108 protein-coding genes, 8 tRNA genes and 2 pseudogenes (2 of these 118 running past the window's edge) are annotated in these 115343 nt (G+C 37.5%); 99 read left to right on the forward strand and 19 right to left on the reverse strand.

Features of this window, described 5'->3' with window-relative positions:
- The 9 genes from FFM55_RS00710 to FFM55_RS00750 all read left to right on the forward strand — a co-directional run.
- Nucleotides 1-564: the 3' portion of a GntR family transcriptional regulator gene (locus FFM55_RS00710; protein WP_052348371.1), read on the forward strand. Its footprint begins 147 nt before the window's first position; the window shows 564 of its 711 coding nt (coding positions 148-711); its start codon lies beyond the left edge, outside the window; the stop codon is at nt 562-564.
- Entirely contained in the window at nt 551-1243 is a 693-nt protein-coding gene (locus FFM55_RS00715) for a GntR family transcriptional regulator (RefSeq protein WP_042492121.1), read from the forward strand. Before FFM55_RS00710 ends, FFM55_RS00715 begins: the two co-directional genes overlap by 14 nt.
- Before the next feature lie 23 nt (nt 1244-1266).
- The gene (locus FFM55_RS00720; RefSeq protein ID WP_042492119.1) at nt 1267-1737 is read left to right on the forward strand and encodes a PTS sugar transporter subunit IIB; all 471 of its coding nucleotides are present in this window, start codon (nt 1267-1269) and stop codon (nt 1735-1737) included.
- Between the two features lie 28 nt (nt 1738-1765).
- Nucleotides 1766-2593, forward strand: a complete 828-nt coding sequence (locus FFM55_RS00725) for a PTS mannose/fructose/sorbose/N-acetylgalactosamine transporter subunit IIC (protein ID WP_042492118.1) — start codon at nt 1766-1768, stop codon at nt 2591-2593.
- Nucleotides 2580-3395, forward strand: a complete 816-nt coding sequence (locus FFM55_RS00730) for a PTS system mannose/fructose/sorbose family transporter subunit IID (protein WP_212741207.1) — start codon at nt 2580-2582, stop codon at nt 3393-3395. The genes FFM55_RS00725 and FFM55_RS00730 overlap by 14 nt, the downstream gene beginning before the upstream one ends.
- Nucleotides 3396-3409: 14 nt before the next feature.
- Complete coding sequence (locus FFM55_RS00735; protein WP_137600364.1) at nt 3410-4480, forward strand: SIS domain-containing protein; 1071 nt, start codon at nt 3410-3412, stop codon at nt 4478-4480.
- Nucleotides 4481-4507: 27 nt separating this feature from the next.
- Entirely contained in the window at nt 4508-5503 is a 996-nt protein-coding gene (locus FFM55_RS00740; RefSeq protein WP_042492114.1) for an SIS domain-containing protein, read from the forward strand.
- A gap of 14 nt (nt 5504-5517) precedes the next feature.
- Nucleotides 5518-5931 carry a PTS sugar transporter subunit IIA gene (locus FFM55_RS00745; protein WP_042492112.1) on the forward strand — a complete coding sequence of 138 codons (414 nt, stop codon included), beginning with the start codon at nt 5518-5520 and terminating at the stop codon, nt 5929-5931.
- Between the two features lie 181 nt (nt 5932-6112).
- Nucleotides 6113-7585 (forward strand): MDR family MFS transporter, encoded by a 1473-nt coding sequence (locus tag FFM55_RS00750; RefSeq protein ID WP_042492111.1) that lies wholly within the window; start codon nt 6113-6115, stop codon nt 7583-7585.
- Between the two features lie 165 nt (nt 7586-7750).
- On the opposite strand, the gene FFM55_RS00755 is transcribed toward FFM55_RS00750, so the two are convergent.
- Nucleotides 7751-9598, reverse strand: a complete 1848-nt coding sequence (locus FFM55_RS00755) for an FAD/NAD(P)-binding protein (RefSeq protein ID WP_137600365.1) — start codon at nt 9596-9598, stop codon at nt 7751-7753.
- Complete coding sequence (locus FFM55_RS00760) at nt 9595-10257, reverse strand: NAD(P)H-hydrate epimerase (protein WP_170999644.1); 663 nt, start codon at nt 10255-10257, stop codon at nt 9595-9597. Before FFM55_RS00760 ends, FFM55_RS00755 begins: the two co-directional genes overlap by 4 nt.
- A 138-nt stretch (nt 10258-10395) precedes the next feature.
- Between FFM55_RS00760 and FFM55_RS00765 the strand changes: the two genes are divergently transcribed.
- Nucleotides 10396-10734: a hypothetical protein gene (locus tag FFM55_RS00765; protein WP_042492105.1), complete on the forward strand. Its 339-nt coding sequence runs from the start codon at nt 10396-10398 to the stop codon at nt 10732-10734.
- A gap of 116 nt (nt 10735-10850) precedes the next feature.
- On the forward strand, nt 10851-11555 hold the full coding sequence (locus FFM55_RS00770) for an MIP/aquaporin family protein (RefSeq protein WP_170999638.1): 705 nt from the start codon (nt 10851-10853) through the stop codon (nt 11553-11555).
- 257 nt (nt 11556-11812) lie between these two features.
- On the opposite strand, the gene FFM55_RS00775 is transcribed toward FFM55_RS00770, so the two are convergent.
- Complete coding sequence (locus tag FFM55_RS00775; RefSeq protein ID WP_042492104.1) at nt 11813-12298, reverse strand: phosphatidylglycerophosphatase A family protein; 486 nt, start codon at nt 12296-12298, stop codon at nt 11813-11815.
- Between the two features lie 62 nt (nt 12299-12360).
- On the reverse strand, nt 12361-13278 hold the full coding sequence (locus tag FFM55_RS00780) for an NADP-dependent oxidoreductase (RefSeq protein WP_137600366.1): 918 nt from the start codon (nt 13276-13278) through the stop codon (nt 12361-12363).
- A gap of 390 nt (nt 13279-13668) precedes the next feature.
- On the opposite strand from FFM55_RS00780, the gene FFM55_RS00785 reads away from it, so the two are divergent.
- On the forward strand, nt 13669-14997 hold the full coding sequence (locus tag FFM55_RS00785; protein WP_042492100.1) for an APC family permease: 1329 nt from the start codon (nt 13669-13671) through the stop codon (nt 14995-14997).
- A 106-nt stretch (nt 14998-15103) separates the two neighbouring features.
- On the forward strand, nt 15104-15550 hold the full coding sequence (locus FFM55_RS00790) for a transposase (RefSeq protein ID WP_042492098.1): 447 nt from the start codon (nt 15104-15106) through the stop codon (nt 15548-15550).
- Between the two features lie 74 nt (nt 15551-15624).
- On the opposite strand, the gene FFM55_RS00795 is transcribed toward FFM55_RS00790, so the two are convergent.
- Nucleotides 15625-17016, reverse strand: coding sequence for an amino acid permease (locus FFM55_RS00795; RefSeq protein ID WP_137600367.1), 1392 nt, complete (start codon nt 17014-17016; stop codon nt 15625-15627).
- Between the two features lie 428 nt (nt 17017-17444).
- On the opposite strand from FFM55_RS00795, the pseudogene FFM55_RS00800 reads away from it, so the two are divergent.
- From FFM55_RS00800 to FFM55_RS00815, 4 genes and pseudogenes are all read left to right on the forward strand, one after another.
- Nucleotides 17445-18853 (forward strand): annotated as a pseudogene (locus FFM55_RS00800) (APC family permease).
- A gap of 139 nt (nt 18854-18992) precedes the next feature.
- Nucleotides 18993-19982 carry an asparaginase gene (locus FFM55_RS00805; RefSeq protein ID WP_042492095.1) on the forward strand — a complete coding sequence of 330 codons (990 nt, stop codon included), beginning with the start codon at nt 18993-18995 and terminating at the stop codon, nt 19980-19982.
- 23 nt (nt 19983-20005) lie between these two features.
- A complete protein-coding gene (locus tag FFM55_RS00810) occupies nt 20006-20320 on the forward strand; it encodes a YdbC family protein (RefSeq protein ID WP_042492094.1) in 315 nt (104 codons plus the stop codon).
- 169 nt (nt 20321-20489) lie between these two features.
- Nucleotides 20490-21059 (forward strand): hypothetical protein, encoded by a 570-nt coding sequence (locus tag FFM55_RS00815; RefSeq protein ID WP_042492092.1) that lies wholly within the window; start codon nt 20490-20492, stop codon nt 21057-21059.
- Here the strand turns inward: FFM55_RS00815 and FFM55_RS00820 are convergent.
- On the reverse strand, nt 21056-21430 hold the full coding sequence (locus tag FFM55_RS00820) for a PaaI family thioesterase (protein ID WP_042492090.1): 375 nt from the start codon (nt 21428-21430) through the stop codon (nt 21056-21058). The two genes, FFM55_RS00815 and FFM55_RS00820, sit on opposite strands and share 4 nt — an antisense overlap.
- A 132-nt stretch (nt 21431-21562) precedes the next feature.
- Between FFM55_RS00820 and menB the strand changes: the two genes are divergently transcribed.
- From menB to FFM55_RS00850, 6 genes are all read left to right on the forward strand, one after another.
- Nucleotides 21563-22381, forward strand: coding sequence for a 1,4-dihydroxy-2-naphthoyl-CoA synthase (menB, locus tag FFM55_RS00825; RefSeq protein ID WP_042492088.1), 819 nt, complete (start codon nt 21563-21565; stop codon nt 22379-22381).
- An 89-nt stretch (nt 22382-22470) separates the two neighbouring features.
- A complete protein-coding gene (locus FFM55_RS00830; RefSeq protein WP_042492086.1) occupies nt 22471-23922 on the forward strand; it encodes an o-succinylbenzoate--CoA ligase in 1452 nt (483 codons plus the stop codon).
- 278 nt (nt 23923-24200) lie between these two features.
- Nucleotides 24201-24725 (forward strand): GNAT family N-acetyltransferase, encoded by a 525-nt coding sequence (locus FFM55_RS00835; protein ID WP_042492084.1) that lies wholly within the window; start codon nt 24201-24203, stop codon nt 24723-24725.
- 220 nt (nt 24726-24945) lie between these two features.
- On the forward strand, nt 24946-26298 hold the full coding sequence (locus FFM55_RS00840) for an APC family permease (protein WP_137600368.1): 1353 nt from the start codon (nt 24946-24948) through the stop codon (nt 26296-26298).
- Between the two features lie 208 nt (nt 26299-26506).
- Nucleotides 26507-27202: a response regulator transcription factor gene (locus FFM55_RS00845; RefSeq protein ID WP_042492082.1), complete on the forward strand. Its 696-nt coding sequence runs from the start codon at nt 26507-26509 to the stop codon at nt 27200-27202.
- Nucleotides 27202-28425, forward strand: coding sequence for a sensor histidine kinase (locus FFM55_RS00850; protein ID WP_042492081.1), 1224 nt, complete (start codon nt 27202-27204; stop codon nt 28423-28425). Before FFM55_RS00845 ends, FFM55_RS00850 begins: the two co-directional genes overlap by 1 nt.
- A gap of 73 nt (nt 28426-28498) precedes the next feature.
- On the opposite strand, the gene rpiA is transcribed toward FFM55_RS00850, so the two are convergent.
- On the reverse strand, nt 28499-29200 hold the full coding sequence (gene rpiA, locus FFM55_RS00855) for a ribose 5-phosphate isomerase A (protein WP_042492079.1): 702 nt from the start codon (nt 29198-29200) through the stop codon (nt 28499-28501).
- Nucleotides 29201-29325: 125 nt separating this feature from the next.
- Here rpiA and mutY point away from each other — a divergent pair, with 125 nt between their 5' ends.
- The 11 genes from mutY (at nt 29326) to FFM55_RS00910 (ending at nt 38562) form a co-directional block, all read left to right on the forward strand.
- Nucleotides 29326-30426: an A/G-specific adenine glycosylase gene (gene mutY / locus FFM55_RS00860; protein ID WP_042492078.1), complete on the forward strand. Its 1101-nt coding sequence runs from the start codon at nt 29326-29328 to the stop codon at nt 30424-30426.
- A gap of 66 nt (nt 30427-30492) precedes the next feature.
- Entirely contained in the window at nt 30493-31392 is a 900-nt protein-coding gene (rihC, locus tag FFM55_RS00865) for a ribonucleoside hydrolase RihC (protein WP_042492076.1), read from the forward strand.
- 118 nt (nt 31393-31510) lie between these two features.
- Nucleotides 31511-32230, forward strand: a complete 720-nt coding sequence (gene rsmG / locus FFM55_RS00870) for a 16S rRNA (guanine(527)-N(7))-methyltransferase RsmG (RefSeq protein ID WP_042492074.1) — start codon at nt 31511-31513, stop codon at nt 32228-32230.
- A gap of 13 nt (nt 32231-32243) precedes the next feature.
- On the forward strand, nt 32244-33014 hold the full coding sequence (locus tag FFM55_RS00875) for a ParA family protein (protein ID WP_042492073.1): 771 nt from the start codon (nt 32244-32246) through the stop codon (nt 33012-33014).
- Nucleotides 33001-33906, forward strand: coding sequence for a ParB/RepB/Spo0J family partition protein (locus tag FFM55_RS00880; protein ID WP_042492072.1), 906 nt, complete (start codon nt 33001-33003; stop codon nt 33904-33906). The genes FFM55_RS00875 and FFM55_RS00880 overlap by 14 nt, the downstream gene beginning before the upstream one ends.
- A gap of 10 nt (nt 33907-33916) precedes the next feature.
- Nucleotides 33917-34102, forward strand: coding sequence for a DUF951 domain-containing protein (locus FFM55_RS00885; protein WP_042492070.1), 186 nt, complete (start codon nt 33917-33919; stop codon nt 34100-34102).
- Between the two features lie 24 nt (nt 34103-34126).
- A complete protein-coding gene (ychF, locus tag FFM55_RS00890; protein ID WP_042492068.1) occupies nt 34127-35230 on the forward strand; it encodes a redox-regulated ATPase YchF in 1104 nt (367 codons plus the stop codon).
- 11 nt (nt 35231-35241) lie between these two features.
- Nucleotides 35242-35982 carry a DUF1129 domain-containing protein gene (locus tag FFM55_RS00895; RefSeq protein ID WP_137600369.1) on the forward strand — a complete coding sequence of 247 codons (741 nt, stop codon included), beginning with the start codon at nt 35242-35244 and terminating at the stop codon, nt 35980-35982.
- A 33-nt stretch (nt 35983-36015) separates the two neighbouring features.
- Nucleotides 36016-36705 (forward strand): response regulator, encoded by a 690-nt coding sequence (locus FFM55_RS00900; RefSeq protein WP_042492066.1) that lies wholly within the window; start codon nt 36016-36018, stop codon nt 36703-36705.
- Nucleotides 36706-36723: 18 nt separating this feature from the next.
- Nucleotides 36724-37836, forward strand: a complete 1113-nt coding sequence (locus FFM55_RS00905) for a sensor histidine kinase (protein ID WP_042492065.1) — start codon at nt 36724-36726, stop codon at nt 37834-37836.
- Nucleotides 37837-37866: 30 nt separating this feature from the next.
- Nucleotides 37867-38562 carry a phosphatase PAP2 family protein gene (locus FFM55_RS00910; protein ID WP_042492063.1) on the forward strand — a complete coding sequence of 232 codons (696 nt, stop codon included), beginning with the start codon at nt 37867-37869 and terminating at the stop codon, nt 38560-38562.
- Between the two features lie 121 nt (nt 38563-38683).
- Here the strand turns inward: FFM55_RS00910 and FFM55_RS00915 are convergent, their stop codons facing one another.
- Nucleotides 38684-39202, reverse strand: a complete 519-nt coding sequence (locus FFM55_RS00915) for a DUF1836 domain-containing protein (RefSeq protein ID WP_228179968.1) — start codon at nt 39200-39202, stop codon at nt 38684-38686.
- Nucleotides 39203-39400: 198 nt separating this feature from the next.
- Here FFM55_RS00915 and FFM55_RS00920 point away from each other — a divergent pair, with 198 nt between their 5' ends.
- A complete protein-coding gene (locus FFM55_RS00920; RefSeq protein WP_042492060.1) occupies nt 39401-40627 on the forward strand; it encodes an MFS transporter in 1227 nt (408 codons plus the stop codon).
- Between the two features lie 119 nt (nt 40628-40746).
- Here the strand turns inward: FFM55_RS00920 and FFM55_RS00925 are convergent.
- From FFM55_RS00925 to FFM55_RS00935, 3 genes are all read right to left on the reverse strand, one after another.
- Nucleotides 40747-40819: transfer RNA gene (locus FFM55_RS00925), tRNA-Gln, on the reverse strand.
- Between the two features lie 9 nt (nt 40820-40828).
- Nucleotides 40829-40911 (reverse strand) — tRNA-Tyr (locus FFM55_RS00930).
- 55 nt (nt 40912-40966) lie between these two features.
- Nucleotides 40967-41794 carry a metallophosphoesterase gene (locus FFM55_RS00935; protein WP_042492058.1) on the reverse strand — a complete coding sequence of 276 codons (828 nt, stop codon included), beginning with the start codon at nt 41792-41794 and terminating at the stop codon, nt 40967-40969.
- Nucleotides 41795-41964: 170 nt separating this feature from the next.
- Between FFM55_RS00935 and FFM55_RS00940 the strand changes: the two genes are divergently transcribed.
- The 12 genes from FFM55_RS00940 to FFM55_RS00995 all read left to right on the forward strand — a co-directional run bounded on the left by FFM55_RS00940 (nt 41965) and on the right by FFM55_RS00995 (nt 54570).
- Nucleotides 41965-43410, forward strand: a complete 1446-nt coding sequence (locus FFM55_RS00940; RefSeq protein WP_042492056.1) for a peptide MFS transporter — start codon at nt 41965-41967, stop codon at nt 43408-43410.
- A gap of 139 nt (nt 43411-43549) precedes the next feature.
- Nucleotides 43550-43632, forward strand: a tRNA-Tyr gene (locus tag FFM55_RS00945).
- A 9-nt stretch (nt 43633-43641) separates the two neighbouring features.
- A tRNA-Gln gene (locus tag FFM55_RS00950) sits at nt 43642-43714 on the forward strand.
- A gap of 195 nt (nt 43715-43909) precedes the next feature.
- The gene (locus FFM55_RS00955) at nt 43910-44656 is read left to right on the forward strand and encodes a DUF975 family protein (protein ID WP_042492055.1); all 747 of its coding nucleotides are present in this window, start codon (nt 43910-43912) and stop codon (nt 44654-44656) included.
- A gap of 81 nt (nt 44657-44737) precedes the next feature.
- Nucleotides 44738-46624 carry an acyltransferase family protein gene (locus FFM55_RS00960; RefSeq protein WP_137600370.1) on the forward strand — a complete coding sequence of 629 codons (1887 nt, stop codon included), beginning with the start codon at nt 44738-44740 and terminating at the stop codon, nt 46622-46624.
- A 135-nt stretch (nt 46625-46759) separates the two neighbouring features.
- Nucleotides 46760-47221 carry a MarR family winged helix-turn-helix transcriptional regulator gene (locus FFM55_RS00965; protein WP_042492049.1) on the forward strand — a complete coding sequence of 154 codons (462 nt, stop codon included), beginning with the start codon at nt 46760-46762 and terminating at the stop codon, nt 47219-47221.
- Nucleotides 47218-48138, forward strand: coding sequence for a metal ABC transporter solute-binding protein, Zn/Mn family (locus tag FFM55_RS00970; RefSeq protein WP_137600371.1), 921 nt, complete (start codon nt 47218-47220; stop codon nt 48136-48138). Before FFM55_RS00965 ends, FFM55_RS00970 begins: the two co-directional genes overlap by 4 nt.
- Nucleotides 48135-48827, forward strand: a complete 693-nt coding sequence (locus FFM55_RS00975; protein ID WP_042492046.1) for a metal ABC transporter ATP-binding protein — start codon at nt 48135-48137, stop codon at nt 48825-48827. Before FFM55_RS00970 ends, FFM55_RS00975 begins: the two co-directional genes overlap by 4 nt.
- Complete coding sequence (locus FFM55_RS00980) at nt 48820-49602, forward strand: metal ABC transporter permease (protein ID WP_042492043.1); 783 nt, start codon at nt 48820-48822, stop codon at nt 49600-49602. The genes FFM55_RS00975 and FFM55_RS00980 overlap by 8 nt, the downstream gene beginning before the upstream one ends.
- A gap of 139 nt (nt 49603-49741) precedes the next feature.
- Nucleotides 49742-51373, forward strand: a complete 1632-nt coding sequence (locus FFM55_RS00985) for an ABC-F family ATP-binding cassette domain-containing protein (RefSeq protein WP_137600372.1) — start codon at nt 49742-49744, stop codon at nt 51371-51373.
- A gap of 323 nt (nt 51374-51696) precedes the next feature.
- On the forward strand, nt 51697-53067 hold the full coding sequence (locus tag FFM55_RS00990; RefSeq protein ID WP_042492041.1) for a sugar porter family MFS transporter: 1371 nt from the start codon (nt 51697-51699) through the stop codon (nt 53065-53067).
- A gap of 162 nt (nt 53068-53229) precedes the next feature.
- Entirely contained in the window at nt 53230-54570 is a 1341-nt protein-coding gene (locus tag FFM55_RS00995) for an MATE family efflux transporter (protein WP_042492040.1), read from the forward strand.
- Nucleotides 54571-54646: 76 nt separating this feature from the next.
- Here FFM55_RS00995 and FFM55_RS10130 read toward each other — a convergent pair.
- A pseudogene (locus tag FFM55_RS10130) lies at nt 54647-54727 on the reverse strand (transcriptional regulator); the annotation flags it as partial.
- A gap of 3 nt (nt 54728-54730) precedes the next feature.
- Nucleotides 54731-55813, reverse strand: coding sequence for a GntR family transcriptional regulator (locus tag FFM55_RS01005; RefSeq protein WP_042492038.1), 1083 nt, complete (start codon nt 55811-55813; stop codon nt 54731-54733).
- A gap of 228 nt (nt 55814-56041) precedes the next feature.
- Between FFM55_RS01005 and FFM55_RS01010 the strand changes: the two genes are divergently transcribed.
- From FFM55_RS01010 to FFM55_RS01110, 21 genes are all read left to right on the forward strand, one after another.
- On the forward strand, nt 56042-57655 hold the full coding sequence (locus FFM55_RS01010; RefSeq protein ID WP_042492036.1) for a xylulokinase: 1614 nt from the start codon (nt 56042-56044) through the stop codon (nt 57653-57655).
- A gap of 6 nt (nt 57656-57661) precedes the next feature.
- Nucleotides 57662-58357, forward strand: coding sequence for an L-ribulose-5-phosphate 4-epimerase (locus tag FFM55_RS01015; RefSeq protein ID WP_042492033.1), 696 nt, complete (start codon nt 57662-57664; stop codon nt 58355-58357).
- A gap of 45 nt (nt 58358-58402) precedes the next feature.
- A complete protein-coding gene (gene araA / locus FFM55_RS01020) occupies nt 58403-59827 on the forward strand; it encodes an L-arabinose isomerase (protein ID WP_137600373.1) in 1425 nt (474 codons plus the stop codon).
- A gap of 186 nt (nt 59828-60013) precedes the next feature.
- A complete protein-coding gene (locus tag FFM55_RS01025) occupies nt 60014-60862 on the forward strand; it encodes an aldo/keto reductase (protein ID WP_137600374.1) in 849 nt (282 codons plus the stop codon).
- A gap of 330 nt (nt 60863-61192) precedes the next feature.
- Nucleotides 61193-61429 carry a hypothetical protein gene (locus FFM55_RS01030; RefSeq protein ID WP_137600375.1) on the forward strand — a complete coding sequence of 79 codons (237 nt, stop codon included), beginning with the start codon at nt 61193-61195 and terminating at the stop codon, nt 61427-61429.
- A 13-nt stretch (nt 61430-61442) separates the two neighbouring features.
- Nucleotides 61443-61706, forward strand: coding sequence for a DUF2922 family protein (locus tag FFM55_RS01035; RefSeq protein WP_137600376.1), 264 nt, complete (start codon nt 61443-61445; stop codon nt 61704-61706).
- A gap of 300 nt (nt 61707-62006) precedes the next feature.
- Nucleotides 62007-62738, forward strand: coding sequence for an amino acid ABC transporter ATP-binding protein (locus tag FFM55_RS01040; protein ID WP_042492026.1), 732 nt, complete (start codon nt 62007-62009; stop codon nt 62736-62738).
- Nucleotides 62739-62754: 16 nt separating this feature from the next.
- Nucleotides 62755-64236: an ABC transporter substrate-binding protein/permease gene (locus FFM55_RS01045; protein ID WP_042492024.1), complete on the forward strand. Its 1482-nt coding sequence runs from the start codon at nt 62755-62757 to the stop codon at nt 64234-64236.
- A gap of 194 nt (nt 64237-64430) precedes the next feature.
- Nucleotides 64431-64925, forward strand: a complete 495-nt coding sequence (locus tag FFM55_RS01050) for an aminoacyl-tRNA deacylase (protein ID WP_042492022.1) — start codon at nt 64431-64433, stop codon at nt 64923-64925.
- A 2-nt stretch (nt 64926-64927) separates the two neighbouring features.
- Nucleotides 64928-65641 (forward strand): hypothetical protein, encoded by a 714-nt coding sequence (locus tag FFM55_RS01055; protein ID WP_042492021.1) that lies wholly within the window; start codon nt 64928-64930, stop codon nt 65639-65641.
- Nucleotides 65642-65661: 20 nt separating this feature from the next.
- Nucleotides 65662-66330, forward strand: coding sequence for an HD domain-containing protein (locus tag FFM55_RS01060; protein ID WP_042492019.1), 669 nt, complete (start codon nt 65662-65664; stop codon nt 66328-66330).
- Nucleotides 66331-66418: 88 nt separating this feature from the next.
- On the forward strand, nt 66419-67150 hold the full coding sequence (locus FFM55_RS01065; protein ID WP_042492018.1) for a GntR family transcriptional regulator: 732 nt from the start codon (nt 66419-66421) through the stop codon (nt 67148-67150).
- A gap of 146 nt (nt 67151-67296) precedes the next feature.
- On the forward strand, nt 67297-69756 hold the full coding sequence (locus FFM55_RS01070) for a phosphoketolase family protein (protein WP_042492015.1): 2460 nt from the start codon (nt 67297-67299) through the stop codon (nt 69754-69756).
- Nucleotides 69757-69878: 122 nt separating this feature from the next.
- Nucleotides 69879-70604, forward strand: coding sequence for a DUF4811 domain-containing protein (locus tag FFM55_RS01075; protein WP_042492013.1), 726 nt, complete (start codon nt 69879-69881; stop codon nt 70602-70604).
- Nucleotides 70605-70752: 148 nt separating this feature from the next.
- A complete protein-coding gene (locus FFM55_RS01080) occupies nt 70753-72648 on the forward strand; it encodes a M13-type metalloendopeptidase (protein WP_137600377.1) in 1896 nt (631 codons plus the stop codon).
- 254 nt (nt 72649-72902) lie between these two features.
- Complete coding sequence (locus tag FFM55_RS01085; RefSeq protein ID WP_042492010.1) at nt 72903-73343, forward strand: CopY/TcrY family copper transport repressor; 441 nt, start codon at nt 72903-72905, stop codon at nt 73341-73343.
- 12 nt (nt 73344-73355) lie between these two features.
- Complete coding sequence (locus FFM55_RS01090) at nt 73356-73727, forward strand: cupredoxin domain-containing protein (protein WP_042492009.1); 372 nt, start codon at nt 73356-73358, stop codon at nt 73725-73727.
- A 28-nt stretch (nt 73728-73755) separates the two neighbouring features.
- A complete protein-coding gene (locus FFM55_RS01095) occupies nt 73756-74025 on the forward strand; it encodes a cupredoxin domain-containing protein (protein ID WP_042492007.1) in 270 nt (89 codons plus the stop codon).
- An 8-nt stretch (nt 74026-74033) separates the two neighbouring features.
- Nucleotides 74034-75953: a copper-translocating P-type ATPase gene (locus FFM55_RS01100; RefSeq protein WP_081839272.1), complete on the forward strand. Its 1920-nt coding sequence runs from the start codon at nt 74034-74036 to the stop codon at nt 75951-75953.
- 278 nt (nt 75954-76231) lie between these two features.
- Nucleotides 76232-78925, forward strand: a complete 2694-nt coding sequence (gene adhE / locus FFM55_RS01105; RefSeq protein WP_042492005.1) for a bifunctional acetaldehyde-CoA/alcohol dehydrogenase — start codon at nt 76232-76234, stop codon at nt 78923-78925.
- Between the two features lie 99 nt (nt 78926-79024).
- Nucleotides 79025-79855, forward strand: coding sequence for an exodeoxyribonuclease III (locus tag FFM55_RS01110; protein ID WP_137600379.1), 831 nt, complete (start codon nt 79025-79027; stop codon nt 79853-79855).
- Between the two features lie 130 nt (nt 79856-79985).
- On the opposite strand, the gene FFM55_RS01115 is transcribed toward FFM55_RS01110, so the two are convergent.
- Both FFM55_RS01115 and FFM55_RS01120 read right to left on the reverse strand, forming a co-directional pair.
- Nucleotides 79986-80057, reverse strand: a tRNA-Glu gene (locus tag FFM55_RS01115).
- A 37-nt stretch (nt 80058-80094) separates the two neighbouring features.
- Nucleotides 80095-80166: transfer RNA gene (locus FFM55_RS01120), tRNA-Glu, on the reverse strand.
- A gap of 186 nt (nt 80167-80352) precedes the next feature.
- On the opposite strand from FFM55_RS01120, the gene FFM55_RS01125 reads away from it, so the two are divergent.
- Both FFM55_RS01125 and hflX read left to right on the forward strand, forming a co-directional pair.
- Complete coding sequence (locus FFM55_RS01125; protein ID WP_137600380.1) at nt 80353-81024, forward strand: histidine phosphatase family protein; 672 nt, start codon at nt 80353-80355, stop codon at nt 81022-81024.
- 7 nt (nt 81025-81031) lie between these two features.
- Nucleotides 81032-82318, forward strand: coding sequence for a GTPase HflX (gene hflX, locus FFM55_RS01130; protein ID WP_042492001.1), 1287 nt, complete (start codon nt 81032-81034; stop codon nt 82316-82318).
- 208 nt (nt 82319-82526) lie between these two features.
- Here the strand turns inward: hflX and FFM55_RS01135 are convergent, their stop codons facing one another.
- Entirely contained in the window at nt 82527-83216 is a 690-nt protein-coding gene (locus tag FFM55_RS01135; RefSeq protein ID WP_137600381.1) for a GntR family transcriptional regulator, read from the reverse strand.
- A gap of 138 nt (nt 83217-83354) precedes the next feature.
- On the opposite strand from FFM55_RS01135, the gene FFM55_RS01140 reads away from it, so the two are divergent.
- The 10 genes from FFM55_RS01140 to FFM55_RS01185 all read left to right on the forward strand — a co-directional run bounded on the left by FFM55_RS01140 (nt 83355) and on the right by FFM55_RS01185 (nt 94634).
- Nucleotides 83355-84812, forward strand: a complete 1458-nt coding sequence (locus FFM55_RS01140) for a 6-phospho-beta-glucosidase (RefSeq protein ID WP_042491998.1) — start codon at nt 83355-83357, stop codon at nt 84810-84812.
- Nucleotides 84813-84832: 20 nt separating this feature from the next.
- Nucleotides 84833-85150: a PTS sugar transporter subunit IIB gene (locus FFM55_RS01145; RefSeq protein ID WP_042491996.1), complete on the forward strand. Its 318-nt coding sequence runs from the start codon at nt 84833-84835 to the stop codon at nt 85148-85150.
- Nucleotides 85151-85174: 24 nt separating this feature from the next.
- Nucleotides 85175-85483: a PTS lactose/cellobiose transporter subunit IIA gene (locus FFM55_RS01150; protein ID WP_137600382.1), complete on the forward strand. Its 309-nt coding sequence runs from the start codon at nt 85175-85177 to the stop codon at nt 85481-85483.
- 65 nt (nt 85484-85548) lie between these two features.
- A complete protein-coding gene (locus FFM55_RS01155; protein ID WP_042491991.1) occupies nt 85549-87000 on the forward strand; it encodes a 6-phospho-beta-glucosidase in 1452 nt (483 codons plus the stop codon).
- 46 nt (nt 87001-87046) lie between these two features.
- Nucleotides 87047-88339, forward strand: coding sequence for a PTS cellobiose transporter subunit IIC (celB, locus tag FFM55_RS01160; RefSeq protein ID WP_042491988.1), 1293 nt, complete (start codon nt 87047-87049; stop codon nt 88337-88339).
- 163 nt (nt 88340-88502) lie between these two features.
- Entirely contained in the window at nt 88503-88820 is a 318-nt protein-coding gene (locus FFM55_RS01165; protein ID WP_137600383.1) for a PTS sugar transporter subunit IIB, read from the forward strand.
- Between the two features lie 101 nt (nt 88821-88921).
- Nucleotides 88922-90016, forward strand: a complete 1095-nt coding sequence (locus FFM55_RS01170; RefSeq protein ID WP_042491983.1) for a DUF871 domain-containing protein — start codon at nt 88922-88924, stop codon at nt 90014-90016.
- A 185-nt stretch (nt 90017-90201) separates the two neighbouring features.
- Nucleotides 90202-91929 (forward strand): ABC transporter ATP-binding protein, encoded by a 1728-nt coding sequence (locus FFM55_RS01175; protein WP_042491979.1) that lies wholly within the window; start codon nt 90202-90204, stop codon nt 91927-91929.
- A complete protein-coding gene (locus tag FFM55_RS01180) occupies nt 91919-93706 on the forward strand; it encodes an ABC transporter ATP-binding protein (RefSeq protein WP_042491977.1) in 1788 nt (595 codons plus the stop codon). The genes FFM55_RS01175 and FFM55_RS01180 overlap by 11 nt, the downstream gene beginning before the upstream one ends.
- A 193-nt stretch (nt 93707-93899) precedes the next feature.
- Nucleotides 93900-94634 carry an SDR family NAD(P)-dependent oxidoreductase gene (locus tag FFM55_RS01185; protein ID WP_042491976.1) on the forward strand — a complete coding sequence of 245 codons (735 nt, stop codon included), beginning with the start codon at nt 93900-93902 and terminating at the stop codon, nt 94632-94634.
- Between the two features lie 53 nt (nt 94635-94687).
- On the opposite strand, the gene add is transcribed toward FFM55_RS01185, so the two are convergent.
- Nucleotides 94688-95698 (reverse strand): adenosine deaminase, encoded by a 1011-nt coding sequence (gene add / locus FFM55_RS01190; RefSeq protein ID WP_042491975.1) that lies wholly within the window; start codon nt 95696-95698, stop codon nt 94688-94690.
- A 178-nt stretch (nt 95699-95876) separates the two neighbouring features.
- Between add and FFM55_RS01195 the strand changes: the two genes are divergently transcribed.
- Both FFM55_RS01195 and FFM55_RS01200 read left to right on the forward strand, forming a co-directional pair.
- Nucleotides 95877-97229, forward strand: a complete 1353-nt coding sequence (locus tag FFM55_RS01195; protein ID WP_137600384.1) for an NCS2 family permease — start codon at nt 95877-95879, stop codon at nt 97227-97229.
- A 19-nt stretch (nt 97230-97248) separates the two neighbouring features.
- A complete protein-coding gene (locus FFM55_RS01200) occupies nt 97249-99027 on the forward strand; it encodes an adenine deaminase C-terminal domain-containing protein (RefSeq protein WP_042491973.1) in 1779 nt (592 codons plus the stop codon).
- Nucleotides 99028-99161: 134 nt separating this feature from the next.
- Here the strand turns inward: FFM55_RS01200 and FFM55_RS01205 are convergent.
- A tRNA-Asn gene (locus tag FFM55_RS01205) sits at nt 99162-99233 on the reverse strand.
- A gap of 52 nt (nt 99234-99285) precedes the next feature.
- Nucleotides 99286-99357: transfer RNA gene (locus tag FFM55_RS01210), tRNA-Asn, on the reverse strand.
- Between the two features lie 391 nt (nt 99358-99748).
- On the opposite strand from FFM55_RS01210, the gene FFM55_RS01215 reads away from it, so the two are divergent.
- The 17 genes from FFM55_RS01215 to FFM55_RS01295 form a co-directional block, all read left to right on the forward strand.
- Complete coding sequence (locus FFM55_RS01215; protein ID WP_042491970.1) at nt 99749-100471, forward strand: MucBP domain-containing protein; 723 nt, start codon at nt 99749-99751, stop codon at nt 100469-100471.
- A gap of 24 nt (nt 100472-100495) precedes the next feature.
- Nucleotides 100496-101461, forward strand: a complete 966-nt coding sequence (locus FFM55_RS01220; RefSeq protein WP_137600385.1) for a type I phosphomannose isomerase catalytic subunit — start codon at nt 100496-100498, stop codon at nt 101459-101461.
- Between the two features lie 152 nt (nt 101462-101613).
- Complete coding sequence (locus FFM55_RS01225) at nt 101614-102966, forward strand: Mur ligase family protein (RefSeq protein WP_042491967.1); 1353 nt, start codon at nt 101614-101616, stop codon at nt 102964-102966.
- A gap of 4 nt (nt 102967-102970) precedes the next feature.
- Nucleotides 102971-103678 carry a type 1 glutamine amidotransferase gene (locus FFM55_RS01230; protein WP_042491966.1) on the forward strand — a complete coding sequence of 236 codons (708 nt, stop codon included), beginning with the start codon at nt 102971-102973 and terminating at the stop codon, nt 103676-103678.
- Nucleotides 103679-103913: 235 nt separating this feature from the next.
- Nucleotides 103914-104516, forward strand: a complete 603-nt coding sequence (locus FFM55_RS01235) for a thymidine kinase (RefSeq protein ID WP_042491964.1) — start codon at nt 103914-103916, stop codon at nt 104514-104516.
- A 19-nt stretch (nt 104517-104535) separates the two neighbouring features.
- Nucleotides 104536-105621, forward strand: a complete 1086-nt coding sequence (gene prfA, locus FFM55_RS01240) for a peptide chain release factor 1 (protein WP_137600386.1) — start codon at nt 104536-104538, stop codon at nt 105619-105621.
- A gap of 4 nt (nt 105622-105625) precedes the next feature.
- Nucleotides 105626-106486, forward strand: coding sequence for a peptide chain release factor N(5)-glutamine methyltransferase (gene prmC / locus FFM55_RS01245; RefSeq protein ID WP_042491960.1), 861 nt, complete (start codon nt 105626-105628; stop codon nt 106484-106486).
- A 2-nt stretch (nt 106487-106488) separates the two neighbouring features.
- The gene (locus FFM55_RS01250) at nt 106489-107517 is read left to right on the forward strand and encodes an L-threonylcarbamoyladenylate synthase (protein ID WP_042491959.1); all 1029 of its coding nucleotides are present in this window, start codon (nt 106489-106491) and stop codon (nt 107515-107517) included.
- Between the two features lie 29 nt (nt 107518-107546).
- Nucleotides 107547-108797, forward strand: a complete 1251-nt coding sequence (gene glyA, locus FFM55_RS01255; protein WP_042491957.1) for a serine hydroxymethyltransferase — start codon at nt 107547-107549, stop codon at nt 108795-108797.
- A gap of 45 nt (nt 108798-108842) precedes the next feature.
- Nucleotides 108843-109472 (forward strand): uracil phosphoribosyltransferase, encoded by a 630-nt coding sequence (upp, locus tag FFM55_RS01260; protein ID WP_042491955.1) that lies wholly within the window; start codon nt 108843-108845, stop codon nt 109470-109472.
- 297 nt (nt 109473-109769) lie between these two features.
- Nucleotides 109770-111047 carry a solute carrier family 23 protein gene (locus FFM55_RS01265; RefSeq protein ID WP_137600456.1) on the forward strand — a complete coding sequence of 426 codons (1278 nt, stop codon included), beginning with the start codon at nt 109770-109772 and terminating at the stop codon, nt 111045-111047.
- 364 nt (nt 111048-111411) lie between these two features.
- A complete protein-coding gene (gene atpB / locus FFM55_RS01270) occupies nt 111412-112122 on the forward strand; it encodes a F0F1 ATP synthase subunit A (protein WP_042491953.1) in 711 nt (236 codons plus the stop codon).
- A gap of 38 nt (nt 112123-112160) precedes the next feature.
- Complete coding sequence (gene atpE / locus FFM55_RS01275) at nt 112161-112379, forward strand: F0F1 ATP synthase subunit C (RefSeq protein ID WP_002828033.1); 219 nt, start codon at nt 112161-112163, stop codon at nt 112377-112379.
- 25 nt (nt 112380-112404) lie between these two features.
- Complete coding sequence (atpF, locus tag FFM55_RS01280; protein ID WP_042491951.1) at nt 112405-112920, forward strand: F0F1 ATP synthase subunit B; 516 nt, start codon at nt 112405-112407, stop codon at nt 112918-112920.
- Entirely contained in the window at nt 112920-113462 is a 543-nt protein-coding gene (gene atpH / locus FFM55_RS01285) for an ATP synthase F1 subunit delta (RefSeq protein ID WP_042491949.1), read from the forward strand. Before atpF ends, atpH begins: the two co-directional genes overlap by 1 nt.
- Before the next feature lie 66 nt (nt 113463-113528).
- Nucleotides 113529-115040: a F0F1 ATP synthase subunit alpha gene (gene atpA, locus FFM55_RS01290; RefSeq protein WP_042491948.1), complete on the forward strand. Its 1512-nt coding sequence runs from the start codon at nt 113529-113531 to the stop codon at nt 115038-115040.
- Between the two features lie 17 nt (nt 115041-115057).
- Nucleotides 115058-115343: the 5' end (the start) of a F0F1 ATP synthase subunit gamma gene (locus tag FFM55_RS01295; protein WP_042491945.1), read on the forward strand. It continues 596 nt past the right edge of the window; 286 of the gene's 882 nt are visible here — the first part of the coding sequence; the start codon lies at nt 115058-115060; the stop codon falls past the right edge of the window.

Genomic DNA, 115343 nt, shown 5'->3' on the forward strand with positions numbered 1-115343 from the left:
ACTTCTCAAAGTAGGCGTGGTATACAAATTAATAAAAAGAAGGATGTTAATTTACTTAGTATGTCTTCGTTAAGTGATGAATTAGCAGGTGAAAATATAACTATTGAACATATGGATAGTCGGCTAGTATCTGTGCCAAAAAATTTACGAGATTTTTTTGGTGATTCTTTAAAAAATATTGCAGAAATTAAAAGAATTCGATACCGCAATGGTGTACCTTTTTCTTATGAAATCACGAACATAGATGAAAATAAATTTTCGGATATTACGCAAGTAAATTTAACAAATAAGTCGTTATACCGTGTGTTAAAAGAAAGCTATAATACGGTACCTGTTTATGGGTTTGAGAATATCTCAGCAACTTTGGCAACTGATGAAATAAGAATGCATTTAGATGTTGCTGAAAAGACACCATTGTATATTGTAGAAAGTTTCAATTTTGCAAAATCAGATCAACCTGTTGAACATACGGTTCAATATTTATCTGGTGAAAATTTTAAGTATCATTTTATGGCAAAGGATATTTTGGGTTATCAGAAAGAAGCAAACGATGACATTGTTTAAAACGCTGTATTTAGATTTAGCCAGTAAGATTGATAATGGTGAATATCAAAAGGGGGGTGTTTTACCGAGCGAAGGGGAGTTACAAAAAATATATCAGGTGAGCCGGACAACTGTTAGAAAAGCAGTTGATTTATTGGTAGCGGATAAAAAGATAATTCGGCGAAAGGGGATTGGCTTGTTTGTTGCTCCAAGTATGTCAAATCAAACAATTTTTGATATGGCAGGCATTATTAAGCAAACAGATATCAATAAAGAATATAAAATTTTTATTCGAGATATTTTTTTAAGAAAAGCAAACCCATTTTTTGCAGATGTATTTGATATTAATGATGATGAATTACTCTATGCAGTGTCTTTCATGAATCAATCTAAAACAAGTACTTTGTTAGAAAAATTATGGTTACCATTAGATTATTTTCCGGATTTTGATATTAATACGTTAAAAGTCACACCTATTTTAGAAGTAGTTAATTCAGGCAAATTAGATGTTCAGGATTTATATCAAGATTTTCAATTAATTGAAGCATCAGAAGAAGAAGCAAAATTATTAGATATTGCAATAGGTAGTCCGTTATTTAAGATTACAAATATGTTTTCTGATAGTGATAAACAAATTATTGCGATTGAAGTAAAAATACAAGATGCTTTAAAAGTAAAATATACAATAGATTTTAACTGATTTTAAATCAGTGGGGGGTTGTAATGATTAAATTAGTGCGCGTGGACCATCGACTATTACATGGACAAGTTGCAGTTTCGTGGTTTAACAGTTTGGGAGCAAATACGATTTTAGTAGCAAATGATGCAGTAGCAAATGATGATTTTAGAAAGTCAGCTATTCGTTTGGCTAAGCCAGATAAAGCAAAATTAGTGATGAAGTCCATCGATGATAGCATTAAAGCAATTAAATCAGGTGCAACGGATAAATATAAAATGTTAATTGTCGTTGAATCTGTTGCTGACGCAGAAAAATTAATTAAAGGTACACAGGATAGTATTAAAACATTGAATTTAGGGGGAACTAAAGCGGGGGAGAATACGGTTAATTATTCTAAAACAATTAATTTAACACATGAAGATGAAGAAATACTTGTGCAACTTCAACAATCAGATGTTGATATTTATATACAACAGGTTCCAAATGAAGATCGACAAGAATTTGTTAAAAAATAATCATAAAAATTTTTAGGGGGAGTGTATTATGGGAGCAATTTTTATGGCAGTTGTGTTAGCCCTGATAGCCATGCTGGGAAATGGTGAGTATTTCTTGGGATCATCTATGCTATCACGGCCGTTAGTAATGTGTACTTTAACGGGATTGGCATTAGGTCATTTAAAAGAAGGCATTATAATGGGAGCCACCTTAGAGTTGGCATTTATAGGATCTTTTTCAATTGGTGCATCAATTCCACCAGAAATTATTTCTGGTAGTGTGTTAGGAACGGCATTTGCGATAGGTGCAGGTAAGAGTACTGCAGTTGCTTTGACATTAGGTATTCCAATTGCATCACTTGTATTGGTAATTAAGAATCTTTGCTTTATTTTTATTTTGCCATACTTTGTACATAGGGCTGATAAACATGCTGCAGCTGGAAATGCTAAGGGTGTTGATCGAATGAATATTTGGGGTGGATTCTTCTCAATTAATTTGCCAATTGGATTAGTTGTTGGAATTTCTTATATTCTCGGAAGTCCGATGATTAAAACAATATTAGATGCAATTCCAGAATTTATTATCAATGGACTAGGCATCGCAACAGGATTATTACCAGCATATGGATTTGCCTTGCTATTGAAGATGATGGTTAACAAGAATAATGTTACTTTCTTTATTTTAGGATTTGCATTGGCAGTTTATGCCAAGGTACCAGTAACAGGTGTTGCGATATTTGGCGCATGTTTGGCATTGATTCTAACAGGTTATTCATCATTCAAAGATAAGTTACATCCTAGCACAGCTACTGTGACCGATGATGCGAATAATAATCAAGATGACGGGGGAATTGATTATGAAGATGAAGAGTTCTGAGTTATTAACTAAAAAGGATTTGATGAAGACTTATTGGCGTTCATACACAATGGAATGGGCTTGGAACTATGAACGACAGTCTAATCTAGGATATATGTATGCCATTATGCCAGCACTGCGTAAGATATATAAAGATGATGATGTAAAATTCAAAAAAGCTTTAAAACGACATTTAGAATTTTTTAATATCACGCCATGGTTAAGTACTTTTCCATTGGGTATATCAATTGCAATGGAAGAACAAAATGCGTTGAAAGATGATTTTGATGAAGAGTCTATTAACAATATTAAGATTGCCTTGATGGGTCCCTTAAGTGGGATTGGTGATTCATTTTTTTGGGGTACACTCCGAGTTATTGCGACGGGTATTGGAACATCTCTTGCGATGCAAGGGAACATTTTAGGACCAATTTTATTTCTAATTACATTTAACGTTCCTGCTATATTAGCACGCTACTATGGTATGTATATTGGTTATAATATTGGTGCATCATTTATTGAAAAAGTCCAAAAAACAGGTTTGATGGACAAATTAACCTATGGGGCCTCAGTACTAGGATTGGGTGTTGTTGGGGCAATGGTGGCCACTTTGGTTACGATTAATATGCCTATGAAAATTGGTTCAGGTGATGATGCACAAACAGTTCAAAAGATATTTGATGGTATCGTACCCGGTATTTTGCCATTGCTATTTACGTTATTTATTTTCTGGTTTGATAAGCGCGGATGGAAGTCACAATATATTTTGTTGCTAATTGCAGCAATTGGTATTTTGGGCGCTTGGTCAGGATTACTAGGATAATAAGGGGGGATTTTATGAAATCAATTGAAGATTATGTTAATTTAGAGCCTTCATTCTACCAAGGTGTTCTTGATCATTATGATGATTTATTTGTTAGTACAGTAAAAGATGTTGAGGTTACTAAGATAGATAATATTGTTATATATGCAACTGGATCGAGTTCTAATGCAGCTTATGGTGCATTACCATTTATGAGTAAAGTGTTAGGGTTGCCAGTACAGATTCAAGAGCCTTCGATTTCGGGGAATTACTTGATGAATGTCAGTGAAAATTCTTTGAGTATTGCAATTTCTCAAGGGGGACATAGCTATTCTGTTGTGGAATTGGTTCAGCGTTTGCAACAGGCAGGACATGTCGTGTTTTCACTAACTAGTGAATTAGATAGCCCGTTAGCAGAGATCAGTGATCATGTGCTATCTATGGGGATGCCAGTAGAAGAAATGCCTTATGTGAGTGCGGGGTATAGCGTTGTCATTTTAGATTTAATATTAATCTCGCTAACTATTGCACGACAAAAGGGGCAGTTATCGGAAAAGGAAATAAAAGATTATTTACAACAAATCGATCAAATTGTAGAGGCTTTGCCTAGTATTATTTCAAAGTCTACAGAATGGGTAACAAAACAATTATCAATTTTTTCAAATGCAAAACGATTATCATTTGTAGGTTATGGTGCTACGTACGGTGTTGCACGTGAAGGTGAAACCAAGATAACAGAGGCAGTAAGGATTAGCGCATGGGGTAAGGAACTTGAGGAATATATGCATGGACCTTATTTAGGACTTAATAATGAGGATATCGTTATTTTTATTGAACCTAATGGAAAACTGGCTGAAAGGAGTGGCTTGTTAAAGAAGTTTTTGAATCAACATATTCAGCATGTATACACTATTTATGCAAATCATAATCAATCATTGTTAGAACATGACCTGGAATTAGATTTAGAGATTGATGAATTATTAGCATCATTATTTATGACAATACCAGTTCATTTACTTGCTTATCGTTTATCTCAAGAAAAAGGGATAGATTTACAGCATTCAGCATATCCAGATTTTGATAAAATTACGTCATCTAAAATTTAAATAGATATAAAAGGGGAGATTAAAACTATGAGAACTGTAGAAAAGGCAACATTAGTAAATAAAATGAACGGCGCATTAGCATTACGATCAGAAATTAATGATTTTGTGGATAATTTTTATAAGCAAGGGTTTACTAATATATGCTGGTTGGGAATTGGAGGCACATACGCATCATCAATGCAAGCTGTTATTCACATGAAGGAGAAAACAGCCTTAGAGACATTTTATCAAAATGCAGCAGAATATTTAGTAACAGGAAATAAGCGCATTACAGATAAGACATTAGTTATTACGTCATCAGTAACGGGTAATACTGTTGAGGTTGTTGATGCGGTCAAAGAAATTTCTAAAATTGGGGCAACAATTTTAGGGTTTATTGATGATGAAAATGCAGCTTTGGCAAGTATGGTTTCAAAGAGTATCTCATATCCCGAAAATGAACAATTGAAGTTTTTTATGGTAGCAGATCGATTCATGTATTTAACAGGAGAATTTCCTGATTATGAAGAATTTTATCAAGAATTAGACGATCATTTTGCAGAAGATATTGCAAATATTGAGGTAAATGCTGATAAATTGGCAGAACCATTTGCACAACAGCATCATGATGATGACATTCATTACTTTGTTGGTGCAGGTAATCAATGGGGGGCAACATATTCTTATGCTATGTGTTATTGGGAAGAACAACATTGGATTAAGACTCGTGCTATTGAGGCGGCAGAATTTTTCCATGGAATGTTTGAAATTATTGACCGTGATACACCCGTTACGGTGTACGTTGGTGAAGATTCACAACGTCCATTGAGTGAGCGTGTGGCAAAATTCTTACCAGAAATCTGTGGTAACTATACAATTATTGATACTAAGGATTATGAATTACCTGGCATTTCAGAAAAGTACCGTGGTACGTTGTCACCGTTTGTATTCCATGCAATTAATAATCGTATTGATGCTAACATTGAACATATTAATCGTCATCCAATGGATATTCGTCGTTACTATCGTGCACTAAAATACTAATAAAGGAGTGTCGTATGACAGCAGTATTAATTTGTACGCATGGTAATACAGGGGCAGAAATGATAAAATCTGCTGAAATGATTTGTGGTGAACAAGATAATTGTGATGCCGTTCCATTTTTAATGGGACAGTCATTAGATGAACTAAGAACAACTTTAAAGAACACGGTAGAACAATATAAAACTGACGAAGCTGTTATTTGCTTAACTGATTTAAAAGGTGGAACGCCATTTAATACCTTAGTCGCATTAAGTGAGAGCCACGCAAATATGACAGTTATTACTGGTGTTAACATCCCAATGCTATTACAGTTGTTGGTATATCGTAATCAGTTATCAGAAGATGAGTTAATTGATGATATTATAACAACTGGTAAGGAAGGCATATTTAAATTTGAAGTAACCGATGTTGAGGATGATGATTTTTAAAATTTAAAATATCGTTGATTATTAAATTATCTTAGGGGCTAATTGGAAGGAATGCTGCAAATTCTTCTATAAAGCCCCTAAGGTTTTTTATATTGTATTTGTGATAAGTAACCTTGTCGATAATGTTGTCCTTGTGCTACTATTGATTGTTAATGGGATTTATAAAATAGGAGCAAGTGTTTTGGAAAAAGAAAAAACGAATAAAGGAATGGTAACGTTTGCGTTATTTATTGCTACTTTTTTAAGTGCGATAGAAGGAACCATCGTTTCAACAGCAATGCCAACAATTGTTGGTGAGTTGCAAGGAATTTCAATTATGAACTGGGTATTCTCAATTTTCTTAATGATGAGTACTTTGACAACGCCCATTTATGGTAAATTAGCTGATAATATTGGGCGTAAACCTGTTTTTATTAGTGGATTAATCATATTTTTGGCTGGATCAGTATTAAGCGGATTATCAGCAAGTATGCCACAGTTGATTTTTTGGCGTGCAATACAAGGAATTGGGGCTGGAGCAGTGTTGCCAATCTCGAATACAATTATTGCAGATATTTATCCACCAGAGAAGCGTGCCCAAATAATGGGGATTAATAATTCTGCTTGGGGTATTGCGTCAGTCGCAGCACCTTTGTTAGGTGGTTTAATTGTTGATAACTTTAGCTGGCGATGGGTATTCTTCATTAATTTGCCTTTTGGTGTGTTGTCGATGATATTAATTGTGGTGTTCTTAAAAGAAAGTGCACGTGTTGGTCACAGTCGTTTAGATATTTGGGGGATTGTGTGGTTATCAGTCTCAATATCAGGCTTATTATACGGTGTTGAATTGATTAACAAGACAACCATAAATTGGATTGCTGTCGTAGTTGTTTTTGCGGTAGCTATTATTGGGTTGATTTTATTTATTAGACAAGAAAAACGAGCAGCTGACCCAATTATTTTGCTTGATTTATTTAAAAATCCGACATTTGCCATTCAAAATTTTGCAGTGGGAATGATGTCAGTCTTCTTAATTGCGTTTGATGTTTATATTCCGTCATGGACGCAAGGAATATTGGGCTTACCAGCTACATTAGCAGGATTTGCCACAACGCCTAGTTCACTATTTTGGATTGTTGGATCATTCTTTGCTGGTAAAATGCTATCAAGGATAAGACCACAACAGATTTTGATGATTAGTATGGGGCTATTGGTTGTTGGTGGGACAGTTATGACATTATTGCCAGCAAACGTCTCATTTTATGTATTCTTATTCATGGGAATTTTCTTAGGATTGGGCTTTGGTATTACGGTTACAGGGTCAACAATTATTTCACAAAGTGTTGTTGCACCAGAACATATTGGAATGGCAACATCATTTAACACATTAATCCGTAGTTTGTCACAGAGTATCTTTATTTCAATTTTTGGTATTGTTATGAATCAATCATTGCTACATGGTATCTCACAACACCCCAAGGCACACTTGAATGTGGAAATGTTTAATAAAATGATTAATCCACATACAGTTGATGAATTACCTAATAAGTTGGTACCAGTGATGCATAATATTTATCATTCTGGATTGCAAAATATCTTTATCATTGCAGTTGTATGTATGGCATTAGCGTTCATCTATAACTTGAAGCATCAAGATCAAGGCATTGTGCAATAATAATATAATTTAATAGTTCGTACAATTAAAGCCGAAGATAACTTTTTATACCAGTTATCTTCGGCTTTTTTGATTTACATAAAAGAATCATCACGCCACCGTGTTAACGATTGGCGTGATGATTCTTTAAATGTGTACTAAAAATTATTTTTTTGTTCGCTTTGCTTAATCAAAAATAGTATGCGCAATATTTTCGGCATCAATTAAGTTTTTATCTGAAATATCAGGACGAGGTGAGAAAGTCGTAAACCATGACCATCCCTCTGTTGGAACGCCCCAAATAAATAATCCGGAAACTTCTTGATCATCAACATTAATGGCAGTTAATGTGTCTTTATTCATGCGAGTACCACCCACTGAATAAGTTGTGCCATCTGAGCGCGTGTATGTCGCCTCACTTAATAAACCATGATCACGTAAATTAGCTAACAAAGGATTGTCTGTGTTCGTCAATGAGAGTGCTGACAAATGTGCTTCAACCAAGTTATCAACAGTCCAACGATTATGACGACTATCTGTGACGATATAGTGTGTATCTTGGACGTTAACTTTCAAATCTGGTCCAGCAACGGTTAATAAACCGGCCTCGATTAAGGCACGCATTTGTTCAATACGCAAAATTGGTGGACCAACCGAAATTAATGAATTGAATGGATTGAAGTGTTGCAAGAACTTCTCGTATTCATCAGCATTCAGATAACCAGCATCCAAATAGTGACGAATAACTGAACGAATATCACGCAACATATCAAATGAACCAGCGTAAGGTGCATCATTGTTTCCTTTGTAAGCATCATTGATATCCCATGTTAAGTAATTCATCATGAAATCACTGTATTCAACTTCATCAGGTACATCAGCGACAGGATTAAGAATACGTTGCCAATCCATAATATATTCTTCTGCAACCCCAAATTGGCGAGCAGTTGTATTTAAATCATCACTTTCAGCCAAAGCATCCATGAAGTGATCAGCATTAAATGGCCAAGTGATACCAAAATCATTAATGGTATTACGATAATGCTTATACTCTAATTCTTTTTGTAATAATTTGAAGAAAGCATCGTAAGATAATTGACCATTATTTTCCGCAGCTAATTTATCCAAATTTTTATTTGTAAAGAATGTAGGTTTATAGCCAGCTTTAACTTTTTGATTGATACCACGTGCATGCAATGGTAGACCACGGCGTGAACCTGCAATAATATGAGGCTCATTACCAGAAGGTAGATAATATAAAACGCTATTGTTATCACGAGCGAAACGACCACCACGACCAATGGTTAGTTTGGCTAGATAGTCAAAAAAACTTAACCCTAATCCACGAAGCACAACTTTTTGACGAGCTGGAATGTCATCTAAATTAGCTTCAGCTGGATGAGTTGGCTGGATATAAAGCATATTTTTATTAGCAGTGGCAGCATCAGCAAATGTTTGTTGTTCTGGCGATAGAACGCTATCGGTCATACCAGTTGCCAAAATAACCTTATCAGCAATAAAAGATGTGTCATCATCGAGTACAACAGTATATTGTGTTTCTGTTTGTTTAACATCAACAACTTGTTTACGCTCATAAGACAAAATAACATTACCGGGTACTTGTGTGCCTAAACGCTCATAAAACCATTGTCCGTAAGCACCAAAAAGGGCACGGGATGTAAAACGGTTAGGGTTAATACGGGCAATTTCATCCAGAAAATGCTCTTTATTAATGAATTGGCGGCGCTGGACGTATTCCTTACCATATGTAATGGCCCACTCATAAAAGTTAGGACCGTAAGTGGCTGTGGCAGCATGATTTGGAACTGAAGGATCTGGGAATAATGTTAACTGGCGCGTAACTGTATTCATCAAAAAAGTAGGATCTTGGTCCGGATTCCAAACACGTCCACCAATTGGGAAATTATCATACAAGGTAATGTCAACGGGTTCTGTAATGCCTTTGGCATAAGACATAAGGCGTTCCAATAATGTTAAATTACGTGGTCCGGCACCGACTAAAACTATTTTCATTGGGTGCTGCTCTCTTTCTTAAAATTTGATAGTTCATCTGGTGAATAAATACCAATATCTTTGACGTAGATATTACCAGATCTTTTAAGGCCTTCGTTTTGCAAGAGGCCTTTTTTAGGATAGGCAAAAGTGACTGTTGCAGTGGCACGAATAGCTGAACCTAAAATACTACCAGTTGTTGCATGTAAACCTGAAGGAATATCAATGGAGACAACGGGGATGTTGGCTGAATTAACACGCTTAATCATATCGCCAAGCTTAACTGGTACATGTTTTGATAAGCCGGCACCAAATAAGGCGTCAACAATAACGGTGTAATGACGGAAATCACGCACGCGATTATGTGGTGTGATACCATAGTTACGAGCAATGTCTAATTGTTTGGCAGTATTAGGTGCAGCACGATGCTCATCCCCTAATAATAGTAGGTCAACATTAACGCCTTTTTGGGATAACATGCGAGCGACCGCAATACCGTCGCCACCGTTGTTTCCTAAACCAGCAATGATGAGTACATTAGATAAATCAAAAGCACCAGCACCTAGCACATCAATAACAGACATAGCTGCTCGTTCCATCAAAACTAGTGGATGGACACCGATTTCATCAATGGTGTAGTGGCTAAACCGTTGCATTTCTTGGGCAGTGACTGACTCAATCATGAAAAGCAACCTCCTTGTAAATTTTATATTAATAATCAATTATAACGTTCAGTGTTTATTATATCGCAACTGACTGTTAAAATGTTTCTAGTACAATATTTTTTAACATAAAGTAAGAAAAAGAGAGGAGAGATTATGGATATGCAAAAAATTCCAGAAGACATGCAAGATGTTCGCGACCGAGTTGCGTTAATGGCAGGTCGTGGATTTCCCGTATCTGAAGAAGATGTCATTAAAGAAGCATTAAAAGCCGGGTTCCAATCCATTGTTGATGAAAAAATGGATGGGAACTATTATACTGTGCGTTGGGATGAAAGTTTTAATGCGTTACAAGTGTTTGGTATGGATAATGAATTAATTGGATCAGCTGTGCCAAAAGAAGGTAGTGCTAGCTTTATTGAACAATTTGAAGCAAATGCAACTAATACTTGGTATGCCTTAGATAAGGATGCTTTAAAAATTATTGGCCGTTAAATTTAAAAATTAGTTAATAAAGCTGATTTTAAGTGCAATAATGTTATATAGTTAGTGTTAGTTTATTTATTTCGTTATAAAACGAAGGAATCTCATTTAAGGAGCAATTATTAATTATGGAAAGTAATATGCGTAAATACCTAGCGGAGTTCTTTGGAACTTTGATGTTGGTCGCTGTAGGTACTGGTACTGTTGTATTGGTTGGCCTACAAACAGGTCCACTTCCAGTTGCATTGGCATTCGGTATCGCTTTAGCAGCCGGTGCTTATGCCTTTGGACCAATTTCAGGTGGTCACTTTAACCCAGCTGTTTCTTTGGGTGCTGCCATTAATGGTCGTATCACTTGGGGCGAATTTGTTGGTTATGTGATTTCACAACTAATCGGTAGTCTTGCAGGATCAGCTCTTGTTTGGGCAATTATGCAAAGCGTTGGTGCCAACGCCACAATGATCAAGCAAGTTGGTTTTGGTCAAACTGATTATACAGCACCTGTATCATTTATTGGTGCATCTGTTATTGAAATGATTTTGACATTCTTGTTTGTTCTAGTTATTTTGATGGTAACTTCAAAGAAGGCTTCAGCATCTTCAGTTGCTGCACCAATGATTATTGGTTTGACATTGGCTGCATTGATTACAGTAGGTGTTTCAGTTACTGGTGCTTCATTGAACCCTGCACGTTCATTTGGACCAGCAATCTTCTTTGCAATGTTTGGATCAGCTACAGCTTTGACACACATTGCTGCATACTTCATCGGACCTTTGGTTGGTGGCGCACTAGCTGCACTAGTTGCTAAGTATGGTCTTGGATCAGAAGAATAAAAAATATTTATAAAATAAAGCCATGGCGAACAGAAATGCGGTGTACCGCAAAATGTTTGCCATGGCTTTTTTTGTATACTTGTTGCTTATATTGTCCGTCAAAGCGAAAATTATATCCGTTCTTTTTTAAACGCGATAAACTAACAGTCCGTCAAAAATAAATGACAAATATGTCACACACCTTCGCGTCGCTACGGCGAAGTGCCACATTTATCACTTATTTTAGACTCCAAAACGGTAGTTATATCCGCTCTTTTTTAATCATGTGCAATTCTTGCTTCCGATGCTGCTGCTATTGCCGCCACGATGTCGTCGATGAAAGTATTTACACGGCCACCATTGTGTTGTTCAGCATTTAGTTGACCAATGATGCCTGGTTTGGTGCGATCTAGGTAACCAAAGTTGGTCCATGAAATCGTACCGTATACGCCAAGGATAGACATGACTAATTGTTCATCAATACCATAGGTTGAATGGTCTTGACTAATACGGTTTTGCAATGGCTCAGGTAACTGATTTGCTTGAGCAAGATCATCAATTGCCAAGCCGGTCATAATGGCATCTTGGACTTCAGTTTTGTGTAGGACATGTTTGATAGAATCAAGCGCATCTTCATGCGTCATATCTGGGATATGGTCCTTTTGACCAGCAACGGTCAGATCAGCAATGGCATCTAATGTCACACCACGGTCGGCTAGCATTTTGACAACATCTTCGTAATAATCGCGTTCAGTAAATAACATTTTTTTGGTAAACTCCTTGTTTAATGATGCCCTTATTGTATCAAATATAACAAAGAAAGTTATCATTCAGTCATTGTTAAAATTGTTTTACCTTGTAAGGAATGCTGGCGAGCCTGCTCATGCACATCACGTAGATTTGCTAACGTAAATGGTAAGATTTGACCAATCCGAATTGAAATTTTACCAGCAGCCATGTCATTAAATAAAGCCTGTAGATTAGGACGTTTACCATCAGAATAGGTGCTGGCAGCATCTATGTCAAATTCTGCAATGGCAGCATCATCTAAACCGGCTAAGCTACGTAATAGGCCACCTTTCTTCAAAATTTTAGCTGATTGTATTGAGACTCGCCCACCGATGGTATCTAATACCGCATCAAAATCAGATAGTTCATTTTCATAATCAGTGTGATAATCAATTGGCACCACATTACCTAATGACTTTAAGTAGTCAAAATCAGCCGGTTTGGCAGTTGCAAAAACTTGCGCGCCAATATTTAGTGCAGCCTGAATTGCGACTGAACCGACAGCACCTGCACCACCCTGAATTAAAACTTTTTGATCTGATTTAACATTTAAGTCGCGATGAATCATTTGATAACCAGTTGCAGCACCGATAACGGCTGCAACAGCATGCGCGTCATCAATGTTATCAGGAACTTTAGTAGCTGCTGATTGCCCGACAGGTACGAATTGTGCGTATGTTTTTTGATGGCGCGTTGCAGCAACCCGATCGCCAACTTTAAAATCAGTGACGTCTTCACCAACTGCAACGACTTCACCAATCACACTAGACCCGGGAATTAGTGGCAAGGACTCAGAAGTTCCCATGTTGCCAGCGATGAATTTTACATCATATGGATCAATTGCAACGGCATGATTTTTAACTAGTAATTGCTTTTTTAATAATTTAGGTATTTCTGTTGTAATGGTCGTCAGTCCAGTGACTGGACCATATTGATTAAGTTGAATAGCTTTCATGATGAATACCTCCTGATATTTATATACAACAATAGTTTAACTTAAATTCCTTTTTAGTGGCATAATAAAGAATAAAATCTGTATGATAAATTATTGATAGCCATTTTTTTGATAAAAATAAAAAGCAATAAAAAAACAGTTGCCAAACAATATGGGCTGTGATAACTTATGTATATACTAAATCACGAACGAAATGAGGACATATTATATGAATGAACGTAGTTTAAAATTTAATATGATGACGTCCTCTAACCTGACTGTATTACCAAACAGTTGGGTATTTTGAAGTGGTTAATTATCGCTGACGAACGCCATTCAACTTGGTAATACAGATTTACTGTACTTATCCAAGTTGAATGGCGTTTTTATTTTACATTAAGGAGAAGGTGTATGGAAGCAGGAAAAAATGAGTTAAGGCGTTCGATGGGTGTGTGGACGGGAATTTCAGTGGTGATTGGAACTGTAATTGGTTCTGGTATTTTCTTTAAGCAAGGGCAAGTTTTAGAGACAGCAGGTAGTACTACTGCTGGTTTAACAGCCTGGTTAGTTGGTGGTGTTATAACTTTAGCAGGTGGTTTGACTGTGTCAGAAGTTGGTTCAAGAATTCCTGAAACGGGTGGCATTTACATTTATATGAAGAAATTATATGGGGAATTTGTAGGATTTTTGACAGGGTGGACCCAAGTTGCAATTTATGCACCAGCAATTATTGCTTCAGTAGCTGCTTATTTTTCACAGTTATTCGCAAATTTTTTTGGTATACCCATGGAGTGGGTACCATTAATTGGGATTATAACGGTTATTTTAATTACGGCAATGAATTCATTGGATAACCGGATTGCAGGAGCCTTCCAAGTTGCAACAACAAGTATCAAATTAATACCAATTGTTGCCCTCGTTATTTTTGGTATCTTTTTTGGTAAAGCTGATGCTTTGGGTCAAACGGTAGCGCATGTCACATCAACGGCATCAGGTAATTTTGGGTTAGCAATCTTAGCAACACTGTTTGCTTATGATGGCTGGGCAACACTAGCTAATTTAGGTGGTGAAATAAAAAATCCTAGTAAGAATTTACCAAGAGCGATTATTTTTGGTTTGCTAATTGTCATTTTAGCTTATGTTGGTGTAACATACGGTATTTACCAAGCGTTACCAGCAAATCAAATTGTTGCATTAGGCAGTGAAGTACCATACACGGTTGCGAAACAAGCGTTTGGACAGGTAGGCGGTAAACTAATCGCAATTGGTATTTTAGTCTCAATGATTGGTACGTTAAATGGTAAAATGTTAGCTTTCCCACGAATGGTTTATGCAATGGCTGAAGAAGGCGTTTTGCCACGTTATTTAAAGCGAATTAATCAGGCAAAAGAACCAATAGCAGCTCTATGGACGACAGCTGGTTTGGCAATGGTGCTGATTATTTTGTCAGGTGCTGATTGGTTATCAGATATGGCTGTGTTTGTTATTTGGCTATTTTATGCAGCAACATTTTGCGGCATATTTATTTTAAGGGCAAAGGATCGTAAACAAGGAATTACATTAGATGCAAATACCTTTAAAGTCCCTTTGTATCCCATAGTACCTTTAGTTGCAATTGGTGGCGCACTATTTGTCTTGATTAATACTTTAATCGCTAGCTTCTCAATGGTATTAATTTCTTTTGTGTTTGTTGCATTAGGCATACCAGTTTATTATTATTATCAATTTAATAATAAATGATAATTGTTTGTCTTTCTGTGCAAACGGAATATGTAAATTTGCCTGTTTATTGTAAAAGTATGCGATAATAAATATACAAATATAAATGAACAGGGAGTATATCAGGATGGGAAAATATCATGTGACAAATTATGAACAACTGTCGTTTGATGATTTTAATCAACCAACTGGTTTACCAATTAATCAAAATAATCGATGGGTTGTGCGTGCTGACAATATGCCATGGCATGATTTGGAAAAGCAATATGCCATGGTTTTTAAGAGTAAACGTGGTCCTAAACCGTTACCATTTCGTTTAGTATTTGGCGCATTAATGATTCAGCAACTGTTAGAATTAACGGATGAGGAGACATTAGAGCAAATCAAAGAAAATCCGTACTTACAATATTTTGTTGGTCAACCGGGTTATGTGTATGAACGGCCATTTAGTTCATCAACATTAAGTCGTGCACGGCAACGAATTGGTGATGCAGAAGTTTTGGCAATGGTAAATGATATGGAAGCGTTAATGGCGCAAAAAGGTATTAATTCTAAAATTGGTCGACAACATTAGTCATAATAGATAAAATTAAAAGCTCTGTACTTACCAATGTGACAAGTACAGAGCTTTTAGTTAATAGATTATTTTTAATCATTGTGCGACTTACGTGCTTGAATAAAGTAAATAATTGAAAGTAAAATCAAAAAACCAGCACCAATACTTACAGAAATACGAGTATCGGGATTAATAAACATAAAGATAACAATAACAATCAATGATAATAAAGCAATGTAATTTGTTATTGGATAAAGTGGCATTTTAAATGGATGCGTTGCCATCAAATCCTTATTAGCAGCTCTAAAACGTAATTCAGAAACTAAAATAACGAACCAAGGAACCATACCTGGTAGCACACTAGAACTATAAACTAAGACAAATAAGTTAGCAGTAGATTTGCTATAAGCTGAAAAAACCGTATTTAGAATAAGACCAAGTAAAATACCCCCAGAAATCGCAAAAATTGAAATGTAAGGCACTTGATGTGATGAAATTTTAGATAAGGCTTTGGCTGTTTGACCATCCCTTGATAATTTAAATAACATACGACTTGAGCTGTAAATACCTGAATTAGCACCTGACATAGCAGCCGTTAAGACTACGAAATTAATAATACCAGCAGCACCAGAAATACCAACCTTAGCAAAAGTTTCAACGAATGGTGAACCAACAGCGTCTAGTTGATTCCAGGGATAGATAGTGACGATAACAAAAATAGCCCCAATATAGAAAATCAAAATACGCCAAACAATTGAACGAACCGATGAAATAATTGCATGTTTAGGATGTTCTGCCTCGCCAGCAGTAATCCCAAGCACTTCAATACCTTGATATGAACCAACGACAATTGATAATGCAAAGATGAATCCTTTAGCACCACCTGTAAAGAAACCACCGTGTGCCCATAAATTAGTTAGACCAATGGCATGCCAATTATTACCTAATCCCAAGAAAATGACCATCAAGCCAAGAACAATCATTAAAATAATGGTGATAACTTTGATCATTGCAAAATAAAATTCCATCGTACCATATGCTTTGGCAGAGGCAAGATTAGCTAATGTTAACGTAGCAATCACAATAATACCAGAAATCCAGCCGGGCAAATGCGGCCACCAATAATTAAGATAAGTACTAACAGCAACAACTTCACTAATACCAACGACAATATATTGGAAAACATTACTCCATTTTGTCAGATAACCAGCTAAAGGATGAATGTAATTTGAGGCGTAGTCAGCAAATGAGCCAGTTGAGGGATTTATAAAAATCATTTCGCCCAAAGCACGCATAACTAGATACAACAAAATTCCCACGAAGGCATAAGCTAGTAGCACTGAAGGGCCGGTCCATTGGATGGTTGAAGTTGATCCCATAAATAGACCGACACCAATGGTACCACCCAAGGCAATCATTTGCATTTGGCCACCCGTTAAGGAACGTTTTAATTCTAATTCATCTTTGCCCTGTTTCTCTTTCATAAACCTTCTCCTTTTTGTTTAAAAAGTATACAAAAAACCCATCCAATTAACCTGCACCGCTAAAAAGGGTGTCGAGCTGATTGGATGGGTTGCTAATAATCGATAGTTTATTAATAGCACGCTAAATTCCCCAACCAGCCAAGACGGTGGTTGAGGTGGTGGTCGTTATTAAATTGTTGTTTTTAATCTGAGACTTAAACATAATAAGTGACCTCCATACGATAATTAATACCTAGAAGGATAGCATTATTATTCATTAAAAACAAGTGTTATTTTGAAAAAATTAAAATAACTGACTTGTTTATTAATCAAATAATAATAATCAAGTCAGTGTTTTTTAATATAACGTGAGAAAATTTTATCAGTTATATGCCGTTGATGAATAACTCAGCAGGTAGATAATAATAAATTTTTATAAGAGGAATACAATGCGTAAATTAACACTATGGCAAAAGATGTGTCGGCGTGAAAGTCCACAACATTATGCAGATAAAGATGGTAAATTAAAAGCAGTATTAGGTAAACGAGAAATGATGGCAATGGGTATTGGAACGGTCATCGGTGCAGGTGTCTTTACTATGCCAGGAATTGTGGCTGCTGAATATGCTGGTCCGGCAGTTGTTATTTCATTCATTTTGGCAGCCTTAATTGCGGGTTTAGCAGCTTTAGCTTATGCTGAATTAGCATCTGCAATGCCATTCGCAGGATCTGTTTATTCTTGGGCTAATGTTATTTTTGGTGAATTTGTTGGTTGGTTAGCAGGATGGGCGATTTTAGCGGAATATTTAATTGCATTAGCTTTGGTTTCGTCAGCTTGGTCGTCGTATTTTCAAGGATTTTTATCGAGCTTTGGATTTGAATTACCCAGATTTTTTCAAGCATCGGTTAACCTGAATCAGGGGACTGGTTTTGATTTGTTTGGTGCATTATCCATTTTATTGATTGGTTATTTAGCGTGTTGCGGTTTAAAGAATATTGCCCGGATTGAAAATTGGTTGGTAATCGGGAAGATTTTAGTAATTATTTTGTTCATTTTAGTTGGCTTAACAGCCGTGCAAGTGAATAATTGGGTGCCATTTATACCACAACATCAACCAGGAACACATTTTGGTGGTTTGTCAGGGATTTTAGCGGGGCGACACAAATATTTTTTGCCTATATTGGATTTGATACAATCGCAGCTAATTCAGCCGAAGTGAAGAATCCACAAAAAACAATGCCACAAGCAATTATTGGAACGTTAATTATTGCGACAGCTTTGTTTGTTGGTGTTGCAGCCGTCTTAACGGGCATGTTTCCTTATGACAGATTTTTAGATAATGCTGAGCCGGCAGCTTGGGCATTACGAGAGTCGGGTCATTTATTTACGGCTAATTTATTGTCAGTTGTTGCCTTAGTGGGGATGTTTTCGGGATTAGTTGCATTGTTAATTGGGGGTTCGCGTCTTATTTATTCATTTGGTCGTGATGGGTTGATGCCTCGTAAATTGGCGCAATTAGATCAAAAAGGATTACCTAAAACGGCAATTATTGTGATAACTATTATTGCAATCATTTTAGGCGCTGTTTTTCCAATCAGTATGTTAGCTAATCTTGTTTCAGGGGGAACCTTATTGGCCTTTATCATAGCAGGTATGGCAGTCTTACGATTACGTAAACGACCTGATATTGTACAGCATAGGTTTAAAATGCCATGGTTCCCATTCTTGCCAATTTTGACGGTATTAACATCCGTAATGCTATTATGTTCATTAAATATGGTAGCCATTTACTTAATGATTGGTTGGTTAATCATTGGGGCACTCGTTTATTTATTATATGGTAGTCGGCACACTTAATGCCATGATTAGCATTTCATTATTGAAGCTCAACGGTAAATTGCCGGTTGTGGCTTCATTTTTATTTAATGGTGTATTGAGAAAAATAAGTGTGCGATAATAAATAATAAGATATGTTTAGATAAATGGGAGAAAGCCGATGAAAAAATTATTGGTTTTAACAACAGGTGGTACAATTGCATCTACCAAAACAGCGCAAGGATTAGCGCCAGGAATTACGGCTAATGAATTAATGACTTTTGTTGTCCCACGTGATAATGTGCAGATGTCAGTTGAAAATATCATGGGAAAAGATTCGACAAATATGCAACCTGAAGACTGGTTAATTATTGCTGGTCGTATTTTAGAGCGTCAAAATGAATTTGATGGCTTTATTGTCACGCACGGGACGGATACCATGGGATATACGGCTGCTGCACTATCATACTTATTGTATGGTATAAAAAAGCCAGTGGTGCTTACTGGTTCACAAATCCCATTGGGTGAATTACAAACAGATGCCATTCGAAATTTAGATGATGCGGTTACATTTGCAAGCCAAACACACTTAAATGGTGTTTATTTAGTGTTCAATGGTTTAGTTATGATGGGAACACGTGCTGTTAAGACAAAGACAAAGAGTTACGATGCTTTTGAAAGTATCAATTATCCTTATTTAGCTAGTGTTAATGCAGGGGAAATGGTTTCATTATATGAACCAGAGACTGAGGTACAACAATTAAAATCCCACGTTTCACTCGATGCGAATATTTTTGTGTTAAAGGCTTTTCCGGGATTGTCGGTCGATATATTTGACTATCTAGTTGACCATACACATGGTGTTATTATTGAAAGCTTTGGGAACGGTGGGTTACCCTTTCAAAGACGTAATTTAATTCCGGGAATTGAAAAATTGATTGCAGCGAATATCCCTGTCATTATTACGACACAGATTTTAGAAGAAGGGCAAGATATCAATTTGTATGAAGTTGGTAAACGTGTTGCTGATGCTGGTGGCGTAACGGTCGGCGATATGAATACGGAAGCGGTTGTTGCTAAATTAATGTGGGTGTTAGATCAAACACGTGATCCACAAATAATCACACAAATGATTCAAACACAAGCATCGCATGATATTGGGTTTGTTTAACGTAGACGATTTAGGAGGGACAAATGGCAAAATTATCATATGATATTTTAGAAAAATTTGGTTCATTATCAACCAGTAAAAGTGGTTGGGAACTGCAACTAAATTTCGTACAATGGGGGGATAATCAACCAAAGTTCGATTTACGATCATGGTCACCTGATAATAGTAAAATGGGTAAAGGTTTAACATTATCTCATGAGGAGATAGTCGCCTTAAATAAGGTGCTAACGGATATCTTATCGGCTGAACATACGCCAATTATTGATAATAATACAGTTGTTGAAGAACCCGAAGAAACGGAACCACACCCTAAATGGGGTCGTTTGAATGATATGTAATTGGGAACCAAAGTTGCCCGCTACCTTAACTTAAGGATATCAATTCACTATTAATTGTGAAACTGATATCTTTTTTATTATGACGAAAAAGATTAGTTAATGACGTCATTGTTGCACGTTGTTTTGTTGTCTACACTAATAACAGTGATTTTGAAATGGGGACAAGACAATGAAAATTGCAATTATTGATGGCATGCTTGCGCAGGAACAATGGTTAGATTTGGTTATCGTAGCAGCGGGGTTAAATAATCAGGTTAACAAGATTATTGTATTAACAGACGTTATGGTACCAGACTATGTGAATCAACTCTGCCAAGCCTTGCAAGAAAATGATGATACCTGGCAATTGGTGCAACAAGAAGGCATTATGTTACTGCATAAAGAAAAAACGTTCCGTAATTTGGAACGTCAATTAATAGGCAATGGGAAATTGCATATTTTTGATTTTAATAAGATGACAATTGTTATTCCAAATATTGATAGGAAGAGGTCGTCATATTCGGCAAGTCAAATAGAGCAAATCTCGGATTATTTATATGGGCAAATGAAACCAATGTGTTTATTACCGACGCAACATATTGTTGATCATCTGATTACTAAAGGTTGGCGGTATGCCAACGCCCAGACTAATTTTGGGCCGGTTGTTTTAACCGATGCAACAACGACTAGTAAGAAAACTAGTATTTTATGTCATAATCAGCGACTATCCAATAGTATTTTGCTGACCTTGATGGCCTAAGGTTTACTAGTAACCATAATGGTGACGGTTGATGTGGCAGTTTGTTGTTGGGTCTCTTCTATAAAGATATTTACTTGCCAAGTTTGAATACGGTGACCTAATTTAATTGGCATTGCAATGGCTAATAGTGTACCTTTATCAGCTGGTGATAAGTGGTGCGTATGAATATCAACACCAACAGGCACGTGTGTGTCATCAATCATGGTTGCTTGTGCACCTAAACTAGCTGCAGTTTCTGCTAGAAAAGCGTTGATACCACCATGAACAATGCCATAAGGTTGTTTAATATTATCTGAAATGGGTAATCGAATAATCGTTTTGGTGGCTGATATTGTATCAAATTGCACGTTTAAATATTCTAAAGCATTCATGGCAAAACCTCACTTAAATAGATTGTTGTTAACCATCATTCTAATATTAATTTGGAAAAAATAATAGAAAAAGATTATACTACTAATAGTGTTTACAGAATTAAAAGACAAAAATAGGAAGTGCAGATAAATATGACAGTAGAATGGTCAACAGTTAAAGAATATTCAGAAATTTTCTTTGAGCGTACTGACGCAATCGCAAAAATTACGATGAATAATCCACGTCATCATAATGCATTTACACCAGATATGGTGCAAGAAATGATTGATGCCTTTTCAATTGCCCGTGATGATGCTTCAATTGGTGTGATTATTTTAACCGGTGAAGGTGATAAAGCCTTCTCATCTGGTGGTGATCAATCTGTTCGTGGTAATGGTGGTTATGTTGGACACGATCACATTGCCCGTTTAAACGTTTTGGATCTACAACATTTAATGCGAATTATTCCTAAGCCAATTATTGCAATGGTTAAAGGCTGGTCAGTTGGTGGTGGAAACATTTTGCAACTAGTTTGTGATTTAACAATTGCTGCTGATAACGCTATGTTTGGACAAACAGGACCTAAGGTTGGTTCATTTGATGCTGGTTATGGTTCAGGTTACTTAGCACGTGTTATTGGTCATAAGCGTGCTAAAGAAGTTTGGTTCTTAAATAAGTTTTACACAGCAAAAGAAGCTTACGATATGAACTGGATTAATCGTGTCGTACCATTGGCAGAAGTTGAGGATGCAACGATGGAATGGGCTAATATTATCCTACAAAAGTCGCCGACTGCGCTACGCTTTATTAAAGCCGCTATGAATGCAGATACTGACGGTTTGGCTGGTTTGCAACAATTCGCTGGGGATGCAACGATGTTGTATTATACAACTGAGGAAGGAAAAGAAGGAAAGAATGCCTTCCTAGAGAAGCGCGATCCTGATTTTTCAAAGTATCCAAAATTCCCATAAATAAGTGATGAGACTCGATAGGTGACCATTAATCATGGCAGCTGTTGAGTTTTTTGTCATATCGTCATAAAACGTAAAAAGGAATGAATATGGATAATTGGCTTATAAAAAGAGCACAGTTAACGCCAAACCGTTTAGCTGTTCAATATCAAGAAACAAAGCTAACTTTTTTACAAATGAAAAATAACGTATTAAAGTTGGCTTCACAATTAGCGTATTATGCTAAAACAGAAGAGCGAGTAGCAGTTATCACATCAAATAATTTACAAGGTTACTTGATGATTTTAGCTGTTCAACAATTAGGGAAGACGGTTGTGTTAATTAATCGACGCTTAGCAGCTCGTGAAATCAATTTTCAATTACAAGATGCAGCGATTAATTTAGTTGTGCAGGATGATGACTTTAATTTAGAGTTAGAAAAAGTGCAGCAGTTGCCATTTGCAAAAATTGTTGATACGTCTGTTGTAAATACGATAACACCAGTTACTGATTTTAATTTAACGGGTGTGACGTCGATTATGTACACATCAGGTACGACGGGGAATCCTAAAGGTGTGATGCAAACATTTGGTAATCACTTTTATTCAGCTATTGGTTCTGCATTAAATTTAGGACTGATGCCAAATGATGTTTGGTTAGCAGTGGTGCCAATTTTTCATATTAGTGGCTTATCAATTATGATGCGCTCATTAATTTATGGCATGGGTGTTCGGTTAGTTGAAAAATTTGATGTTAAACGAATTAATGATATTTTATTAAGTGGTGATGTGACAACAATTTCAGTGGTACCGATGATGTTAACGCGTTTGTTAGCAGCATTACCAGTAAATACACAATATCATCCCAATTTTCGTACCATGTTATTAGGTGGTGGGCCGACTGATTTAATGACCTTACAAAAAGCAACGCATTCGGGTATTGAAGTTGTACAATCATATGGTATGACGGAAACAGCTTCACAAGTGATTGCCTTGGATGCAGCCAATGCGCAACGTAAGATTGGATCTGCTGGTCAACCGTTGTTGCCAGTTTCTTTGCGCATTGCCCATCCTGATGATAAGCAACATGGTCGTATTCAAATTAAATCACCAACATTGGCTGTGGGCTATTTGAATCAACCAGAGAAATATGCTGATTCTTTTGAAGATGGCTGGTTTGATACTGGTGATATGGGCTGGATAGATGATGAAGGCTTTTTGTATATTGATGGCCGGGAAGGTGACATGATTTCATCAGGTGGTGAAAATGTCTTTCCTGATGAAATTGAAAGTACGTATGCAACGTTAACTGAGATTGCCCAGATAGCCGTCGTGGGTGTGCCTGATGAAAAATGGGGTGCCGTACCGATTGCTTTTATTACTTTTAAAGATAATAAATATTTGTCACAACAAGATTTGCGTGATTTTGGTCGTGAAATGTTAGCACATTATAAAGTGCCAGCTAAATTCTATCAACTAGATGAGTTTCCAAGAACAGCTAGTGGTAAAGTACAGCGCCATAAATTAGTTGATGCTACGACATACGCAACATTAATAAACTAACTATTTGAATTTTTTAAATGAACGTTTATAATAGTTTTTAATCTAGGAAAGGGGGTGATACGTTTTGGCAGATTTAAACAATCAACGAAACGTATCGCCCTTGTCATAAGGAAACAAGGGCGATACGTTCTGTAAGTTAGTCGTTAATGACTAACATGATTATGCAGATTGTAATTAATGCGCATGATCAGGAGCATCAAGTGACGAGCTTGGTGCTTTTTTATTACCATGATATAATCGTGGGGAAACAAGAAAATAAGATAAATGAGGTGTTAGAAATGGAGATCATTGACGTTACGCCAAATACACAAAAAGATTGGGAACGTATTTATACTGAGGCGTTTCCTGAATATGAACAACGACCAATGGCAGAATTAGTTACGTTAGTTGAACAACAAGATGCTATAAAAATGCAGGTTATTGTAGATGATCAGACCATTGTTGGTGTTGTTTATCTATGTGAAATCGGTCTATCAAAAGCATTCTTACTCTATTTTGCTATTGATGCAACAATTCAAAGTAAGGGATACGGCAGTCGTGCATTGGCGACATTGAAAGAACGTTATAAAGATGGTGTTATTTTAGAGGCCGAACAGGTGGGAACACAAGCTGAAAATGAAGAACAACGGACACGACGCTATGACTTTTATATGCGTAATGGACTTGAAGATAAGCAATTGTTATCTGAAAATTCCGGCGGTGTATTTCATTTGTTAGCAAGTACACCTGATATTAGTGCTACGGAATATTTACAAGCGATGCATGCAATGTCAATAGAAGCTATTGTACGCAGAGATGATTAGTTTAAGAAAATAGTTTAATAAGTAGTAAATTGTCAGACATTTTGACGATTTACTACTTTTTATTTGTGATGAAAATTTATTAAATATTAAATATTCCCTTTTAAGGCTAATTATTTGGTAAAATTATGATTAATAAATATCTATAATTTAGATATGACATGTATGTAAGCGTAGTCAATACAGGGTTAATACAGGACGTAGAAAGGCAGGCTTGTGTGGTATGGCACAACAAGGTTTAAAACCTAGTATCAGTACCTTTGGTATTATTTCTTTAGGTGCTGGTGGGGTAATTGGAAGTAGTTGGATTTATACAAATAGTCAATTTTTTCATCAATATGGGGCTGGTGGTGAAATTTTTGGACTTCTCGCCGCATCAATTCTAGCAATTTTAGTATCTTTATCATTTGCTGAATTATCGACTATTTATCCAAAAGCTGGTGGTGAAGTTGTCTATGGTTATGAGGCATTTGGTAAAAAAGGTGGCTTGTTTGCAGGTTGGGCATTATTAGGCTCATATTTGAGTGCTTTAGCATTTTATGTGACGGCATCAAGTATGTTGTTATCACAAATCATTCCCAAAATTGCGACGGGACCGGCATATTCATTTGCAGGTGCTAAAGTTCATTATACGGAACTGATTTTGGGCGTATTAATTACATTATTTATTTTTGCAATTAATTATCGCGGGGCTAATTTAACTAGTAACGTGCAAATTGTTTTGTTTGTACTCTTGATTTTAATTGGTATTATCTTGATTGTTGTAGGTTTTAGTCACGGTAAACCAAGTAATTTCTGGCCAGCTTTTTATGATCATCAGACTAAAACACCCGAAATTTTCCGCTTTATTTTACCAGCAATGACGTTCCTAACGGGTTGGGAATCAATTGGTGTGATGGCTGAAGAAGTTAAAACACCAGCTCGTAAGATTGGTCGTATTGTGGTGATTGCAATCATGATTGCATCAGCCTATTACTTGTTGGTATTGCTAGCATCAGCATGGGTTCATCCTTGGCAAAGTACAGCAATGATGGAAATGGGAACAGTTGATGCGTTTAAAGCTGAAGGTTTCCCAATACTTGGAACAGCTGCTTTTATTATTGCTTTCTTAGGATTAGGAACTAGTTTCTTAGCATTGTTCTCAACGGCACCACGTTTGATTTATTCATTAGCAGAACAAAAGATTTTACCAAGTTATTTTGCTAAGGTTCACCCAAAGTATGGGACACCAAGTCGTGCAATTGTTATGACCCTAATTTTAGTATTAGCATTAGGTTGGCTTGGAAAAGGTGCCCTAACATACTTCTTGGACATTGGTGGTTTCTTAACAGCATTGGCTTGGGGAATTAACGCCTTTAACCTAATTGCTATTCGTAAAAAGCATCCTGAGTTAAAGGGTGGTTTCCGTAATAAGCATCTATCATTACCAGTTATTGGTGGTGTGATTGCTATTTTGATTGCTTTATCAACAATCATTCCCGGAACATCAGTTTCATTGGTCTGGCCATATGAATATGTTATTTTGGGCATCTGGATTGTGATTGGTTTGGTAAGTTACTTTACAGGTAAGAAATAAATGTTGTTTGAAAGAACCGTGGACATAATCACGGTTCTTTTTTTATGGCATAAAGTATATTTAAGCAATTATTGCGCATAGGTTTTATAATGAGACGAGGGAACCTTAAATATTTAAGGTTTTAGTAAGCTGATAATAGGCACTTTTTAAGGTTCAACGCTTATAGTCACATTCAAAGAGAGAAACAAGTATACGAGGGTGGTAAGTTATGGTTGAAAATACAATTAAATTATTAGTAGTTGAAGATGATTACGCGTTAAATGATACAGTGAAAGAAACAATTTCAGAATTAGGTGAAGTTGTTCAGGTTCATGATGGTGATGAGGGATGGTTTGAAATTGAATCCGGCGTATATGATGCCGTGATTTTAGACGTGATGTTACCAGGACAAGATGGTTTTACGATTTTAAAGAAGGCTAAAGAAGCCTTTCCAAATTTACCAGTCTTGATGTTAACGGCTAAAAGTGAATTGACTGATAAGATGCAGGGGTTTGATCTAGGAGCTGATGAATACGTGACAAAGCCGTTTTATAAAGAAGAATTGTTAGCACGTTTAAAGGCATTACTGCGTCATACAGGTGTATTGGGACAGGACGGTGCTTTGGAAGTTGGTAATATTCAAATTTACGTTGAACAGCATAAAGTTCTAGTTGGTAATGAAGAAATTAGTTTGCAAGGTCGTGAATTTGGACTGCTAGTTTATCTGGTACAACATGTTGGCCAAATTGTTACTAAGGACCAAATTTTTGATCGCCTATGGGGCTTTGATTCAGATACTTCTTTGACAGTAGTCGAAGTTTATATGTCTAACCTACGAAAGAACTTACGCCAAGCGGAGGCACAAGTTAATATCAAAACGTTGCGTAATGTAGGTTATACGTTAAATGCAACAAATGAGGATTAATGGCTGATACCAAAGTGGTCAAAGAACCACATTATCAGTGGCGTAGATTTAAAAAGTGGTTGCAGAGAATCCGCGCTTCGCTTCCACAAGAAGTAAAAATGACTATCTTAATGGTAGTGGGTTTTACGTTTGTGTTCGTATTAATTGGCACGTTTACAGTTAATCAGTTTAGGACGGTTATGTATGGTAATGCGCAGCATCGCGTTAGTCGCGTTTTTGATGTGCAAACCAATCGTTTTGATCGTCCTATTATTCAAACTGAAACGGCACAGATCACTGATTTTGTTGATTCCTTTAAGGTATTGAATTTACCAAAAGAAAATAAAGTTTATTTACGACAATATCGTGGCAGTTGGTATTTTTTTAATCGGCGCGGTGACGAATTAGCTTATGTGGACGTTACGGCAGAACACGAATTAGTTGAGTCATATCAAACACGATTATTTTGGATTTATGTATTGTCTGAACTTGCGCTATTGTTAATGGGGATGGCACTAACACGTGCTAATATGCGGCCGATTATGCGGTCTTGGAATCAACAACGTACATTTGTTGCTGATGCGGCGCATGAATTTAAGACACCGATGACGGTTATTCAAAATAACTTGGAACGAATGCTTGAACATCCAAACGACACCGTAATCGATCAAGTTGAAAGTGTTGCTAATGCGCTAACTGAAGTGAGACATTTAAATAATTTAACGGGTGACTTATTAACTTTGTCGCAAGCTGACGCTGATATTCCATTGTTTGCGTTTGAAGAGATGGATTTGACAACAACGATTCGTGAGGTTGGTGATATTTATGCGTATAATGCGGCTGAAAAGCAGCAAACTTTGGAAGTGGCTGTACCAGACACTATGCCAATCGTTGGAGATGCGCAACGCTTACGTCAATTACTCGTTATTCTAACGGATAATGCACAAAAGTATGCTGGTGAGGGTGCTAGTGTGAAAATTGAAGGTAAGATAGTTGGCAATAATGTCAAAATTATGGTTTCTGATACGGGACCGGGTGTTTCCGATGAAGATAAGAAACATTTGTTTGACCGGTTTTATCGAATCGATAAAGCACGGTCACGTTCGACGGGTGGACATGGTCTGGGTCTATCTATTGCAAAGTGGGTCGTACAGGGTCATCGTGGGACTATTGATATTCTTGATAATCAACCGCAAGGAACGATTTTTAAGATTTTAATTCCCAAAGGACAAAAAAGTACTTAATAAAAAAGCTTAACAAACTGAGGATTAGCCGGCATTGCCGATACTAAAGCTAAGGAATGTTAAGCTTTTTTATTTAAATTAATGGTAAGGGATGAGCATCAAATATATCAATGGTTTCATCTTCACGACCAACAATCACTTGATCGACAACGTTTAAGAATAAACCATGTTCAACAACGCCGACCATGCTGGTTAGTTCACGACCTAAGGTAAATGGGGCAGGCATTTGATTAAAGTGTAAATCAATTAGGTAATTGGCTGAGTCGGTACGGACAGGATTACCATTTTGATCTAAACGCCAAGTGGGCTTGTAACCTTTTGCTTCAAGGCGTTTAAAGAGTTGATCGGCTCCGTATGGAATAATTTCTACGGGCAAATAGTGGGTTAGATGATCTGATAATTTAGAACCATCAACAACCCAAACATTACGTTTTGAATTAACCGCAACAATTTTTTCCCAAAGTAGTGCAGCACCACCACCTTTGATAGCAGCAAAATTTTCGTCAATTTGATCAGCACCGTCGATCGTAATATCAATATGATCAACATCGTCAACGTTATGCATTGGAATACCTAGTTTGGCTGCTGTACGTCGCGTTTTATCAGAAGTTGGGACGCCCTTAATTTTAAGACCATCTTCGGCAACACGCTTTCCAAGTGCTTCGATAACATAGGCGATCGTTGAACCAGAACCGATACCGACTACCATACCATCTTCAACCAGTTCGGCCGCACGATACCCCGCTAATTTTTTCAGTGAAGTTTGATCTGTCATAAGGAAAATCCTCTTTCTATGTGTATTATTAATTATATTATCGCGCATTAAGTTAGATTTAGGCAAATCAAAAATTATAAAATGTTACACTAAGTAAATAACTTTTAAAAAGGTGGCAAATTTTCATGATTGAAATGTGGGATGATGATAAAATAAACGCTTTTCAAGCAACTTTATTAACTTGGTATGATCAAGAAGGTAGGTCAACACTACCATGGCGTCAGGATAGAGAACCGTATCATATTTGGGTATCTGAAATTATGCTACAACAAACGCAGGTTCAAACAGTGATACCCTACTTTGAACGATTTATGGCAACTTTCCCAACGATTAACGATTTGGCTATGGCGCCAGAGCAGTTATTATTAAAAACATGGGAAGGGTTAGGCTATTATTCAAGAGTGCGTAATATGCAAAAAGCAGCGCGCCAAATTATTGATGATTATGCCGGTAGTTGGCCAGATAATATGCAAGAATTGCAAAAATTAGCTGGCATTGGTCCTTATACGGCTGCAGCAATTGCAAGTATCGCATTTGATGAACCAGTACCAGCGATTGATGGCAACGCTTTTCGGGTTTTTGCACGTTTATTTAAAATTGATGCTGATATTGCACAACCTAAAACACGTAAAATTTTCTTTGAATTGGGACAACAAATTATTGATCAAAAACGACCGGGAGATTTCAATCAAGCTATTATGGATTTAGGGTCATCTTATATGACGGCTAAAAACTATGATAGTGAGCATTCACCTGTTAAAGCATACAATGCTGCATACTTAGATGGTACAGAAGCGTTGTATCCTGTTAAGTCTAAGGCACCAAAACCTAAGCCGGTGACCTATTTTGCAATCGCAGTTAAATCTCCAGCGGGTTATTTGTGGGAACAACGACCAACAAAAGGTCTGTTAGGTGATTTTTGGATGATGCCGTTATATGCACTGACGGATTTTATTTTAGATAATGATGCGCATTGGACTGAAGAAGAAATGATTCAGGCAACCCAAAAACGTTTGGCAGCAGATTATGGTGTTGTTGCTGATTTAAAACGGGTTCCTGGTCGCCCAGTAACTCATGTGTATACGCATTTAAAATGGACGGTCACGATCTTAACAGCTACAGTTAAAAAGCAAAATTTGCAACGTGGCCAATGGCAAACGATGGCTGATATTCAAAATGATCCACAGCCAAAAATACAAGATAAAATTTGGCAACGTTTAAAATAAAATAGCGGCTACTACAAGTGGGCATGTGATACTATCTAAGTATTAAAGAGGGGATAAGGTATAGAAATGGCGCAAAAAATATTGTTGGATATGGATCCTGGTATTGATGATGCAGCGGCATTATCAATTGCATTAACAGATGATGCATTTCAAGTGATGTTACTTACGACAGTAGCGGGTAATGTCTCAGTTGATAAAACAACCCAAAATGCTTTGCGTTTGGTTGAGTTTTTTCATCAAGAAAATGTGGTGCCAGTGGCAGCTGGGGCATCAGCACCACTAATTAAAAAATATGTTGACGCATCTGATATTCATGGTGAATCGGGGATGGCTGGTTGGGAATTTCCAACAGTTAAAACGACTGTTCTACCAGAACATGCAGTTGTTGCAATGCGTCAGGTTTTGATGAATAGTCAAGAAAAAATGACAGTGGTTGCAACTGGGGCATTTACTAATATTGCGTTGCTAATTCGTATGTATCCGGAGGTATTACCTAAAATTGCGCAAGTTGTTGTAATGGGTGGTTCTTTAGGAGTAGGAAATGTCACCAGTGTTGCAGAGTTCAATGTATACACAGATCCGCACGCAGCTCAAATTTTATTGACATCTGGCTTATCAATTAAGATGATTGGGTTAAATGTCACGTTGCAGGCTTTATTGAGTAAAGAAAATATCAATAAGTTGGGTGGAATCAATCAAACTGGTAAGATGTTGCAAGCTTTATTTATGCACTATGCTGATGACCAAGATGGTGCAAAACCAATGCACGATGTGAATACTTTGTTTTATCTGGCACAACCAGAAGCTTTTGTTTTTGAGGACTACGCTATTGATGTCATCACACAAGGACCAGCTAATGGGGCAACTGTCGCAACAAAAGATCATAACACAAATGTTAGCGTTGCCACATCAGTTAATGTTGAAGCGTTTAATAAGTGGTTTATGACAAAAATTACGGCAATTTAGTTTGTGTTTCACGTGGAACATTAATGTGGCACATGACAGATTCAACTCAGTCATACTATTGAATAGATAGGCATTTTGCGGTATTCTTTTAGTATTGGAATCAGTTTGGAGAATGATAATGAATCCCGAAAAATTTGCGGCGGCATTACGCGATAAAAACATTATTTTAGATGAGAAACAACTAGCACAATACCAAACGTATTATGATCGATTGGTAGCAGTTAATGAACATATGAATTTAACAGCCATCACGGATCGAGATGAAGTGTATTTAAAGCACTTTTACGATTCGTTAACTTTAGCATGGGCGTATCCTAAATTACAAAGTGAAAAACTTAGCATGATTGATGTTGGTGCTGGTGCTGGTTTTCCATCACTACCATTAAAAATCGCGTTTCCACAATTGAAAATTACAATTATTGATGCTTTAAATAAGCGGATTAAATTTTTACAAGAATTAGTTGATGAATTAGGTCTTGAAGATGTAACTGTTATTCACGCACGGGCAGAAGAATTTGGTCAAAAGAAAGCACCTAACCGTGAACAATATGATGTAACGACTGCACGTGCACTAGCACGCTTGAATGTATTAGGTGAATTAACGCTACCATTGGTTAAAGTAGGTGGTGTGCTGTTAGCGATGAAAGGTAGTGCGGCCAACGAAGAACTTGAAGAAGCACAAGGTGCGATAAAAAAACTAGGTGGTAAAATTGGCGAATCAATGCCAGTTAACTTACCAAATGGTGATCCAAGAACAATTATCGTAATTGAAAAAGTTGGATCAACACCAAACCGTTATCCACGAAAGCCAGGGGATCCAGCACGTAAACCATTGTAGAAAGGAGAAAATAATGGGACACATTATTGCATTAGCAAACCAAAAAGGTGGCGTTGGTAAAACAACGACTACGGTTAATTTAGCTGCTGCATTGGCTAATTTTGGTAAAAAAGTATTAATTATTGATACTGATGCCCAGGGAAATGCAACTTCAGGAACCGGTGTACATAAATCTAATATTGAACAAGACATCTATGATGTATTGATTAATGACGTACCTTTGATGGAAGTTGTTCTACCAACATCACATGAGGGTGTTGATATCGTACCAGCGACAATTCGTTTGGCAGGCGCTGAGTTAGAATTAGCACCAGTTATGGCACGTGAATTACGTTTAAAAAATGCACTTGGTGATGTTCGCGAAAAATATGACTATGTATTGATTGATAATCCCCCTTCATTGGGACTTGTTACGATTAATACTTTTTCAGCTGCAGATTCAATTTTAATTCCAGTACAGGCAGAATATTACGCATTAGAAGGCCTTGGCCAATTGATGAATAATATGAAATTAGTGAAGCGACACTTTAATCCTGATTTAGAAATTGAAGGCGTTTTGATGACAATGGTTGATCCACGTACGAATCTATCTGCTGATGTTGTAGAAAATGTCCGCGAGTACTTTAATAGTGAAGTATATGATACGGTAATTCCACGTAATGTACGGCTGTCAGAGGCACCTTCACGTGGATTGGCCATTATTGATTATGATCCTAGATCAAAGGGTGCTGAAGTTTATACAAATCTAGCAGAGGAGGTCCTTAAATCTCATGGTGAAATCTAAAAAAACAGGTTTAGGGGGTCTTGGCGCAAAAGGTGGCGGCTTAGGCGCATTGTTTGCTGACCAAGGGTTAGATAATACAGTGAATGGTAGTGATGAAGTTCGCGATATTGCAATTGATAAAATTGTTGCAAATCCTTTCCAACCACGCCGTGTTTTTGATCAAAACAAATTACAAGAACTAGCAGATTCAATTAAACAAAATGGCGTGCTACAACCAATTATTGTTCGCCATAATCCTAAAAATAATAGTCAATACGAATTACTAGCTGGTGAACGGCGTTGGCGGGCATCACAATTAGCTGAAATGACGACTATACCAGCAATTGTCCGCAAACTAGATGATGATCAAATGTTGCAAGCGGCTATTTTGGAAAACTTGCAGCGTGAAGATTTAACGCCGTTAGAAGAAGCACAGGCTTATCGTGACATGATGGATGGCCTTAATCTGACACAAGCACAAGTTGCTAAACGACTAGGAAAAGCACGTTCAGCAGTAGCCAATTTTTTGCGGTTATTGAATCTACCAGACGAAGTGAAAGACTTATTAAATGCAGGTCAGTTATCAATGGGACAAGCGCGAACATTGCTAGGGCTACATAATAAACGGCGTATTACGCCAGTTGCCAAGCGTGCCATTGCTGAGGGTATGACGGTTAGACAATTAGAACAATTGGTAAATAAATTAAACGAACAAGCAACTCCAACGAAAAATCAAGCAAGTCTTTCACCTTATATTAAGGCATCAACAACAGCGCTAGAAGATAAATTCGGTACGAAAGTACATATGACACGCAATCGTAAGGGTGCTGGTAAGATTGAAATTACATATTTATCAGATGAAGATTTAAATCGGATTTTTGATATGTTAAATATTGACCTTGATGAGCAATAAGGAGGCAGCAATGTATAACTTATATGATGTTGTTGAAATGAAAAAGCCACATGCTTGTGGCGTCAATGAGTGGCAGATTATGCGTGTTGGTGCGGATATGAAGATTGTGTGCCAAGGTTGTCAACGTCAAGTTGTTATGACCCGTCATGAATTTGATAAAAGATTTAAACGTGTATTAAAAAGTGCACAAGAATAAAAAAGAGAGATAGGTAAATATATAATGGCTCTTACAGCAGGAATTGTTGGCTTGCCAAACGTCGGCAAATCAACGTTATTTAACGCAATTACTAAAGCAGGGGCAGAAATGGCTAATTACCCATTTGCTACCATTGAACCCAATGTTGGCATGGTTGAAGTGCCAGATGACCGTCTAGATCGTATTCAAGAATTGATCCCAGCTGATAAAGTTGTGCCAACGACTTTTGAATTTACGGATATTGCCGGTATTGTAAAAGGGGCTTCACAAGGTGAAGGACTTGGTAATAAGTTTTTGGAAAACATTCGTCAAGTTAATGCCATTGTGCATGTCGTGCGTGCATTTGATGATGATGATATTACCCATGTTTCAGGTAAAGTTGATCCGTTAGATGATATTGAGACAATCAATACAGAGCTTGTGTTAGCTGACTTGGAATCAATTGACAAGCGTTTTAGCCGTGTTGAAAAGGCTGCTAAGTCTGCAAAGGATAAAGAGGCTATTGCAGAACTAGCAGTTTTGGAACAATTGAAGCCAGCTTTAGAAGCTGGTAAGCCAGCGCGCTCAATTGAATGGGATGATGATGAACAAAAAATTATTCATAATTTGTTCTTGTTAACATCAAAGCCGGTACTATACGTTGCCAATGTTGCCGAAGACGATATGGCGGATCCAACAGCGTCTGAGTACTTCCAACAAATCAAGCAATATGCTGATGAGGAAAATGCTGATGTCATTGGTATTTCTGCACGTGCTGAAGAAGAAATTGCTGAAATGGATGATGAAGATAAAGCCGAGTTCATGGAATTGCAAGGCATTACCGAGCCTGGATTGAATCGTTTGATTAGAGCAGCCTATCACATGCTTGATTTGCGAACTTTCTTTACCGCTGGTGGTAAGGAAACACGTGCTTGGACATTCCGTGCTGGTATGAAGGCGCCACAAGTTGCTGGTGTTATTCATTCGGACTTCGAACGAGGATTTATTCGTGCTGAAACATTCTCATTTGAAGACCTTGATAAGTACGCATCATTGAAGGCAATCAAAGAGGCGGGGCGCCGTCGTTCAGAAGGAAAAGAATATGTTGTACAAGACGGTGATATCATCGAATTCTTGTTCAATGTTTAATTGGGGGAACTATGACAGAGTCAAAGGAACAAACACAAGTACAGGATACAAAGCTGACGTTGCCAACAGTACAAGAACTGGCAACATCTGGATTAACGAAGCGTAATCAAGAGTTTATCCGTCAAATGGTTATTTTAGCTAATGGTGATGACAACAAAGCACAATTAATTACTGAAGTTGGGGCTAAGTTATTAACAGCACAAAAGACTGGTCAAACGGCACGTCAGTTGTATAACTCACCAGCCGAAGCAATGGGATTAAAAACGGTTGAAGAAACACAAGCAGAATCACGCGGCTATGCTAGCTATGGTTTTTGGCCACTAGCAATTGATAATGCAATTGCATTCTTTATGATGTTTAGTTTTATGTTCGGGTTAACTTTGCTATTTAGCCGCAATACCGCTTCAATGCAAGGGTCTGGCGGGGCTGCTGGTATTACATCATTAATCTTAACGTCAATTTTGGGTGGTGTATTCTTCTCGGCTGTAACGTTAATGATTACGCCACGTCGTGATGGTAAGCGTGTATCAATGTGGAAGAAAATTTCTGTAACAGTTGGTGCGTTTGCAATTTGGTTCTTAGCATATCTTGGATTTGCTTACCTACCACCAATTATCAATCCATTATTACCAGGTTGGGTTTATATTATCTTTGCCGTATTGGCATTCCTTGGTTTCCGTTACTGGCGTTCAAAGACGGGAATACGTGGTGGGTTCTTAGGAACAAACAACACGCAATCACGTTCTAAATAAAAGCTAGTTACAAGAGACAGTGGGGATAGATTAATGAAAATTTTGATTGTTGATGATGATCATGAAATTGCTGAACTACTAGAAATTTACGTTAAAAATGAAGGCTACGAGCCGGTAATTGCTAGCGATGGTAAGGAAGCAATGACTAGAATTCGCACAAATCCAGATATTGGTTTGATTATTTTGGACATTATGATGCCTGAAATGAGTGGAACCGAAGTTTTAAAAGAAGTTCGTAAGGATAATCCAGTACCAATTTTGCTATTATCTGCTAAATCAGGGGCAATGGATAAAATTCAAGGATTAATTACGGGTGCTGATGATTATGTTACAAAGCCGTTTAACCCATTAGAAGTTATGGCGCGTGTCCGAGCGTTATTGCGCCGTGCGCAAAATGGCTTGTCACAGGCAACGCCTGAAGTGTTAGATGTTGGTCCGTTGACAATTAATAAAGATAGTCATGAGGTAAAAACTGCAGATGGCGTAGATATTAATCTAACGGCTCTTGAGTTTGGTATTTTATATTTGTTAGCATCCCATCCTAATCGTGTGTTTAGTGCAGATGATATTTTTGAGCGTGTTTGGCAGCAAGAATCAGTTGTATCAGCCAAAACAGTTATGGTACACGTGTCACACCTGCGTGATAAACTTGAAGCTGCTACTGGTGGCAATCAGGTTGTTCAAACGGTTTGGGGCGTCGGTTATAAAATCGAAGTACTCTAATAAAGGAAGGCAGTGGGGATGAAGCTAAGAATACTGAGTTGGCTTGAATTAACGGTCAAGACAGTGGTTTCTGCCCTGCTTTTTGTATGCACAGGACTAGGCATTGTGTTGCTGTTACAACCACATTGGCAAAGTCATAATTTATGGGCAGAGGTCAATATAATTGCACGAGAATTACCAATACTCGTCAGTGTTATTAGTATTGTTTTATTAATACTTTGGCTATTTTTGGTGCGACGGTTCTATCAACAAACAAAGTTAAATGATTTAACTGCCGCCGTTCATAATTTAGTGCCACAAGTTGGCGATACAAAAAGTCCGGGTTTAGCCGCGAAACGTTTTGGCCATCGTTTTCAACCGCTAGTGAATAACATTAATAATGTTTATGAAGCAGCACAGCAAGCGATTATGGAAGAACATGCAATCGAACGCTCTAAAGATGAGATGGTGACAAATGTGTCCCATGACCTGCGAACACCATTAACATCAATTTTAGGTTATCTTGGTTTGATTATTAATGATAAGGACCAACAAAAACTTAGTCATGAAGATATTATGAAATATGCGAAGACAGCATATGATAAGTCTGGTCAAATGAAGTCGTTGGTAGAAGATTTATTTGATTATACGCAAGTGCGTCAAGTTGATTTTAAGCTTCATTGGGCACCATTGGATTTGGCAGCCATGCTGCAACAATTAGCTGTTAATTATGAATTAGAAGCCAAAGAAAAAAATGTTGTGATATCAGTCGTATCCAAGCCAACTGTTATTGAAATGATGGGGGACCCAGATCGCCTGGCTCGTGTTTTTATGAATTTAATTAATAATGCGCTAAAATACGGTGAAGGTGCGACCTTTATTCGATTAACAGCTAAAATTTTGGCTAAAGATAATGAAGTTGAAGTACGCGTGACAAATAATGGTGCTAAAATTCCAAACGAGTCACTAGAGCGATTATTTGATAGATTTTATCGAGTTGAAAGTTCACGTAATGTTAAAACAGGTGGTACTGGACTTGGGTTAGCAATTGTTGATGGTGTAGTTGAAGCACATGGTGGCCGTGTCAGAGTTGAATCGGATGATGAGCTGACAAGCTTTATTATTAACTTGCCGCTGATGTCAGAAGATTAAAACTTATTATAAACTGGAAGGGTTTTAACAATGACAAATAATAAAATAGCATTTAAGGGTACCCAATTAATTTGGGCAACCATTAGTTTGATCCTGTTTTTAGTGATGAGTAGCATGGTGATGTCTAATAGTGCGTTAATTAATCATTTTGATGATAGTGTGACGCAATGGATTCAGACGTCATTTGGGTTGCCAAAGATGGACTACGCACATGGGCTATTTAATAGTTGGATGACGTTTAGTGCTACGTATGGTGATGCGAAAACCATGGTGATTATTACCTTTATCGTCGCGATTGTATTGTTTATAAGACGCTACCATATTTTATCGCTATGGTATTTGGCAGTTGTTGGTACAGGTGGTTTATTAGGCATCATGATGAAAAATGTGATTGAGCGACCACGACCACAGGGGCATTTGCCAATTGATGATGGCTTTTCATTCCCCAGTGGGCATGCGGTTAGTGTAACATTGGTATGCTTGGCATTAGTATTAATTTTCATACCAATGTTAAAGAAATCCTGGGTAAAAATCTCGACATATACAATTGTTTTACTATTTTGGTTTAGTGTTTTGTTTTCAAGAATATACTTCAGTGCACATCATCTAACAGATGTATTGAGTGGTGTCGTTTTAGGTATTTTTTGGATCTGTATTGCCATGGCTATTTATGGCATGGTTAGTGGTTGGTTAAAAGCAGCTATCTTCAAAAAGTCAAAAATATAATATAAAAACAAGAAAGCCTGTTAGTCTAACACACAAAGATGTTAGACCAACAGGCTTTTATGTTGTAATAAAAAATTTGAAAAATAAAAAACGCTTGCCAAGACGAGGCAGCGTTAAAAATTTATTTTGTTGTTGGCACTTCTTTGATGGGGTGCTCTTGTTGTAGTGTGGCAAGTAATTTTTCAGCTTCAAGCTTGTGGAAGAGAACATTTGCAGCTGATTGCATTAATTGTGCTTCTACGGATGCCCCCTCACTGGGAATATTGGTAGGGTTTTTGAAGTAACCCAATAGTGTGTCGACAAAGGAATTAAAAGCATTTTTAGGATAGTCATTAGCTGTTATTTGATCAATAGCAGCACGGATTTGATCTAGTGAAAAAATGGGCTTTAATAATGAAATAATTAAAATATCAGCAATTTGGAGTGTTTGATAACGCTTCTTTACAGGTGCAATAATCATCTTCTTTTTAACATAATTATTAATCATTGTTGAAGTAACCGTAGGTAATTCTAACGGTGTTAGAACGGCATTGATATACTCAACGACTTGATCCATATAAAGATCAAAATTAGGTAAATCATCCCAATGTGGAAATAGAATATCCTCAAAGTTATTTTTTTGTAGGTTGTTTTCAGTCACTTTAGTCACCTTCAATTCATTATTTGCTGTGTAAGCAATATTATACCACATCTAGACTGTAAAACTAAATAACACGATTGTATAAACTATTATATAATTCTTTTACTACTATAATAGGTGACATTAATTAGGACAAGAAGAACGGCCTTGTGGTAGTATGGAAACAATTTGATTTTTGAGTATAGGAGGTAAATGAGTATGCAAGAATTTATGGCGCTGAATCGTAATTTAAAGTTAAGGACGTTAACAGTTTTTTTAACGGTCTTATTAGGTAGTTCGATTGGGCCAAATATGACAATTTATTATGTGCAATATTTTGGGGCTTTTATTTCAGGACTTTTACTGATGATTGTATCAGTAGCTGGCTTTATTGCCGGCTTGTATGGCGGTCATTTATCTGATGTCTGGGGGCGAAAGAGGACCATGTTAACTGGTTCAGCATTGATTATCATCGGCTATGGGCTAGCGATGTTTATGAATGCACCTTGGTATACAAATCCATATGTCACATTTGTGGGCTTTTTATTAGCGTCAGTTGGTGCTTCCTTTGCAGATCCGGCAGAACAGGCAATGATGATTGATGCTTCTACGATTGCTAATCGAAAATTTGTATATGCGTTGATTTATTGGGTGCTTAATATTGGCGTTATGATTGGTGCAGCAATTGGTGGGTGGTTCTTTAGAGACTACCTATTTGAATTATTAATGGGATCAGTGGTAGTTGGTTTTATTAATGCATTTATTATTAAATTCGGTATGGCAGAAACATTAGATATGAACCATATACAAGCTAATTCGTCTGTGTGGAGCGCCGTGAAATCGTATGGGCAAGTTTTATCTGATAAACGTTATGTGTTATTTATGTTCGGGTCGATTTTTTCGGTAGTGATTTACTCGCAACCTGATTTTTATTTGGCAGCACATTTAACGAAATCATTTAATGATTATACTTTTATGGGCATTCATTTTTATGGTCAACGTATGCTGTCGTTCATGTTGGTTATTAATACAATTTTAATTGTATTAGTAATGAATTATATTAATCGTTTTACAAACAGATGGGCATTACGTCGGAGCTTTGCATTTGGGACTTTTTTGCAAGGGTTTGGTTTTGCAATATCATTCCTATTGCATGATTTTTGGCCGCTAATTATTGTGACGGTTGTCTTTACGTTAGGAGAAATTATAAATGTACCATCAAGTCAGACAATGCGTGCTGATATGATGAATCCAGCTAAAATAGGGGCTTATTCGGGCGCATTTGCAGCAACACGGCCGGTCGGTAATATTGTAGCCGGTTCAATGGTATCACTATCTCAGTTTACGAATGATTTAGGAATGGCGGGTGCGTTGATGATTGGAACATTTATTGCGATTGTAACAATTATGAAAGCCTCTAAGATGCCAGCGCGTTTTGACAATTAATCATACTAGAATAAATATTATTTAAAAACAGTAAATTACCAATAATAGGGTGATTTACTGTTTTTTTATGTAAAACAAAAAAAGCCAACAAGCGTAATCGCTCATTGACCCTTTATTAGCTGGGATAGCTGGATTCGAACCAGCGAATACACGGTACCAAAAACCGATGCCTTACCACTTGGCCATATCCCAATGATGAAATGGGGGCTATAGGATTCGAACCTATGAACCCGAAGGAATGGATTTACAGTCCACCGCGTTTAACCAGACTTCGCTAAACCCCCATATATTTAAGTAATACTTAGTATCACCTCAACGAATATATACTATACAGAATTATTATTTATTTGTCAACACTATTTGAATAAGTTTATTTAGCCAACTTTGATAAAAGTTATCGGCAGTCCATTCTTGTAAGTGATGACGATTATAACCAACACTAGCATTATAGTATGTTAGTCCCTTTTTTTGGCGGGGCGGGACTGTTATATGAACATGACCGTAAAAAACGTGTTGCACATTCGGATATTCAGCCAGTAACAGACCTGTTTTCGTTGACCCCAAGACACCATTAACCATGGCCCAACGTGAACTTGGATCAGGATAGTATAGTTCATCATTAATAGGTGAAAAATGTGTGAAAAAAATGACTTGTTTATGGGCGTTTAGCGCATCATCTAATAATTGATGCATCTGAGTATGTCCTAATGCCATACGCTCAATGTCACTCATCGGTTGATCAATGACACGATCATAATAAAATCCAGAACGGAAACGAACGATTGCGGCTGGATCAAGTAGTGGTGTAAAACTATAATCATACCAGCCGTTATGACCAATGATGCGCCAATTAGAATTGGGGATATCAAGGTATTGATTATGTAAGTAGAGGGGATCTAATGCTGTTTCTAATTCATTAAATGAAATATTACGTCCCATATCATGGTTACCCGCAATAAAGAGCACTTTGGTTTTTTGGCCAAGCGCATTTTGTAAATCATGGACATAATGCAGTGATTTTTCAAAATCGTTGAATAAATCACCAGCAATTAAATAATAATCAGGTTGTAATTGATGCAATGCTGTTGCTTGTTGATGTAATGATTGGGCAACATCTTGTTTGTTAACGTCAAAATGATTATCACTGGACACGATAATTTTAGTCATGTTACTACCTCTTTTTCACACAATATCATAATCTTATTATAACAAAAGGGGCAAAAAGTTAATGTAAAATGAAAACATCCTTGTCGAAAGTTACATTTGCGAGTAAAATTTAACAAGTGACATTAGATTGTCCAGAGTAGAAAACAGAATTTGAATAAGGAGCTTTTTTCATGAAAACGGAAAAGAAATTCCTGGGACAACCATACGGTCTAAAAACATTATTTATGACCGAAATGTGGGAACGTTTCAGTTACTATGGTATGAAAGCCATCTTGCTATATTACATGTGGCATTTAATTAGTACTGGTGATTTAAATATTACTAAGGCTACAGCTGCATCAATTATGGCCATTTATGCATCAATGGTTTATCTATCAGGAGTTGTTGGTGGTTTCATTGCTGATCGTATATTAGGACAACGACGAACAGTATTTTGGGGTGGTGTATTGATCATGTTTGGTCACATTGCATTAGCGTTGCCATTTGGTGCGGTTGCAATGTTCGTCTCAATGGTACTAATTGTTCTTGGAACTGGATTATTAAAGCCTAACGTTTCATCAATGGTCGGATCATTATATGATGACAATGATAAATCACGTGATTCAGGATTCTCAATTTTTGTGTTCGGAATTAACTTGGGTTCATTTATTTCGCCATTATTAGTTGGTTGGACACAAGAAAATATTGGGTTCCATGCCGGATTCTCATTGGCCGCTATTGGTATGTTCTTTGGGTTGGTACAATATCATTTCGGTGGTAAGCACCTTCACGAAGATTCAAACTATGCCCCTGATCCATTACAAGAAGAAGAAGTTAAGCCTTTGATTTTAAAGACTATCCTAGGTGTTGTTTTCTTCATCTTAGTTGTTATTTTGATGAACTTGATGGGTTGGAATAGTTTGCAAAACTATATTAACTTACTAACAATTGTTGCAATTTTGTTGCCAGTATCATATTTTGTGGTTATGACAACTTCAGCTAAGGTAACAAAGGAAGAACGCTCACGAGTATTCTCATATATTCCATTATTCTTAGCCGCAGTATTGTTCTGGGCCATTGAAGAACAAGGATCAATCGTTTTGGCAACGTTTGCTGCTGAGCGAGTAGATACATCATGGTTCCCAGCATCATGGTTCCAATCATTAAATCCATTATTTATTATGCTATACACACCATTCTTTGCTTGGTTGTGGGTTAAGTGGCAGAAAAATCAACCATCTTCACCAATGAAGTTCGCTGTTGGTTTGATGTTTGCTGGTGCGTCATTCTTATTGATGGCAGTACCTGGTACTTTGTTTGGTACTGATGGTCATGTTTCACCATTATGGTTAGTTGGTTCATGGGCTTTGGTTATCATTGGTGAAATGTTGATTTCACCAGTTGGTTTGTCAGTAACGACTAAACTAGCACCAAAAGCATTTATGTCACAAATGATGTCAATGTGGTTCTTGGCATCTTCAGCTGGTTCAGCATTGAACGCTCAGTTAGTTACTTTGTATTCAGCAGATAATGAAGTTGCTTACTTTACATGGTTCGGAATAGCTTCAGTTGTACTTGGTATTCTATTAATTTTCTTAGTACCACGTATTAAGCGATTGATGGCTGGTATACAATAAAAAATTTTAAACAGCTTATACATTTGTATAGGCTGTTTTTTAATGTGAAAAATAATTTTAAAAAAATGCTTGCAATATGTATTTCTACTTGGTATGATATAAGAGTTGTCAGGGGCATTAATGTCAGACAGTTATATATGGGGGTTTAGCGAAGTCCGGTCAAACGCGGTGGACTGTAAATCCATTCCTTCGGGTTCATAGGTTCGAATCCTATAGCCCCCATTTCATTATTGGGATATGGCCAAGTGGTAAGGCATCGGTTTTTGGTACCGTGTATTCGCTGGTTCGAATCCAGCTATCCCAGCTAACAAAGGGTCAATGAGCGATTACGCTTGTTGGCCTTTTTTGTTTTATTTATTATGATTTCATCATTAGTAAAAATTGGTTTTTAATCGTATAATTGAGAGATATGCTATTGACGCAGATGTTTAATATATCACCATAAATGATGATTGTAATATGTTAAACTTTAATGAATATAATTTAAGAAAGGTGATTTATGTTTACTAATTATGATTTAAAAAAGCAAGCGAAAACATACGTTAGTGGTGAAAATTTTGGGACAGCACTCAAACTATCGATTATTTTAGTTATTTGGCAAGTTATATCATCAGTACGTGAAAATTTAGAGCCATCAGGAAATATTAATCCTGAGGATATTCAATCGATGAGTGGGGTGGCTTCCAAAACGTTTGCGTTGGGGCTGCAAGTGTTAACGACCAGCATTCTAGCTGAAGTATTAGTTGGTATTTTTACATTGGGTGTCACTTTTGGTTTTGTTGAATGGCATCGACGTAAAAAAGCACCAGAACAACCTGTCAAAGTGGGACTAAAGTTTTTGAAGTCAAAAACGATTGTTGACGTCGTTGTGTTATTAGGGGTTCGTTTTATTTTTACATTACTTTGGACTTGTTTGTTCATTATTCCAGGTATTATTAAGACATATTCATATTCACAAGCAACCCTATTATATGCAGAGGATGTTCGAGCTGGTCGTGAAATTACTTCAATTACGTCATATTTAAAAAAATCAGAAGAAATGATGCGTGGTTACCGGATGAAGCTTTTCTGGTTACAGATTAGTTTTATTTTATGGTGGATCTTAGTTGGAATCACTTACGGAATTGCTGGTTTCTATGTTGTGCCTTATTATCAAGCAACGATGGCCGAATTTTACTTGGCTGTACGTCATAATGAACCAATTAGCCGAGCAAAAATGCATTTTGATGAAAATGATGAATTGTAAGAGGTAACCGTTTTATAAAAAATCACGAAGTTAAAGGGATTTAATTTTATATAATTTTAGAAGTGTTTAGGAAGAGAAAAAATGAGCCAAGATGTTACAAATAAGCCACGTTATATTACGGGATTTGATGGGCTTAGAGCAATTGCTGTTATTGGAGTAATCATATTTCATTTATGGCCAGACGCATTGCCTGGTGGATGGATGGGCGTACCGTTATTCTTTGTTTTATCGGGGTATTTAATTACAGATTTATTAATACAAGAATATGATCGTAATGGTCGGATTGATGTGCTAGCTTTTTACAAACGTCGAATTAAACGTTTGTATCCGGCACTGGTCATAATGTTGTTTGGTACAGCAACTTATATTGCTTTATTTGCCCGCGATTTGCTTTATAATTTACGGGCAATTATTGGTAGTAATATGCTATATCTTTACAACATTTGGGCAACCAAGAATGGTGATTCATATTTTGATTCTTGGGGTGGTTTATCGCCATTTACTCATTTATGGTCGCTATCAATTGAAGGCCAATTTTACTTAATTTGGCCAATTATTGTGATGTTATTGTTAGGATTACGTATTCGTCGTATTTCAATTGGGTTTACTTTAATTGGTGTTGCAGGTATTTCAGCCATTTTGTTAGGGATTTTGTACGATCCAATGAACATTAATCGTGCCTATTATGGATCAGATACCCGTGTCTTTGCCGTGTTATTTGGTGCTGCCTTAGCATTTGGATGGCCTTCAAAACGAATGAAACAGGTTTTGTCACCACGTGTGAAACGCAATCTAAATACTTTAGGTGCGATTGCCTTAACGTTAACCATTGTGACCTTTTTTGGATTAAATGGTGAGTGGCGTATGACTTACATGGGATTGATGTTTGTGGCGACTGCAATTATGACAAGTTTAATTGCAATTACAGCGCATCCGGCTTCATTTTTAAGTCATGCATTGGATAATAAATTTTTTAATTATTTAGGAAAACGGTCATATAGTATTTACTTATATCAATTACCGGTGTTTGTGTTTTTTGATCGATTAGTAAAGCAGCATGATACATTTTGGATGGATTGCTTGAAGATTATCATTGTTTTATTACTTGCTGAATTAAGTTATCGCTACGTTGAAAATGTTTTCCGTCATATGAAACAAAGTAAACCATGGTACACAGCATTTGTTGCACAACGTAGCGTACAAATGACTATTGTCGTTGCTTTGTTGCTAACACTGGGGACCGGTTATGCAGTATCTGCTCAAGAGACCGCACATGCTAAGCCTAAAAACACGTTAGAGAAACGATTAGATACTAATAAGGATCGCATTAGTCAGGCTAATAAAAAAGTGGTCGAGCAAGCTAAAAAAGCGAATAGTAAGAAAGCAGACAGTCATAAGATTGATCCAAAGACACTTTCGCAAGCAGATCGCGATTTGATGAGTAAATATAGTTTGACAGCTGACCAATTTTCAGCATTACGGGATCAACGCGTTACTGCAGTTGGTGATTCTGTTATGGTTGATGTGGCACCTGATTTACAAGAACTTATGCCAAATACTGTGGTTAATGCAACCGTTGGACGGCAGGCATATTCAATTCCAGATATATTGGACTCTTACGAGAGCCAAGGTCTGTTGTCACAAAATGTCATTATTTCTATTGGAACAAATGGAACCATTGGTGAAAATGATTTTAAGAAAGTGATGGACCTTGTTGGTAAAGATCGCCAGGTATTTTGGATTAATGGCTTTGCTAATCGTGACTGGGTTGATAAGAATAATAGTTTCTTGTCTAAGCAAAAAAATCAGTATAAGAATCTGCATATTATTGATTGGGCAGCGCTTGTTAAAGATCATCCAGATTGGTTAGGGGATGACAAAGTACATCCTAATCAAGAGGGTTCATTACAATACGCCAGCCTAATTGCTAAAATTATGGCAGATGTCTATAAAGATACTGATAAGTAAGATTTAAATTAAATAAATTATTTAGAAAAGCAACGTTCATGGTTTTGAGAATGTTGCTTTTTTATTGTCTTGCACTAACTAATAGTACGTGTTATTATTAACTGGTTAATTAACCAGTTAAGGAGATTGAGAGTAATGACAAATGACTCATATGCAAATCAAGTTGATAATTTTTTAAATCGTTTAAAATTATCTTCTGAAAATCAGCGCGAAATTTTAATTGGCGTTAATGAAACAGATATTACAACGACGCAGGGGCATTTATTAATGTTGCTTGCACAAAATGGACCACAAACAAATTCTGAATTGTCACGGGCACTACATGTATCAGGGGCCGCTGTTACGAAGGCCATGAAAAGTTTATATAGTCGTGATGAGGCTATGGTGAATGTTGTGCCAGATGAAGCAGATCATCGCGTTAGTCGCTGGTCACTAACGACTCTTGGTATTGCGATGGCTTCAGCGCACACGCAGCGACATCGGGAAACTTTAGCAGAGTATGAAAATCTTTTAGATAATTTTTCGGAAACTGAGCAGCAAATTATTAGTGACTTTCTGTCACAATTATTAGAACGTTTGCCTGGGGGAAAATCATGACATCGAAAAAACAACGTTTTATTTGGGTACCGATTTTAATTGTTATTATTTTATTAGGGATTGTTTTTTATCAAGTTTGGCAACGTAAGGAACAGACAACTAAGCCAGTGGAAAAGAATCAAATACAAGTGGTGGCGAGTTTGGATAGTTATGGTGAAATGGCGAAGGCTGTTTTGGGTAACGCAGGCAGTGTTGTGAGTGTGATTGATAAGCCGACAATGGATCCACATGAATATGAACCAACAGCTAGTGTGGCTAAACAATTTGACACAGCAGATGTGATTATTTCTAACGGTGGTGGTTTTGATAATTGGAGTGTAAATTTTGCTAAACAAAATAATGAGGCAAAACATATTAACTTGGCCAATGTTTACCATTATAAAGATGGTGAAGGTGGCGGCAATGAACATTTTTGGTATAAAACAGATATTACAACTCGGTTGCCTCAAAAATTAGCTGCGACATATGGTCAATTACTACCAGCAAAAAAAGCTTATTTTGAAAAAAATGCCCAAGCTTATCAAAAAAAGGCTAATAAATTAATTGATTGGCAAAAGCGAGTAAAACAGCATCTTGATGGGAAAAACTTATTAGCAACTGAACCAGTTTTTGATAATACGTTATTAACGTTAGGTGCAAATATGAAAGATACCAAATTTGCCCAAGCAATTGAAGAAGGTGATGATCCGACACCAACTGATGTCCGCCAATGGCATCAATTAATTGATCAAGGACAGATTGCAGCGGTAATTGATAATCCGCAATCTACAGGTAAATTAGCGACGCAGGGGGTAGATTATGCAAAAGCGCATCATGTACCTGTTGTCAAAGCTCGTGAAACAAAACCGGCAGACACGACGTATATTGATTGGCAAATTAATCAATTGAAGGCATTAGATGAGGCGTTATTGAAATGATTATTTTAGATGGTAAGGATATCGGAATTAAATTTGATGACCGGTGGCTTTATCAAAAAGTGAATTTTAGGCTAGAACAAGGCCATAATTTGGCGCTAATTGGTGACAATGGCGTGGGGAAAACCACGATGATTCGCGCAATGTTAGGTAAAGTACCGTTAACAACCGGAGAGTTTATCTGGCATGATGATAGTAATCGAAAAATTGCGTATGTACCGCAATATCGTCCTGATATGCAGGCATTTCCTTTACGAGTGAGTGACTTTGTTGCCTTAACTTTTGATCAAGGACTACGACCATGGTTATCCAAATTGGAAAAACAACGATTAACGGCGATTTTGGCAATTACGAATTTAACTGAGATTGCAGATCAACGGATTGATAATGCATCTGGTGGTGAGCGGCAACGTGCTTATTTAGCTCAAGCGCTTGTACAAAATCCAGATATTTTAATTTTAGATGAAGCAACGGCTAATTTAGATAATGTGGCTAAGTACGCATTAATGGATGTTGTGAAAAACTATCAACACCAATATCAATTAACAGTCATAATGGTGAGTCATGATATTGATATTATGAAAAAATATGCCGATGAATATTTATTACTAACAAAGCACGGCAGTGAATATGAAAAAATTGATCAATTGGATGTTGCTAAATTAAAGGAAGGAGGACAAATTCTTGTTTAATTTTCCATTTATGCAACATGCATTGATTGCAGGGACGTTAATTGCAATTATGAGTGGATTAATTGGTCCATTTATTGTTGCGCGTCGTATGTCTTTTTTGGCACACACATTAAGTGAGATTGGTTTTGCAGGGGCCTCATTCGCCTTATTTATGAGTTGGTCACCTTTGGTAGGAATGTTATTGTTTTCCGTTGTTGCATCAATGAGTGTCGGTGGACTAGGGATTAAAGAACAACGTTCAGAATCACTTATTTCAGCTGTGAGTGCAGTAGCAATCGGATTAGGGATTGCATTTTTATCGCTATCTGACAAGAATGCTACTGCAGCAACGGGAATTTTATTTGGCTCAATTTTTAGTATTAATAAAGGGGATGTTTTAGAAGTTGCAATATTAGCAATTTTAGTCATTTTAGTTACTTTGTTGATGTTTCGACCACTTCGACATTTTGCCTTTGATTACACGACAGCAAGTTTTAGTTTAAAAAACTTACAATTAATCGAAGTGTTGTTCTTAGGATTAATGGCTGTAACGGTAGCTGTTTCAGCACAAGTTGTTGGTTCGTTATTAATTTTTATTTTAATGATTTTACCAGCCAGTTCGGCAATGAGATGGGGACGAACAGTGTGGCAAATTATTGGTTTGTCCATTTTATTTGCTGTTGTTGGTGTCTGGCTAGCACTAGGGTTGTCATTTTGGTTAGATCTCCCAGTATCATTTTTCATTGCATTAATTGAAGCCATTATTTATTTTGTCAGTCTAAGTCGGAAAAAGTAGACGAATAATACGCTGATTCAGGCATTAAGCTTGCGTATGAATAGGGCATTTGATAAAGTTATAATTGGTATGCTTGTTTAAAGCAGATGATAATAGATGAATAAAATAGCGCAATAATTTGTAGGAGAAGAGATCAAATATGTTAACAGTTTCAAATGTATCAGTGGCTTTCACTGGTAAAAAATTGTACGATGATGTGAATTTAAAATTTACACCAGGTAATACTTATGGCATTATCGGAGCAAATGGTGCAGGTAAGTCAACTTTCTTGAAGGTTTTGGAAGGTAAATTACAACCCACGACGGGTAATGTTTCAATGGATACTAATGAGCGTATGTCATCATTGGTACAAGACCACTTTGCGTTTGATCAATACACAGTCTTAGACACTGTTATGCAAGGGCATAAAGAACTTTATGATGTTAAAAATGAGATGGATGGCATTTACTTACATGATCCATTTACTGATGAAGATGGCATCCGTGTTGGTGAATTATCAGCACGTTTTGAAGAATTAGATGGTTGGACAGCTGAAATCGAAGCCAGCCAACTATTACAAAATATTGGTATTCCTGAATCACAACACCAAACACTCATGTCAGACCTACCTGAAGTTACCAAAGTTAAGGTTTTACTAGCACAAGCCTTGTTTGGTAATCCGGATATTTTGATTTTGGATGAGCCTACTAACGGTTTAGATACCAAGACAATTGCTTGGTTGGAAGACTTCTTGGCTGATTATCAAAATACTGTGTTGGTTGTTTCCCACGACCGTCATTTCTTAAATGCCGTTTCAACAATGATCTTAGATGTTGACTTTGGTAAAATTAAGTTATTCGTTGGTAACTATGATTTTTGGAAGCAATCTTCTGAATTAGCACAACGTTTACAATCACAAGCTAATGCTAAAAAAGAGGAACAGATTAAAGAGTTGCAAGACTTTATTGCACGTTTCTCTGCTAACGCATCAAAGTCAAAGCAAGCTACTTCACGTAAGAAGCAGCTAGATAAAATTACACTTGATGATATTCAACCATCATCACGTAAGTACCCATACATTAATTTTGAGATTTTACGTGAAATGGGTAATGACATGTTGCGTGTTGAAGGTGTCTCAAAAAGTATTGATGGTGTAAAGATTTTAGATAATGTCACATTTACAGTTAACCCCAATGAAAAAGCATTGATTATGGCTGAAAATGACGTGGCTTCAACGATGATTTTGGATATTATTGCAGGTAAGGTGAAACCAGATGCTGGTAAGGTTACTTGGGGTGTTACGACAACACAAGACTACTTAGCTAAGGATATGGCAACTAACTTCCCTAACCCAGAACGTCCTATTTTGGACTACCTACGCGATTTTGCCTCAAAGGAAGAAAGTGATAATACTTTCCTACGTGGTTTACTAGGTCGTATGTTATTCAAGGGTGAAGATGCCGAAAAGACATTGGATGTCCTTTCAGGTGGTGAGAAGGTTCGCGTGATGCTATCAAAGTTGATGCTAACCAAAGCCAACGTTCTAATCTTGGATGATCCTACCAACCACTTGGATTTGGAATCAATTACATCATTGAATGATGGCTTGATTAACTTCCAAGGTGGGTTAATCTTTACATCACATGACCGTACATTTGGTCAAACAATTGCTGATCATGTTATTGTGGTTTCAGACCAAGGTGCAATTGACCGTGCTGAAACAACGTATGATGAATTTATGGCTCACCCAGAAGTGCAAAAGCAACTGGCTGCTAAAAATATTGTATTGTAAACATTAGTAAAATAAATTAAAAAGCCAAGCAGTAAACGAGAAAAACGTTTATAGCTTGGCTTTTTTAGTGTGGATAAATTGATGATTTATAGTGAAATAAAGATAAAAAGATAAAAAATTTGTATGTTTAAAATAAAATTCTTTTAATTTGTCCGTACAACATGCTATAATAAAAACCGTTGATGAAAGCGATTACAATTTTTGTGATAATTTGAGTTAAATGAATGCTGATATTTAAGCATTAGCTCATTAAAAATAAGTAATCAATTTCAATGTTTATTTATAATCATGTAGGGGATACATGGTGTTGGAGGGATTATTTCATGTCTGAGAAGAAAATTTCTAGTAAATTTATTTACTTCTTTGGAGCCTTTGGAGGTATCTTATTTGGATACGATATTGGTGTTATGACTGGTGCGTTGCCATTCTTACAAAGTGATTGGAACTTGTCTGGTGGTGGTGTTACTGGTTGGATTACATCATCATTGATGTTAGGTGCTATCTTTGGTGGTGCTATTGCTGGACAATTATCTGATCGTTTGGGACGTCGTAAGATGGTTCTTTATTCAGCTATTCTATTTATGATTGGATCTGTATTGGCTGGAGTTTCGCCACATAATGCAGTTGGTTATCTAATTTTCACCCGAGTTATTTTGGGAATTGCAGTTGGGGCAGCTTCAGCTTTGGTCCCTGCTTATATGTCTGAAATGTCACCAGCTGATCGTCGTGGTAGTCTTTCAGGAATTAATCAATTGATGATTGTTTCTGGAATGTTAATTTCTTATATTATGGACTTCTTGCTTAAAGGTTTGCCCGAACATTGGGCATGGCGTTTGATGTTGGCACTAGCTGCAGTTCCTGCTTTGATCCTATTTTTAGGGGTATTACGTTTGCCAGAATCACCACGTTTCTTAATCAAGACGGGAAAGACTGACGAAGCACGCCAAGTTTTGTCTTGGATTCGTAAGCCAGAGGAAATTGATGCTGAAATGGCAGCAATTACAGAAACAGCTGAAGTCGAGCAAAAAGCTGAAAAGTCTACAACTTGGGGATCTTTGTTAGAAGGACGTTACCGTTACCTCGTTATTGCAGGTGTGACAGTTGCTTTCTTCCAGCAATTCATGGGAGCTAATGCAATCTTTTACTACATTCCTTTGATTGTTGAAAATGCAACCGGACAAGCAGCTGCAGATGCACTACTTTGGCCAGTTGTTAATGGGGTTATCTTGGTATTAGGTGCGCTATTCTATATGGCAATTGCCGAAAAGTTTAACCGTCGTCACTTGTTAATTTTAGGTGGTACTGTGATGGGACTTTCATTCATCCTACCAACAATTATTAACATGTTTATGGATACAAACCCAATGATGATTGTTGTATTCTTGTGTATATTCGTTGCCTTTTATGCCTTTACTTGGGCACCATTGACATGGGTATTGGTTGGTGAAATCTTCCCATTGGCAATTCGTGGCCGTGCATCAGGATTAGCATCATCAATGAACTGGGTAGGATCATTTATTGTTGCCTTGGTTTTCCCAATTATGACAGCTGCAATGTCACAAGAAGCAGTATTTGCTATCTTTGGTGTTATCTGTTTAGCGGCCGTTTTGTTCATTATGTTACGTGTTCCAGAAACACGCGGACATTCATTAGAAGAAATCGAAAAGCTAGGTGCAGAAAAGAACGCAAAATAATTGATTGTAAGTTTAACTCAGTATAGAAATTATACTGAGTTTTTTTGTGGTTAAACTAAAGTTAATTGTAAGAAGTAGATTTATTAATAGACAAACAATCGATAATTATTCTATACTTTAACCTAATGTTAATGTGAGTTTAGTAAGTGAGGAGTAGTGAATATGCAAGATCTAACAAGTGGAAAACCCACTAAAGTTATCCTGATGTTTGCCATCCCGCTGATGATAGGGAACATGGTACAGCAACTGTACAATATTTCTGATACGCTGATTGTTGGGCAGACATTAGGTGTTAATTCATTGGCTGCAGTTGGTGCAACAGGAAGCATTCAATTTTTAATTATGGGTTTCGTACAAGGATTTAGTTCTGGAATGGCGATTATTACGGCGCAACGATTTGGTGCACAAGATGTACGTGGTGTACGAGAGTCATATGCAACTAGTATCATTGCTGGGGTAATCATGTCGATTATTCTAACTGTCGTTAGTTTGGTATTTTTAGACACCTTACTAAACGTGATGCAAATGCCGGCTGCAATTTATGATGAAGCTAAGCTCTTTATTGGTATTATTTTGGCTGGAACCATTATGACAATGGGATATAATGTCATCTCAAATGCGATGCGTGCGGTGGGAGATAGTAAAGCGCCGTTATATTACCTAATTATAGGTATGATTGTTAACGTGACATTAGAACTATTGTTGATTCTAAAATTCCATTGGGGTGTTGAAGGGGCAGCAACAGCAACGGTGTTTGCGCAATTCGTCTCAGTTGCCATTTCACATTGGCATATTACAAAATATAACGATACATTAAGGCTTAGTTGGTCGGATTTTAAATTACCAGCGGGTGATTTGAAAAAACATTTGTTGGCTGGGCTACCAATGGGATTCCAGCAATCAATTATTGCGATTGGAGCGGTAACATTAGCAACCGCTGTTAATACATTAGGAACGGATGCTGTTGCTGCGAATACGGCGGCTTCTAAGGTTGATCAAATTAGTACGCAACTTTTGATGTCAATTGGGGTTGCAATGGCTACTTATACGGCGCAAAACTTTGGTGCTGGTAAGTATGATCGTATTCTAGAAGGTGTTAAAAAGTCGCTAACAATTTCAATTAGTTTGAGTTTTGTCCTTGGTGCAATCGAAGTTATCTTCGGTCGTCAATTGGTTACGTTATTCGTCGGTGCTGGGCAACATGAAGTGATGAATTTGGCGCAAGAGTTTTTCTGGGCAAATGGACCATTCTACTTTATTTTAAGTACATTATTCATTTTGCGTTATACATTGCAAGGATTAGGGGATGTACGAACACCAACTTATGCTGGTATGGGTGAAATGGTTATGCGTTCAGTTACTGCCTTTTCATTAGTAGCTTGGTTTGGCTTCTTCGGAGCTAGCTTAGCTAATCCATTAGCATGGTTAGGATCATTATTATTCTTGATTCCGGCATGGCGTCGTATGGTTAAAAAATTAAGAGGCATGAAAAGTGCAGCTTGATCAGGATAAATAAACAGTGTTATATGAAATAGCAGGCAAGGAAAACGAATGGTTTCCTTGCCTGCTATTTTTTGCATTAACTATAAAATAATTTCAAGTTTATATCTTGATCATAGTTTCCAAAACCTTTACCAAATAAAGTCATACCACCTTTATGGCATTATTCCGGTTTCATAGATGAATTACGAACAATGATATCTGGTTCATAAATGATGTCATGACCAGGTTGTCCATTGATAATATCAAGAAGTATCTGGGCAGCATCGCGCCCCATTTTACGTTTAGGATGACGATTAGTTGTTAGGCTAGGCGTCATGTAAGATGATAAACCGTAGTCATCAAAGCCAACAATCGCAATGTCTTCAGGGATTCTAAAACCAAGTGATCTAATTAGATCAATGGTTTGTATGGCTAAAGAATCATTATATAGGGCTAACGCCGTTGGACGATTGGGCATTTCCAAATAAGTCTCGATTTTATTTAAAATTAAGGCGTTATTTTCCTCATCATTTGATTGGTACATGATGAGATTACTATCCAACGCGTAGTCAGGCTGAGTTTGAAAGGCCTTATAAAAACCTTGCATACGATGAGCGCCCTGAATATCATCAACTTTAAAGACGCCTAAAATACGTTTGTGACCTTGTGAAATAAGGTGCTCAACTAATTGAGATTCGGCTTCAATATCGTTAATGCCTAAATAATTGAAGTTGAGGTTATCATAAGTAGAATTAATGAAAACTGTCGGAATGTTCAGTTTTTTAATTTGATCGTACAAATCTTTATTAGGATTTGGTAATGCTGACATCGTTGGTTCAATGATGAGGCCACTAACGCCACTTTCAATGATGCGTAATAAACTACGACGTTCACGATCGAAAGTGTTGTGGGTATTACTGATAAATAAAGCATACCCAGCATCAGAAATCACTTGGTCAATCCCGCTGATGATTTCTGGGAAAATATAATCCGCCAGATGGGTTGTGACAACACCAATCACTTTGTTTTCAGTTTTAACAGCTGGTACTTTTTTCCAATCATTTACATACATCCCATCACCTTGAATACGATATAAGTAGTGTTCTTGTTCTAGACCTGCAGTAGCACGTCTAACGGTGTAACGGCTCACATTGTATTGTTCAGTTAGGTTTGCTTCAGTTGGTAATTTATCACCGATTGCAAATTTACCAGAAATAATATCATTGCGGAGCCCTTTTTTGACGATGTCATATTTTGTATCCATAATGTGCCCCCCGTTTTTTAAACATAGATAATAAGTCCCATTATACAAAAAAATTCACCTATAAAAAAGTGCGCAATAACCTGGTCTGATAAGGAATTAAAAACCAAGCTATTATTTGTACATACAAATTTTTGGGTTTTGACTTGATTTGTACGTACAATTGTTTTATTATAATACTTGTAAACGGTTACAAATACGAAAAAGTTCTCATCTGAAGGGAATAAAGTAATGAATAAAGAACAAATTCAAGAACAAATTACAACAGGGAAAGCCGCTTTGGGGGTTGAGTTTGGTTCTACTCGTATTAAGGCAGTACTGGTTGCAACTGATTATTCAGTTATTGCAGTTGGTAGCCATAATTGGGAGAACAAACTTGAAGGTGGTGTTTGGACATATTCATTAGAAGATGTCTGGACAGGTTTACAAAGTGCTTATAAAAATTTAACAGAAGTTATTGATGATGAATATGGTGTGAAAGTTACACGTTTGGCATCGTTTGGTATTGCAGCGATGATGCACGGTTATTTAGCCTTTGATAAAGATGATCAATTGTTAGTGCCATTCCGGACTTGGCGTAATGCGATTACTGGCCAAGCAGCGGCGGAGTTAACAGAAATGTTTGACTTTAACATTCCACAACGTTGGAGTATCGCCCACTTATACCAAGCAATTTTAAATCAAGAAACTCATGTGAAAGAAATTAACTTCTTCACAACATTAGCTGGTTATGTTCATTGGCGGTTGACTGGTGAAAAGGTGATTGGTATTGGGGATGCATCAGGAATGTTCCCAATTGATTCAAACACAAATGACTATAATCAGGAAATGATTGATCAATTCAGCTCATTAAAGACAGTCCAACAATATTTGTGGGAACTACGTAAAATTTTGCCAACAATTAAATTAGCTGGTGAAGAAGCTGGTAAGCTGACTGCAGCTGGTGCAAAACTATTAGATCCATCTGGTACTTTGCAACCTGATGCGATTGCTGCTGCGCCTGAAGGAGATGCTGGAACTGGTATGGTGTCAACTAACTCAGTTAAGCAACGTACTGCTAATGTATCTGCTGGAACATCTGCCTTTGCAATGGTTGTTTTGGAAAAAGAATTGTCACAAGTCAATGAAAATATTGATATGGTGACAACGCCAGATGGGTCAGCCGTCGCTATGGTGCACATTAACAATAGTACGTCAGAGATTAATTCTTGGGCGCGTGTCTTTACAGAATTTGCTGCAGCCATTGGGGCAACGGTAACTGGTGGTGAAATCTTCAGTGCATTGTTTAACAGCGTATTAAAGGCTGATCCTGATGCTGGTGGGTTACTAAGCTATGGATATCATTCAGGCGAAAACATCACAGGAATGGCTGAAGGACGACCAATGTTTGTCCGGACACCAAATGCGAAGTTTACTTTGGCAAACTTGATGCGCATGCATATATATAGTGCCTTTGGTGCCATGAAGATTGGCTTGGATGTATTGGCTAAAGAACAAGTTGCCATGGATTCGGTCATTGCACAAGGTGGTATTTTTACAACACCAGTTGTTGCACAAAAGATGTTGGCAGGTGTGATGAACACCCCTGTTACATTGATGAAAAATGCAGGTGAGGGTGGCCCATGGGGAATGGCCGTCTTATCACAATTTGTTACCAATCATGCAGCTAATCAAACATTAGCTGATTATCTAGATAACGATGTCTTTAAATCTCAAGAAAGTACAACAATTGTACCCGATCCAGAAGATGTTGCTGGCTTTGCAAAGTTCATGGCACGTTACGAAGCCGGTTTGCCAGTTGAGCAGGCTGCGATTGATCAGATGCCAGTTGTTGAGGAGGATTAGTTAATAATGTTAGAAGATGTTAAGCAACGTGTTTATGATGCTAACATGGCTTTGCCCAAGCATGATTTAATTAAGTTTACTTGGGGAAATGTTTCAGAAATTGACCGTGAAAGTGGTTTGTTTGTCATTAAGCCTTCAGGGGTGCCATATGATGAATTAAAGCCTGAGGATATGGTAGTTGTTGATCTTGAGGGTAAGATTGTCGAAGGTGATCTTAATCCATCAAGTGATACGGAAACACATCGTGTCCTTTACAAGGCATTTCCAGAGGTTGGTGGGATTGTGCATACGCACTCACCATGGGCGGTGTCATTTGCTCAGGCTGGTATCGATTTGCCAGCTGCCGGTACGACACATGCGGATACATTCTATGGGGATGTACCGGTTGCTCGCCAGATGACTGATGAAGAAATCAAAGGTGAGTATGAGTTGGAAACAGGTAATGTGATTGTTGAAACATTTAACAAACGCGGGATTGATCCAATGGCTGTGCCAGCTGTTTTGGCACAAGATCATGGACCATTTACCTGGGGACCAACTGCCGATAAAGCTGTATATAATGCAGTGGTGTTGGAAGAGTCAGCTAAAATGGCTTACCATACATTGATGTTAAATCCGCATGGTATTCATGTTTCACAGGCACTATTAGATAAGCATTATTTGCGTAAGCATGGGGCTAATGCTTATTACGGTCAAAAGTAGACGTTTGGTTGTTGTTATTTAGATATTTCAGGGGGAAATGAAATAATGTTAAGCACAGAAAATTACAAGTTTTGGTTTATTACAGGGTCACAATTTTTGTACGGTCCAGAAGTATTAGATAAGGTAGAGGCAAATGCGAAGGATATCGTTGATAAGTTGAACGAATCAGGTAAGCTACCTTATCCAGTAGAATTTAAGTTAGTTGCAACGACTTCAGAAAATATTGCTGAAGCAATGAAGGAAGCTAACTACGATGATTCAGTTGCCGGTGTTATTACATGGATGCACACTTTCTCACCAGCCAAGAACTGGATTCGTGGAACGCAACTATTGCAAAAGCCTTTGCTACACTTTGCTACGCAATACTTAGAAGAATTGCCATATGATGACATTGACTTTGATTACATGAATACAAATCAATCAGCCCACGGTGATCGTGAGTATGCATTTATCAATGCACGCCTACGTTTGAACAATAAGATCGTTTATGGTCACTGGTCTGATGAAGAAGTGCAAGCACAAATTGGTAAGTGGATGGACGTTGCAGTTGCCTACAACGAATCATTCAAGATTAAAGTTGCTGCATTTGCTGATAAGATGCGTAATGTTGCGGTTACTGATGGTGACAAAATTGAAGCACAAATCAAGTTTGGTTGGCGTGTAGACTACTGGGCAATGGGTGACTTAGTTGCTGAAGTTGATGCAGTTAGTGATGAAGATATTGATGCTAAGTATGAAGAACTACAAGAAGTTTACGACTTTGTTGTCGGTGATAACACACCTGAAAAGTTTGAACACAGTGTTAAATATCAAATCCGTGAATACTTTGGTTTGAAGCGCTTTATGGATGCTCGTGGTTATACGGCATTTACCGATAATTTCGAAGATTTGTACGGTCTAGAACAATTACCAGGTTTGGCAACACAAATGTTGATGGCTGAAGGTTACGGATTTGCTGGTGAAGGTGACTGGAAGACTGCTGCATTAGCACGCTTGATGAAGGTTATGTCACACAACAAGCATACTGTCTTCATGGAAGATTACACACTTGATTTGCGTAAGGGTCACGAAGCTATCTTAGGATCACACATGTTAGAAGTTGATCCAACAATCGCTTCTGACAAGCCACGAGTTGAAGTTCATCCAATGGACATTGGTGGTAAGGCTGACCCAGCACGTTTGGTCTTCACTGGTATGGAAGGGGATGCTATCGACGCAACCCTTGCTGATTACGGTGACGAATTCAAGTTGATGTCATATGATGTAAGTGGTAACAAGCCTGAAGCAGAGATGCCATTGTTACCAGTGGCCAAGCAATTATGGACACCAAAGCAAGGTTTGCGTGATGGATCAGTTGGTTGGTTGACAATTGGTGGTGGTCACCACACAGTTCTATCATTTGATATTGATTCAGAACAATTATCAGATTTGTCAGCTTTGTTTGAATTAACATATGTTGATATCAAGTAACACGCACAAAAAAATCTAAAATCTCATTAAAAAAATCTAAAATCTCTCATATTTAAATTGTCGGTAATGGTGTGTCGTTAAAACATATTGTTACTGACTTTTTATGTTATCTGGTATGATATACCATTGAGATGTTAACATATGAATAAGACAAGTTTGCATTTAAAAAGGGGAACAAGAAACACAATGGATATAACGACGAAACTTCAATTAGCAGACGGTTATCAAATGCCACAACAAGGTCTAGGGTTATATAAAGTAACAGATCAAGAAAACTTAACGCAGGTGGTTAAAACAGCTTGGCAAACAGGATACCGTTTGTTTGATACGGCACAAATGTACCAAAATGAAGCTGAGGTTGGAAATGCTTTGCGGTCATTAGACGTTTCTCGAGAAGACTATTTTGTGACAACAAAAGTTGCTGAAAAGAACCAAGGTTACGATGCGACGCTCGCTTCAGTTGAACAATCATTAAAAGACTTGCAAATGGATTATGTGGACTTATTAATGGTTCATTGGCCATTGCATGAACAATTCTTTGATACTTGGCGTGCATTTGAACGATTGCAAGAGGAAGGCTTAGTGAAGTCTCTAGGAACCTCAAATTTTGGTATGATTCATTTGCAATATTTAGCGACACAAGCCAATGAAATGCCAGTAGTTAATCAAATTGAAAACCACCCTCATTTGGTACAACCTGAATTACGCAATTTTTTGCGAGAAAATGATATTGTGACGCAGGCTTGGGCACCGCTTGGGCGTGGTTCTGTTTTGGCTGAACCGGTCATTATTGAAATTGCTGAAAAATATCACAAATCACCAGCTCAGGTCGTTTTACGTTGGCATTTAGCGAATGGAACCAGTATCATTCCAAAATCGGTACATCCACAACGAGTAATCGAAAATGGGGACATCTATGACTTCTCACTAACAGTAGAAGAAATGATGACAATTGATAATTTGAATAATTTTACTCGGATTAGTCAAGAACCAGAACAAGTATATGAACGTGGTAGCCAATATCCTCACCATTAACAAATAAGACTAATTATAAGCGCGTGGGACGAAAGATGTTCTAAAGCCAGTTGTAACGTGACCAACTTAAATAGCGTTACAATAAGGTTTCAATCTGTCGAAGCACGTTTAAAGACGTTGGGACTAAAGAAGATGTTCCAACGTCTTTTTGTTAAAAATATTTCAACTATAAGTCTGCAAGCTTTTTACATATAAAATAATTTGTGTACCAATCTTCTTATTTTTTAGCAATTAATGTGACATTTTAACGGATTCAAATCGTTAGTATAGATGTCAGCAAAATAGCTGATGTTTTGAATGGCCATTCGATAAAAAAACTAAGGAGATTTCATGATGGTAGAAAATAAGTCAAAGCAGACAGAGGCGATTAAGGTAAAGATTGTCGGTAAGGGACCCCATGATTTAGTCGTAAATCGGCAATTTTTTGTCAAAAAGGGCACGACAGTTATGGAGTTGTCAGAACTAGCACGGATTATCGAGTTACTTGGTGCTGAAGACACAATCGAGAAGATTATTACAGTGGATACGAAAGAACATGCATTGATAACCACAAAAGTTAGTCAATAAGGAGGAAGTTGTGATGGATCAAGTACTGGAATTATCATTTATGACTAAAGGTGATGGTAATGCGTCAACACCAAAAAAGGTAACGGTGATGAAGTTAAAAAATCCGGATGTCAACCTGACCCAGGAGGTTGTGTATCAAGCGATGTTAAAGTTAGCTGATTTATTATTCTTAGTAAACGCAAAAGGTGAGTCGATGACGCTAGGCACACCTTATATGGCACAATTGGCCACTACAAATAAAAAAACACTTTTTGAAATGACACCAAAACGCGTTTAATTAAAATGAAAACACTGGATATGACATTTTACAATGTATATATTCAGTGTTTTTTGTATAATTAAAACTAATTAAGGTGTTTTTTGAATTTTTATTGCATAAACTATCGTTAAGTGCTAATATTTATACATTGATAACGAATGGTAGTTGGGCAGTAGTCGTTGGGATAGATGAAAAAGATGATTATATTCTTTTTTATTGAATAAAAATGTGCTTGTAAGCAATTTTAATCCGGTTTATTGCATATAATTTCAGTTACTATTAGTGTTTTATGAATCAGCAATAGATGGGAGTCAAAATATGGCAATTTTAGAAATAAAAGATTTACATAAAGAGTACGGTGGTAATACAGTATTAAAGTCAATTAATGCTGGCGTTGAAGAGGGTGATGTTATTGCAATTTTAGGACCTTCAGGTACAGGGAAGTCAACGTTACTACGTGAGTTAAATATGTTAGAGCACCCAACATCAGGTGCTGTGATTTTTGACGGTCAAGATATTACACAAGCCAATGAAACACAACTCGATAAGATTCGACAGGATTTGGGAATGGTTTTTCAAAGTTTTAATCTCTTTCCTAATATGACTGTTTTAGATAATGTCAAAATTGCGTTGGTAAAGGTTAAGGGTGTTGCTGATAGTGAAGCAACTAAAACAGCTGAAAAATTCTTGGCAAAAGTAGGTGTAGCAGATAAAGCTGATGTTTATCCAGCATCATTATCAGGTGGACAACAGCAACGTGTGGCAATTGCTCGGGCACTGGCCATGAATCCTAAGATCATGTTGTTTGATGAACCAACATCAGCGTTAGATCCTGAAATGGTTGGAGAAGTCTTAAAAACAATGCGTGAATTAGCACAAGAAGGTATGACAATGTTGGTCGTAACGCACGAAATGGGCTTTGCTCGTGAAGTGGCTTCAAAAATTTGGTTTATGAGTGATGGTGAAATGACAGCTTACGATACGCCAAATAACTTTTTTGAAAATTCGGATTCAGAACGTGTACAAAGTTTTTTAGCGAAGATGTTGTAAGAAAGGCATTTTATTTATGAAAAAATGGGTAAAAAAATTAGTCATGTTAGCCATGACTGTTGGTTTAGTAATGAGTAGTGGGCTAGGTGTTGTAGGCATTTCATCTGTAAGTGCTGCGCAATCTGATCCAACGTTAGACCGGATTAAGAAGTCGGGCAAGTTAGTTGTTGGAACGTCAGCTGACTATGCGCCATATGAATTTCATACAACTGAAAATGGTAAAGATAAGATTGTTGGATTTGATATTGCTGCAGCGCGTGAGATAGGTAAGCAACTTGGTGTTAAAACTGAAATTCAAGAAATGAGTTTTGATGCTTTGCTTGGTGCAGTTAAAACAGGCAAAGTAGACGTGGTTGTTGCCGGTATGACCGAAACGCCAGAAAGAGCACAAGAAGTTAATTTCTCAAAACCGTATTTTGTTGATAAAAACGTTGTGTTAACTTTGAAAGAAAATAAAGATAAGTGGGCAACCTTAGATCAACTACGTTCAGCAAAGTTAGCTGCGCAAGTTTCTTCTAAGCAGGATGACTTAGCACATGAATTAACTGATAAAAAGGTTGTTTCATTGAAAAAGATTACGGATGAAGTGACCCAATTAACCCAAAAGAAAGTAGATGGGGTTGTTGTTGCAAGCACAACTGCTAAGAGCTATCTAGAACAAAGCAATCAATTCGTTGTGTCACCAGCCAAACTACCAGGGATTAGCAATGGTTCATCTGTTGTTATGAATAAGAATGCCACGGTCTTACAAGCAAAAGTTAATAAGATTTTGGATGATCATATTATTGGTGCACCCTTAAAGAAAATGCAAGATGATGCAATTAAGCAAATGAATAAAAAAGAGTCATTTTTCCACAAGTATGCACCTTACTTTATTAAAGGAACAGGTTATACAATTGGTTTAGCTGTTATTGGGGTGTTATTCGGTATTGTATTAGGTATTATTTTTGCTTTGATGAAGTTGTCATCTGTCAAAGTTTTAAGATGGCTAGCTGCTGCTTATATTGAAGCAGTTCGCGGTGTACCATTGTTGATTCAAGTCTTTATTGTTTATTTTGGAACGCAAGCAATTGGGCTGAACGTGTCAAGTTTCTTAGCTGGGGCAATTGCCATGTTCTTAAATTCAGGTGCTTATGTTGCCGAAATTATTCGTTCAGGAATTCAAGCAGTGCCTAATGGTCAAACTGAAGCAGCGCGTTCATTAGGATTTACCAAGGGACAAACGATGCGTTACATGGTGTTACCACAAGCCATTAAGAATATTTTGCCAGCTTTGGGTAATGAATTTGTTACAGTTATTAAAGAAGGTTCAGTTGTTTCCGTTATTGGGGTGGGTGAATTAACTTTCCAAACTTCAGTCGTACAAGGTGCCTCATTCAAGCCATTTATTCCACTGATGATTACAGCTGTTATTTACTTCGTTTTGACATTTGGTATTAGTCGTTTGTTGAATTTGTTTGAAAAGAAATTACGTAAGTCAGATAAGACTTTGGGCTAATCATGTAGATTAAAAAAATAAAATAATTATTTTAAAATAAGACATCAACCTACCGTTTATAAAATGTTAGATTGATGTCTTTTAAATATAATTTAAAAGCTGTAACTGTAACATCTTTTGTTATATTCTTATATATGTAAAAAATACAAATTGGACTAACATATTAAGATAGATAAATAGTGAGGAGCGGCATAATGGCCAAGAAAAGACGGATTAAAAAGATTTTAGTTGAACAAATTTTAGATAAAGCAGATATTCCCTATGAAACGATTGTGTTTTCTGGTGGTATGCAACGTAATCAAGCTGAATTAGATGCGTATGGACTAACTGATCACGATATTTATAAAACATTAGCTTTAGAAGGTAATGTTACTGGACCTGTGATTGGGATTGTACCAGTTGATGATCATCTGAATGAGAAAAAGTTAGCTGCTGTATCAGGTAATAAGCGTGTTGACATGATTCCAACAAAGGATTTACAAAAAACGACCGGGTATGTGCATGGTGCTAATAATCCAGTTGGCATTTGGCAAACGAAGAAGTTTCCAATTTATTTTGATGAAAGTGCCAAACAAGCAGGTATGATTACAATTTCAGCTGGTGAAATTGGTCGGTCAATTCGCATTGATGCAGTTACGTTAGCTGAATTTGTACATGGTCAATTTGCACCTATTCGTACGGACGAATAAGGATGATGGAAACAATGATTGGTCGTTCAATAATTTGGGTACTTTTGATTTTTTTAATAATGCCTTTAGTCGCAAGTTATTGTATTTCATGGTTAACGATGAAGTCGCAACAGCATTTAATGGTGCGCTTTGGTCCACGTGCACCTTTTATTTTTAGTTGGTTGGGAACAATCGTGCATGAATTAGCACATGCATCATTAGCGCTGTTATTTGGGCATCATCTTGATAAAATCGTGTTATTAACAAATCCATTTAAGCCAGACAAAGACAGACGATTAGGTTATGTAGATCATTCATGGCATTCACATAATCTTTATCAACGTCTAGGTAATTTTTTTATTGGTTTAGCACCAATGCTGGTAATTTCGTTGGTTACTGGGGTTATAACGCAAATTTTATGGCCTAACTTATTTGACATTCAAACATTGGGTTGGCATATTTTTGTAGGTGTACCTGGTTGGCAAATTGTGATTTGGATAGCTTTGATATTCAATCTAAATTTAGGCATGAATATTAGTCCAGCTGACTGGCATAATGTCTGGCAAGGCCTTACAGTATACATAATCGTTTTGTTAGTTGTGGGTTTAGTTATTGGATTGTTTATTTTAGATGATGCGTTGATTTGGGAAACAGTTGGCAGTTGGTTAGCCATGACGTGGTTGATTAATTTGGGTATTAGCTTAGTTATTATGAGTCTGACAAGTCTATTAGTATAGCGAAATGATGGGGGAATGCTATGGCATATGGTGAAACAGAAAAGTTAGCACGAATTAAAGAATTTACGGAAAAAGTTTTGCAAAGTGACAAGACAGGCCACGATATGACACATATTGAACGTGTATTGGCAATGACTCAGCACATATTGGCGACTGAGCCAACCGCAAATGCTTTTGTTGCACAAACAGCAGCCATTTTACATGATACTTATGATGACAAATTATTTGAGGATGTAGATTTAGCAAAAAGTCGTGTAATAAAGTTATTGACAGATATTGCAGTACCAGCTGAACAACAAGTTGAGATTTTTAATATCATTGACAATATGTCATGGAGTAAACAACGATTTGGGGAACCAGCAAAATTATCGTTGGCCGGTAAAATTGTACAAGATGCAGATCGCTTAGATGCAATTGGTGCGATTGCGATCGCTCGCGCCATCCAATTTGGTGCCATTAAAGGCGATGCTTTATATGATCCGACGATGCCACCACGTCATATCACAACGAAGGCGTCATATCGTAAAGGTGACGGGAATACCGTTATCAACCATTTCTATGAAAAATTATTTCTACTTAAGGATTATTTGAATACGCCTGAGGGACAACGAATTGGTATTGAGCGTGATCGTATTATGCATGATTTTGTGAATCAATTTGAAAAAGAATGGCAACAAAAAGATTATTAAAATAAGAAAACAAGGAAGTGGTCGATCAAGTTTTGGTTGGACCACTTTTATGTTATGATTATACCTTGTAACGAACAGGAGGTTAAAAATGGCCCAAGAAGTCCTATACATGAAGGTGCTTAATGATTTAAATAGGCGTATAAACGCCCAAGAGTTCCCCGATTTAAAACTGCCAGATGAACGGTCTTTAGCGACTTCATATGGTGTTTCACGTAGCTCAATTAAACGTGCTTTAAATGTGTTAGTGAGACAAGGTATTATTTTTAAAAAACGTGGGTCGGGCACGTTTGTTAATCCACTATATTTAAAGAATCAGGGGATGTTTCATGCAGTTGGTCATAACTTAGGTGTTTCTGATGCTTTTCGTTTCAATGGTGAGACGCCCGCAATTAAATTGTTAGTTTTCGAAAAGGATGCTGCCAATGAAGAAGATAAAGAAGCGCTGTTTTTAAATGCGTCAGATGAAGTTTATCGTATTAAACGGTTGCGTACTTTGCAAAATGAGGCTTTTATGATCGAAAATGCGGTTATTCCAGCTAAACTATTACCAGCATTAACAGCTGAAGATATGACGCATTCCATGTTTCAATATGCAGAGCAAACGACAAAGCGAGCTGTTACAAAATCATTTATGACGATCACGGCAGAGCCATCACAAGATGAAGATCAAAAGTATTTACAGTTAAATGCTAATGAGCCAGTGGGAATTATGTCTGGTGTGTTTTTCTTGGATGATGGGACCCCCTTTGAAGTCGGTCAAATGCGCGTTCATTACAAATATATGCGCTATAATAGCTTCGTTAGTTTGGATGGTGAATAGACTATTTTTTGTACCGTAATTGGAACGGTCCAATTGAGAGTTTTTTATTGTACCTAGGTTCAAAATCTGTTATTATAATACTTGTAATCCAGAAGATAACTTCTGCGATATAACCTTTCTCAAAAATAAAAGGAGATTTAATCAAAATGGCAGTAGATTTTGATTCAAAGGCATATCTAGAAAAGGTAGACGCTTGGTGGCGTGCTACCAACTACCTTTCAGCAGGTATGATCTTTTTGAAGAGCAACCCATTGTTTTCAGTAACTAACACACCAATCCAAGCGGATGATGTTAAAGTAAAGCCAATTGGTCACTGGGGAACTATCTCAGGACAAACTTTCTTGTATGCACACGCTAACCGTTTGATCAACAAGTTTGACTTGGACATGTTCTACATCGGTGGACCTGGTCACGGTGGTCAAGTTATGGTTACGAACTCATACTTGGACGGTACTTATACTGAAAGCTATCCTGAAATTACACAAGATGTTGATGGTATGGCACGTTTGTTCAAGCGTTTCTCATTCCCTGGTGGAATTGGATCACACATGACTGCACAAACGCCAGGTTCATTGCACGAAGGTGGTGAGTTAGGTTACTCACTATCTCACGCAACTGGTGCTATTTTGGATAATCCTAACCAAATTGCTTTCACTGTTATTGGTGATGGTGAAGTTGAGACTGGTCCTGCAATGACTGCATGGCACTCAATCAAGTTCATCAACCCTAAGAACGATGGTGCAGTATTGCCAATCTTGGACTTGAACGGATTTAAGATTTCAAATCCAACAATTTTCTCACGTATGAGTGATGAAGAGATTACAAAGTTCTTTGAAGGTTTGGGATACTCACCACGTTTCATCGAAAATGATGATATTCACGATTACATGGCATACCACGAATTGGCTGCTAAGGTATTCGATGATGCTATTTCAGACATCCAAGCTATTCAAAAGGCAGCCCGTGAAGACGGTCGCTATGCTGATGGTGAAATTGCTGCATGGCCTGTTATCATTGCTCGCTTGCCAAAGGGTTGGGGTGGACCTACTCACAACGCAGCTGGTGAACCAATTGAAGACTCATTCCGTGCTCACCAAGTCCCACTTCCTTTGGCACAAGGTAAGATGGAGACTTTGCCAGAATTCGAAGAGTGGTTGAACTCATACAAGCCAACAGAATTGTTTAACGCCGATGGTTCATTGAAGGAAGAAATTGCTGCAATGGCACCAAAGGGTGACAAGCGTATGGCAGCTAATTACGCAGCTAACGGTGGTCGTCGTCGTGGTGATGCACCTACTGATTTGACTTTGCCAAATTGGAAGGACTTTGCTAACGAGATTACTGCTGAAACTCGTGGAACTGAATTGGCAGATGGTAGCAAGAACATGGACATGAATGTCTTGTCAAACTACTTTGCTGAAGTTTCAAAGTTGAACCCAACTTCATTCCGTATCTTCGGACCTGACGAAACGATGTCAAATCGTTTGTGGGGTATGTTTGAAGTAACTAACCGTCAATGGATGGAACAAGTTAAGGAACCTAACGACCAACACCAAGCACCTGAAGGTCGTATCTTGGACTCACAATTGTCAGAGCACCAAGCTGAAGGTTGGTTAGAAGCTTACACATTGACTGGTCGTGTTGGTGTCTTTGCATCATACGAATCATTCTTACGTGTTGTGGACTCAATGATTACACAACACTTCAAGTGGTTGCGTCATGCTTCAGAACAACCATGGCGTAATGATTACCCATCATTGAACTTGATTTCAACTTCAACTGCTTTCCAACAAGATCACAACGGTTACACTCACCAAGATCCTGGAATGTTGACACACTTGGCTGAAAAGAAGGCTGACTTTATCCGTCAATACTTGCCAGCTGATGGTAACACATTGTTGGCTGTCTTTGGTCGTGCATTTACTGAACGTCACAAGGTTAACCACGTTGTTGCTTCAAAGCAACCACGTCAACAATGGTTCTCAGTTGATGAAGCTGAAGAATTGGCTACTGAAGGAATCAAGGCAATTGATTGGGCATCAACTGTTGCTGAAGGTGAAGATGCAGATATCGTCTTCGCATCAGCTGGTGTTGAGCCAACTATCGAAGCGCTTGCTGCATTGCACTTGATCAATGAAGCATTCCCAGCCGTTAAGTTGCGTTACGTAAACGTTGTTGAATTGCACCGTTTGCTAAACAAGAATGGTAAGATGAACCACGAACGTGCATTGTCTGATGAAAAGTTCAACGCATTGTTTGGTGAATCAGGAACACCTGTTATGTTCGCATTCCACGGCTTCGAAGATTTGATCGAATCAATCTTCTACGAGCGTCAACACTTAGGTGCTCACGTTCATGGTTACCGTGAAGATGGTGATATTACAACCACTTACGATATGCGTGTATATTCAGAATTGGATCGTTTCCACCAAGCTAAGGAAGCTGCACAAGTTTTGGCTGCCAAGGGTGTTATTGCTGCTGATGAAGCAGAAGCCTTTGATAACAAGATTGATGCTATCTTGGCAAAGCACTTCGAAGTTACTCGTAACGAGGGACATGATATCGAAGAGTTTACTGACTGGAAGTGGACTGCTTTAAACAAGTAATCTACTAAGTGGATTAGTTTAAATCAATAAAATAGAAAGCTCATAATTACTACTTTTGGTGATTATGAGCTTTTTTTGGTATAATTTAAAAAGGTGAATACGTTTTTTGAAGGAGAAAAATCATGATTGTCTTGTTGGTATTAGGGATTGTTTTGCTAGCTTATGCGGCAATCCAAGGAGTGGTGCATCATCAAGTAAGGTGGGTACCAATTGTTGTCGGTTTATTGTTGACTATTTCTATGGGCTTTGGCGTACGTCATGCGCAAGGACAACATTTTTTGATGTCAGAAGTTCCCTTGACAAAAACACAAAAGATTCAGCCTGCCGTTACAGTTAATGGATTTCATTTAATTACAACTGAGCAAGGAGCTGAAAATCGGTTACGTTATACATATAAGACGAATGACAAAACATACCAAACATTAACACAACAAGCTAAAGCGGAGGTTGTTGCTGGCAAAAAGGCATCGTTGAAGACCACAGTGATGACATACCAAGCTAATTCAACTTGGCGTCGTTTTTTGTTGTTAGGACAGGATACTTTAGAAAAGGGGACAACGACTTATAAGTTGACGTTACCTGAAGGGTGGTATGTTGTACCAGCTAATAAAGTTGATGACTTACAAAAGATGGTGCAAGACAACGAAAATCAATTAGCTAATCAAGTTCGTGATGAAATCAATAAAGAAGTGACAGCGAAAGTAAAAGCAGATAAGGATTTTATTGATGATAAAGCCGGGCAAGATAAATTGAAAAATAATGTCGTTAAAAAAGTAACGGCTGATTCAAATAAGCAATTGAAGGTTGATATGATTAATCAGATTGCACAATGGCAAAAGAATAATTAATTTAGATGACAGATAGAACACGCTAAGATTGATAATCTTGAACGTGTTCTTTTTTATAAATGAATTTAAATTTTAGTGAAATATGTTCGGAAATGATAAAGTGTGTTATCGTATTTTATAAGAAAAAATAGAAATTTGAGGTGAAACAATGGGGACTCGTCAACAAGATGATTTTTATGAAGCCGTCAATGAAGACTGGATTGCACAAGCAGTGATTCCAAATGATAAATCACGTACGGGGGGATTTATTGACTTAGCTGATGAAATTGAAGAATTAATGTTAGCTACAACTGATAAGTGGTTAGCAGGTGAAGATGTACCTGATGATAAGGTGTTAAGTAATTTTATTAAATATCATCACTTAGCTTCTGATTGGGAAACACGTAACGAATTAGGAACGCAACCCGTAAAACCGTTGATTGCGCGCTATCAAAATTATGATTCATTTGCCGAATTTGCAAATGATATAACTTCTTTGGAAAAGGCTGGTTTACCTAATGCTTTGCCATTGGGTATTGCACCTGATTTTAAAGATGCGCAAACTTACGTTCTTTGGGCGGATGCAATGAGCACGATTTTACCTGATACAACATACTACGAGCCAGGTCACCCACAAGGTGCTGATTTATTGAAAACTTGGCGATCATCACAAGAGGCTTTGCTAGCAAAGTTTGATTTTAATACTGATGAAATTAAAGACTTATTGGATAAAGCAATTGCATTTGATGCACGCGTTGCCAAGGTTGTCTTGAGTCAGGAAGAATCAGCAGAATATGTAAAGCTGTACAAACCATACAAATGGGCTGATTTTACGGCTTTGGCTCCTGAACTACCATTAAATGAAGTTGTTACGGCTATGATTGGTGAAGAGCCGGATATGGTTGTGGTACCAGAAGAGCGCTTCTGGCATGCGGCTGATCAATTTTTCTCAGAAGAGGCATGGCCATTATTAAAAGCAACTTTGATCATTAGCATCGTTAACGCTTATACAGGATATTTATCTGATGATGTTCGTGTATTAGGTGGTGCATATGGTCGGGCTTTGTCAGGTACCCCAGAAGCTAAGAGTCAGAAAAAATCAGCTTACTACTTAGCAGAGGGGCCTTTTAATCAAGCGCTAGGTTTGTGGTATGCACATAAAATGTTTTCATCAGAAGCAAAAGCAGATGTGGAAGACAAAGTGACAAAGATGATTAATGTGTATAAAGAGCGTTTGCAAAATACAACTTGGTTGCAACCAGCTACGCGTGACCAAGCTGTTGTGAAATTAAACGCCATTAAACCACATATTGGTTATCCAGAAAAGTTACCAGATTATTATGAAGATAAAATTGTTGATGAGGGAGCTAGCTTGTTAGAAGCAGCGCAAAAGTTTGGTTGCCAAGGCGTTGCACGTGAATGGGCTAAATGGCATCAAACAGTTGATCGTGATGAGTGGCATATGCCAGCACACATGGTCAATGCTTACTATGATCCACAACAAAATCAAATTGTCTTCCCAGCAGCTATTTTGCAAGCGCCATTTTATAGTCTTGACCAATCGGATTCAGCTAATTATGGTGGTATTGGGGCAGTTATAGCGCATGAAATTTCACATGCCTTTGATACCAATGGTGCTTCGTTTGACGAACATGGTAGTTTGAATAATTGGTGGACGGATGAAGACTATGCTGCCTTTAAAGAACGGACTCAAAAAGTTATTGAACAATTTGATGGTTTAGATTCATATGGGGCAAAGGTGAATGGTAAATTAACCGTTTCTGAAAATGTTGCTGATTTAGGTGGTTTAGCAGCTGCTTTAGCGGCTGCGCAACGCGAAGAATCATTTTCTGCTAAGGAATTCTTTAAAAATTGGGCAACAATTTGGCGAATGAAAGCACGTCCAGAATTGATGAAGTTCTTTGCTGCAGTTGATGTGCATGCACCAAATAAAGCACGTACGAATGTGATTGTGTCGAATTTTTCTGAATTCTATGAGACTTTTGATGTACAACCTGGTGATAACATGTATCGTGAACCAGCAGATCGTACGATGATCTGGTAAAAATACTAATTAAGATAATGCAACAAAAGATGCAGGGTATCTAGCTGTGAAACGTTGTATCTTGATGGTTTGCTAAATGCATGACATTAAGGGCCAAATCTTTTGTAATACGTTTAAAGGACATTAATCGATTAGATTAATGTCCTTTTTGTCTTTAAAACGCTATAGTTGTTAGTACTTTTTAGTTGACGTTTGTAAACCTTAGACGTTATACTTATTACAGTTACAAATGTAAACGAAGGAGATGATGGATAATGCAAGCAAGCGATATGTCGAATGCCGAATGGCAGTTAATGCGTGTGATTTGGACAGTAAAAGAAGCAACTAGTAGTGAAATTATTACAGCAATCAGACAAAAGAAAGATTGGTCGGAATCAACAATTAAGACATTACTGCGTCGTTTGGTTCAAAAAGAAATGTTAACGACAAAGAAAGCTGGTCGACGCTTCATTTATCGTCCGTTAATTGCTGAAGATGCAGCGATGATTCAAATGACATCTGAAGTTTTTGAACGTTTATGTAGTATGAAAAAAGGACATACTTTAGCTGAATTACTAACAGATATGACCTTGAGTAAGTCAGATATTATGCTCTTACAAAAAGTATTAGAACAAAAAATTGAAACGGCCCCTGCATCAGTTGCCTGTGACTGCTTGGGACCAAATTCATGCGAACAGTGTACTGAAACAGTATAAGGAGGGGTGAAGATGATTAGAATCATTGTATTAATTATTGGTTTGATATTAATTGGCTTTATTGTTTGGTGGTTCTTTGGCAAACATGAAACCCAAACAGAATCAGCTGCTATTACTAATGATCAACAAGATATTAATGTTTTGGTAAAAGGTGGTTATTCGCCAGAACAAGTGGTATTAAAGCAAGGCGTACCGGCACAACTTCACTTCAAAAGAACAGATCCATCAAGTTGTTTGGATCATGTGGTTTTTCCGGATTTTGGCATTAATCAAGCATTACCGGAAAATGAGACACAAACCATTCAAATTGATACCAGTGAAGCTGGTGAATATGAGTGGGCATGTGGTATGAATATGTTTCACGGTAAGGTTATTATTAAATAATTTATTAGCTAAAGAGGAGATTACTAAGATGAGTGATGTACAAAATATTAATGTAACTGTTGCAGGTGGTTATGAGCCAAGCGTTATTAATTTAAAGCAAGGTGTGCCAGCGCAAATTACTTTTACGCGAACGAGTACACAAGGTTGTTTGGATGTTGTTCACTCTAATGCGTTGAATTTTGAAACAGCATTACCAATTGATGAACCTAAAACAGTCATGATTCCAACAAAACAAGCAGGTGAATTTAACTTTAGCTGTGGCATGGACATGTTCCATGGCACCATTCATATAAAGTAGGTGATATTATGAATATAACGACACGGTTTTGGGTTTCGTTAATCTTGTCATTACCAATGTTGCTTGAGATGATCCTAATGCCATTTACACACTGGATGTTACCAGGTGGACAAATGACAATGCTAATCTTAACGACGATTGTTATGTTGATATCGGCACGACCATTTTTATCTAGTGCATGGGCATCATTTCAAAAACACCATTCAAATATGGACACCTTAATTGCTGTTGGAACTGGTACGGCATACCTGTATAGTATTTATGCTATGTTTACAGGCAGAGCGGTTTTCTTTGAAAGTGCTGCTTTTGTCATTACGTTCGTGTTACTTGGTCAAGTCTTTGAAGAAAAAATGCGTCATAATGCTTCGTCGGCTATTGAAAAATTGATGGATTTACAAGCCAAGGATGCACTAGTAAAACGAAATGGTGAATTTGTCAGATTACCATTGGCAGAAATTGTCACAGGTGATTTAATCAGTGTTAAGCCTGGTCAAAAAATTGCGGTTGATGGTGAAATCGTGGCGGGTTCATCAACAATTGATGAAGCTATGGTTACTGGTGAAAGTATGCCAGTAAGTAAGCGCGTTGGTGATGATGTTATTGGTTCAACGATGAATATGTCGGGAAACTTTGTGTTTAAGGCTAAAAAAGTTGGTAATGACACCATGTTAGCGCAAATTGTTACGCTGGTTAAAAAAGCCCAATCAAGTCAAGCGCCAATTCAACAATTAACTGATCGTGTATCGGATGTTTTTGTTCCAATTGTGTTAGTGGTTGCAGTGTTAACCTTTTTAATTTGGTATGTTTTCATCGGTCATGATGTTGCTAATTCATTGATTTTTGCAGTGTCTGTTGTTGTAATCGCTTGCCCGTGTGCGCTTGGTTTGGCGACACCAACAGCGTTAATGGTGGGTACTGGACGCGGCGCTAAAATGGGCATTTTAATTAAAGATGGTGAAGTTCTAGAGCGGGCAAATGATATTGATACCGTTGTATTTGATAAGACGGGGACAATTACAGTTGGTCAGCCTAAAGTAACTGATATTATTGGGGAAAATCAGCAAGTATTAATGGTAGCTGCTCGTTTAGAAGCAGGCTCAGAGCACCCGTTAGCATTGGCAATTTTAGATGAAGCAGAGCGGCAAAATTTTGCAGTAACTAGTGTTGAAAATTTTGAGGCCTTATCTGGTAAAGGCGTACAGGCCTTGGTTGATGGTCAGCGAGCTTTTGTTGGTAATGAACGCTTGTTAACTGATTTTGAAGTAACCGATGATTTGAAGCGTAAAATGGCACAATTACAAGATGAAGCAAAAACAGTCGTATTAGTTGGCTTGCAACAAAAAATCATTGGGTTGATTGCTATTCAAGATACACCTAAAGAAACTTCTGAAACAGCGATGTCCTTATTAAAAGATCGCGGGTTACGCACAGTGATGTTAACTGGTGATAATGAACATGTTGCGCGAGCCATCGCAAATGAGGTTGGTATCGACGAAGTTATCGCAAATGTTCTCCCTGCTGAAAAAGCTGATCAAATTAAGGCTTTGCAGGTAGATCATACAGTTGCTTTTGTTGGTGATGGGATCAATGATGCGCCAGCATTAACGACGGCTGATGTAGGAATTGCCATGGGTGCTGGTACGGATATTGCGATTGATGCAGGGGGGATTGTCTTAGTCAAAAATGATTTACGAGACGTAAATACAGCATTGGCATTGAGCGAAAAGACGTTTAATCGTATTAAGTTAAATTTGTTTTGGGCCTTCGTCTACAATGTCTTGGGTATTCCAGTAGCAGCTGGTGTATTTTATAGTTTTGGGTTTATATTAAGTCCAGAAATTGCTGGTGTTGCCATGGCATTGAGTTCATTGTCAGTTGTGATTAGTTCAGTATTGCTGGGTAAAACAAAAATAGTAAACAATTATTAATACAAAACACTAAGTTTTCAAAAAATGGAAATTTAGTGTTTTTTTGTATATTCACAAGCTTAATGATTGGGAAATTATGTAAGCGTTTTTATTGTTAATTAATTCACAATAAACCGAATTTAGCCATTTTATGAAAGTTTGTGAACTAAAACAAAATCAAGCTTAAACGCCTAATTAATAACGTTTTATAGTTGACGTTTAGTTTATATTTGCTATAATTAACATTGTTCAGTAATGAGCAATACGATTAAATCAGAACAATCTGAGAGGTATAAATCATGACTACTATGAATAAAAAGAAAAAAGTGCTAACACCTGATGAAAAAGCTGCACATTATGCAGCTGCTGAAGAGATGACTAATAAATTAGTTGATCAAGCAGCAATCGCTTTACAAAAATTTGCAACCTATACACAAGAACAAGTTGATAAAATTGTTGCAGCGATGGCCTTAGCTGGTTCTGAAAATGCATTATTGCTTGCTCATGAAGCATATGAAGAAACAGGACGCGGTGTCATTGAAGATAAGGATACTAAAAATCGTTTTGCGTCTGAATCTGTTTATAACGCTATTAAAAATGATAAAACTGTCGGTGTTATTTCGGAAGACAAGATAGCCGGAAAAGTTGAATTAGCAGCACCTTTAGGCATTTTAGCTGGAATTGTTCCAACAACTAACCCAACCTCAACAGCAATTTTTAAGTCAATGTTAACCGCAAAAACAAGAAATGTGATTGTGTTTGCTTTTCATCCACAAGCACAAAAATCATCATCACATGCAGCTAAGATTGTTTATGATGCAGCCGTTGCAGCGGGGGCACCGAAGCATTTTATTCAATGGATTGAAACACCTTCAATTGATGCAACAAATACATTGATTAAAAACCCAAAGATTGCATCAATTTTAGCGACTGGCGGACCTTCGATGGTCAATGCAGCCTTACATTCTGGTAATCCATCAATGGGGGTTGGTGCTGGAAATGGTGCAGTCTATATTGATAAAACGGCTAACGTTGATCGAGCCGTATCTGATTTGTTATTGTCGAAACGTTTTGATAATGGTATGATTTGTGCTTCAGAAAATTCGGTTGTCATTGATGTTTCAATTTATGATGAGATGTTGCAAAAATTACAAGAACAAGGTGCATACTTAACGCCTAAGCAGGATTATCAAAAGATTTCTGATTTTGTCTTTAAACCATCAGCAGATGGCTATGGTGTCACAGGACCAGTAGCTGGTCGTTCAGGTCGTTGGATTGCCGAACAAGCTGGTTTGAAGTTGCCAGTTGATAAGGACGTTTTGCTATTTGAACTTGATAAAAAGCACATTGGGGAGCCATTATCATCAGAAAAGCTAAGTCCGTTACTCTCAATATATAAAGCACAAGATCGTGATGAAGCTGTTGAAATTGTACGCGCATTATTAAACTACCAGGGGGCAGGACATAATGCAGCAATTCAGATTGGTGCGCAAGATGATCCATTTGTAAAAGAATATGCAGACCGTGTTGAAGCATCAAGAATTTTGGTTAATCAACCCGACTCAATTGGTGGTGTTGGTGATATTTATACCGATGCATTACGACCATCACTAACGTTAGGAACTGGTACTTGGGGGAAGAATTCATTGTCGCATAATTTGTCTACGTACGATTTATTAAATATTAAAACCGTTGCTCGTCGTCGTAATCGCCCACAGTGGGTACGATTGCCTAAGGATATTTATTACGAGACAAACGCCATTACTTATTTGCAAGAATTACCAGATGTTGATCGGGCATTTATTGTTGCAGATCCCGGTATGGTAAAGTTAGGATTCGTTGATAAAATTTTAGATCAATTTGCATTACGTGAAGATCAAGTTAAGACATCATTTTATGGTTCAGTTAGCCCTGACCCAACTATTTCACAAGCAATTGATATTGCTCGTCAAATGGCTGATTTCAAGCCAGATACGGTTGTTTTGCTTGGCGGTGGTTCAGCATTAGATGCAGGTAAGATTGCCCGTTTCTTATACGAATATTCAGCAACTAAGCCTGGTATTTTATATGATGATGATGGTTTGAAGTCATTATTCCAACAATTAGCACAAAAATTTATGGATATTCGCAAGCGAATTGTGAAGTTCGAACATCAACGTTTAACACAAATGGTGGCTATTCCTACAACATCAGGAACGGGTTCAGAAGTTACGCCATTTGCGGTAATTACTGATGATGAAACACATGTTAAATATCCATTGGCTGATTATGAATTAACACCACAAGTTGCTATAGTTGATCCTGAATTTGTGATGACTGTGCCAAGTAAGACAGTTGCATATTCTGGAATGGATGCTTTGTCACACGCCCTAGAATCATATGTTTCAGTGATGTCATCTGAATTTACACGTCCTTGGGCATTGCAGGCCATTAAATTAATTTTTGATTACCTAGAAGCTTCATATCATTATGATGCAACGCAACCAACTAAGGAAGGTGAATTGGCACGAACAAAGATGCATTATGCATCAACCTTGGCTGGTATGTCATTTGGAAATGCGTTCTTAGGATTAAATCATGCAATAGCACATAAAACTGGTGGCGCTTTTGGATTACCACACGGACTAGCAATTTCAATTGCAATGACCAATGTGATCAAATTCAATGGTGTAACTGGTAACGTGAAGCGCACGCCTTTCCCACGTTATGAAACATATACGGCACAAAAAGATTATGCTGATATTGCTCGTCACATTGGTTTGACAGGTCAAGATGATGCAGAATTGGTAACAGCTTTAATTAATAAGATTAAAGAATTAGCAGGACATCTTGATATGGACTTAACGCTATCTGGTAATGGGGTTAAAAAAGAAGACTTTGATCGAGAATTGTCAGGGTTGATGGATTTGATTTATAATGATCAGACAACACCAGGAAATCCACGACAACCAAAGTTGAGCGAAATTAAACAACTATTAAATGAACAATTTTAAACATTAAATATGAATCAACGTACGACTATGCCAGTCATTAGTCGTGCGTTTTTTTGTTATAATAAATGCAATGAGAATTTAAAGAGGAACGGTGGCAAAATGAAATTTATATCATGGAATATCGATAGTATCAATGCGGCTGTTGAGCATAAATCTGCCCGTGGTGAAATGACGTGGCAGGTATTGCAAGATATTGCGGCACAACAACCAGATGTTTTAGCAATTCAAGAAACAAAACTAAAAGCAACGGGCTTAACTAAAGAACAAGCAACGGCGCTTGATGAGTTATTCCCTGGTTACCATCGGTATTTACGTATGAGCACGGGTCGTTCTGGTTATTCGGGAACGATGATGTTATCACGCCAAGAACCTATTAGTGTTACGTTACCAGAAATCGGTGCACCTGGTGAAATGGATATTGAAGGACGCGTTATTACACTTGAATTTGAAAACACCTATGTTTCCACAGTTTATACACCAAATTCAGGGAGCAGTCTAGCACGTTTGGATGATCGACAGGCTTGGGATGATGCTTATCGGGCATATATACAACAATTAGATGCACAAAAGCCGGTTATTTTTTCTGGTGATTTCAATGTTGCACACCAAGAAATTGATTTGAAAAACCCAAAATCAAACCATAAAAAAGCTGGCTTTACAGATGAGGAACGTGAGCATTTTGGCCGTTTGCTTGATGCGGGATTTACGGATACATTCCGTTATTTACATCCTGAAGAAAGCGGTGTTTATACATGGTGGGCACAGATATCAAAAACATCAAAAATCAATAATTCTGGTTGGCGTATTGATTATTATTTAACGTCAAATCGTTTAGCTAATCAGTTGTCTGAATTATCGGTTATTGATACAGGAGCACGCCAAGATCATGCGCCAATTATGTTAACGATGACGGATGATTTTAAAATATAATCATAAAAAGCGAGGCATAACAAGTATCTGTTTATGCCTCGCTTTTTTATTAATTAGGCAATAAAAAAACGTATCTACTTTATAAAAAGTAAATACGTTTACGTGTAATCAGATTACTGATCTCTAAGTATAGCCCAACAGGGAGTCGAACCCTGGATTCCGCGCTGAGAACGCGACGTCTTGACCACTTGACCATTGGGCCATGATGATAATATTTGTTAGCCGAAGCTATTTAGAAATAGCCCAACAGGGAGTCGAACCCTGGATTCCGCGCTGAGAACGCGACGTCTTAACCACTTGACCATTGGGCCAATATCATCACTTGTATATTAACAACAGTAATTAACTATACATGTAAAGTCTATAGCTGTCAATATGAATGTTTTATAAATCATAAATTTTATTAAATCATAATTGAAACTAGGCAACTTAATGAGTATTAATAAACTTAATGATACAATTATATATAACAGACTAACAGCAAAGAGGGATAAATAATGTCATTTAATTTATATTTTGTACGACATGGGCAAACAATTTTCAATCATTATGAACGTATGCAAGGATGGAGTAATGCGCCATTGACGGATAAAGGTATCTCAGACGGATATGCAGCTGGTGATCGTTTAGAAAACATTCGCTTTGACGGTGCTTACTCATCAGATTTGCAACGTGCCATTCAAACAGCTGAATTTGTTTTGTCACGTAATAAGCAGAGTGGTGATTTGAAAGAGCCGGAGCAATTACAACAATTCCGTGAACAATTCTTTGGCTTTTTTGAGGGATTACCTAGTAAAAAAAGTTCACAACTAGTTGCTGAAAAGAATGGCTTCCAAAACATGGATACTTATGGTGATCTAATGGCTAATTTAAGTCAAGATGAAGTCATGGATGCGATGCATGCGGCTGATCCAACTGGTGATGCTGAAGACGCACAGATGTTTTGGGTACGAGTAGAAAAAGGGCTAGAACAACTCCGTCGTAACACACGTGACGGTCAAAATGTCTTAATCGTTTCACACGGCACATTGATTCGTAATTTAGTGGCCAAGTATGCTTCACACGAACAAGCAGCTGAAAAGCCTGAAAACGGATCAATCACAATTTTTGAAGTTTCTGATGAAGGCATGAAGCTAAAAACTTATAACGATACAACAACGAAATGGTAAAACATATATGATAGAAAATGAGCAACATCCTAAACGCCAAGTTATTTTAGCAGGTTTAGATCAGCAAAATGAAAATTTTGACTATGAAATGACTGAATTGGCTAATTTAGCAGCGGCAAATAATATGATTGTTGTTGGCCAATTGATTCAAAAGCTGGAAAGACCTAATGCATCAACCTATTTTGGTAAGGGTAAAGTAACCGAATTAAAAGAAGCGTTAGAATATTATGGTGCCGAAATGGTGGTAACTAATGATGAATTATCACCATCACAAATTCGTAATCTTGAAGCTGGCACACAAGCCGATATCATGGATCGAACAGCCTTGATTTTGGATATCTTTGCATCACGAGCTAAAACAAAAATTGCTAAATTACAGGTTGCGATTGCACAACTAAAGTATCAATTACCACGTTTACGGACATCTATGAATGTTCGTCTAGATCAACAAACAGGTGGTGGCGGTGGTAGTTTTACGAGTCGTGGTGCTGGTGAAACCAAGTTAGAAATGAATCGTCGTCATATTCAACACCAAATTTCATTAATGCAAGCTGAATTAACGAACATTGAGGCTGATGATGAAACACGGCGTGCTTATCGTGCTAAACAAAGTATTCGTAATGTTGCTTTAGTGGGTTATACTAACGCAGGTAAGTCAACGATTATGAATGCCTTAGTAAAGCGATTTGGTGATAATAAAGAAAAAACAGTATTTCAAGCAGATATGCTGTTCGCAACGTTAGAGACGTCAGTGCGTAAAATTCAGTTACCAGATAATCAAAATTTCTTACTATCTGATACGGTTGGATTTGTGTCAAAGTTGCCCCATGGGTTAGTGGCAGCTTTCCGTGCAACATTAGCTGAAGCAGCTGATGCTGATTTGTTAATTCAAGTTGTGGACTATGCAGATCCACATTATCAAGAGATGATGGCGACAACTGCAAAAACATTAAAAGAAATTGGCGTTGGCGACATTCCAATGGTGACTGTTTATAATAAAGCTGATCAAATTCCGGAACAAGCATATCCTGATCGTACGGGTGATACGTTGATTTTATCAGCATTAGATTCAAAGTCACAAGATGCTTTGGTTGATGTTGTTAAAGAACATATTTTTGCTGACTATATCACAACAACATTGCATATTCCATTTAGTGACGGGCAACTTGTTAGTGAATTAAATGAGCAGGCAACGGTACATGAATTAGATTATGATGAGTCGGGGACAGTTATGAAAGTGACGTTAACCCCAATTCAAGTTGCTAGATTTGAAAAGTATCAAGTAAATGAATAATAATTAATGGTGACACTTAAAAGGCGCTGGCTAACATTCGAAGAGAAGTTAGCTAGCGCCTTTTTGATTTTTACTGCGGGTGTTTTCTGTTATGTGCCTTACGATAAAGAATGGCCAATAAGTAGTAATAGTCATGACGATACTAATGTTTATAGCTGTCAATGAAGTAAGGTATCATAAAGCATGTTACACCATATTATCTTGTCTTTTAAATATAAAAAGTTGCGTTCTCATAGTGGTAAACATTTTCTGAAAAATCAAATATTTCCCCACTAGTTGTATAAAATGTTTCTTGAACGGCTAGACCAAAACTACCTTGCGGCAAATTTAATTTATCACTTTCAAATGCAGTTAATTGCCGTACTTTAAAGTACTTATCAGAAAAGCCAACGTTGATTTGATAGGCATCTGAAATATGGTGAAAAATAGATGCTTTGGCAATTTCTTTATTTAGGAAGGGAACAAAATTAGTATTATAATTAGAAGTCTCAAAGCAGAAAATCTTACCATCCTGTGTTTTTAAACGTTGTACTTTAAATATTGGCGTGTCAATTGCACACTGTAAGTGACTAGCGACTGATCGTGTTGGATATGTTTTTTCAACAGTGACATCTGAATTATCTAATTTTGTTTTGGTGAAATCAGTTGTCCAACCGTGACTGACATTGAAGTTAATAAAATGCTCATCTGGAATATCACGTACGAAGGTCCCACTACCTTGTACTTGATAGATAAAGCCAGCCCGTTCTAGCTGATCTAATGCTTTCAAAACAGTTGTTTTACTAGCACCATATTCTTGAATTAGTTTAGTCAAACTTGGTAAGGGGTCACCTTGTTTGAGGTGATTAGATTTTATGAATGAAAATAATTGTTCTGCAATTTTTTGATATTTTAACATGCCCGCGCTCCTTTAGTGACTATATTATATCGAATATTAGCATTTTTAACAGAATAATGAAAGCGGTTGCAAAAGTGTGAATGCACTGTTATAGTGTACGTATACAATTTATTAATTAGATTTATCGAGGAGGAACTCATGGGACTTAAGTTAGCTGATAATTTTTTGTGGGGTGGTGCTATTGCGGCACACCAAGCTGAAGGTGCATGGAATAAAGACGGTAAAGGGGTTTCGATTGCAGATATTTTAACCGCTGGTGCCAATAATAAGCCACGCGAAATTACAGATGGCGTCATTGCAGGTAATAATTATCCTAATCATCATGGTATTTATTTCTATGATACGTATAAAGAAGATTTAGCTTTGATGGCTGAGATGGGTTTTAAGGCATTTAGAACTTCCATTGCGTGGACGCGTATTTTCCCAAATGGGGATGATGCTGAACCAAACGAAGCCGGCTTAAAGTTCTATGATGATATGTTCGATGAGATGAATCGTTTGGGGATTGAACCAGTGATTACGTTAAATCACTTTGAAATGCCTTATCACTTAGTCAAAGAGTATGGTGGTTGGTCAAATCGTAAAGTGATTGATTTCTTTGTTAAGTATGCAACCACAGTCTTTACACGTTATAACGGTAAAGTGAAGTATTGGATGACGCATAATGAAATATCAAATCAAGCTAATTTAGATGATGATATGATGAGCGAATTCATGATTTGGACAAATTCAGGATTGCAGTTTAAAAAGGATGCAACAGCAACTGAAAAGCTGGCTGGTATGGTCCAAGCAGCACACTATGAGTTGGTTGCAAGTGCTAAGGCTGTTCAGATTGGGCATGCGATTAATCCTGAGTTTGTTATTGGTGGTATGTTGAATGTTGCCCCATTATATCCAGCTTCACCTAAGCCTGCTGATATGTTGGCCACACAAAAGGCACGTCAGTTGCATGACTGGTTTTCGGATGTTCATATCCGTGGGACTTATCCAGCTGAATTTGAAGCATTTGCTGCACGTACCGGTTATCGTTCCGACATTACACAAGCTGATCGTGAGGTTTTAAAGGCTGGTAAAGTTGATTACCTGGCAATTTCTTATTATAACTCAACTGTAATCAAGGCAAAAAGTGATGCAGATACTGATTTTGAGGATGTTCAGGGTTATGAAGTGGTACAAAATCCTGAAGTACCTGTTTCGGATTGGGGATGGGCAATTGATCCACAAGGGTTGCGTTATACCTTGAATGAATTGAACGATCAATACCCAGGATTACCAATCATGATTGTTGAAAATGGTTTTGGTGCTTATGATGACGTTATTGATGGTAAGGTGCATGATCAATATCGTATTGATTATTTGAAAGCACATATTGCTGAAGTTGAAAAAGCAGTTGTAAAAGATGGTATCCCAGTTATCGGTTATCTATCATGGGGACCAATTGATATTGTGTCAGCTGGTACCGGTGAAATGAGTAAGCGATACGGGTACATTTATGTTGATTTGGATGACATGGGTGAAGGGTCAGGTAAGCGTCTACGTAAGGACTCGTTCGATTGGTACAAGCAGGTTATTGCTTCTCATGGTACCGATTTATAATTTTAAAAGAGGATAGAAAAATGGCAGACAAGAAAATTATGCTAGCATGTGCAGCAGGGATGTCAACATCATTGTTAGTGACAAAGATGCAAGAAGCAGCTAAGGCAGGAGGCAAAGATTATGAAATTTTTGCCAAGTCAACGGCTGATATTGATAATGAGTTATCATCTAGTGACAAGCCAGATGTTTTGTTGCTTGGTCCACAAGTTAGCTTTATGAAGAAAGAAGTTAAAGCCAAGACAGATGCAGCAGGTATTCCAATGGATGTTATTAATATGATGGATTACGGCATGATGAAAGGTGACAAAGTTTTGGCTACTGCTGAAGCATTGTTGTAGTAATTTTGATTGGGGGACTTAGACATGGATGACGCACGTATGGAAGTTGTCATGGGATTGATTATGCATGGTGGTAATGCTAAAGGTCAAGCTTACCAAGCCATTCAACTTGCTAAAGATGGCAAATTTGATGAAGCTGATGAGGCGATTGCAGCTGCTAGTCAAGAATTAAAAGCGGCGCATGATGTACAAACAGATATGCTAACGAAAGAAGCGCAAGGTGAGCATACTGAAATCGATTTGTATATGGTACATGGTCAAGATCATTTGATGAATGCAATTACGTTTAAGGATATGGCTGTTGAACTAATTGCTTTGATGAAGCGCGTTTAAGGATATGGCTGTTGAACTAATTGCTTTGATGAAGCGCGTTTCAGAGTTGGAGGACAAATAATAATATGAGTTCAGGTTATAAAATGCCCGATGGTTTTCTTTGGGGTTCTGCAGTTGCCGCACACCAATTAGAAGGAGCTTGGGATGTTGATGGTAAGGGTGTCTCAATTGCTGATGTGATGTTAGCAGGTAACAAAGATACACCACGTGTTGTAACCGACACAGTTGAACCAGGCGGGAACTACCCTAACCATCGAGGAATTGATTTTTATCATACGTATCCACAAGATTTTAAGATGATGAAAGAATTGGGATTGAAGGCTTTCCGTACTTCAATTGCGTGGACACGTATTTTTCCAAATGGTGATGAGGCGGAACCCAATGAAGCTGGTTTGCAGTTTTATGACAACATGATTGATGAAATGTTGGCTAACGATATTGAACCAGTTATCACACTCAGTCATTTTGAAATTCCTTACCATTTGGTAACAGAGTATGGTGGCTTTAGTAATCGAAAGGTTATAGACTTCTTTGTTAAGTTTTCTGATACAGTTATTCGGCGTTATGGTGATCGTGTCAAGTATTGGATGACATTCAATGAAATTACTAATCAGACAGCATGGATGGATCCGCATCCAATGTTGCAAAATTCTGGCTTGAAAGATTATAAGGAAGATGAAGCACAGGAATTAATGTATCAAGCTTCACATTATGAGTTAGTCGCTTCAGCATTGGTAACCAAGCATGCCCATGAAATTGCGGCTGAGCTACATGCTGATATCCAGGTTGGTTGCATGTTGTCAATGAATCCTGTTTATCCAGCATCAACAAAGCCTGAAGATATTCTGATGGCACAGCGTGCAATGCAAACGCGGTATTACTGGGGTGATGTTCATGCAAATGGTCATTATCCGAACTGGTTAAAGAATTTCTGGCAACATAAAGGCTTCCATTTAGATATAACTAAAGAAGATGAAACAATTTTGGCAGAAAACACAGTTGATTATGTGGCATTTTCTTACTACATGTCATGGACAGTATCAGATACTGGTGATGAATGGTTAGAATATAATGAAGACGAAAACCATGGTGATAATCCATTTTTGGAGAAATCTGATTGGGGATGGCAAATCGACCCCGTAGGTATTCGCTGGGCAATGAACTGGATGTGGGATCGTTGGCACAAGCCAATGTTTATTGTTGAAAACGGTTTTGGTGCTTATGATAAGTTAACTGAAGACAACCAAATTCATGATGATTATCGTATTTCATACTTCCAACGTCATATTAAGGCAATGGAACAAGCTGTTGCGTTAGATGGGATTCCACTTTATGGCTATCTACCATGGTCAGGTATTGATGTTGTATCTGCTTCAACAGGTGAGATGTTAAAACGTTATGGTTTTATCTATGTTGATTTAGATGATATGGGCGAAGGAACTGGTAAACGATATTACAAGGATTCGTTCAAGTGGTATCAAAAAGTTATTTCATCAAATGGAGCTGACTTAGGTTAATGTAACAATAACAGGTTTTAAATATATAAATAAGAAGGAAAAGATTATGGCAGGATCAAGTAGTGTCTTGAACGAGAAGATAATTCCGTTCTTCCAGAAAATTTCTGGTTCACGTCATCTAGTTGCGTTGCGTGACGGTATGACTGCTGCAGTTCCAATGATTATTATTGGATCTGTCTTCATGATTATTGCACAGTTCCCTATCCAAGGTTATCAAGACTTTATGGCTCATACATTTGGAGCTAATTGGGCAACAGTTGTACAATATCCAACTAATGCATCGTTCCATTTGATGGGACTAGTCGCAGTTGCAGGTATTTCTTATAATTTAGCGAAAAGTTATCGAGTAGAAGCTTTTTCATCGATGATTGTAGCGATTGGGGCCTTTATTTTAACCATTCCACTTAAAACCGACAAAGCCGGGGACATGTGGATTCCATTAAAGCAATTAGATTCATCAGGATTATTTATTGCGATTTTGGTTGGTTTGTTCGTAACTGATTTGTATGTTTGGTTAGTTCACAAGAATTTGACAATTAAAATGCCATCAAGTGTGCCACCTGCTGTCAGCAATTCATTTGCTTCATTGTTCCCAGGAGCCTTAGTATTAATGGTTGTTTGGGTTATTCGAATGATTGTTGAAGCGACACCAATGGAGAGCATTCCGAATATCATTACTTTCGTGTTGCAAGATCCATTAAGTCATTTGAACAATTCATTGCCAGGGGCAATTGTCGTCGAATTGATTATCTGCTTGTTGTGGTTCTTTGGTATTCACGGATCTAACACGGTTAGTGGTGTGATGATGCCAATATGGCTAGGGGCGATGTCACAAAATGCAGCTGCCGTTCAAGCAGGTAAGGAAATCCCTAACATTGTGACGCAACAATTTTACGATAACTTTATTCATATGGGAGGATCTGGGGCAACACTTGGATTAGCCTTTATGATTGCTTTCTTATCAAAGAGTAAAGAGTTAAAGACGTTGGGTAAGTTGGTTGTTGGACCAGCAATGTTTAACGTTAATGAACCAATCATCTTCGGTATGCCAATTGTTATGAATTATAAGATGGTTTTGCCATTTATTTTGGCACCAATGGCCAATGTTATCACAACGTATACAGCTATGAGTACTGGATTAGTGGCTAAAACAATGGGAATCATGGTTCCTTGGACAACGCCACCAATTATTTCTGGGTACTTAGCAACAGGACATATTTCTGGTGCAGTTATGCAAATTATTAACATTGTGCTTGATGGCGCTATCTACTATATATTCTTTAAGTCAATTGATAAGGATCGTTTGAAGGAAGAAATTCAAACTAACGAAGCTGCTTAACATGATGTGCAAAAAAAGATGTTAATTTGTCTGAGATAATTGAGAATTTAACATCTTTTTTTCGTGATTTTAACGCATAGTCAATTTATTGAAAACGCTTGCAAAACAGTGCATGTACTGTTATATTAATGGTATTAATTAATAAAAAAAGAGGGAACGTATCATGGCAGATAAGAAAATTATGCTAGCATGTGCAGCAGGAATGTCAACATCATTGTTAGTGACAAAGATGAAAGAAGCAGCCAAAGCTGGTGGTAAAGATTATGAAATCTTTGCTAAGTCAACAGCAGATATTGATAATGAATTATCATCTAGCGAAAAGCCAGACGTTTTGTTGCTTGGTCCGCAAGTTAGCTTTATGAAGAAAGAAGTTAAAGCTAAGACAGATGCCGCAGGTATTCCAATGGATGTTATTAATATGATGGATTATGGCATGATGAAGGGTGACAAGGTCTTGGCAACTGCCGAGGCATTGTTGTAGATTATCTATGAAAAACTAACAGGCTTTAAACCTACCAAAATAATTGGCAGGTTTAAGGCCTGTTAGTTTTAGAATTAGCTTTTGCTAGACAGGGGGATTATATGACAAAGCGACAATTAGGATTATCAATTTATCCAGATCATAGTGATTTTGAAGAAGATAAAGCGTATTTAATTTTGGGACATCAGTATGGCTTTACACGCATTTTTATGAGTATGTTGGAAGTTAGTGGTTCGGCAGCAGAGACTAAGTTGAAGTATCAACGTATTGTGGATTTTGGTAATGAGTTGGGTTATGAAACAATTATTGATGTTTCCCCACGTATCTTTGATCAATTGCATATTTCATATGACGATTTGTCTTTTTTTAATGACTTACACGTTGCTGGTATTCGATTAGATCAATCATTTGATGGTGCAACTGAGGCACTTTTATCATTTAATCCCTACAACTTAATTATTGAGTTAAATGCAAGCAATGACGTTGATTATCTGAATAATATTATTAGTCATCAAGCTAATGAACCCTTTATTTATGGTTGTCATAATTTTTATCCTCAGGTTGGTACAGGACTACCTTATGACTACTTTATTGCATGTAGCAAGCGATTTAAAAAATATGGTATCCATACTGCAGCCTTTGTTGCTAGTCAGGTAGGGACTATTGGACCTTGGAATGTCAATGATGGGTTACCTACTTTAGAAATGGATCGCCACTTACCGATTGACGTTCAAGCGAAGCATTTATTTAGTACGGGCTTGATTGATGATGTGATTATTGGGAATGCCTATGCCAGTGAGAAAGAATTAGCTAGTTTAAGTCGCTTAAATCGTTATCAATTGACTTTGCCGGTGATTTTTAATGACGATGTGAATGATATTGAAAAGACCATTGCATTAGAATCCCAACATTTCCGCCGTGGTGATATTAATGAAACCGTTATTCGTTCGACAATGCCACGAGTTACGTATCAAGCAGTAGCTAATCAACCGCATGATAATAGCCAACAATTTGAGCGTGGTGACGTGTTGATTGGTAATGATGATTTTGGTGTTTATAAGAATGAATTACAAATCGTGTTAGAACCACATAGAGAGCCCCGTAAAAATAAGATTGGTCATATTAGTGACGATGAAATATTTTTGTTGGACTTTATTAAACCTTGGATTAAATTCCAGTTAACAGCAGCTGATTAGTTATGAATCATTCAAGGTTACTAGTAATAATGACGCTAGCTTTTGATTTAGAGTAATCAAGGTTAGCGTCGTTATTCGTTATAATAGTTTTTGAAAAATTGTGAACTAAATTAACAAAAATGACATAACAAGTGATACAATAGCGTACTACACGGATAAAAATTAAATATTTGGAGGAATAGCAAATGAAGTTGTTAAAGCCTTATTGGAAAGGCTATAAATTTGACCTAATGATTGCTATCCTAATGGTTGTAATTTCATCAGTTGCGATGCTATTGCAACCCACATTGTTAAGTAATATTGTCCAAGCTATTACAGACGATAATTTGAATAAAGTTAATCAAATTGGGCTACAATTATTAATTTTAGCAGTGATTGGATTAGTGGCAGGAATTGTTAATACGATTTTTGCTGCGCGTGCATCACAAGGTATGGCGGCTGATGTACGTGAAAGTGCCTATCGTAAAATTCAGACATTTTCATTTGCGAATATTGAAAAGTTCTCAGTTGGAAACTTAGTTGTTCGATTAACTAATGATGTGACACAAATTCAAAATGTTTTGATGCTAGTGCTGCAACCACTAATGCGGATGCCGATTCTGTTTATTGGTGGCTTTATTTTGGCAGTACGTTCAATTCCACAATTATGGTGGATCATCCTTGTTATGGTAATTTTGGTTGGTTCAGTTGCTTATTATGTGGCAACGCATATTGGTAAAAAGTTTGGCCGTATTCAAGGGTTGATTGATAAAGTTAATAATAAAGTTAAAGAAAACTTGCAAGGTGTGCGCGTTGTTAAGTCATTTAACCAAGAAAAGTCTGAAGAAGAGCGCTTTACCAATGTTTCAGATGAGTTAAAAGACGTCAACATTGAAATTGGTTATTTCTTTGCCATGGTTATGCCGGCATTTATGTTTATTGGGCAAGGATTAATGGTAGTCGCTATTTATTTAGTTGGAAATATGGTTGATACTGATCCGGGCTTGTTAGCGCAAGTTACTGGTTTTACTAATTATATTATGATTATCATGAATGCCATTATTGTTGGTGGGATGATGTTATCATTTGCAACACGTGCGCTAGTATCAATGGGTCGTATTCAAGAAATTATGACAACTGAAGCAGAATTGTCATATCGCGAAGATGGTCAGAAAATTACAGATGGTCGTGTCGCATTTGATAATGTTAGTTTTACGTATGATGGTGAGGAAAAGCCAACACTTAAAAATATTAGTTTTACGACTGAATCTGGTCAAATGATTGGTATTGTTGGTGCCACTGGATCTGGTAAATCAACATTGGCACAATTGATTCCCCGCATTTATGATCCAACATCAGGGTCAGTTAAAATTGGTGGTGTCGATTTAAAAACTGTTGATGAATCTTCATTACGTGATGCCGTTGCTTTTGTACAACAAAAAGCAACACTATTTTCAGGAACTATCGCCGATAATTTCAGGCAAGGACTAGCAACAGCTGACGAATCAGATATGAAACGCGCAGCTGATATTGCGCAAGCATCTGAATTTATTGAACAATATGATGATAAATATAACCATGTGGTGGAAGAGCGTTCAGCTAATTACTCTGGTGGACAAAAACAACGTTTATCAATTGCTCGAGGTGTCATTGCGTCACCTAAGATACTGATTTTGGATGACTCAACGTCTGCATTGGATGCACGTTCGGAAAAATTGGTTAAAGAGGCGCTCGATGAGCAATTAAATGAAACAACAACCTTTATTATTGCTGAAAAAGTTTCATCCGTCATTAATGCAGATAATATTATTGTATTGGATGAAGGAAAATTAGTTGCTTATGGCCCACATAGCGAGCTATTAGAAACATCACCTGTTTATCGTGAAATTTATGAAACACAAGAAGCAAAGGAGGTGCGCCACGATGACAAATAATTTGTCTGAATCAATTCGTTTCTTTTCACATTATTTGAAGCGGTTTAAGTGGTCTTTGCTAGCGATTCTTGTTTTGACAGTCACAGCAACTTGGTTACAAGTTAAGGCACCAGTTTACATGGGACGTTCAATTACGGAATTATCAAAATATTTGATGACCTATCTAAATCCCGTTACAAAGAGTCAAGCTAGTTTGGCTGATTTCCATCAAGCTTTGTTCTTGTTTGCCGGCTTTACGTTGATGATTTTAATTGCACTATTTTTAAATGCTTTGACGCAAGCAGTTGTTGCACCAAAATCAGTTAATGATATGCGAAAAGGTTTGTTTGCTAAGTTGCAACGAATGACGGTACGTTATTTCGACAATCACCAAGACGGTGAAATCTTATCACGCTTTACATCTGATTTGGATAATATTTTCAATGCGATGAATAACGCTGTTTTTCAGATATTGCAACAAGTGGTAATGTTCATTGGTGTTATTTGGATGATGTTTAATGAGAGCCCTAAGATGGCAACTGTCACGATGGCCTCAACACCAGTTGTTATTATTGTTGGTTTTATCATTATGATCCAAGCTAAAAAGTATGTTGATATTCAACAAGCTGAAGTGGGTCATTTAAATGGTTATATTAATGAACAAATTAATGGTGAAAAAGTAATTATCACGAATGGCTTACAAGAAAAGTCAATTGCTGGTTTTATTGAACATAATAATAAAGTACGTCATGCAATGGTTTATTCACAAGCATGGTCGAATATATTAAACCCAATTATGCAAGGTTTGGGATTGGTTAATTTGGGAATTGTGATTTTCTTTGGTGCGACACAAGCTTTATCTGGTGATGTCGCATCACGGGCAGCCGGGCTAGGGTTGATTGTGACATTCGTATCGTTTTCACAACAATATTTCCAACCAATTTCACAAATTACGTCACTTTATAATATGATGCAACAAGCGATGACAGGTGTACATCGTGTTAACGAAATTTTGGCACAAGATGATGAAATTAAACCAGCCGATGGTGTGCAGTTTAATGGCATTAAGAATGATGTTAAATTACAAGATGTTCATTTCGGTTATAATCAAGATCGTGAAATTATTCATGGTATTAATATTGATGTTAAAAAGGGTGAAATGGTTGCGTTAGTTGGTCCGACTGGTTCGGGAAAAACAACGGTGATGAATCTGTTGAACCGTTTTTACGATGTGACTTCGGGTGCTGTGTTATTTGATGGGGTTGATATTCGTCAAATGGATTTGACCGCATTGCGTGATCACGTGGGTATTGTGTTACAAGAATCAGTGCTATTTACTGGAACAGTTCGTGATAATATCACTTTTGGTAAGGAAGATGCAACTGATGAAGAAGTGATTGATGCGGCTAAGCAGGCAAATATTCATGACTTTATTATGACATTAGAAAATGGTTATGATACCCAAATTTCAGATGAAAATTCGGTATTCTCAACTGGTCAAAAACAATTGTTATCAATTGCGCGTACGATTTTGACAGAACCAGATTTATTGATTCTAGATGAGGCAACGTCAAACGTTGATACTGTTACAGAAGAACGTATTCAACGTGCGATGGATAATGTGATTGCTGGCCGAACAAGTTTTGTGATTGCGCATCGTTTAAAGACAATCTTAAATGCTGATAAAATTGTTGTGCTAAAGGATGGTAATATTATTGAACAAGGTAACCATGAGAGCTTGTTAGCCCAGGATGGTTTCTATGCTAGTTTGTACAAGAATCAAATGATGTTTGAGTAAAAGTAAAATTATAAAAGAGTTGTCATGCAAGCACGTTAAACGGGTTGTATTGGCAACTCTTTTTTATTTGCTTTTTAATATAGTGAAATAAATCACAAAAAATAATTGAAAGCGCTTGCTAAATTTAGGAATACCATTGTAAAATAGTCCTATAGACAGGTAAACATTGTGTTATTTGAGAGGGGATAAACTTATGGGAAAATTTACGGATAAAGTTGCAATTGTTACTGGGGGTGCTTCAGGAATTGGGTTAGCTTCTGTAAAAAGCTTATTGTCTGAAGGGGCAAAAGTTGTAATTGCTGATTTTTCTGATAAAGGTGATGAAGTGGCTGCATCATTGGGGGATGAGAGTCGCGTTTTGTTTGTTAAGACTGATGTCACTGTTGAAGAAGATGTTAAAAATGTTATTGAAAAAGCAGTGAGTCGTTTTGGTTCACTAGATATTATGGTTGCTAATGCTGGAATTGCCCGTGATGGTAATATTACCGATATGTCATATAAGCAGTGGTCAGATACCATTGATATTAATTTGAGTGGCGTGTTCTTATCTGATAAATACGCCATTGAACAAATGCAAAAGCAAGGGCACGGTGGTGCTGTTGTTAATATGGGATCAATTCACAGTTTTGTCGGTAAAGTTGGTGTGACAGCTTATGCATCAGCCAAAGGTGGTGTCAAGCTATTGACACAAACGTTAGGTGCAACTTATGCATCTGAAGGTATTCGTGTTAACGCAGTAGCACCAGGTTACATTGATACACCATTAATTGCTGGTGCCGATAAGGAAGCATTAGTTGCTTTGCATCCAGCAGGACGTTTGGGTAAGCCTGAAGAAATTGGTAAGGTTGTTTCATTCTTGGCAAGTGATGATGCATCATTTGTTAACGGGACAACATTGCTAGTTGATGGTGGTTATACAGCAATCTAAATAAATAATAAAAAGAGGTTTAGAAAAATTCTAAACCTCTTTTGTTATGCCATTTAATTTATTTTGGCATAATCATTTAATTCTTTAATATAAATGGCTTTCTTTTCATCGCTAATCCATGATGTCTCAAATGCATTACGAGCGAGTTTGATGATTTGTTCTTTGGTTAAATCATAGGCAGTTGCTAATGCGTAATAGTTATCCGCAATATACCCACCAAAGTAAGCAGGATCATCAGAGTGAATCGATACTTTCGCATCACGTTCTAACAACGACAAGACTTCGTCACCTTTCATCTTTGGTGAAACATAGGTGTTTGAAAGAGGGCATGAAGTTAAACCAATATGGTGTTTAACGACAAAATCAACTAAGTCAGGATCTTCAACGATATTTGTACCGTGATCAAGACGTTCAACGTCCATTAATTCAAGAGCTTGCCGAATGTGTTCAATTGAATCTTTTTGATCAATATCACAGTGTGCAGTCAAATGTAGACCAGCTGCCTTAGCATCTTCGAATTGACGTGCAAATTTTAGCGGCGGATTATTATGTTCGTCAGAGTCGAGACCGACACCGATGAACATATCTTTGTAAGGTAAAGCTTGTGCAAGGGTTTTACGCGCAGATTCCTTTGAAAAGTCACGCAAGAAACACATGATTAAATCAGCGTCAATATTTAAAGCACGGGCATCTACGATAGCACGATGCAAACCATTAATGACGTCTTCAAAACTAACGCCACGACTAGTATGTGCTTGAGGATCAAAGAAAATTTCAACGTGGCGAACGTTGTTTTTAGCAGCACGTTGTAGATAGTTAAAAGCTAATTCATAAAAATCTTGTTCATGTTGTAAAACATTCATTGCTGGATAATAAACACCCAAGAAGGAAGCTAAGTCATCGTATTCGTAAGTCTTTTTAACTTCATCGATTGTTTCTTGTCCGATATTAATATGATTGCGTTTGGCTAATTTTAATTTTAATTCTGGCTCTAGCGTCCCTTCGATATGCAAATGAAGTTCGGCTTTTGGCATGTTTTGTGTAAACTCACGTGTTACAGTCATAACGTTTATTGTTCCCCTTTTGCTGTTATAATCACTATACAAACTGATTTTACCATTGTTTTTATATTAGTCAACTTTCAAAATACGAACTTTTGGTATTGAAATTACTTTTAATGTATGTGATAATTCGATTTGTTGATTGAAAGTTTTCATGAAATCAAGAGGAGATAGAGTAATCATGAATGAGTTTGATGGGTCTAAAGTACAACCGACTGGTTTTTTAGATAAGTTTTTCCATGTTTCGGCGCAAAATTCAACGGTTAAACGTGAAATATTAGCCGGCGTTACAACGTTTGTATCGATGGCATATATCTTATTTGTTAATCCAAGTATTTTGGGTGCTGCAGGTATGGACAAAGGTGCTGTGTTCACGGCAACTGCTTTAGCAGCAATTATTGGTTGTGTGTTGATGGGGGTATTAGCAAATTATCCGATTGCCATTGCACCAGGGTTAGGTGATAATGCGTTCTTCGCTTTTTCGGTTGTTTTGGGGATGGGAATTCCTTGGCAAAAAGCGATGGCTGGTGTGTTTGTTGCATCAGTTTTGTTTACAATCTTGTCATTTTTAAAAGTACGAGAAGTTGTCATTGATGCAATACCACAAGATTTAAAATATGCCATGGCTGCTGGAATTGGTATTTTTATTGCTTTCGTTGGCCTACAAGGTGGTGGCCTAATTGTTGCTGATAAGTCTTCGTTAGTAGCAATTGGCTCATTAACTGTACCAACAACTTGGTTGACGATTGCCGGCGTCTTTATCATTGCTATTTTAATGGCTAAGCGTGTACCAGGAGCGATTTTTATTGGGATTGTAGCGACAGCAATTATTGGTTTGGTAACTGGTTTGATCCCGATGCCTGAACACCTTATTTCGATGGCCCCTAGTTTGAAGCCAACATTTGGTGTGGGGGTTACAAATTTACCGTCGATGCTTGATCCTCAAATGTGGGCAGTTGTTTTAGTATTTTTATTGGTTGCATTTTTTGACACTGCCGGAACTTTGATTGGCTTAGCACAACAAGCAGGTATTATGAAAAATGGTAAGATGCCACGTATCGGTCGCGCCCTAATGGCTGACTCACTTTCAATGTTAGGTGGTGCTGTTATGGGAACGACACCAACGGCTGCTTATGTTGAATCTTCTGCGGGTATTTCAATGGGTGGTAAGACTGGTTTAACGTCAATTACGACGGGTGTATTATTCTTGTTTAGTTTGCTCTTTTCACCATTGCTAGCTGTTGTTACGAATCAGGTGACAGCACCTGCGTTAATTATTGTCGGTGTCATGATGGCATCATCATTACGTGAAATTCACTGGGATGAATTCGAATTAGCACTCCCGGCATTTTTAACGGTTGTCGGTATGCCACTGACGTATAACATTTCATACGGAATCGCTTTTGGATTTTTGACTTATCCAATCTTAATGACAGCTGCTGGTCGCCGTAAGGAAGTGAATGGCATTATGTGGGCAATGTTAATTGTCTTTGTTGTATTATTGTATGTTTTAAATGTGTTACCAAAACAGTAATTAGGGAATGGGGAGTAAAATGACGACTTTAGCAGAATTGGGAAATTATATTGATGCTGGGGCAGCAAAGATTGCAGCCGATATTGTAATTGAAAATGGTACCTTGGTAAATGTAGATACGGCAGAATATTACAAAGCAAATGTTGCAATTTATCACGATCGCATTGTTGCAGTGGACGCTGATGTTTCAGATTATCTTAATGAGGATACGAAACATATTGACGCAACGGGCAAATATATTGTGCCAGGGCTAATTGATGGGCATATCCACGTTGAATGTAGTAAATTGAGTTTGACACGGTTCGCACAAGCAGTTGTGCCTCACGGGACGACCAGTATTGTATCAGGTTTAGATGAGTACATTTCAGTGGTTGGTTTAGACGGATTAACGGAAGTGTTTGATGAATTGGCTAAGTTACCGATGAAAGTATTCTGGGGATTACCTTACAAGACACCTTATACGATTCCAGAATCAACAGTTGCCTATAATGTTACTGGTGCAGACCATGATAAATATCAAGCTTTAGAACAAACGTATGGTGTATGGGAAACTGTCCGAGAAGCTATTCAAACAAAAGACGAAGATACGCTGCGGGCAATTTTAGCAGCACAAAAGTATCATAAGCCGATTTTTGGTTGCTCACCTATGGCTACGAGCAAAGACTTGAATCAATTTTTGATGGGCGGTGTCCATATTGATCATGAAAGTTATAGTCATGAAGAATTTTTAGAAAAAGCACGTAAGGGGTTACACGTTGTTATTCGGGAATCATCAGTTACAAAATTTTTGGCTGAAAATATTAAAGCCATTACCGAAAATACAGCTAATGTTGCGCGTCATACGAGTTTTTGTACTGATGATGTTAATGCACACGATATTTTGACACATGGTCATTTAGATCATATGGTTAAACTAGCCATTCAAGCGGGTGTTAGTCCAATGACAGCTATTCAAATGGCGACGATTAATGGCGCAGAAGCTTATCATGTTGATGATCAGATTGGTTCAGTTGCACCAGGCAAGCAAGCAGATATTTTGTTGGTTGATGACCCAACTTCGTTTAACGTGGAAACTGTTATCAGCAAGGGAGAGATTGTGACAGTTGCAGATGAAGAACAGATTGCATTTATGCCACCAAAGCGTCGTGCAAATATTTTAGATACGGTTCATCATCATAATTTAACGGCAGATGATTTTGCTTATCGTGTGGCAGATGATGCCAAGCAAGCAGTGGTACAAACGATTAATAGTGTGGGACCATTTGTTCGTAAGCGTTTAGATGTGACATTGCCGGTTATAGAAGGGGTTGTGCAACCAAGTGTGGCAGATGATGTTGCATTGGCATCAGTTATTGAACGCTATGGGGTTAATGGTAATCATGCACGTGGATTTATCTCGGGTTGGTCAATTAAACGAGGTGCTATTGCAACGACAATGGCACCTGATGATAATAACTTAGTTGTTGCAGGTGTTAATCCGCAAGATATGGCTTTAGCTGCTAATACCTTAATTGCTTGTGGTGGTGGTCAAGTTGTGGTTGTTGATGGTCAAGTTATTTCATTGCTCGAATTACCAATTGCAGGTATTAATACTGACATGACACCGAATGAATTAGCGCAAAAAGAACTTGATTTGAAAGAGGCAGCTCGTCAATTGGGTAGCCAATTACCAGATCCATTATTCTACCTATCGTTTTTACCCATTACGTCAATTCCAGATTTGGCATTAACGGATGGGGGGAATGTTGATTATCCGAACTTAAAGTATTTTGATCCAATTCTTTCTTTAGAAAAGTAAAAATTATGAAAAAAGGCAAGCAATTATTTTTTAGATAATTACTTGCTTTTTATATGATTATGTATTTGTTTTGATTCTTTTTACATGAAAAAAGCATCGAACTTGGTAACGTTTCGGTGCTTTTATTTTGATTACTGCTCTGGCTGGGTTCGAACCAGCGGCCTCCTCATTAACAGTGAGTTATTCTACCACTGAACTACAGAGCAAAAATTGATTGATTAAATGATTAGACATAAGTACTACATGATACTTATGTAACTGCTCTGGCTGGGTTCGAACCAGCGACCTCCTCATTAACAGTGAGTTATTCTACCACTGAACTACAGAGCAATAATTGTTTAAATCAATAAATTAACTATACAATGCTTTTTATTAAAAATCAACTATAAAAATGAATGTTTTTTAATTTTATTTTTATATAAAGTAACGCTGTCTAATAAATGATTTTATTGTTTTTAGTTAACCTCAGTTATAAGTCGTTTGCTATGATTAGAGCAAATATTAAGCTGAATTTGTGAAGATTAATAGGTACTAATTAATTAGCACGTGTTGATAATATATAATTTATAAAATTAAAAGTCAACAAGTTAAATGAAAAAAACTTAATCTTAATAGAACGCTATATTGATAGAGCTGTGAAGAAAAAGAATAATAAAGCAAGAAAAAATACAATTTAATTGGTATGATAGAGATAATAAAAAACGATGAGGGGGCGACGCAAATGGCTGAATTTCAACTAATGGGAATGCCAATCTGGGTTTATGCCAAAGATATTGATTCAAAGGCTGCAATTGTACGTGCGAGATTGATTGAAGGGCATGTTGGTGAGACCTTTAATGTTGAACCACAAGAAATTGATGGTTATCGTTTTGTGTCTGCAGCTGGTGTTACTGCGGGAGTCTTTACACAAGAAGATACGCATACGATAACGTTTTATTATCGGCATGCACAAGTGGCTGAAACACAAGCACTGACAGATAAATATTTACATATTTTTTCTGAAGTACAACCAATGATTTCTATTGAAAATCAAACTGCAATTGGACAAAAATTGTGGTCAGGATCAATTGCTAAAGTATCGCAACGAATGGCATCACGCACCGGTGAATTTTGGTATCAATTAGCAGATTCAAGATGGGTGAAGTATGACATGAAAGTTATGAAATTAGCGAATAATGATGGCCGTAATCAACGCCCGGCAGCTGATTGGCAACGTACAACGAATTGGCAACCTGTTGCTTACAATGCAACGGGAAGTGTGGACTATATTCCAGGCGCAGATATTGCAGTTTATGCACAACCATATGGCCGTGAAATTGGACGAATACAACATGGTGTTGAAATTGAAATAACGGAAAAGGTTGTTGATTCAGCACAAGTTACTTGGTATCACATCGCACAGCAAGGATGGATTTCAAGTATTTATGCAGCATTAGACGTTTAAAAAACATCATAATAGGGGGATATAATGACAGAACCATTGATTTTAAAACCAACATTACATGAAAAAATTTGGGGTGGTACGGCGCTACGTGATATTTATGATTTGGATATTCCGTCAGAAACAACTGGTGAAGCTTGGGTGATTTCTGGTCATCCTAATGGTGTTGTATCTGTTATAAATGGTGAATATGCTGGTAAAACAGTGGCACAATTGTGGCACGATGAGCCACAGTTGTTTGCTAATCAGGATGTTGAGCGTCCTTTTCCGTTGTTAGTAAAAATTTTAGATGCACATCAAGACCTATCAGTTCAAGTACATCCTGATGATCAATATGCTAGGGAACATGCTGGCGAATTAGGGAAAACAGAATCGTGGTATATATTGGCTGCTAAGCCTGGGGCTATGATTTATTATGGTCATACTGCAACTGATAAGGCGGCGTTTGATCAAGCAGTCGATACGGGTGACTGGGATCATTTACTACAAAAAGTACCTGTCAAAGCTGGTGATTTCTTTTATGTACCATCAGGGACTTTGCACGCATTGGGTGCAGGTGTTTTGACTTTAGAGTCGCAGCAATCTTCAGATGTTACTTACCGTGTTTATGATTTTGATCGCGTTGATGCTAAGACTGGTCAGAAACGTGATTTACATTTAGCAGACGCAAAAAAGGTGACATCGGTACCATTTGTGCCAGAAAAGCCAGCTCAGATTGTGTCACATGTTGGTGATTTGACAATAACTAATTTAGTTTCAGCACCTTATTTCAATGTTGTGAAATGGGAACTTGCTGGTAAAGCATCGTTGAATGCAACAGCACCTTATACGCTAGCAACAGTTGTTGCAGGGCAAGTTGATTTGACTGTTGATGGTGCAACCTATCATCTGAATAAGGCTGCTAGCTTTATTTTGCCAAACGATGTGCAGTCATGGCATTTGGCAGGCGAAGCAACTTTGATGACAACGACACCTGGTCCAAAATCATTATAATGTTTAAAGTAAATAAGCACACCAACGTATAAAAATTAGCGGTGGTGTTTTTATTTATTTAAAATGGTAAAATTTGTTAGATGCTTATATGAGCAATGAATTTAAAAATACGAAAAATATGCGTGACTAACTGACACGATTAGGAGGATGGCATGAGCCTTAAAAGTGGATTAGCAACTTTTGTTGGTAAAAGTACATATACGCTGTTACATGGTGTTTTACATCGCGGAGGTACATCGCTACCGGGTAAACTAGCAACTAAAATTGACCCAGACGTAATGAAAAATTATGCTGAAAAATATGATGTTATTTTAATTACAGGGACTAATGGTAAGACGTTGACGACAACGTTAACGACACGAGTATTACGTGAAAAATATGCAGATGTTATTACTAATCCTTCTGGATCAAATATGATGCAAGGGATTACAGGAACCATGTTGACTGCTAAACTTCAGGACAAAACGCAACGACCAATTGCGCTACTAGAAGTTGATGAAGCTAATGTTGAGTCAGTTGCGCGTCAATTGAAGCCCAAAGCTTTTGTCTTAACAAATATTTTTCGTGATCAATTAGACCGATATGGCGAGATTTATACGACCTATGAAAAAATCTTAAAAGGTATTCGTCTATTTCCAGAAGCAACGGTAATTGCAAATGCTGATTCACCAATTTTTATGCGTGGTGATTTACCAAATCCTAAGGTTTATTTTGGCTTCAATCATTTACAAACAACTAATAGCATGCGTGCACCGCATAATACCGATGGTGTTTTATCACCGACAGATAATTCAGTTTTACGATACCATTTTATAACATTTGGCAATCAGGGTGATTATTTCTCAGTAACTGATGATTTTAAGCGACCAGCACTAGATTATGCTGTGACAAGTTTGAATAAGTTAACTCCGATTTCATCAAATTTTGATATTGATGGTGTAACTTACCAAATTGAAATTGGTGGTATGTACAATATCTATAATGCACTAGCAGCATATGCAGTGGGACGGTTTATGGGTGTTTCAGCTGAACAAATTCAACATGCCTTTTCATCAAATGCCCAAATTTTTGGCCGTCAAGAGTCTGTTAAGGTTAAAGATAAAGAAGTCACGATTGTGCTCATCAAAAATCCAGTGGGGGCAAATCAAGTTATTGATATGATGAAGACGGACGATCAACCATTTTCGATGTTGGCATTGCTTAATGCTAATTATGCAGATGGTATTGATACAAGTTGGATTTGGGATGCTGATTTTGAGTCATTGCATGATACTGGTATTCAAGCAGTGGCAACGGGTGGTGAACGTTATAAAGATTTGTATGTTCGTTTAAAAATGGCTGGTTTTGGTGACCATCCCGTTTATCAGGATTTACAACAAATTGTGCCTGCAATTGCAAGTATGCCAACGAAGCGAGTTTATATTTTGGCAACTTATACAGCTATGTTGCAATTGCGAGCAACTTTAAAGCAACAAGGGTACATTAATACAGGAATGGGAGATTAAATTAATGGCTGAATATAAAATTAATGCTGCTCATTTATATGGTGATTTAATGAATACCTATGGTGATTTTGGTAATATCGTCGCTTTACGTTATTACGCACAAAAGATTGGTGTCGTTGTTGAACAACATATTGTTTCGTTAGAGGATGATTTTGATGCTGAAGACTACGATTTTGTTTTGTTTGGTGGCGGTCAAGATTATGAACAAATGATTGTTGCTGAAGATTTGCCCAAAAAAGCAGTAGCACTAAAGGCTTATATTGAAGATGATGGTCCTTTCTTGGGTGTGTGCGGTGGTTTTCAATTGATTGGTCAGTATTTTATTTTAGCAGATGGTACCAAGGTAAAAGGCATTGGTGCACTTAGCCACTATACGCTTAATCAGCCTGATAGTCGGTTCATTGGGAATGTAACCATTAAAGATGAGGTAAATGGTTTGGAATATCATGGCTTTGAGAATCATCAAGGTCGGACTTTTTTGGGAGATAATGAACGTCCTTTAGGGGAAATTATCAAAGGAAATGGTAATAACGGCGAAGATGGTGGTGAAGGTCTGGTTTATAAAAATGCGTATGGCACTTATTTTCATGGCCCAATTTTAACGCGTAATGGTAATTTGGCTTTACATATGCTTCAACTTATATTGGACCGTAAGTATCCACAAGTTGATTGGCAGCAAAAAATTGCAACCATTACACCAGAATTTTTCTAAATTAATCAAGAATTGAGATGACCGCATTAAGCGGTGCGTTTATCCTGATAAAGCAGTAAGTTGCTGAAGTGACTTGCTGCTTTTTAAATTCGTTATTTTACGTCACCAATTTGAGATAATTATGTGATGATAGATTTAATTTTCCTTTTGTCGCAGTGTCTTTTTTTTATTTACAATTTTGTTATACTAGAATGGAGTGTAAATCAGAGTTTTACAGGAGAAAGGCAGGAAAAGCATGGCGCAATTATTTTTTCGCTACGGTGCAATGGCCAGTGGTAAGAGTATTGAAATTTTAAAAGTTGCTCATAATTATGAAGTGCAACAACGTCAAGTATTATTACTAACAAGTGCGTTAGATAATCGGTCTGGCGTTGGTGAAATTGCTTCTAGGATTGGTATGCAACGTTCTGCTAGGGCGATACAAGCTGCTGACGATCTGTTTGAATTAATTTCAAAGCAAAAGAGTATTGCAGCTGTCTTAATTGATGAGGCGCAATTTATGACTAAGGCGCAAGTATTGCAGTTAACGCGGGTTGTTGATGAACTTAACATTCCAGTGTTAACGTTTGGTCTAAAAAATGATGCATTTAATCAATTATTTCCTGGTTCAGAAGCCTTGCTTATTTATGCAGATAAAATTGAGGAAATGAAGACACTTTGTTCATTCTGCGGTCGTAAAGCAGTTATGAACCTACGCTTTTCAAATGGGCAACCTGTATACGAAGGTGAACAAGTCCAAATCGGTGGTGACGAAGCTTATATGCCTGTTTGTCGTAAACATTATAATCAACCAGATTTAGTCGCTTTAGCACGACGAACATCGATAAATAAGGAATAAATTAAAGGAGAAGAGCATTATGGATGAAATTTTTGAAAAAGTGCAATCTGTTGTGGATCGATACGAAGAAGTCAGCGAAATGATTTCAGATCCTGAAGTGATTGCTGACACCAAGCGTTTCTTGGCGTTATCTAAAGAAGAAGGTAGCCTCCGCGATACCGTTGAAAAGTATAAGCATTATAAAGATGTTACTGATAGCATTGCTGAAAACGAAGAAATTTTACGTGAGGAAGCTAACGATTCAGAATTAGAAGAATTAGCTAAAGAAGAATTAAAGGAATTACGTGCTGAAAAAGAAATCGTTGAAGAAGAATTAAAGATTTTGTTGCTTCCTAAAGATCCTAATGATGATAAGAATATTATCATGGAAATTCATGGGGCTGCTGGTGGTGATGAAGGTGCATTGTTTGCAGCTGATCTTTACGATATGTATGTACGCTATGCTGAAAAACAAAATTGGCAAGTTGAAATCATCGATGAAAATAAGACAGAAATTGGTGGTTACAAAGAAATTGTTTTGATGATTACTGGGGATAACGTCTACTCAAAATTAAAGTTTGAGAATGGTGCGCATCGTGTACAACGAGTTCCTGAGACGGAATCAGCTGGACGTGTGCATACATCAACGGCAACAGTTGGTGTGATGCCAGAGTATGAAGATGTCGACATTGAAATTGAAGATAAAGATTTGCGTGTCGATGTTTATCGTTCATCTGGTGCTGGTGGACAACACATTAATAAGACGTCATCTGCTGTTCGTATGACCCACTTGCCTACGGGAATTGTTGTTGCAATGCAAGATCAACGTTCACAACAACAAAATCGTGCCAAGGCAATGGAAATTTTAAAGACACGTGTTTATGATTACTATGCATCACAAAATGAGGCTGAATATGCGCAACAACGTAAGACAGCTGTTGGAACTGGTGATCGTTCAGAACGTATCCGAACATATAACTACCCACAAAATCGTGTGACTGACCACCGAATTGGGCTGTCATTGAATAAGTTGGATCGTATTATGAACGGTGAATTAGCAGATGTGATTGATGCCTTGTTGATTGCTGATCAAACAGCAAAGCTAGAGTCATTAAAGCAAGGATAAAAATATGTTTGATGAACAATGGACGATTCAAGCGGTTCGTGAGTGGGGTGATTGGCAACTTGAACCCTATATTCATGATGAAATAGAACGTATGTCACAAATTGATTATCTACTAACGGGTATGATGGATTGGAATTATGCGCAATTAGCTAATAATTCAAATACTGTACTGGAAGATGAAAAACGTTTACGTTTCATGGTGGCAGTGCGAGCAATTAAAGGTGGGCAACCGGTTCAATATGCGCTGGGACATGCTGCTTTTTATGGTCGTGAATTTAATGTTGATCGGCGTGTGTTAATTCCGCGTCAAGAAACTGAAGAATTAGTGGAATGGATTTTAAAAGATTATTCAAATAAAACACCTAAAACGGTTTTAGATATCGGCACTGGTTCAGGAGCAATAGCTGTTACGCTCAAAGCGCAACGGCCTGCATGGCATGTCTTAGGATCTGATATTTCTAAAGACGCTTTGGCTGTGGCCAAAGAAAATGCGCAATTATATGCACCGGCAGTTACGTTTTTAGCTAGTGATCTGTTTACAGATGTAACAGGGACGTTTGATATTATTGTGGCCAACCCACCATATATTGATCGTGATGAGCAATTATTAATGGACGAATCAGTGGTTGCTTTTGAACCAGATGTTGCTTTATATGCAGATGACAGTGGATTAGCAGTGTATAAAAAAATTGCAACCGGCCTCCTTAATTACCTAAATCCTGGTGGTGCAGCCTATTTTGAGATAGGGTATCAACAAGGACAAACCTTAGTTGATCTGTTTGCTGCTTTGCCAAATGTGCAAGTAACTTTACACCAAGATTTAAGTGGTCATGACCGAATGATTAAAGTATTGCGGGAGATGTAGAAATGATAGAAACAAAAATATGGACGGTTGATGAAATGGACGCAGCAGCACGGGCTATTAAGCGCGGTGCGTTAGTCGCCTTTCCAACAGAAACAGTTTATGGATTAGGTGCGGATGCTTTTAATGAAGAAGCTGTTAGTAAAGTATATGCAGCAAAAGGTCGGCCTTCTGATAATCCATTAATTGTGCACGTTGCTGATCCAGAACAAGTTTCTGAATTTGCAATTGTCAATGAGCAAGCTCAAAAGTTAATGTCAGCATACTGGCCAGGGCCTTTAACGATGATTTTGCCAGTTAAACCAGGCAAGTTGTCATTGACAGTTACGGGCGGTTTAGATACAGTTGCCGTACGCTTACCGGATAATGACGCAACGCGCCAATTAATTCGGGCAAGTCAAACCCCACTTGTTGGTCCGTCTGCAAATACGTCTGGGAAGCCATCCCCAACCTTAGCAAAACATGTTTATCACGATTTGCATGGTAAGATTGCGGGGATTTTAGATGATGGCCCAACAAAAATTGGGGTAGAGTCAACTGTTCTTGATTTATCTGCTAACATGCCAGCTGTTTTACGTCCGGGAAAGATTACACCTGCACAAATTGAAGCGGTGTTACAAACTACTGTGGATTCTGAAATTCATCATGTTGCGGATAACGAAACGCCAAAGGCGCCAGGAATGAAATACCGTCATTATGCACCAGATAAAAATGTGTATATGGTCGCTCCAAAAGATTGGACGCAAGCCATTATTTGGATGCAAGCGCAATTAGAGCCAGTTGGCCTAATGTTGACAAATGATTTAATTCGTCAGCACCAATTGGCAGGGATGGATTTTATCTGGTCGTTAGGTGATAATAACGAGACCGCTGCAGCCAAGTTGTTTGCAGGGTTACGCTATTTTGATGATAAAAAGGATGTCCAAACGATTCTGGTAGCAGCATTGCCACAATTAGATGTAAATGGTGCTTATAACAACCGGTTGGGTAAAGCGGCTGGTGGACATTGGATTAGTGAGTTACTGAATAATTAACCTGTTTTGACTGATGAGGAGGTCAACCTATGACAAATTACCGTGATTTTGATCCACAACTATGGGCTGCAATTGATCGTGAAGCTGATCGACAGGAGCATAATGTTGAATTGATTGCATCAGAAAATATTGCTTCTGCTGGTGTGCGCGCCGCTCAAGGAAGTATTTTAACGAATAAATATGCAGAAGGTTATCCTAATAAGCGCTATTATGGTGGAACAGAGTACATTGATCAAGTGGAACAGTTAGCAATTGATCGTGTCAAAGAATTATTTGGCGCAGAATATGCGAATGTACAACCACATTCTGGCTCACAAGCAAATGCAGCTGTTTATGCTGCTTTGTTGACGCCAGGTGATCATGTTTTAGGGCTGGATTTAGATGCTGGTGGTCATTTAACACACGGTTCACCAGTTAACTTTTCAGGAAAAAATTATCATTTCCATGGATATGGATTAAATGAAGATGAGTTGATTGATTATGATCAAGTTGCTGCTTTAGCTGCTGAGTATAAGCCAAAGTTAATTGTAACGGGTGCTTCAGCTTATTCACGATTTATTGATTTCGATCGTTTCCGTGAGATTGCTGATTCAGTAGGCGCATACTTAATGGTAGATATGGCACACATTGCTGGCTTAGTTGCGGCTGGTGTGCATCCTTCACCAGTTGGTATTGCAGATGTGGTGACGTCAACAACACACAAAACATTGCGGGGACCACGTGGTGGCTTGATTTTGGCGAAAGCTGACCTAGGTAAGGCACTTAACTCAGCTATTTTCCCTGGCACACAAGGGGGTCCACTAGAACACGTGATTGCAGGTAAAGCTGTAGCCTTCTATGAAGCAATGCAACCTAGTTTTAAAACATACGGTCAACAGGTAGTAGCTAATGCAAAAGCAATGGCTGCGGTATTTAATCAATCGGAGTTGGTCCGAGTTGTATCTGGGGGCACTGACAATCATTTGTTTAACTTAGATTTAACTAAGACTGGTATTTCAGGTAAAAAGGCCCAAAATGTATTAGATCAAGTTTATATTACGACCAACAAAGAAGCGATTCCAAACGACCCACGTAGTCCATTTGTTACGTCTGGTATTCGTATTGGTACACCAGCAATCACAACGCGTGGTTTCAAGGAAGCTGAGGCGACTCAAGTTGCAGAATTAATCCTACAAGTTTTGGCCAATCCTGATGATGAAGCTAACCTTGCAGAAGTTAAGCAAACAATAGTAGATTTAACAAGTCGTTTCCCTTTGTCAGAGATTGAACATGCTAATTAAGATAAAAAAGTTATATAATTAAGAAAAATGAAATGGAGCTTTTAAATGAGTAAGCTAACGGTTTTTGATCATCCACTAATTCAACACAAATTAACGATTATTCGTGATAAGAATGTTGGAACAAAAGAATTTCGTGAAATTGTTGATGAAATCGCTTCATTAATGGCTTATGAAGTGACACGTGATTTACCAGTTGAAGATATTGAAGTCCAAACACCCGTTGCAACAACAATGCAAAAGACGCTTGCGGGTAAGAAACTAGCAATTGTACCGATTTTACGTGCTGGTTTAGGAATGGTTGATGGTATCATGAAGTTGATTCCAGCGGCTCGTATTGGTCACATTGGGATGTATCGTGATGAAGAATCATTAGAGCCAGTTGAATACTTCGTCAAGTTGCCAGAAGATATTGATCAACGTGAAGTGTTAGTGGTTGATCCAATGTTAGCAACAGGAGGATCAGCTGTTATGGCAATTGATGCCTTAAAGAAGCGTGGTGCTACTAAGATTAAGCTGATTACATTGGTTTCAGCACCAATTGGTGTTGAAACAGTGCAAAAGGCACATCCTGATGTTGATATTTATACAGCAGGTTTGGATGATGAACTTAATGAACATGGTTATATCATTCCAGGTCTTGGGGATGCTGGTGATCGTTTGTTCGGTACGCACTAATAATTTAAAGCAAAGCTGGGATGAAATTTCATCGCAGTTTTTTTAAACGAGATTAAGACTGATTTAGACGTTTTACTATAAAAATATGTGTTTACTAACTTTGTTAACTAAGATATAATAAATCACTGTAAATACCTTTAACTTGGTCCTGTGAGACTAATAAGATTAATTTGTTGTGACTAGGTTTATACTATCGTCATGATAACTGTCATATTAGAAAAGTGAACCAAGCTGAGGTGTCTTGTATACCTCAGCTTTTTTAATACTAATTTTTGTGTCGCATGAAAGGGAAATATGATGGAAATGAAACGTGATGTCGTTTTAGATGTAGATGAGAAACCAAAATTTTGGCAATGGATAGGGTTATCATTGCAACATATGTTTTCAATGTTTGGTTCAACAGTATTGGTACCGTTGTTAGTTGGCTTGAATCCAGGAATTGCGTTATTTAGTTCTGGGGTTGGAACGTTGCTTCATATTTTAATTACACAACGTAAAATTCCAGCTTACATGGGATCAAGTTTCGCATTTATTATTCCAATGGTTGCTTTAATGAAAACAACTGGGTATCCAGGTGTTGCAACAGGTGTTATTTCCGTTGGAATTGTGTATTTAATTGTTGCACTGATTGTTGGCTTAATTGGAACTGGATGGATTGAAACGTTATTGCCACCTATTGTGGTTGGTCCGATTATCATGGTGATTGGTTTGTCACTATCAGGATCAGCTGCTGAATCAGCAACATTGTTGAATGGTAAGTATGATATTCGTGTATTTTTAGTTGCAATGTTAACCTTAGGGGTTACGATTTTCTTTAATATGTATATGCGCGGCTTCTTAGGGTTAATTCCAATTTTGCTTGGCATTGTTGTTGGCTATATTGTTGCGGTGATGGTCGGTTTAGTGAATTTTCAACCGGTAGCAGACGCGGCATGGTTTGCACTACCAGATTTTGATATACCATTTTTAGATTATAAGCCAATTATTCATTGGGATGCCATATTAGTGATGGCACCAATTGCCTTAGTAACTATTACAGAACATTTAGGTCACCTAATGGTCTTGGATGATTTGACAGGTCGTGATTATATTAAAGATCCTGGATTGCACCGTACACTAGCTGGTGATGGAATGGCATCTTTGTTTGCTGGGTTAGTTGGTGGTCCTTCAGTAACGTCATATGGTGAAAACATTGGTGTTATGGCAATTACTAAGGTTCACTCGGTGTATGTTTTGATTGGTGCAGCTACCTTTGCAATTCTATTTTCATTCGTTGGTAAACTATCAGCATTGATTCAATCAATTCCAGGAGCTGTTACGGGTGGCGTCTCATTCCTATTGTTTGGTGTCATTGCAGCATCTGGTTTGCGAATTATTGTTGAAAATAAAATCGACTTTAATTTAAAACGTAATTTGATGATTTCATCATCAGTATTGGTTATTGGAATCGGAAATGCTTATTTGCAATTAGGTCATGGTAATAGTATTGTGCAATTCTCTGGTGTTGCGATTGCAACTGTCTTAGGCATTGTTTTAAATTTGATTTTGCCTGATAAAGCTGTTTCTGAAAGATAAGGGCAAACAGCTTCAAACTTGTTAAAGTAGTACTTAATTTAGTTAAAAATGATGAAATAGCAAATGCCATTAAATTGGTAGTTTGCTATTTTTTTGTGTTATTTATTTTGTTAGAGAATACATTATGGGATTTTAATGAGTTCCTTTTTTGGATAGATACGGCCTTTACATTCCTTTTTGGAATAGTTGAAATCGTGATATAATAAGGTTTACTGAAAACAGTTGCAGAAATGGGACACATTAGAGAGTGTTTGATGATTGAATTACCGTTCAAAAGGGGTAATATAGGGGGGAAAAGTTAAACGGTTCTTTTTAAAGCAAACCGCTTGATATTATTTCGATGGAAGAAAAGAGGTGAATTTCATTGGAGAAAACCGCGACCTTTAGCATTGCGGGGTTGACGTTTGATTGGAGCGTGGTTATTTCAACATTAGTTTCGATGGCGATCGTTTTTTTACTAGCATTATGGGCTTCACGGAAATTGGTTATGAAACCAGCCGGGAAGAGTAAGCAAAATATGTTAGAGTGGGTCATTGATTTTACTAATAACATTGTTGATGGATCATTACCTAATAAGACTGGTAACAATTTAAAGTTTTTTATATTTTCCATGTTTTTGTTCATCTTTGTTGGGAACCAATTAGGTGTTGCCTTTACAGTCAAAGTAGATGGTAATACATTTTTGAACTCACCAACAGCAAATCCATTAGTGACAATGGGATTAGCATTAGTTGCAATTTCTATTGCCCACTTCTTGGGGGTTGAAAAGCAAGGATTTAAGAAATACTTCAAGTCGGTATATTTGTCGCCATTTAGTGTCTTATTCCCCTTAAATCTTATTGAACAGTTTACGAGTTTCTTAACGTTAGGACTCCGTCTGTTCGGTAATATCTTTGCTGGTGAAATGGTCTTGTCTCTATTGTGGCAATTGGCGCAGTCTGCTGGTGCATTATCATTTGTTCCAGCGTTTGTGCTCGCAATTCTATGGCAAGGATTTTCATTGTTTATTGGGGCTATTCAAGCGTTTGTCTTCGTCACTTTGACGACTGTCTATGTTTCAGAAAAGACAGAGTAACTATAGTAACTGTTTAAATTAATCGGAGGATTGTAAAAATGGATGTTGCAACCATTGGTGTTGGTGTTGCCGCAGCTGGTGCCGCTATCGGTGCTGGTATTGGTAACGGTATTGTTATTTCAAGTATGATTGCTGGTACAGCACGTCAACCTGAATTAGAAGGTAAATTGCGTACAAATATGTTTATCGGAGTTGGTTTGGTCGAAGCCGTTCCAATCATCGCTATTGCTATTGCATTCATGTTGTTAGCACGATAATCGAAACGCGGAGGCCAACTAAATTATGTTTAATCAAATTGTTCTAGCAGGTGCTAGCGAAGGGTTGGCTTTGGGTAACATGTTGTTTGTGCTAGTGGCATTCCTAGTATTAATGCTTCTATTAAAGAAGTATGCTTGGGGTCCAGTAGTAAAAATGATGGAAAAACGTGCGGAGAAAGTTGCTCACGATTTGGATACTGCAGAAGATGCACGTCAAAGAGCCGAAGAAATGGCTGCAAAACGTTCAGAGCAGTTGCAATCAGCACGTACTGAAGCAAATAGCATCATTTCTGATGCAAAAGCCGCAGCAGGTAAGCAACGTGATCAAATCGTTGCTGACGCTCATGCAGATGCCCAAGCGACAAAAGAACAAGCTAGTGCACAAATTGCACAAGAACGTTCAGAAGCAATGGCTGACGTTAAGAGTGAAGTTGCTGAACTTTCAGTAACCATCGCACAAAAGATTATCCAAAAAGAACTAAAGTTAGATGATCAAAAAGCGCTTATTGACGCTTACATTGAAGGGTTAGGGAACAAGTAATGGCATTAGATAAAGCAACGATTGCTAAGCGGTATGCCGTTGCTTTGTTCGAATTAACCCATGATCAAGGTACTGATGAATCAACAATGGCTGAACTATTAGCTATTCGTGAAGTATTGGTACAAAATTCAGAATTTACAAAGGCATTGTTGTCTTTGCGCATTAATGAGGATACGAAGCGTCAATTGTTAGCAACTTTGTCAAAAGACACGAGTCAAGTGGTTAAGAACTTGATTGAGATGACATTTGACTATCGGCGTATTCAATATTTACCAGCTATTATTACCAAGTATGAAGAGCTTGTTAATAAAGCAGCAGGAATTGTTAATGCCACAGTACAAACGGCGGTACCATTAAGTGATGAACAAGTTTTGCGATTAAAAGAAAAACTTGTTGCTCGTTTTCAAGCTAGTGAAGTGCGTTTAACGCAAATCGTAGACGAAAATATACTTGGTGGTGTTATCGTGAAGGCAAATGACCAAATTTTGGATGGATCATTAGCAACTAAATTAGCTGCTATTCGTCAGAGTATCATTCGCTAGTAATCGAAATTAAAATTGATGTTGTGTGATGAATAGACACACTATAAAGAAAGAGGAACTGCTGAAATGAGCATCAAAGCTGAAGAAATCAGTTCACTCATCAAAAAGCAATTAGCCAATTATCAAGACGACTTGACAGTTCAAGAAACTGGAACTGTTACCTATATTGGTGACGGTGTCGCTCGTGCAACAGGGTTGGAAAACGCTCTTGCCGGTGAACTTGTTGAATTTGAGAATGGCGTTTATGGTATGGCACAAAACTTAGAATCAAATGATGTTGGTATCGTTGTTCTAGGTGAGTACGACAATATTCGTGAAGGCGATACTGTTAAGCGTACAGGCCGTATCATGGAAGTGCCTGTTGGTGAGCAACTGATTGGTCGTGTTGTAAATGCTTTGGGACAACCAGTTGATGGTATGGGCCCAATTGAAACAGGAAAGACACGTCCTGTTGAAGTTAAAGCTCCGGGTGTTATGGAGCGTAAGTCTGTGTTTGAACCACTACAAACAGGTCTAAAAGCCGTAGACGCTTTGGTACCAATCGGACGTGGTCAACGTGAGTTAATTATTGGTGATCGTAAAACTGGTAAGACATCAGTTGCCATTGATACAATCTTGAATCAAAAAGATCAAGATATGATTGTTGTTTATGTTGCAATTGGACAAAAAGCCTCAACTGTTCGTACACAAGTTGAGACATTACGTCGTTTGGGTGCAATGGACTACACAATTGTTGTAACAGCTGGTCCATCTGAACCTGCCCCAATGTTGTATCTAGCACCTTATGCTGGTGCTGCAATGGGTGAAGAATTTATGTATAACGGTAAACATGTGTTGATTGTTTATGATGATTTATCAAAGCAAGCAACAGCATATCGTGAGCTGTCATTGATTCTTCGTCGTCCACCTGGTCGTGAAGCCTATCCTGGTGACGTCTTCTACTTGCACTCACGTTTGCTAGAACGTGCTGCAAAGTTATCAGACGAACTTGGTGGTGGGTCTATGACTGCTTTGCCAATTATTGAGACACAAGCGGGAGATGTTTCAGCATATATCCCAACTAATGTTATCTCAATTACTGACGGTCAAATCTTCTTGGATGCTGATCAGTTCTATGCTGGTGTTCGTCCTGCTATTGACGCTGGAACATCTGTTTCACGTGTTGGTGGAGATGCCCAAATTAAGGCGATGAAGAAGGTTGCTGGAACGTTGCGTTTGGACTTAGCTTCTTATAAAGAGCTAGAGTCATTTGCACAATTCGGATCAGATTTGGATGAAGCAACACAAACAAAGTTAGCCCGTGGTCGTCGTACCGTTGAACTATTGAAGCAACCATTACACCAACCATTGCCCGTTGAAGAGCAAGTGTTATCACTATATGCTTTGACACATGGCTTTATGGATGATGTTGCGGTTGATGATATTTTACGTTTTGAGTCAGAATTGATTGCAGCAGTGCGTGCATCACACAATGATTTGTTAGAGACAATTGTTGAAACAAAGAATTTGCCTGATACCGACGCAATGGATGCAGCAGTTGCAGGATTCAAAGCAACGTTTGCTAGTTCGGCAGAATAATAAAGGAGGGGCGATAAATGGCAGCTTCTTTACAAGATATTCAACGCCGCATTGCCTCAACAAAAAAGACACGTCAGATTACGAGTGCCATGCAAATGGTATCCACTGCTAAATTAAGCCAAATTCAGCGCCATGGTGGTTCATATACGGTGTACGCTGAAGCCTTACACGACGTTGTGGCCCATTTGGCAACTGCACACATCAATAATGTTTCAGGAACATTGCTTGAACATCGTGATGTTGAAAAAGTTGGTTTTTTGGTGCTATCTTCTGATCGTGGTTTAGTTGGTGGTTATAATTCGA

Source organism: Weissella sagaensis, assembly GCF_005405285.1.
Classification (GTDB): domain Bacteria; phylum Bacillota; class Bacilli; order Lactobacillales; family Lactobacillaceae; genus Weissella; species Weissella sagaensis.

Bases quoted from the DNA above. Each gene is read 5' to 3' on its own strand.
- FFM55_RS00715 (WP_042492121.1), top strand. From the start codon at position 551: ATGACATTGTTTAAAACGCTGTATTTAGATTTAGCCAGTAAGATTGAT.
- FFM55_RS00720 (WP_042492119.1), top strand. From the start codon at position 1,267: ATGATTAAATTAGTGCGCGTGGACCATCGACTATTACATGGACAAGTT.
- FFM55_RS00725 (WP_042492118.1), top strand. From the start codon at position 1,766: ATGGGAGCAATTTTTATGGCAGTTGTGTTAGCCCTGATAGCCATGCTG.
- FFM55_RS00730 (WP_212741207.1), top strand. From the start codon at position 2,580: ATGAAGAGTTCTGAGTTATTAACTAAAAAGGATTTGATGAAGACTTAT.
- FFM55_RS00735 (WP_137600364.1), top strand. From the start codon at position 3,410: ATGAAATCAATTGAAGATTATGTTAATTTAGAGCCTTCATTCTACCAA.
- FFM55_RS00740 (WP_042492114.1), top strand. From the start codon at position 4,508: ATGAGAACTGTAGAAAAGGCAACATTAGTAAATAAAATGAACGGCGCA.
- FFM55_RS00745 (WP_042492112.1), top strand. From the start codon at position 5,518: ATGACAGCAGTATTAATTTGTACGCATGGTAATACAGGGGCAGAAATG.
- FFM55_RS00755 (WP_137600365.1), bottom strand. From the start codon at position 9,598: ATGAAAATAGTTTTAGTCGGTGCCGGACCACGTAATTTAACATTATTG.
- FFM55_RS00765 (WP_042492105.1), top strand. From the start codon at position 10,396: ATGGATATGCAAAAAATTCCAGAAGACATGCAAGATGTTCGCGACCGA.
- FFM55_RS00770 (WP_170999638.1), top strand. From the start codon at position 10,851: ATGGAAAGTAATATGCGTAAATACCTAGCGGAGTTCTTTGGAACTTTG.
- FFM55_RS00775 (WP_042492104.1), bottom strand. From the start codon at position 12,298: ATGTTATTTACTGAACGCGATTATTACGAAGATGTTGTCAAAATGCTA.
- FFM55_RS00780 (WP_137600366.1), bottom strand. From the start codon at position 13,278: ATGAAAGCTATTCAACTTAATCAATATGGTCCAGTCACTGGACTGACG.
- FFM55_RS00785 (WP_042492100.1), top strand. From the start codon at position 13,669: ATGGAAGCAGGAAAAAATGAGTTAAGGCGTTCGATGGGTGTGTGGACG.
- FFM55_RS00790 (WP_042492098.1), top strand. From the start codon at position 15,104: ATGGGAAAATATCATGTGACAAATTATGAACAACTGTCGTTTGATGAT.
- FFM55_RS00795 (WP_137600367.1), bottom strand. From the start codon at position 17,016: ATGAAAGAGAAACAGGGCAAAGATGAATTAGAATTAAAACGTTCCTTA.
- FFM55_RS00805 (WP_042492095.1), top strand. From the start codon at position 18,993: ATGAAAAAATTATTGGTTTTAACAACAGGTGGTACAATTGCATCTACC.
- FFM55_RS00810 (WP_042492094.1), top strand. From the start codon at position 20,006: ATGGCAAAATTATCATATGATATTTTAGAAAAATTTGGTTCATTATCA.
- FFM55_RS00815 (WP_042492092.1), top strand. From the start codon at position 20,490: ATGAAAATTGCAATTATTGATGGCATGCTTGCGCAGGAACAATGGTTA.
- FFM55_RS00820 (WP_042492090.1), bottom strand. From the start codon at position 21,430: ATGAATGCTTTAGAATATTTAAACGTGCAATTTGATACAATATCAGCC.
- menB (WP_042492088.1), top strand. From the start codon at position 21,563: ATGACAGTAGAATGGTCAACAGTTAAAGAATATTCAGAAATTTTCTTT.
- FFM55_RS00830 (WP_042492086.1), top strand. From the start codon at position 22,471: ATGGATAATTGGCTTATAAAAAGAGCACAGTTAACGCCAAACCGTTTA.
- FFM55_RS00835 (WP_042492084.1), top strand. From the start codon at position 24,201: ATGGAGATCATTGACGTTACGCCAAATACACAAAAAGATTGGGAACGT.
- FFM55_RS00840 (WP_137600368.1), top strand. From the start codon at position 24,946: ATGGCACAACAAGGTTTAAAACCTAGTATCAGTACCTTTGGTATTATT.
- FFM55_RS00845 (WP_042492082.1), top strand. From the start codon at position 26,507: ATGGTTGAAAATACAATTAAATTATTAGTAGTTGAAGATGATTACGCG.
- FFM55_RS00850 (WP_042492081.1), top strand. From the start codon at position 27,202: ATGGCTGATACCAAAGTGGTCAAAGAACCACATTATCAGTGGCGTAGA.
- rpiA (WP_042492079.1), bottom strand. From the start codon at position 29,200: ATGACAGATCAAACTTCACTGAAAAAATTAGCGGGGTATCGTGCGGCC.
- mutY (WP_042492078.1), top strand. From the start codon at position 29,326: ATGATTGAAATGTGGGATGATGATAAAATAAACGCTTTTCAAGCAACT.
- rihC (WP_042492076.1), top strand. From the start codon at position 30,493: ATGGCGCAAAAAATATTGTTGGATATGGATCCTGGTATTGATGATGCA.
- rsmG (WP_042492074.1), top strand. From the start codon at position 31,511: ATGAATCCCGAAAAATTTGCGGCGGCATTACGCGATAAAAACATTATT.
- FFM55_RS00875 (WP_042492073.1), top strand. From the start codon at position 32,244: ATGGGACACATTATTGCATTAGCAAACCAAAAAGGTGGCGTTGGTAAA.
- FFM55_RS00880 (WP_042492072.1), top strand. From the start codon at position 33,001: ATGGTGAAATCTAAAAAAACAGGTTTAGGGGGTCTTGGCGCAAAAGGT.
- FFM55_RS00885 (WP_042492070.1), top strand. From the start codon at position 33,917: ATGTATAACTTATATGATGTTGTTGAAATGAAAAAGCCACATGCTTGT.
- ychF (WP_042492068.1), top strand. From the start codon at position 34,127: ATGGCTCTTACAGCAGGAATTGTTGGCTTGCCAAACGTCGGCAAATCA.
- FFM55_RS00895 (WP_137600369.1), top strand. From the start codon at position 35,242: ATGACAGAGTCAAAGGAACAAACACAAGTACAGGATACAAAGCTGACG.
- FFM55_RS00900 (WP_042492066.1), top strand. From the start codon at position 36,016: ATGAAAATTTTGATTGTTGATGATGATCATGAAATTGCTGAACTACTA.
- FFM55_RS00905 (WP_042492065.1), top strand. From the start codon at position 36,724: ATGAAGCTAAGAATACTGAGTTGGCTTGAATTAACGGTCAAGACAGTG.
- FFM55_RS00910 (WP_042492063.1), top strand. From the start codon at position 37,867: ATGACAAATAATAAAATAGCATTTAAGGGTACCCAATTAATTTGGGCA.
- FFM55_RS00920 (WP_042492060.1), top strand. From the start codon at position 39,401: ATGCAAGAATTTATGGCGCTGAATCGTAATTTAAAGTTAAGGACGTTA.
- FFM55_RS00935 (WP_042492058.1), bottom strand. From the start codon at position 41,794: ATGACTAAAATTATCGTGTCCAGTGATAATCATTTTGACGTTAACAAA.
- FFM55_RS00940 (WP_042492056.1), top strand. From the start codon at position 41,965: ATGAAAACGGAAAAGAAATTCCTGGGACAACCATACGGTCTAAAAACA.
- FFM55_RS00955 (WP_042492055.1), top strand. From the start codon at position 43,910: ATGTTTACTAATTATGATTTAAAAAAGCAAGCGAAAACATACGTTAGT.
- FFM55_RS00960 (WP_137600370.1), top strand. From the start codon at position 44,738: ATGAGCCAAGATGTTACAAATAAGCCACGTTATATTACGGGATTTGAT.
- FFM55_RS00965 (WP_042492049.1), top strand. From the start codon at position 46,760: ATGACAAATGACTCATATGCAAATCAAGTTGATAATTTTTTAAATCGT.
- FFM55_RS00970 (WP_137600371.1), top strand. From the start codon at position 47,218: ATGACATCGAAAAAACAACGTTTTATTTGGGTACCGATTTTAATTGTT.
- FFM55_RS00975 (WP_042492046.1), top strand. From the start codon at position 48,135: ATGATTATTTTAGATGGTAAGGATATCGGAATTAAATTTGATGACCGG.
- FFM55_RS00985 (WP_137600372.1), top strand. From the start codon at position 49,742: ATGTTAACAGTTTCAAATGTATCAGTGGCTTTCACTGGTAAAAAATTG.
- FFM55_RS00990 (WP_042492041.1), top strand. From the start codon at position 51,697: ATGTCTGAGAAGAAAATTTCTAGTAAATTTATTTACTTCTTTGGAGCC.
- FFM55_RS00995 (WP_042492040.1), top strand. From the start codon at position 53,230: ATGCAAGATCTAACAAGTGGAAAACCCACTAAAGTTATCCTGATGTTT.
- FFM55_RS01005 (WP_042492038.1), bottom strand. From the start codon at position 55,813: ATGGATACAAAATATGACATCGTCAAAAAAGGGCTCCGCAATGATATT.
- FFM55_RS01010 (WP_042492036.1), top strand. From the start codon at position 56,042: ATGAATAAAGAACAAATTCAAGAACAAATTACAACAGGGAAAGCCGCT.
- FFM55_RS01015 (WP_042492033.1), top strand. From the start codon at position 57,662: ATGTTAGAAGATGTTAAGCAACGTGTTTATGATGCTAACATGGCTTTG.
- araA (WP_137600373.1), top strand. From the start codon at position 58,403: ATGTTAAGCACAGAAAATTACAAGTTTTGGTTTATTACAGGGTCACAA.
- FFM55_RS01025 (WP_137600374.1), top strand. From the start codon at position 60,014: ATGGATATAACGACGAAACTTCAATTAGCAGACGGTTATCAAATGCCA.
- FFM55_RS01030 (WP_137600375.1), top strand. From the start codon at position 61,193: ATGATGGTAGAAAATAAGTCAAAGCAGACAGAGGCGATTAAGGTAAAG.
- FFM55_RS01035 (WP_137600376.1), top strand. From the start codon at position 61,443: ATGGATCAAGTACTGGAATTATCATTTATGACTAAAGGTGATGGTAAT.
- FFM55_RS01040 (WP_042492026.1), top strand. From the start codon at position 62,007: ATGGCAATTTTAGAAATAAAAGATTTACATAAAGAGTACGGTGGTAAT.
- FFM55_RS01045 (WP_042492024.1), top strand. From the start codon at position 62,755: ATGAAAAAATGGGTAAAAAAATTAGTCATGTTAGCCATGACTGTTGGT.
- FFM55_RS01050 (WP_042492022.1), top strand. From the start codon at position 64,431: ATGGCCAAGAAAAGACGGATTAAAAAGATTTTAGTTGAACAAATTTTA.
- FFM55_RS01055 (WP_042492021.1), top strand. From the start codon at position 64,928: ATGATGGAAACAATGATTGGTCGTTCAATAATTTGGGTACTTTTGATT.
- FFM55_RS01060 (WP_042492019.1), top strand. From the start codon at position 65,662: ATGGCATATGGTGAAACAGAAAAGTTAGCACGAATTAAAGAATTTACG.
- FFM55_RS01065 (WP_042492018.1), top strand. From the start codon at position 66,419: ATGGCCCAAGAAGTCCTATACATGAAGGTGCTTAATGATTTAAATAGG.
- FFM55_RS01070 (WP_042492015.1), top strand. From the start codon at position 67,297: ATGGCAGTAGATTTTGATTCAAAGGCATATCTAGAAAAGGTAGACGCT.
- FFM55_RS01075 (WP_042492013.1), top strand. From the start codon at position 69,879: ATGATTGTCTTGTTGGTATTAGGGATTGTTTTGCTAGCTTATGCGGCA.
- FFM55_RS01080 (WP_137600377.1), top strand. From the start codon at position 70,753: ATGGGGACTCGTCAACAAGATGATTTTTATGAAGCCGTCAATGAAGAC.
- FFM55_RS01085 (WP_042492010.1), top strand. From the start codon at position 72,903: ATGCAAGCAAGCGATATGTCGAATGCCGAATGGCAGTTAATGCGTGTG.
- FFM55_RS01090 (WP_042492009.1), top strand. From the start codon at position 73,356: ATGATTAGAATCATTGTATTAATTATTGGTTTGATATTAATTGGCTTT.
- FFM55_RS01095 (WP_042492007.1), top strand. From the start codon at position 73,756: ATGAGTGATGTACAAAATATTAATGTAACTGTTGCAGGTGGTTATGAG.
- FFM55_RS01100 (WP_081839272.1), top strand. From the start codon at position 74,034: ATGAATATAACGACACGGTTTTGGGTTTCGTTAATCTTGTCATTACCA.
- adhE (WP_042492005.1), top strand. From the start codon at position 76,232: ATGACTACTATGAATAAAAAGAAAAAAGTGCTAACACCTGATGAAAAA.
- FFM55_RS01110 (WP_137600379.1), top strand. From the start codon at position 79,025: ATGAAATTTATATCATGGAATATCGATAGTATCAATGCGGCTGTTGAG.
- FFM55_RS01125 (WP_137600380.1), top strand. From the start codon at position 80,353: ATGTCATTTAATTTATATTTTGTACGACATGGGCAAACAATTTTCAAT.
- hflX (WP_042492001.1), top strand. From the start codon at position 81,032: ATGATAGAAAATGAGCAACATCCTAAACGCCAAGTTATTTTAGCAGGT.
- FFM55_RS01135 (WP_137600381.1), bottom strand. From the start codon at position 83,216: ATGTTAAAATATCAAAAAATTGCAGAACAATTATTTTCATTCATAAAA.
- FFM55_RS01140 (WP_042491998.1), top strand. From the start codon at position 83,355: ATGGGACTTAAGTTAGCTGATAATTTTTTGTGGGGTGGTGCTATTGCG.
- FFM55_RS01145 (WP_042491996.1), top strand. From the start codon at position 84,833: ATGGCAGACAAGAAAATTATGCTAGCATGTGCAGCAGGGATGTCAACA.
- FFM55_RS01150 (WP_137600382.1), top strand. From the start codon at position 85,175: ATGGATGACGCACGTATGGAAGTTGTCATGGGATTGATTATGCATGGT.
- FFM55_RS01155 (WP_042491991.1), top strand. From the start codon at position 85,549: ATGAGTTCAGGTTATAAAATGCCCGATGGTTTTCTTTGGGGTTCTGCA.
- celB (WP_042491988.1), top strand. From the start codon at position 87,047: ATGGCAGGATCAAGTAGTGTCTTGAACGAGAAGATAATTCCGTTCTTC.
- FFM55_RS01165 (WP_137600383.1), top strand. From the start codon at position 88,503: ATGGCAGATAAGAAAATTATGCTAGCATGTGCAGCAGGAATGTCAACA.
- FFM55_RS01170 (WP_042491983.1), top strand. From the start codon at position 88,922: ATGACAAAGCGACAATTAGGATTATCAATTTATCCAGATCATAGTGAT.
- FFM55_RS01175 (WP_042491979.1), top strand. From the start codon at position 90,202: ATGAAGTTGTTAAAGCCTTATTGGAAAGGCTATAAATTTGACCTAATG.
- FFM55_RS01180 (WP_042491977.1), top strand. From the start codon at position 91,919: ATGACAAATAATTTGTCTGAATCAATTCGTTTCTTTTCACATTATTTG.
- FFM55_RS01185 (WP_042491976.1), top strand. From the start codon at position 93,900: ATGGGAAAATTTACGGATAAAGTTGCAATTGTTACTGGGGGTGCTTCA.
- add (WP_042491975.1), bottom strand. From the start codon at position 95,698: ATGACTGTAACACGTGAGTTTACACAAAACATGCCAAAAGCCGAACTT.
- FFM55_RS01195 (WP_137600384.1), top strand. From the start codon at position 95,877: ATGAATGAGTTTGATGGGTCTAAAGTACAACCGACTGGTTTTTTAGAT.
- FFM55_RS01200 (WP_042491973.1), top strand. From the start codon at position 97,249: ATGACGACTTTAGCAGAATTGGGAAATTATATTGATGCTGGGGCAGCA.
- FFM55_RS01215 (WP_042491970.1), top strand. From the start codon at position 99,749: ATGGCTGAATTTCAACTAATGGGAATGCCAATCTGGGTTTATGCCAAA.
- FFM55_RS01220 (WP_137600385.1), top strand. From the start codon at position 100,496: ATGACAGAACCATTGATTTTAAAACCAACATTACATGAAAAAATTTGG.
- FFM55_RS01225 (WP_042491967.1), top strand. From the start codon at position 101,614: ATGAGCCTTAAAAGTGGATTAGCAACTTTTGTTGGTAAAAGTACATAT.
- FFM55_RS01230 (WP_042491966.1), top strand. From the start codon at position 102,971: ATGGCTGAATATAAAATTAATGCTGCTCATTTATATGGTGATTTAATG.
- FFM55_RS01235 (WP_042491964.1), top strand. From the start codon at position 103,914: ATGGCGCAATTATTTTTTCGCTACGGTGCAATGGCCAGTGGTAAGAGT.
- prfA (WP_137600386.1), top strand. From the start codon at position 104,536: ATGGATGAAATTTTTGAAAAAGTGCAATCTGTTGTGGATCGATACGAA.
- prmC (WP_042491960.1), top strand. From the start codon at position 105,626: ATGTTTGATGAACAATGGACGATTCAAGCGGTTCGTGAGTGGGGTGAT.
- FFM55_RS01250 (WP_042491959.1), top strand. From the start codon at position 106,489: ATGATAGAAACAAAAATATGGACGGTTGATGAAATGGACGCAGCAGCA.
- glyA (WP_042491957.1), top strand. From the start codon at position 107,547: ATGACAAATTACCGTGATTTTGATCCACAACTATGGGCTGCAATTGAT.
- upp (WP_042491955.1), top strand. From the start codon at position 108,843: ATGAGTAAGCTAACGGTTTTTGATCATCCACTAATTCAACACAAATTA.
- FFM55_RS01265 (WP_137600456.1), top strand. From the start codon at position 109,770: ATGGAAATGAAACGTGATGTCGTTTTAGATGTAGATGAGAAACCAAAA.
- atpE (WP_002828033.1), top strand. From the start codon at position 112,161: ATGGATGTTGCAACCATTGGTGTTGGTGTTGCCGCAGCTGGTGCCGCT.
- atpF (WP_042491951.1), top strand. From the start codon at position 112,405: ATGTTTAATCAAATTGTTCTAGCAGGTGCTAGCGAAGGGTTGGCTTTG.
- atpH (WP_042491949.1), top strand. From the start codon at position 112,920: ATGGCATTAGATAAAGCAACGATTGCTAAGCGGTATGCCGTTGCTTTG.
- atpA (WP_042491948.1), top strand. From the start codon at position 113,529: ATGAGCATCAAAGCTGAAGAAATCAGTTCACTCATCAAAAAGCAATTA.